At 50.5% G+C, this 112,621-nt stretch carries 111 protein-coding genes and 17 pseudogenes (1 of these 128 only partly in view); 58 read left to right on the top strand and 70 right to left on the bottom strand.

Going from position 1 to position 112,621, the window contains the following annotated elements:
• Positions 1-518 precede the first annotated feature (518 nt).
• From ACIP6T_RS24240 to ACIP6T_RS24185, 12 genes are all read right to left on the bottom strand, one after another.
• Positions 519-800, bottom strand: coding sequence for a helix-turn-helix transcriptional regulator (locus ACIP6T_RS24240; RefSeq protein ID WP_097098433.1), 282 nt, complete (start codon positions 798-800; stop codon positions 519-521).
• On the bottom strand, positions 790-1,110 hold the full coding sequence (locus ACIP6T_RS24235) for a type II toxin-antitoxin system RelE/ParE family toxin (RefSeq protein WP_097098432.1): 321 nt from the start codon (positions 1,108-1,110) through the stop codon (positions 790-792). Before ACIP6T_RS24235 ends, ACIP6T_RS24240 begins: the two co-directional genes overlap by 11 nt.
• 146 nt (positions 1,111-1,256) lie before the next feature.
• On the bottom strand, positions 1,257-1,880 hold the full coding sequence (locus tag ACIP6T_RS24230) for a hypothetical protein (RefSeq protein WP_400459706.1): 624 nt from the start codon (positions 1,878-1,880) through the stop codon (positions 1,257-1,259).
• Complete coding sequence (locus ACIP6T_RS24225) at positions 1,877-2,026, bottom strand: succinate dehydrogenase flavoprotein subunit (protein ID WP_400459703.1); 150 nt, start codon at positions 2,024-2,026, stop codon at positions 1,877-1,879. The genes ACIP6T_RS24230 and ACIP6T_RS24225 overlap by 4 nt, the downstream gene beginning before the upstream one ends.
• An 86-nt stretch (positions 2,027-2,112) precedes the next feature.
• The gene (locus tag ACIP6T_RS24220; protein WP_400459700.1) at positions 2,113-2,481 is read right to left on the bottom strand and encodes a hypothetical protein; all 369 of its coding nucleotides are present in this window, start codon (positions 2,479-2,481) and stop codon (positions 2,113-2,115) included.
• A gap of 853 nt (positions 2,482-3,334) precedes the next feature.
• Positions 3,335-3,709, bottom strand: a complete 375-nt coding sequence (locus tag ACIP6T_RS24215; RefSeq protein WP_400459697.1) for a hypothetical protein — start codon at positions 3,707-3,709, stop codon at positions 3,335-3,337.
• A 145-nt stretch (positions 3,710-3,854) separates the two neighbouring features.
• Positions 3,855-4,373 (bottom strand): DNA repair protein RadC, encoded by a 519-nt coding sequence (gene radC, locus ACIP6T_RS24210; RefSeq protein ID WP_400459736.1) that lies wholly within the window; start codon positions 4,371-4,373, stop codon positions 3,855-3,857.
• A 720-nt stretch (positions 4,374-5,093) separates the two neighbouring features.
• The gene (locus ACIP6T_RS24205; RefSeq protein WP_097098426.1) at positions 5,094-5,417 is read right to left on the bottom strand and encodes a HigA family addiction module antitoxin; all 324 of its coding nucleotides are present in this window, start codon (positions 5,415-5,417) and stop codon (positions 5,094-5,096) included.
• The gene (locus tag ACIP6T_RS24200; RefSeq protein WP_097098425.1) at positions 5,417-5,698 is read right to left on the bottom strand and encodes a type II toxin-antitoxin system RelE/ParE family toxin; all 282 of its coding nucleotides are present in this window, start codon (positions 5,696-5,698) and stop codon (positions 5,417-5,419) included. Before ACIP6T_RS24200 ends, ACIP6T_RS24205 begins: the two co-directional genes overlap by 1 nt.
• Before the next feature lie 145 nt (positions 5,699-5,843).
• Positions 5,844-6,656 (bottom strand): N-6 DNA methylase, encoded by an 813-nt coding sequence (locus ACIP6T_RS24195; protein ID WP_400459693.1) that lies wholly within the window; start codon positions 6,654-6,656, stop codon positions 5,844-5,846.
• Positions 6,657-6,703: 47 nt separating this feature from the next.
• On the bottom strand, positions 6,704-6,850 hold the full coding sequence (locus ACIP6T_RS24190; RefSeq protein ID WP_400459733.1) for a succinate dehydrogenase flavoprotein subunit: 147 nt from the start codon (positions 6,848-6,850) through the stop codon (positions 6,704-6,706).
• An 89-nt stretch (positions 6,851-6,939) separates the two neighbouring features.
• On the bottom strand, positions 6,940-7,344 hold the full coding sequence (locus ACIP6T_RS24185; RefSeq protein WP_400459690.1) for a hypothetical protein: 405 nt from the start codon (positions 7,342-7,344) through the stop codon (positions 6,940-6,942).
• Between the two features lie 575 nt (positions 7,345-7,919).
• Between ACIP6T_RS24185 and ACIP6T_RS24180 the strand changes: the two genes are divergently transcribed.
• Complete coding sequence (locus ACIP6T_RS24180; protein WP_400459687.1) at positions 7,920-8,471, top strand: hypothetical protein; 552 nt, start codon at positions 7,920-7,922, stop codon at positions 8,469-8,471.
• A gap of 254 nt (positions 8,472-8,725) precedes the next feature.
• Here ACIP6T_RS24180 and ACIP6T_RS24175 read toward each other — a convergent pair whose 3' ends face one another.
• Both ACIP6T_RS24175 and ACIP6T_RS24170 read right to left on the bottom strand, forming a co-directional pair.
• Complete coding sequence (locus ACIP6T_RS24175) at positions 8,726-10,711, bottom strand: ParB/RepB/Spo0J family partition protein (RefSeq protein ID WP_400459684.1); 1,986 nt, start codon at positions 10,709-10,711, stop codon at positions 8,726-8,728.
• 906 nt (positions 10,712-11,617) lie between these two features.
• Positions 11,618-12,070: pseudogene (locus tag ACIP6T_RS24170) on the bottom strand (GNAT family N-acetyltransferase).
• Between the two features lie 273 nt (positions 12,071-12,343).
• Between ACIP6T_RS24170 and ACIP6T_RS24165 the strand changes: the two are divergent.
• The gene (locus tag ACIP6T_RS24165; RefSeq protein WP_320204558.1) at positions 12,344-13,102 is read left to right on the top strand and encodes a hypothetical protein; all 759 of its coding nucleotides are present in this window, start codon (positions 12,344-12,346) and stop codon (positions 13,100-13,102) included.
• Positions 13,103-13,730: 628 nt separating this feature from the next.
• Here ACIP6T_RS24165 and ACIP6T_RS24160 read toward each other — a convergent pair.
• Positions 13,731-14,939, bottom strand: coding sequence for a pyridoxal phosphate-dependent aminotransferase (locus ACIP6T_RS24160; RefSeq protein ID WP_097098420.1), 1,209 nt, complete (start codon positions 14,937-14,939; stop codon positions 13,731-13,733).
• Positions 14,940-15,007: 68 nt separating this feature from the next.
• Between ACIP6T_RS24160 and ACIP6T_RS24155 the strand changes: the two genes are divergently transcribed.
• Positions 15,008-16,030, top strand: a complete 1,023-nt coding sequence (locus ACIP6T_RS24155; RefSeq protein ID WP_097098419.1) for a glutamine amidotransferase-related protein — start codon at positions 15,008-15,010, stop codon at positions 16,028-16,030.
• Here the strand turns inward: ACIP6T_RS24155 and ACIP6T_RS24150 are convergent.
• The 7 genes and pseudogenes from ACIP6T_RS24150 to ACIP6T_RS24120 form a co-directional block, all read right to left on the bottom strand.
• Positions 16,014-16,937: a dihydrodipicolinate synthase family protein gene (locus tag ACIP6T_RS24150; protein WP_097098418.1), complete on the bottom strand. Its 924-nt coding sequence runs from the start codon at positions 16,935-16,937 to the stop codon at positions 16,014-16,016. The two genes, ACIP6T_RS24155 and ACIP6T_RS24150, sit on opposite strands and share 17 nt — an antisense overlap.
• Positions 16,938-16,946: 9 nt before the next feature.
• Positions 16,947-18,115, bottom strand: a pseudogene (locus ACIP6T_RS24145) (M24 family metallopeptidase).
• 2 nt (positions 18,116-18,117) lie between these two features.
• Positions 18,118-19,188, bottom strand: coding sequence for a mandelate racemase/muconate lactonizing enzyme family protein (locus ACIP6T_RS24140; protein ID WP_400459680.1), 1,071 nt, complete (start codon positions 19,186-19,188; stop codon positions 18,118-18,120).
• A complete protein-coding gene (locus tag ACIP6T_RS24135; RefSeq protein ID WP_400459678.1) occupies positions 19,185-20,360 on the bottom strand; it encodes a M20 family metallopeptidase in 1,176 nt (391 codons plus the stop codon). Before ACIP6T_RS24135 ends, ACIP6T_RS24140 begins: the two co-directional genes overlap by 4 nt.
• A 13-nt stretch (positions 20,361-20,373) precedes the next feature.
• Positions 20,374-21,120, bottom strand: a complete 747-nt coding sequence (locus tag ACIP6T_RS24130) for an amino acid ABC transporter ATP-binding protein (protein ID WP_097098414.1) — start codon at positions 21,118-21,120, stop codon at positions 20,374-20,376.
• Positions 21,117-21,851 (bottom strand): amino acid ABC transporter permease, encoded by a 735-nt coding sequence (locus ACIP6T_RS24125; RefSeq protein WP_400459674.1) that lies wholly within the window; start codon positions 21,849-21,851, stop codon positions 21,117-21,119. Before ACIP6T_RS24125 ends, ACIP6T_RS24130 begins: the two co-directional genes overlap by 4 nt.
• 20 nt (positions 21,852-21,871) lie before the next feature.
• On the bottom strand, positions 21,872-22,642 hold the full coding sequence (locus ACIP6T_RS24120; RefSeq protein WP_320204567.1) for an ABC transporter substrate-binding protein: 771 nt from the start codon (positions 22,640-22,642) through the stop codon (positions 21,872-21,874).
• Between the two features lie 233 nt (positions 22,643-22,875).
• On the opposite strand from ACIP6T_RS24120, the gene ACIP6T_RS24115 reads away from it, so the two are divergent.
• Complete coding sequence (locus ACIP6T_RS24115; RefSeq protein WP_400459671.1) at positions 22,876-23,772, top strand: GntR family transcriptional regulator; 897 nt, start codon at positions 22,876-22,878, stop codon at positions 23,770-23,772.
• 53 nt (positions 23,773-23,825) lie between these two features.
• The gene (locus tag ACIP6T_RS24110; RefSeq protein WP_097098410.1) at positions 23,826-24,611 is read left to right on the top strand and encodes an SDR family oxidoreductase; all 786 of its coding nucleotides are present in this window, start codon (positions 23,826-23,828) and stop codon (positions 24,609-24,611) included.
• Between the two features lie 353 nt (positions 24,612-24,964).
• On the opposite strand, the gene ACIP6T_RS24105 is transcribed toward ACIP6T_RS24110, so the two are convergent.
• From ACIP6T_RS24105 to ACIP6T_RS24095, 3 genes are all read right to left on the bottom strand, one after another.
• Positions 24,965-25,417 carry a GNAT family N-acetyltransferase gene (locus tag ACIP6T_RS24105; RefSeq protein WP_400459668.1) on the bottom strand — a complete coding sequence of 151 codons (453 nt, stop codon included), beginning with the start codon at positions 25,415-25,417 and terminating at the stop codon, positions 24,965-24,967.
• Between the two features lie 85 nt (positions 25,418-25,502).
• On the bottom strand, positions 25,503-25,955 hold the full coding sequence (locus ACIP6T_RS24100) for a GNAT family N-acetyltransferase (protein WP_400459665.1): 453 nt from the start codon (positions 25,953-25,955) through the stop codon (positions 25,503-25,505).
• Positions 25,956-26,244: 289 nt separating this feature from the next.
• A complete protein-coding gene (locus tag ACIP6T_RS24095; protein WP_400459662.1) occupies positions 26,245-26,403 on the bottom strand; it encodes a hypothetical protein in 159 nt (52 codons plus the stop codon).
• A 298-nt stretch (positions 26,404-26,701) separates the two neighbouring features.
• Here ACIP6T_RS24095 and ACIP6T_RS24090 point away from each other — a divergent pair, with 298 nt between their 5' ends.
• Positions 26,702-27,193 (top strand): DinB family protein, encoded by a 492-nt coding sequence (locus ACIP6T_RS24090; RefSeq protein ID WP_346437065.1) that lies wholly within the window; start codon positions 26,702-26,704, stop codon positions 27,191-27,193.
• Between the two features lie 216 nt (positions 27,194-27,409).
• On the opposite strand, the gene ACIP6T_RS24085 is transcribed toward ACIP6T_RS24090, so the two are convergent.
• Positions 27,410-28,159 (bottom strand): alpha/beta fold hydrolase, encoded by a 750-nt coding sequence (locus ACIP6T_RS24085; protein WP_400459658.1) that lies wholly within the window; start codon positions 28,157-28,159, stop codon positions 27,410-27,412.
• 646 nt (positions 28,160-28,805) lie between these two features.
• On the opposite strand from ACIP6T_RS24085, the pseudogene umuD reads away from it, so the two are divergent.
• Both umuD and umuC read left to right on the top strand, forming a co-directional pair.
• Positions 28,806-29,213: pseudogene (gene umuD, locus ACIP6T_RS24080) on the top strand (translesion error-prone DNA polymerase V autoproteolytic subunit); the annotation flags it as partial.
• Positions 29,203-30,114 (top strand): annotated as a pseudogene (gene umuC / locus ACIP6T_RS24075) (translesion error-prone DNA polymerase V subunit UmuC); the annotation flags it as partial. The pseudogenes umuD and umuC, both read left to right, overlap by 11 nt.
• Before the next feature lie 51 nt (positions 30,115-30,165).
• On the opposite strand, the gene ACIP6T_RS24070 reads toward umuC, so the two are convergent.
• From ACIP6T_RS24070 to parM, 4 genes are all read right to left on the bottom strand, one after another.
• Positions 30,166-30,399, bottom strand: coding sequence for a hypothetical protein (locus ACIP6T_RS24070; protein ID WP_400459655.1), 234 nt, complete (start codon positions 30,397-30,399; stop codon positions 30,166-30,168).
• A 27-nt stretch (positions 30,400-30,426) separates the two neighbouring features.
• The gene (locus ACIP6T_RS24065) at positions 30,427-30,666 is read right to left on the bottom strand and encodes a hypothetical protein (protein WP_400459652.1); all 240 of its coding nucleotides are present in this window, start codon (positions 30,664-30,666) and stop codon (positions 30,427-30,429) included.
• 15 nt (positions 30,667-30,681) lie between these two features.
• Positions 30,682-31,047, bottom strand: coding sequence for a plasmid partitioning/stability family protein (locus ACIP6T_RS24060; RefSeq protein ID WP_400459649.1), 366 nt, complete (start codon positions 31,045-31,047; stop codon positions 30,682-30,684).
• A 75-nt stretch (positions 31,048-31,122) separates the two neighbouring features.
• On the bottom strand, positions 31,123-31,815 hold the full coding sequence (gene parM / locus ACIP6T_RS24055) for a plasmid segregation protein ParM domain-containing protein (RefSeq protein WP_400459646.1): 693 nt from the start codon (positions 31,813-31,815) through the stop codon (positions 31,123-31,125).
• 532 nt (positions 31,816-32,347) lie between these two features.
• Between parM and ACIP6T_RS24050 the strand changes: the two genes are divergently transcribed.
• The 3 genes from ACIP6T_RS24050 to ACIP6T_RS24040 all read left to right on the top strand — a co-directional run bounded on the left by ACIP6T_RS24050 (position 32,348) and on the right by ACIP6T_RS24040 (position 38,118).
• Complete coding sequence (locus ACIP6T_RS24050; RefSeq protein WP_097098398.1) at positions 32,348-33,556, top strand: AAA family ATPase; 1,209 nt, start codon at positions 32,348-32,350, stop codon at positions 33,554-33,556.
• Positions 33,553-34,536 (top strand): ParB/RepB/Spo0J family partition protein, encoded by a 984-nt coding sequence (locus ACIP6T_RS24045; protein WP_400459643.1) that lies wholly within the window; start codon positions 33,553-33,555, stop codon positions 34,534-34,536. The genes ACIP6T_RS24050 and ACIP6T_RS24045 overlap by 4 nt, the downstream gene beginning before the upstream one ends.
• A gap of 2,508 nt (positions 34,537-37,044) precedes the next feature.
• Entirely contained in the window at positions 37,045-38,118 is a 1,074-nt protein-coding gene (locus tag ACIP6T_RS24040) for a RepB family plasmid replication initiator protein (RefSeq protein WP_097098395.1), read from the top strand.
• A gap of 560 nt (positions 38,119-38,678) precedes the next feature.
• On the opposite strand, the pseudogene ACIP6T_RS24035 reads toward ACIP6T_RS24040, so the two are convergent.
• Positions 38,679-39,572: pseudogene (locus ACIP6T_RS24035) on the bottom strand (IS3 family transposase); the annotation flags it as partial.
• A 67-nt stretch (positions 39,573-39,639) separates the two neighbouring features.
• On the opposite strand from ACIP6T_RS24035, the pseudogene ACIP6T_RS24030 reads away from it, so the two are divergent.
• Positions 39,640-40,791 (top strand): annotated as a pseudogene (locus ACIP6T_RS24030) (IS30 family transposase).
• A gap of 11 nt (positions 40,792-40,802) precedes the next feature.
• Here ACIP6T_RS24030 and ACIP6T_RS24025 read toward each other — a convergent pair.
• Both ACIP6T_RS24025 and fumD read right to left on the bottom strand, forming a co-directional pair.
• Positions 40,803-41,048 (bottom strand): annotated as a pseudogene (locus ACIP6T_RS24025) (transposase); the annotation flags it as partial.
• 356 nt (positions 41,049-41,404) lie between these two features.
• Positions 41,405-41,602: a fumarate hydratase FumD gene (gene fumD / locus ACIP6T_RS24020; RefSeq protein WP_097098392.1), complete on the bottom strand. Its 198-nt coding sequence runs from the start codon at positions 41,600-41,602 to the stop codon at positions 41,405-41,407.
• A gap of 1,184 nt (positions 41,603-42,786) precedes the next feature.
• Between fumD and ACIP6T_RS24015 the strand changes: the two genes are divergently transcribed.
• A complete protein-coding gene (locus ACIP6T_RS24015) occupies positions 42,787-43,689 on the top strand; it encodes a GGDEF domain-containing protein (RefSeq protein WP_400459639.1) in 903 nt (300 codons plus the stop codon).
• A 937-nt stretch (positions 43,690-44,626) separates the two neighbouring features.
• A pseudogene (locus ACIP6T_RS24010) lies at positions 44,627-46,229 on the top strand (diguanylate cyclase).
• Positions 46,230-46,233: 4 nt separating this feature from the next.
• Here ACIP6T_RS24010 and ACIP6T_RS24005 read toward each other — a convergent pair.
• Both ACIP6T_RS24005 and ACIP6T_RS24000 read right to left on the bottom strand, forming a co-directional pair.
• Positions 46,234-46,497 carry a hypothetical protein gene (locus tag ACIP6T_RS24005; protein WP_097098389.1) on the bottom strand — a complete coding sequence of 88 codons (264 nt, stop codon included), beginning with the start codon at positions 46,495-46,497 and terminating at the stop codon, positions 46,234-46,236.
• Complete coding sequence (locus ACIP6T_RS24000) at positions 46,473-48,254, bottom strand: sensor domain-containing phosphodiesterase (protein WP_097098388.1); 1,782 nt, start codon at positions 48,252-48,254, stop codon at positions 46,473-46,475. Before ACIP6T_RS24000 ends, ACIP6T_RS24005 begins: the two co-directional genes overlap by 25 nt.
• 747 nt (positions 48,255-49,001) lie before the next feature.
• Between ACIP6T_RS24000 and ACIP6T_RS23995 the strand changes: the two genes are divergently transcribed.
• Both ACIP6T_RS23995 and ACIP6T_RS23990 read left to right on the top strand, forming a co-directional pair.
• Entirely contained in the window at positions 49,002-49,328 is a 327-nt protein-coding gene (locus ACIP6T_RS23995) for a hypothetical protein (RefSeq protein ID WP_400459636.1), read from the top strand.
• A complete protein-coding gene (locus ACIP6T_RS23990; protein WP_400459729.1) occupies positions 49,303-49,452 on the top strand; it encodes a methyl-accepting chemotaxis protein in 150 nt (49 codons plus the stop codon). Before ACIP6T_RS23995 ends, ACIP6T_RS23990 begins: the two co-directional genes overlap by 26 nt.
• 379 nt (positions 49,453-49,831) lie before the next feature.
• Here ACIP6T_RS23990 and ACIP6T_RS23985 read toward each other — a convergent pair whose 3' ends face one another.
• On the bottom strand, positions 49,832-50,041 hold the full coding sequence (locus ACIP6T_RS23985; RefSeq protein WP_400459633.1) for a DUF3606 domain-containing protein: 210 nt from the start codon (positions 50,039-50,041) through the stop codon (positions 49,832-49,834).
• Positions 50,042-50,396: 355 nt separating this feature from the next.
• On the opposite strand from ACIP6T_RS23985, the gene ACIP6T_RS23980 reads away from it, so the two are divergent.
• The 4 genes from ACIP6T_RS23980 to ACIP6T_RS23965 all read left to right on the top strand — a co-directional run bounded on the left by ACIP6T_RS23980 (position 50,397) and on the right by ACIP6T_RS23965 (position 55,710).
• The gene (locus ACIP6T_RS23980) at positions 50,397-50,636 is read left to right on the top strand and encodes a transcriptional regulator (protein ID WP_097098507.1); all 240 of its coding nucleotides are present in this window, start codon (positions 50,397-50,399) and stop codon (positions 50,634-50,636) included.
• Positions 50,637-51,080: 444 nt separating this feature from the next.
• The gene (locus tag ACIP6T_RS23975; RefSeq protein ID WP_400459726.1) at positions 51,081-53,300 is read left to right on the top strand and encodes a putative bifunctional diguanylate cyclase/phosphodiesterase; all 2,220 of its coding nucleotides are present in this window, start codon (positions 51,081-51,083) and stop codon (positions 53,298-53,300) included.
• A 1,118-nt stretch (positions 53,301-54,418) separates the two neighbouring features.
• On the top strand, positions 54,419-54,604 hold the full coding sequence (locus ACIP6T_RS23970) for a hypothetical protein (RefSeq protein ID WP_400459630.1): 186 nt from the start codon (positions 54,419-54,421) through the stop codon (positions 54,602-54,604).
• A gap of 821 nt (positions 54,605-55,425) precedes the next feature.
• The gene (locus ACIP6T_RS23965; protein WP_400459627.1) at positions 55,426-55,710 is read left to right on the top strand and encodes a hypothetical protein; all 285 of its coding nucleotides are present in this window, start codon (positions 55,426-55,428) and stop codon (positions 55,708-55,710) included.
• Between the two features lie 374 nt (positions 55,711-56,084).
• Here the strand turns inward: ACIP6T_RS23965 and ACIP6T_RS23960 are convergent, their stop codons facing one another.
• Positions 56,085-56,270 (bottom strand): general stress protein, encoded by a 186-nt coding sequence (locus tag ACIP6T_RS23960; protein ID WP_097098384.1) that lies wholly within the window; start codon positions 56,268-56,270, stop codon positions 56,085-56,087.
• A gap of 2,372 nt (positions 56,271-58,642) precedes the next feature.
• Between ACIP6T_RS23960 and ACIP6T_RS23955 the strand changes: the two genes are divergently transcribed.
• The 8 genes and pseudogenes from ACIP6T_RS23955 (at position 58,643) to ACIP6T_RS23920 (ending at position 62,998) form a co-directional block, all read left to right on the top strand.
• The gene (locus ACIP6T_RS23955) at positions 58,643-58,957 is read left to right on the top strand and encodes a hypothetical protein (protein WP_400459624.1); all 315 of its coding nucleotides are present in this window, start codon (positions 58,643-58,645) and stop codon (positions 58,955-58,957) included.
• Between the two features lie 144 nt (positions 58,958-59,101).
• Positions 59,102-59,353, top strand: coding sequence for a bacteriocin immunity protein (locus tag ACIP6T_RS23950; RefSeq protein WP_400459621.1), 252 nt, complete (start codon positions 59,102-59,104; stop codon positions 59,351-59,353).
• Between the two features lie 541 nt (positions 59,354-59,894).
• Positions 59,895-60,128 (top strand): hypothetical protein, encoded by a 234-nt coding sequence (locus tag ACIP6T_RS23945; protein WP_097098380.1) that lies wholly within the window; start codon positions 59,895-59,897, stop codon positions 60,126-60,128.
• A 153-nt stretch (positions 60,129-60,281) separates the two neighbouring features.
• Positions 60,282-60,602 carry a hypothetical protein gene (locus ACIP6T_RS23940; RefSeq protein WP_400459618.1) on the top strand — a complete coding sequence of 107 codons (321 nt, stop codon included), beginning with the start codon at positions 60,282-60,284 and terminating at the stop codon, positions 60,600-60,602.
• A gap of 157 nt (positions 60,603-60,759) precedes the next feature.
• Positions 60,760-61,098 (top strand): annotated as a pseudogene (locus ACIP6T_RS23935) (HNH endonuclease).
• Positions 61,099-61,262: 164 nt separating this feature from the next.
• Positions 61,263-61,538 (top strand): annotated as a pseudogene (locus ACIP6T_RS23930) (P27 family phage terminase small subunit); the annotation flags it as partial.
• Positions 61,539-61,540: 2 nt separating this feature from the next.
• Positions 61,541-61,759 (top strand): annotated as a pseudogene (locus tag ACIP6T_RS23925) (phage major capsid protein); the annotation flags it as partial.
• A 58-nt stretch (positions 61,760-61,817) separates the two neighbouring features.
• A pseudogene (locus ACIP6T_RS23920) lies at positions 61,818-62,998 on the top strand (phage tail tape measure protein).
• A 231-nt stretch (positions 62,999-63,229) separates the two neighbouring features.
• Here ACIP6T_RS23920 and ACIP6T_RS23915 read toward each other — a convergent pair.
• Complete coding sequence (locus tag ACIP6T_RS23915; protein ID WP_400459615.1) at positions 63,230-63,820, bottom strand: ATP-dependent Clp protease proteolytic subunit; 591 nt, start codon at positions 63,818-63,820, stop codon at positions 63,230-63,232.
• A gap of 68 nt (positions 63,821-63,888) precedes the next feature.
• On the opposite strand from ACIP6T_RS23915, the gene ACIP6T_RS23910 reads away from it, so the two are divergent.
• The 3 genes from ACIP6T_RS23910 to ACIP6T_RS23900 are packed head-to-tail and all read left to right on the top strand — an operon-like array spanning position 63,889 to position 64,897.
• Positions 63,889-64,209 (top strand): DNA circularization N-terminal domain-containing protein, encoded by a 321-nt coding sequence (locus ACIP6T_RS23910; protein ID WP_400459612.1) that lies wholly within the window; start codon positions 63,889-63,891, stop codon positions 64,207-64,209.
• A gap of 6 nt (positions 64,210-64,215) precedes the next feature.
• Positions 64,216-64,746 carry a hypothetical protein gene (locus tag ACIP6T_RS23905; RefSeq protein ID WP_400459609.1) on the top strand — a complete coding sequence of 177 codons (531 nt, stop codon included), beginning with the start codon at positions 64,216-64,218 and terminating at the stop codon, positions 64,744-64,746.
• A 28-nt stretch (positions 64,747-64,774) separates the two neighbouring features.
• The gene (locus ACIP6T_RS23900; RefSeq protein WP_400459607.1) at positions 64,775-64,897 is read left to right on the top strand and encodes a DUF2767 family protein; all 123 of its coding nucleotides are present in this window, start codon (positions 64,775-64,777) and stop codon (positions 64,895-64,897) included.
• A gap of 836 nt (positions 64,898-65,733) precedes the next feature.
• On the opposite strand, the gene ACIP6T_RS23895 is transcribed toward ACIP6T_RS23900, so the two are convergent.
• The 7 genes from ACIP6T_RS23895 to ACIP6T_RS23865 all read right to left on the bottom strand — a co-directional run bounded on the left by ACIP6T_RS23895 (position 65,734) and on the right by ACIP6T_RS23865 (position 69,191).
• Positions 65,734-66,522, bottom strand: coding sequence for an ImmA/IrrE family metallo-endopeptidase (locus ACIP6T_RS23895; RefSeq protein ID WP_400459604.1), 789 nt, complete (start codon positions 66,520-66,522; stop codon positions 65,734-65,736).
• A 59-nt stretch (positions 66,523-66,581) separates the two neighbouring features.
• Entirely contained in the window at positions 66,582-66,680 is a 99-nt protein-coding gene (locus ACIP6T_RS23890) for a YoaK family small membrane protein (protein WP_141400284.1), read from the bottom strand.
• Positions 66,677-66,826 carry a DUF333 domain-containing protein gene (locus tag ACIP6T_RS23885; RefSeq protein ID WP_400459723.1) on the bottom strand — a complete coding sequence of 50 codons (150 nt, stop codon included), beginning with the start codon at positions 66,824-66,826 and terminating at the stop codon, positions 66,677-66,679. The genes ACIP6T_RS23890 and ACIP6T_RS23885 overlap by 4 nt, the downstream gene beginning before the upstream one ends.
• A gap of 118 nt (positions 66,827-66,944) precedes the next feature.
• Positions 66,945-67,157 (bottom strand): hypothetical protein, encoded by a 213-nt coding sequence (locus ACIP6T_RS23880; protein WP_400459600.1) that lies wholly within the window; start codon positions 67,155-67,157, stop codon positions 66,945-66,947.
• Positions 67,158-67,218: 61 nt separating this feature from the next.
• The gene (locus ACIP6T_RS23875; protein WP_400459597.1) at positions 67,219-67,401 is read right to left on the bottom strand and encodes a hypothetical protein; all 183 of its coding nucleotides are present in this window, start codon (positions 67,399-67,401) and stop codon (positions 67,219-67,221) included.
• An 824-nt stretch (positions 67,402-68,225) separates the two neighbouring features.
• Positions 68,226-68,675 (bottom strand): DUF421 domain-containing protein, encoded by a 450-nt coding sequence (locus tag ACIP6T_RS23870; protein WP_400459594.1) that lies wholly within the window; start codon positions 68,673-68,675, stop codon positions 68,226-68,228.
• Positions 68,676-68,687: 12 nt separating this feature from the next.
• Complete coding sequence (locus ACIP6T_RS23865; RefSeq protein ID WP_141400282.1) at positions 68,688-69,191, bottom strand: hypothetical protein; 504 nt, start codon at positions 69,189-69,191, stop codon at positions 68,688-68,690.
• Between the two features lie 768 nt (positions 69,192-69,959).
• On the opposite strand from ACIP6T_RS23865, the gene ACIP6T_RS23860 reads away from it, so the two are divergent.
• The 6 genes and pseudogenes from ACIP6T_RS23860 (at position 69,960) to ACIP6T_RS23835 (ending at position 75,141) form a co-directional block, all read left to right on the top strand.
• Positions 69,960-70,868, top strand: coding sequence for an SDR family oxidoreductase (locus ACIP6T_RS23860; protein ID WP_400459591.1), 909 nt, complete (start codon positions 69,960-69,962; stop codon positions 70,866-70,868).
• A 165-nt stretch (positions 70,869-71,033) separates the two neighbouring features.
• The gene (locus tag ACIP6T_RS23855; RefSeq protein WP_400459588.1) at positions 71,034-72,227 is read left to right on the top strand and encodes a zinc-dependent alcohol dehydrogenase; all 1,194 of its coding nucleotides are present in this window, start codon (positions 71,034-71,036) and stop codon (positions 72,225-72,227) included.
• A 341-nt stretch (positions 72,228-72,568) separates the two neighbouring features.
• Positions 72,569-72,733 (top strand): general stress protein, encoded by a 165-nt coding sequence (locus ACIP6T_RS23850; protein ID WP_097098361.1) that lies wholly within the window; start codon positions 72,569-72,571, stop codon positions 72,731-72,733.
• 271 nt (positions 72,734-73,004) lie between these two features.
• On the top strand, positions 73,005-73,478 hold the full coding sequence (locus ACIP6T_RS23845) for a ferritin-like domain-containing protein (RefSeq protein ID WP_097098360.1): 474 nt from the start codon (positions 73,005-73,007) through the stop codon (positions 73,476-73,478).
• 166 nt (positions 73,479-73,644) lie between these two features.
• Positions 73,645-74,151: a ferritin-like domain-containing protein gene (locus ACIP6T_RS23840; protein WP_400459584.1), complete on the top strand. Its 507-nt coding sequence runs from the start codon at positions 73,645-73,647 to the stop codon at positions 74,149-74,151.
• Between the two features lie 71 nt (positions 74,152-74,222).
• A pseudogene (locus ACIP6T_RS23835) lies at positions 74,223-75,141 on the top strand (manganese catalase family protein).
• A 546-nt stretch (positions 75,142-75,687) separates the two neighbouring features.
• On the opposite strand, the gene ACIP6T_RS23830 reads toward ACIP6T_RS23835, so the two are convergent.
• Together ACIP6T_RS23830 and ACIP6T_RS23825 are read right to left on the bottom strand one after the other, a co-directional pair.
• A complete protein-coding gene (locus ACIP6T_RS23830) occupies positions 75,688-75,918 on the bottom strand; it encodes a hypothetical protein (RefSeq protein ID WP_097098359.1) in 231 nt (76 codons plus the stop codon).
• Positions 75,919-76,496: 578 nt separating this feature from the next.
• The gene (locus ACIP6T_RS23825; RefSeq protein ID WP_097098358.1) at positions 76,497-76,985 is read right to left on the bottom strand and encodes a CinA family protein; all 489 of its coding nucleotides are present in this window, start codon (positions 76,983-76,985) and stop codon (positions 76,497-76,499) included.
• 555 nt (positions 76,986-77,540) lie between these two features.
• Between ACIP6T_RS23825 and ACIP6T_RS23820 the strand changes: the two genes are divergently transcribed.
• The 7 genes from ACIP6T_RS23820 to ACIP6T_RS23790 all read left to right on the top strand — a co-directional run bounded on the left by ACIP6T_RS23820 (position 77,541) and on the right by ACIP6T_RS23790 (position 87,678).
• Positions 77,541-79,325, top strand: a complete 1,785-nt coding sequence (locus tag ACIP6T_RS23820; RefSeq protein WP_400459579.1) for a thiamine pyrophosphate-requiring protein — start codon at positions 77,541-77,543, stop codon at positions 79,323-79,325.
• 201 nt (positions 79,326-79,526) lie between these two features.
• Positions 79,527-81,884: a phosphoketolase gene (locus ACIP6T_RS23815; RefSeq protein ID WP_400459576.1), complete on the top strand. Its 2,358-nt coding sequence runs from the start codon at positions 79,527-79,529 to the stop codon at positions 81,882-81,884.
• Positions 81,885-82,422: 538 nt separating this feature from the next.
• Positions 82,423-83,490: a hypothetical protein gene (locus ACIP6T_RS23810; protein WP_400459573.1), complete on the top strand. Its 1,068-nt coding sequence runs from the start codon at positions 82,423-82,425 to the stop codon at positions 83,488-83,490.
• Positions 83,465-83,896 carry a hypothetical protein gene (locus ACIP6T_RS23805; RefSeq protein WP_400459570.1) on the top strand — a complete coding sequence of 144 codons (432 nt, stop codon included), beginning with the start codon at positions 83,465-83,467 and terminating at the stop codon, positions 83,894-83,896. The genes ACIP6T_RS23810 and ACIP6T_RS23805 overlap by 26 nt, the downstream gene beginning before the upstream one ends.
• A 2-nt stretch (positions 83,897-83,898) precedes the next feature.
• On the top strand, positions 83,899-84,690 hold the full coding sequence (locus ACIP6T_RS23800; RefSeq protein ID WP_400459567.1) for a hypothetical protein: 792 nt from the start codon (positions 83,899-83,901) through the stop codon (positions 84,688-84,690).
• 721 nt (positions 84,691-85,411) lie between these two features.
• Positions 85,412-86,440, top strand: a complete 1,029-nt coding sequence (locus ACIP6T_RS23795) for a tyrosine-type recombinase/integrase (RefSeq protein WP_400459564.1) — start codon at positions 85,412-85,414, stop codon at positions 86,438-86,440.
• A gap of 464 nt (positions 86,441-86,904) precedes the next feature.
• Positions 86,905-87,678, top strand: a complete 774-nt coding sequence (locus ACIP6T_RS23790) for a nucleotidyltransferase domain-containing protein (protein WP_400459561.1) — start codon at positions 86,905-86,907, stop codon at positions 87,676-87,678.
• Between the two features lie 280 nt (positions 87,679-87,958).
• Here the strand turns inward: ACIP6T_RS23790 and ACIP6T_RS23785 are convergent, their stop codons facing one another.
• From ACIP6T_RS23785 to ACIP6T_RS23750, 8 genes and pseudogenes are all read right to left on the bottom strand, one after another.
• A complete protein-coding gene (locus ACIP6T_RS23785; protein WP_400459559.1) occupies positions 87,959-88,234 on the bottom strand; it encodes a Txe/YoeB family addiction module toxin in 276 nt (91 codons plus the stop codon).
• Positions 88,215-88,460 (bottom strand): type II toxin-antitoxin system Phd/YefM family antitoxin, encoded by a 246-nt coding sequence (locus ACIP6T_RS23780; protein WP_097098516.1) that lies wholly within the window; start codon positions 88,458-88,460, stop codon positions 88,215-88,217. Before ACIP6T_RS23780 ends, ACIP6T_RS23785 begins: the two co-directional genes overlap by 20 nt.
• Positions 88,461-88,663: 203 nt before the next feature.
• Entirely contained in the window at positions 88,664-88,729 is a 66-nt protein-coding gene (locus tag ACIP6T_RS23775; RefSeq protein WP_400459720.1) for a DUF4113 domain-containing protein, read from the bottom strand.
• A gap of 7 nt (positions 88,730-88,736) precedes the next feature.
• Entirely contained in the window at positions 88,737-89,375 is a 639-nt protein-coding gene (locus tag ACIP6T_RS23770) for a hypothetical protein (RefSeq protein WP_400459556.1), read from the bottom strand.
• Between the two features lie 39 nt (positions 89,376-89,414).
• Entirely contained in the window at positions 89,415-89,675 is a 261-nt protein-coding gene (locus tag ACIP6T_RS23765) for a hypothetical protein (protein ID WP_400459553.1), read from the bottom strand.
• A gap of 70 nt (positions 89,676-89,745) precedes the next feature.
• Positions 89,746-90,904: pseudogene (locus tag ACIP6T_RS23760) on the bottom strand (IS30 family transposase).
• Between the two features lie 372 nt (positions 90,905-91,276).
• On the bottom strand, positions 91,277-92,602 hold the full coding sequence (locus tag ACIP6T_RS23755; RefSeq protein ID WP_097098478.1) for a uracil-xanthine permease family protein: 1,326 nt from the start codon (positions 92,600-92,602) through the stop codon (positions 91,277-91,279).
• Positions 92,603-92,658: 56 nt separating this feature from the next.
• Positions 92,659-93,714 carry an aryl-sulfate sulfotransferase gene (locus ACIP6T_RS23750; protein WP_370659838.1) on the bottom strand — a complete coding sequence of 352 codons (1,056 nt, stop codon included), beginning with the start codon at positions 93,712-93,714 and terminating at the stop codon, positions 92,659-92,661.
• 272 nt (positions 93,715-93,986) lie between these two features.
• On the opposite strand from ACIP6T_RS23750, the gene ACIP6T_RS23745 reads away from it, so the two are divergent.
• Entirely contained in the window at positions 93,987-94,997 is a 1,011-nt protein-coding gene (locus ACIP6T_RS23745; protein ID WP_400459550.1) for a substrate-binding domain-containing protein, read from the top strand.
• Positions 94,998-95,018: 21 nt separating this feature from the next.
• Here ACIP6T_RS23745 and ACIP6T_RS23740 read toward each other — a convergent pair.
• Positions 95,019-95,520: pseudogene (locus ACIP6T_RS23740) on the bottom strand (recombinase family protein); the annotation flags it as partial.
• Between ACIP6T_RS23740 and ACIP6T_RS23735 the strand changes: the two are divergent.
• From ACIP6T_RS23735 to ACIP6T_RS23720, 4 genes and pseudogenes are all read left to right on the top strand, one after another.
• Positions 95,511-95,822 carry a hypothetical protein gene (locus ACIP6T_RS23735; RefSeq protein ID WP_400459739.1) on the top strand — a complete coding sequence of 104 codons (312 nt, stop codon included), beginning with the start codon at positions 95,511-95,513 and terminating at the stop codon, positions 95,820-95,822. The pseudogene ACIP6T_RS23740 and the gene ACIP6T_RS23735 overlap by 10 nt on opposite strands.
• Positions 95,738-96,192, top strand: a pseudogene (locus ACIP6T_RS23730) (Tn3 family transposase); the annotation flags it as partial. The gene ACIP6T_RS23735 and the pseudogene ACIP6T_RS23730, both read left to right, overlap by 85 nt.
• A 1,007-nt stretch (positions 96,193-97,199) precedes the next feature.
• Entirely contained in the window at positions 97,200-97,508 is a 309-nt protein-coding gene (locus ACIP6T_RS23725) for a hypothetical protein (RefSeq protein ID WP_400459547.1), read from the top strand.
• A gap of 231 nt (positions 97,509-97,739) precedes the next feature.
• On the top strand, positions 97,740-98,003 hold the full coding sequence (locus ACIP6T_RS23720; RefSeq protein WP_097098474.1) for a biofilm development regulator YmgB/AriR family protein: 264 nt from the start codon (positions 97,740-97,742) through the stop codon (positions 98,001-98,003).
• Positions 98,004-98,030: 27 nt separating this feature from the next.
• Here ACIP6T_RS23720 and ACIP6T_RS23715 read toward each other — a convergent pair whose 3' ends face one another.
• Both ACIP6T_RS23715 and ACIP6T_RS23710 read right to left on the bottom strand, forming a co-directional pair.
• Positions 98,031-98,201, bottom strand: a complete 171-nt coding sequence (locus ACIP6T_RS23715; protein ID WP_400459544.1) for a hypothetical protein — start codon at positions 98,199-98,201, stop codon at positions 98,031-98,033.
• 117 nt (positions 98,202-98,318) lie between these two features.
• On the bottom strand, positions 98,319-98,450 hold the full coding sequence (locus ACIP6T_RS23710) for a hypothetical protein (RefSeq protein WP_400459541.1): 132 nt from the start codon (positions 98,448-98,450) through the stop codon (positions 98,319-98,321).
• 530 nt (positions 98,451-98,980) lie between these two features.
• Here ACIP6T_RS23710 and ACIP6T_RS23705 point away from each other — a divergent pair.
• A complete protein-coding gene (locus tag ACIP6T_RS23705; protein WP_400459539.1) occupies positions 98,981-99,820 on the top strand; it encodes a MerR family transcriptional regulator in 840 nt (279 codons plus the stop codon).
• 707 nt (positions 99,821-100,527) lie between these two features.
• The gene (locus ACIP6T_RS23700; protein WP_400459536.1) at positions 100,528-100,770 is read left to right on the top strand and encodes a biofilm development regulator YmgB/AriR family protein; all 243 of its coding nucleotides are present in this window, start codon (positions 100,528-100,530) and stop codon (positions 100,768-100,770) included.
• 318 nt (positions 100,771-101,088) lie between these two features.
• Here ACIP6T_RS23700 and ACIP6T_RS23695 read toward each other — a convergent pair whose 3' ends face one another.
• Entirely contained in the window at positions 101,089-101,349 is a 261-nt protein-coding gene (locus tag ACIP6T_RS23695; RefSeq protein WP_097098471.1) for a hypothetical protein, read from the bottom strand.
• Between the two features lie 273 nt (positions 101,350-101,622).
• On the opposite strand from ACIP6T_RS23695, the gene ACIP6T_RS23690 reads away from it, so the two are divergent.
• The gene (locus ACIP6T_RS23690) at positions 101,623-102,783 is read left to right on the top strand and encodes a diguanylate phosphodiesterase (protein WP_097098470.1); all 1,161 of its coding nucleotides are present in this window, start codon (positions 101,623-101,625) and stop codon (positions 102,781-102,783) included.
• A 37-nt stretch (positions 102,784-102,820) separates the two neighbouring features.
• Here ACIP6T_RS23690 and ACIP6T_RS23685 read toward each other — a convergent pair whose 3' ends face one another.
• Entirely contained in the window at positions 102,821-103,123 is a 303-nt protein-coding gene (locus tag ACIP6T_RS23685; protein WP_097098469.1) for a hypothetical protein, read from the bottom strand.
• A gap of 301 nt (positions 103,124-103,424) precedes the next feature.
• Between ACIP6T_RS23685 and ACIP6T_RS23680 the strand changes: the two genes are divergently transcribed.
• From ACIP6T_RS23680 to ACIP6T_RS23670, 3 genes are all read left to right on the top strand, one after another.
• Entirely contained in the window at positions 103,425-103,655 is a 231-nt protein-coding gene (locus tag ACIP6T_RS23680; RefSeq protein WP_141400293.1) for a hypothetical protein, read from the top strand.
• Between the two features lie 64 nt (positions 103,656-103,719).
• Positions 103,720-104,076, top strand: a complete 357-nt coding sequence (locus tag ACIP6T_RS23675) for a hypothetical protein (RefSeq protein WP_320204560.1) — start codon at positions 103,720-103,722, stop codon at positions 104,074-104,076.
• A gap of 69 nt (positions 104,077-104,145) precedes the next feature.
• Positions 104,146-104,343 carry a hypothetical protein gene (locus ACIP6T_RS23670; RefSeq protein WP_097098467.1) on the top strand — a complete coding sequence of 66 codons (198 nt, stop codon included), beginning with the start codon at positions 104,146-104,148 and terminating at the stop codon, positions 104,341-104,343.
• 218 nt (positions 104,344-104,561) lie between these two features.
• On the opposite strand, the gene ACIP6T_RS23665 is transcribed toward ACIP6T_RS23670, so the two are convergent.
• From ACIP6T_RS23665 to ACIP6T_RS23640, 6 genes are all read right to left on the bottom strand, one after another.
• Positions 104,562-104,828 carry a biofilm/acid-resistance regulator YmgB/AriR gene (locus ACIP6T_RS23665; protein ID WP_097098514.1) on the bottom strand — a complete coding sequence of 89 codons (267 nt, stop codon included), beginning with the start codon at positions 104,826-104,828 and terminating at the stop codon, positions 104,562-104,564.
• A gap of 133 nt (positions 104,829-104,961) precedes the next feature.
• The gene (locus tag ACIP6T_RS23660; RefSeq protein WP_097098513.1) at positions 104,962-105,234 is read right to left on the bottom strand and encodes a hypothetical protein; all 273 of its coding nucleotides are present in this window, start codon (positions 105,232-105,234) and stop codon (positions 104,962-104,964) included.
• Positions 105,235-105,339: 105 nt separating this feature from the next.
• Complete coding sequence (gene ycgZ, locus ACIP6T_RS23655) at positions 105,340-105,582, bottom strand: regulatory protein YcgZ (protein ID WP_097098466.1); 243 nt, start codon at positions 105,580-105,582, stop codon at positions 105,340-105,342.
• Positions 105,583-105,860: 278 nt separating this feature from the next.
• On the bottom strand, positions 105,861-106,115 hold the full coding sequence (locus ACIP6T_RS23650) for a hypothetical protein (RefSeq protein WP_097098465.1): 255 nt from the start codon (positions 106,113-106,115) through the stop codon (positions 105,861-105,863).
• Between the two features lie 462 nt (positions 106,116-106,577).
• Positions 106,578-106,760: a general stress protein gene (locus tag ACIP6T_RS23645; protein WP_097098464.1), complete on the bottom strand. Its 183-nt coding sequence runs from the start codon at positions 106,758-106,760 to the stop codon at positions 106,578-106,580.
• A gap of 312 nt (positions 106,761-107,072) precedes the next feature.
• Positions 107,073-107,660 (bottom strand): hypothetical protein, encoded by a 588-nt coding sequence (locus ACIP6T_RS23640; RefSeq protein WP_141400292.1) that lies wholly within the window; start codon positions 107,658-107,660, stop codon positions 107,073-107,075.
• 161 nt (positions 107,661-107,821) lie between these two features.
• On the opposite strand from ACIP6T_RS23640, the gene ACIP6T_RS23635 reads away from it, so the two are divergent.
• Positions 107,822-108,061, top strand: a complete 240-nt coding sequence (locus tag ACIP6T_RS23635; RefSeq protein ID WP_097098462.1) for a biofilm development regulator YmgB/AriR family protein — start codon at positions 107,822-107,824, stop codon at positions 108,059-108,061.
• 60 nt (positions 108,062-108,121) lie between these two features.
• Here the strand turns inward: ACIP6T_RS23635 and ACIP6T_RS23630 are convergent.
• The 3 genes and pseudogenes from ACIP6T_RS23630 to ACIP6T_RS23620 all read right to left on the bottom strand — a co-directional run.
• Positions 108,122-108,368 (bottom strand): annotated as a pseudogene (locus tag ACIP6T_RS23630) (hypothetical protein); the annotation flags it as partial.
• Positions 108,369-108,672: 304 nt separating this feature from the next.
• Positions 108,673-109,176 carry a GrpB family protein gene (locus tag ACIP6T_RS23625; protein WP_400459526.1) on the bottom strand — a complete coding sequence of 168 codons (504 nt, stop codon included), beginning with the start codon at positions 109,174-109,176 and terminating at the stop codon, positions 108,673-108,675.
• 708 nt (positions 109,177-109,884) lie between these two features.
• On the bottom strand, positions 109,885-110,778 hold the full coding sequence (locus tag ACIP6T_RS23620; RefSeq protein ID WP_400459524.1) for a LysR substrate-binding domain-containing protein: 894 nt from the start codon (positions 110,776-110,778) through the stop codon (positions 109,885-109,887).
• A 99-nt stretch (positions 110,779-110,877) separates the two neighbouring features.
• Between ACIP6T_RS23620 and ACIP6T_RS23615 the strand changes: the two genes are divergently transcribed.
• Positions 110,878-111,609, top strand: coding sequence for a sulfite exporter TauE/SafE family protein (locus ACIP6T_RS23615; RefSeq protein WP_400459521.1), 732 nt, complete (start codon positions 110,878-110,880; stop codon positions 111,607-111,609).
• Between the two features lie 197 nt (positions 111,610-111,806).
• Here ACIP6T_RS23615 and gstA read toward each other — a convergent pair whose 3' ends face one another.
• The gene (gene gstA, locus ACIP6T_RS23610; RefSeq protein ID WP_097098455.1) at positions 111,807-112,418 is read right to left on the bottom strand and encodes a glutathione transferase GstA; all 612 of its coding nucleotides are present in this window, start codon (positions 112,416-112,418) and stop codon (positions 111,807-111,809) included.
• A 119-nt stretch (positions 112,419-112,537) separates the two neighbouring features.
• Here gstA and ACIP6T_RS23605 point away from each other — a divergent pair, with 119 nt between their 5' ends.
• Positions 112,538-112,621, top strand: partial view of a LysR family transcriptional regulator gene (locus ACIP6T_RS23605; RefSeq protein WP_097098454.1) — the start only. The gene runs 816 nt beyond the window's last position; only the first 84 of its 900 coding nucleotides appear in the window; it begins with the start codon at positions 112,538-112,540; its stop codon lies off the right edge, out of view.

Here is a 112,621-nt window from a genome sequence, read left to right as displayed (position 1 = left end):
TACGACCAGCCCTCCGCGAAGAACCGCCGGAACATGGGCTGCCGGTTTGGAGGTGAGCAGGAACGCACCCCGGACGGCTTTGCCGATCCGGGCCTCAGCGGCCACGTCCTGCGTGGCCAGTGAACGCGCGGGCGAAAGCCCGCTGCAGGGGTTGATTTGGCCGTTGCCATCAGACCCTAGCCGCCAGGCCCGAAACGCCACGGGCGGTTCGGCGGAGCTTACCGGCTTTGCCGGTTAGCGCAGTCGGGCTCGACGCCCCGGCTTGCCGGGAAGCCGGAGGGGGCCATGCTCTGGCAGTGGCAGAATCAGTCTGGATAACAGAAATGGCAGGGGATCAGCCCCGATAGCCGGTGGGATAACTGATATTGTAAGAATGGATGCAGCAGGAGGTGACCGGACAGGTGTAGGTGGAGGGCCGGTGCGTCAGCACCGGTTCTGCCCTGCCCGCAGGGCTACCGGTCTTTTACAGCCCTCAGCCAGAAAGGGCGCTGGTGCCCTTCCCGGCACGTTAAACCAGGTTAACCGAAAAAAATCGTCGCCGCGTTCACACCGCACGCGCGTGCATATCGGGACAGGTTTTCGACGCTGGCCGATGTGATATTTTTTTCCATGCGGGACAGCGTGGAAGGTGCAATGCCCATTCTGGCAGCCACATCCGCGCTGTTCAGCCCGGCATGGCTGCGCCATTCAGCCAGCAGCTCCTGAAGACGCTCTTTCCGGGCCTCGGCCTCGTAGGCTGCCCTGAAATCTTCGCTCTGCATCAGTCTGGCTTTCATCTCTGCCAGGGTTTTATGCGCCATTGATCATGTCCTCCAGTCTGCGCCACGCCAGATCAATCTCTGCCGGTGGCGTTTTAGGTGTTTTCTTGATGAAAATACGCAACACGAAGATATTCTGACCGGTCTGATAGACCCATAATCCGCGTGCGATATCACCGCCCATCGTGCGTACTTCAAACAGGCCGTTACCGAGCGGTTTGCAGTGCGGCTCTCTCAGAGAACGGGGATTTTTTTCCAGCTTCTCCAGCAGGCGCAGCATTTTGGCGGCAATCTCTGCGGGTAAGGCTTCCAGTTCGTTACCGGCATCGTCGTGCAGTTTTACGTTAAACAATTTATCTCCTCCGTGAACGTAATAATAGCAATAATGCTAAGTTAGCACAAAGACTAACTTAGCATATATGCTAACAAAACTTACTGTAGCTGTTCCCGGCACTGTCCTGATGGTCTCATGCATCGCTCTGATTCAGCGGGGCGCTGTCACCCCCGTTTCGTTCTCATGCCCGGCACCAGACTGGTGCCGGGTCCCGCTTTTCTGCAGATAATAACCCGTCGATTCCAGGTTGCTTTCCAGTCGGAATAGCCGCCGCCTTCGCGCAGCGGCGACAGGTTTACCAGATTTTCTGCCAGCCCGTTGAGAATGAGGATGCGCTCAACGGCTTCAAACCAGCTTTCATTGTGACCAACCGGAAACCACAGGTTGTCATTTACGCCGCTCAGCAGTGGGTGATCGCAGAAGTGTACGCACCGCCCCTGCGGCGTCATACTGCCCGTTACGATGCCGGAGGCGCGGACCGTTTCGGTAAGCGCGCTGCGCGCCAGCCGTTCGACAATATCGTTCCAGCACCAGTCACCATCCGGCACCGGTAGCTCAGCGTGCCGCAGCGACTGGCCCCCGGCCCGTGCGGCAAGGCGAGCCACATCGGCCACGCACTGATCACCGGTTGCGCCGTCCGCTGCGCACACGTAATGCCCGTGGTGCCAGAAAGATTCAGCGCCGTTGTCGAGGCGGATAAGACAGTACACGCCCAGCACGCGGACGATGTCCTCCTGCGCAACGGGCGTCATGCCATCTGCACTGTCTGCATTGCTGAGGTGGCTCATGGCTGACTCTCCATCTGCTGACGCACGGCGCGCATAAAGTATGGCCAGCTGCTGAACGTCATTTTCGGGACGCGTACGCCGCGACCACTGTTAAAGCCTTTTACAAACGCCTGTGCCTGTGCGACGATTTGCGGGTCAAAATTCATATAACTCTCCTGAGCTTTTTGGTTTTGATGTGGCCGCCAGGCGCTAACTGGCGACCGTGAAGATGGCAGGGGCAACCCTGCCTTTTTTACGCCTGCTGTTTGCCGGTGTCCGGCGACAGCCCGGCGCTGATGTCGTTAAGTCTCGCCGCCAGACTGCTGCTGGCGCGCCCCCAAACCACCTCTCCCCGGCTGCCAAACTGTGCGTGCACGATATGACTCGCCACGATCCACGCGCGAAACGACGACAGCGGCAGCGCGTTGCCCTGTACGGTGTCGGCCACCTGCTGCGCCATGTCGTGCAGCGTGAACCGTAAAAATTCGTGTTCTTCGCTGGCGCTGAGACGGTGCTTACCCAGCTCGGTCAGCGCCGCAAGACTCTCTGTAAGGCCCGGCGTCAGCCCGGGGATTTCTGTCTGAACGCCCGCCTGAGCGGCACCGGTATGCTGTTTTTTCATCCTGTCTTTCTCCCGTTGTCAGTATTCAGTGCTTTTTCGCCGCTGGTCTCAGTACACGTCCGCCACATACATCGCATGACCCGCCCCCCATGTTTTGGGAGATTCTGGCGTGGCGGTTTTGACGTTGACGTTGTGTGTGTTCATGGCATTTCTCCTGCTGAGGTGGTGTGTCATGTTTCGGTCGATCCAGTCGCGGCGAAGGGCAAAGGAGCAACGATGGGCGCACGAACGCACGAGCGTCACCGCAGGCCGCAGCGCAAGCGAGCCACAGGCGAGTGCGAACGGACGAGGAACGGCGAAGCGAACTCTTGCGGACGGGTGTCCCGGCGGTGCTACGACCAGCCCTCCGCGCCTGGACTGACCGGAACAGGCCCGCCGCGCACGAAAACGGCATGAACACACCCCGGACGGCTTTGCCGGTCCGGGCCTCAGCGGCCACGTCTTACGTGGCCAGTGAACGCGCGGGCGAAAGCCCGCTGCAGGGGTTGACCTCAGACATCAGACCCTAGCCGTCAGGCCCGAAACGCCCCGGGCGGTTCGGCGGAGCTTACCGGCTTTGCCGGTTAGCGCAGTCGGGCTCGACGCCCCGGCTTGCCGGGAAGCCGGAGGGGGCCATAGCGGAATTGACCTTGTTGCAGAAGATGAATCAGTAACGAAGGCACAAGCGTAAACGGCATGCGAAGACCAGCTGCCGGCAAGAACAAGGCAGTAAAAGGATCCGTAGCACCTGAGACAGCAGATACAGGCAAAGGGAGATGGCTGGCGCGTCAGCGCCGGCTTATCCCTGCCCTGCACGCCACCAGTATGTTAATCGTGCGCAATTGAATACGCAGTGCCTTTACCGGCCCTGTCTTTAGAAAACGACTTTTTCATCCAGTTCAGAGAGATAATGCATTTCCGCCATGCTGACCAGGGCTGAAAATGTTATCTCGCCACCCGTAATGCCTTCCTGCTCACACAGGTGCATGAGATTTGCAATCAGGTCCTGCACTGACGTAAATGCGTCTTCATTTTTACTATCCAGCCCGGTGCGCTTTGCAAAAACCCATAGCGCCTCCGCAGCCGTTATTGCCCGATCGGTGTTACCCCATATCAGTGCAGGCCGTTCCGTGCCTTTTGCCATCTCAGCAATCGCCTCGATTGTTTCCATGCGCACCGGTTCGCGGGTATCGGTTAAGGCAGGGTTTACTGTGTAATTATCGATTGATAAAGTCTGTGCTGAAGACATGTTGATTTACTCTATGTTAATCAATGGTTCTGTGAAGCCCTGATTTCGTCGCGGAAGTCGGGAGCGGGGGCAGGCAGGGTTCATACCCTGCCTTTTTTTTATGTGTTATGTGGAGCTGGCGTACTACTTTTAACTCTGCATCCGGTCAGCCCCGATTATTGATGTGCCCAAGTTGTGCCAGCGATGTTGTTTCATTGCCTGCAACAATGATGTGATCCAGAAGCCGCACTTCGACCAGCTGTAATGCATCTTTAATCCGTACCGTAATGGTGTTGTCTGCTTTAGATGGTTTTGGTGTGAATGATGGGTGGTTATGGCTCAGGATCACCGCAGCTGCATTAAGACGCATCGCCGCACGGACAATCTCTCGTGGATGGACTTCGACGCTATTCACGCTTCCAGCAAAAATCTCTTCGTAAGCAATCAGCTGATTTTGATTATTGAGAAACGCCACGGCAAAAACCTCTCTATCGCGACCGGCAAGTTTTGCCCTGAAGAACTCTCCTGATACCTCAGAGGATTCGAAGGTGGTACCAGTGGGATAGCGAACATCAATAGCGCGCATTGCCTCAGCCAGGACCTGCGCTGCCGACGCCATCATAAAGTTCCCGTGCGCATCGCGTACGTGAAGCTGACTGAAAAAGTGAACATTGCTTCCAGGCATTTCTGATGATGATTCTTGAGTTGACTGAGCCGCGGTGTTGACGTTTTGCTGTGACATGTTGCTTCTCCAGTTGGGATGAAAATGATGATTCTTTGAGATTCCTCGCCGCGAAAAGCAGAACTGTCGTGCGGGCGGAAGAGCGCAAGGGGAAACGACAAGGCCGCAGCCCGAAGGGACCGGGTGCAGGCGTTTAGCTTGCGGCCCTGGCGTGATGACGCGCGTATGGCAGATTTCTGCGCGGCAGGGAAACTCAGAAGAGCATCAGGCATGACAGAGATGAACAGGTCACAGCCCCGGACGGCTCTGCCGTACCGGGCCTCAGCGGCCACGTCTTACGTGGCCAGTGAACGCGCGGGCGAAAGCCCGCTGCAGGGGAGTTATTTGGTCGTTGCCATCAGACCCTAGCCGTCAGGCCCGAAACGCCACGGGCGGTTCGGCGGAGCTTACCGGCTTTGCCGGTTAGCGCAGTCGGGCTCGACGACCCGGCTTGCCGGGAAGCCGAAGGGGGCCAGCAGGGGTTAATGCAGTTGTGCCTGAAGACGTGGAAGAGTCAGATGCAATTAAGATTGAACAGCTGCAACAGCCAGGGAAGCAGGGGCGCTCAGCAGCGAGAGTAAAGCAACCGCATGCGAAAGGTGAAGGCCGGTGCGGCAGCACCGGCTTTATCTGGCACGCAGTGCCTGCCTTGCTTTCAGCCGGTGCAATGAGCAGTCGCAGCAGTTATGCACCTTTGCCGGTCTGCGCATCCCGCGCCACTCCCTGCATACCCGGATGCAGTGGCACACCGGAAACATCGGTGGACTCCCGGGCCTTATACAAATCACAGGCAGCCTGCATCGATAACCACAGGCGCGCAGCGATCCCCAGCCCGGCCTCAAGACGTACAGCCATTTCCGGACTGACAGACGCCTTGCCGTTCGCAACCTTGCTAAGCGCCGGTGCCGATACGCCCAGTTCTTTAGCCAGGACACGCAGGCCGATGTTGTTATCTTCCATATACTCGGTGATCAGACCGCCCGGATGCGGGGGATTGTACATAGCCATCAGTGATAGTCCTCCAGGTTGAGAATGTATGCGTCGCCGTCCGTGAATTCGAACGTAATACGCCAGTTTGCCCTGACAGTGATTGAAAACAGGTTTCTGCGGTCACCTTTGAGGGGGTGGAAACGGAACCCCGGATAGTTTCTGAATTCATCCGTTGAGATCGCTTCATCAATAACCAGCAACCGCATGCGGATACGTTCGGCATCCTGTGCCTGTACGCCACTGATATCGCCTTTTTCAAAGAGCTTTTGCAGCCCCTTATGCTTCCAGCTTTTAATCACGCCCTGCCTCCGTGTTTCGTTTCGAGAAACAGTATATCACATGTTTCTCATTGCGAAACACTCTTCGGATATTATTTAATGCCCGATTCAGCCAGATGAGGCATGGGCGGCATATAGCCGCCCGAGAGCCTCTTATCAGACTTTTTTAGCTGATACGCTGGATAAAATCCCGCATTGCTTTGACCCGGCGCTGAGCAGACAACCGCTCTTCAAAGTCGTTAAGGTAATAAACGGGTGTGTAACGAACCCGACTTAACTGCAATGTAAGCGTGTTGCCTGTGGTTACCTCGGCGGCAATACCCAGCAGAGAAAGCTGAATAAATGCCATATCCGCCGCAATCGGATCGATATCGATGCAACTGACAAACATCTGCATAGAAGGGTTAAGCCCTGACTCAAGCATGCATTCGGCATAGGCGATAACCATTCCTCCCGCCCCACAGGTGGGTTCAGACAATGTAAAAAATCCCTCTCGTTCAATGGTCTCTTTCACGCCAGGCATCAGCATTCGCGCCATCATCGATTGCACGCAATACGGGGTAAAATACTGGCCGCGCCGATCGTCGCCCAGCTCCAGCTCCATAAAAATCGCCCCCAGAAAATCGTGAAATTCTGCCTCCAGTGCACAAACCATCAACTGGAACAGCTCGTGCATGTTTTGGATATCGGCAGCGCTGTAGCGATCGCAGATTTTGCGACACCGATCCACACTTTCAGGCGATCGTATCCGGGCGATATCCAGCTCGCTGGCGCATAGCGTAATGAAATCGCTGAACACATCCCAGCGGCGAAGATGATTGCCCGTATCCCGGAACACGCGGATAAATTGTCGCCGCGAGGCGTCAAGACTCATCATCCGTGGAACAACGGCAGGCGCCGGAACCAAAGATACCGGAGCAGTAGACGGCAGGCGGTCTTTTGACTGATCAAAAAATTCGGCAAAGCTCAACTGTGACATGAATTTATCCTTTTCATTGCCGCCCCTCCGGGGCGGCACGTTTCACATCACGCGAGGCCAGGGCCAGCGTAGACCTTCGTCATAAACTGCTGCCAGTGCTCCAGCTTCAGGGCTGGAACGCGGGCGCGTTTTCCATTACGAAGGGCATTTACAAAAGATTCCGCCTGTGACACGATCACCGGGTCGAATTTCATGGTTAGATCTCCATTAAGTTTGATGGTAGCTAGGGTGACGTTGCGAGCGTTTACCTGGCGGGAATGAAGCAGGCTTATGCCTGCTTTTTTCATTTCTGCTTCTGAGCAAGTTCCTCCTTAACGCGCGTCATAATCTGCGCATGGTTCAGATGGCTGTAATCGCGCAGCCGGTAATAACGCCCCCCTATGCGTGCAAAAATTTCCGTCACGCGCCCGCAATACATCTCATCGAGCATGAAACTCTCATATTCCCCGTTTTCACTTGTTGCCCAGCAGCGTGGGTACATCAGCCCAAGCGCATCGTGGTAGCGGTGTACATCAATTTCCTTCGGTGCACTGACTGCCGCCTGCTCACGACGCAACCAGTAGTTGTGATCGTCTTCAGCACTCACGGGGAAGCCGCTAAAAGCCCCCTCCGTTGCAGAGTAAAAAGCCGGGTTTACCCATGTTTCGGAAGATTCAGAAGCGGCGGTGTTGACGTTCTGTGTGTTCATGCTGGTTCTCCTGTTGTCGGTTGCTGAAACAATGTTTCGGTGAGTTCATCGCGGCGAAGGGCAAAGGAGCAACGACGGGTGCACGAACGCACGAGCGTCACCGCAGGCCGCAGCGCAAGCGAGCCGCAGGCGAGTGCGAACGGGCGAGGAACGGCGAAGCAAACTCTTGCGGGCGGGTGTCCCGGCGGTGCTACGACCAGCCCTCCGCGAAGAACTGCCGGAACATGGGCTGCCGGTATGGAGGTGAGCAGGAACGCACCCCGGACGGCTTTGCCGGTCCGGGCCTCAGCGGCCACGTCCTGCGTGGCCAGTGAACGCGCGGGCGAAAGCCCGCTGCAGGGGTTGATTTGGCCGTTGCCATCAGACCCTAGCCGCCAGGCCCGAAACGCCACGGGCGGTTCGGCGGAGCTAACCGGCTTTGCCGGTTAGCGTAGTCGGGCTCGACGCCCCGGCTTGCCGGGAAGCCGGAGGGGGCCATATCGTTACGCTGGTCTGCTTCTTTTAAAACCTGGAGATAAAGGATTTCTGGTTGTCTGCCGATAACAGCTGACGTCAACTTTAGGGAGATAACAGACATGCCGTCATTTTTTAACAATTCACTATCCCTGGCTGTTCTTACTTCAGCCTTAATCCTTTCAGGATGCTCAAACCTGTTGCCGCGACAGCACAAAGATTACACCGGTTCAGATGCTGCTACCCTGGTCATTCAACAGGAGGAAGTAGCCGGAATTGTTACCCTTCTTTATTATGAAAATAAAGGAGAATGCTACGACAGAATTGAGAGCTACACAGTCAGGCCCAATATGTTTGACTCGAGCAGAAGAATTTTCACCCTCAAGATTCAGCCCGGTAAACTTTTAGCCGTTCAACAGATCTATACCACCAAAAAACAATTTTACCCTTTAGGCCCCTTTTCCACTGTACAGGTCATAAAGAAGCTGCCTTTTATACCTCAGTCAGGAAAACGTTATTATTTTGCTGTTGATCGCGGCGTACACGAAATCCCGAATGATTATGTGATTACCAGTAATACCGATCCACAGAAAGTCATCAGCGAATTTCCCCAACCTGCCCAGCCCAGCTGGGATAGCACCAGAATCTGTCGGCATACCTGGGGAAATGAGTAGAACTTTGCGTACCACAGTCGCTTTCCCGCAGTATCATAAATATTACTGGGAGCGACTGTGACCCTTTTTACGCCCCTCGTTTAATCCCTGCGCCACACTGGACGTTCAGATGTTTCTGTCCATTACCCACACCTTTATCCCCCGTTTCTGTGGATAACCAACATCCAGTGTCTCCTGCAGCTGACCATCGCACCATATGATGTTCTGATTCATCATTGTGTCCTTTCTGCCGCCCCGCAGGGCGGCACTCCTTGTCAGGCCGCGTGCGCGGGCCCATCAGTGTCAGGTGTGATATCTGCCAGCACAGTCGTTTTTTGCTCAGGGGCTTTCATCCAGTCAGGTACCCATCGGGTATTCTGGAAATGAGCCTCAGCGAGATCAGCAGCATCTCCCTTCTTCATTTTTTCAGCATCAGAAGCAGCGCCAGTCAGGCCAGCATCTTTAAGCACCGCAACTATCTGCGCGTGCTTCATGTCTGCGAAGAAGTTTTTACGAGTCGGATGCCACCAGTCACGCAGATGGAAACCAATAGCGGTTTCCAGCGTATTCAGCTTGCTGGTTGAAGTGCGCTGGCATTCGCGGGTTTGAACACCGTTCACAGAGCAGGCGGTGCAGTAGGCCATCAGTGACATCAACACGCCGCCCTCAAGGGCGAAGAACGTGGTGAAGTCCTGCTCCCACCCTTCCGGAAGTAGCGCCTCGAGGCGAGCTCTCTCCTGCATTAGCGCAATAAATGCCGCGCCATCTTTTCCTGTCGGCGCATCAGCAGTAAGTGATGAATGAGATACGGTTATGTTTATGCTGAATGGATGCTGAATCCCCCAACTACGAGAGAAGACTTGTGAACACAGACGCCAGACCATGAGCGCCACGGCTTTTTCAGGCTGCTGCATCAGCGCTGCCTGTACGGCAAGTGTCCGCTCTGAGGACATTTTTGTTAGCTGAGGCAGGCTCACGCCTTCAGCTACGTCCGGATCGCGATGACCGAAGATGCTGCCAGACATTTCAGTTTCTGGGGTTTCAGTCAGGTCAGCTTTACGGCGTATGCCGCGCTGAACGGTAATTTCGCCATACTGGAGACTGACCACTACACCCGCATTAATTTTCATTTCATCAGTCCATGCCCGGGCTCCTGCGGCCTGTTCAATTGCATTAATTTCAGCTTCGACGGCATCCAGTTCTGGGCCCGGCTCATTAATTTCGTTGTATTTATCCTGCAGCTCATCGAGTCGTGCAGATTCTTCTTTGGTGTAGGCTGATTCAGGTTCGTCAGCAATAACGTAAGTCTTGCCATCTTCACCGTAATGACTGACCTCTAATAAACGCCCCATACTCCACGCCCAGCCTTCGCGCTGTTCAATTTCACGCGCGGCATTACTGAGCTTTTCCAGAGCAAGGCGCTCAGTCAGTGCACGTTCAGCCGTACCCTCGCCTTCCTGCTGACTGAAAAGATCTTCACGCACCACGCCGCCTGCCACTTCATAATCCTCACGACCAACGAACTCAAAAAGCGGGCTGGTAAGGCTGATTTCCGTATCAATGATGCGCGTTTTGAGTGCGTGAGCGGGAGCATGTGACCAGCTGGCACATACACTCTCAAATACCTCAACCTGGCGAACCTGATCGTCTTCAAGGCAAAGAGCCTGACATTGCTCAACATTAAGCTTGTCTTCTGCCAGCAGTGTAAGCAGTGAGGGTGCCAGATTGGTCAGCTTAAGCATGCGCTGAACATGGCGGGCACTGAAACCAAGTTCTGCACCGATTTGTGATGCGGTATTACCCTGGGCTGCCAGCTTACTGAAACCGTGGATCTGTTCAGCAGGATGCATTGCCACGCGCTGCTCGTTTTCCGCCACCGTGGCAATCAGCGCCAGTTCCTCAGAAACACGCTTAACTGCAACGGGATGGTCCTCGCTCAGGCGCTGCTCACTGCACAGCAGCTGCATCGCGGTCAGGCGGCGACCGCCAGCTGCTACGCCGGATTTCCCGTCAGGAAGAGTATGTACCACCAGGTTGTGCAGCAGACCGATGGCTTCAATGGTGTTGGCCAGCCCACGAACGCTTTCAACCGGATATGGGAGCGTACGTGCGTTAAGCGGAGATTTAACAAGATCGGACAGCGGAACAAATTCCATTCCTGCTGCATCGAGAGCGAGTTTTAGTGCGGCTTTCTCCGCTGCGCTGGTTTTCTTAACGGTGGCTTTCTTATCGTTCACTGTTTTAACATCGGCTGCTGACATTGCTGATATCCCTTATTTATTGATGACTGCCTGCCCTGCGAAGTTAGCGCTCATACAGGGCACCTGATTACTGCCCTTGCCTTTTAGCCCATCACCCGTTGAGTTACGGGAGCCGCGGTGTTGACGTTTTTGCGGAACCTGCCTGACTGTTCCCTTGGTATGACCTTCACCCGTTTGAGAACCTTCGCCGCGAGGGCGTAAACGAGCATGGCCCGGTGCAGATGTCCGGGGGTGAGCGGGAAAAATTTTCCGGTCTAATGGAGCCTGCGGAATGGCCGGGAAATATTTGCTGCGAAAGGCCTGCCGTCCCATGGACAGCAAAGCGGGTTGTGCTTGTATCAGCCCCGACGAGAGGTACTTAAACGGTGAAATGGATCCGGGAATAATTCGGCAGGGGTCGTCGCAATGGCGGGAAGCGCGGCAGCGCGAAACGGCATTGCGCCTTACATCCCGGCGATCGCAGTTGGTGTTATAGCCGGGATGGTGAGAGCGCCGGACACGGCGCGACCGCGGCGCAGCCGGAACGGCTGCTGCAAGCGGGAGGTGCGTCATGAGGATGTCATCATATGGCTTATGAAGACATTACTAAGATCGCGGTGTGTTAATGAACGGGGTGTAGGTCATGAATGTGATGAGATTGATGGTCAAACACCACTCAAACTCCCATATTCGCTTCTCGCTCAAAGCTGCCAGTCAGTCCCTTTGATTTATTGAAGATGTTTCAGTTTCCGTTCTGCATTCCTGGTCAGAAACGCAGTTTGTCCAGGGATGCACAGAATTAACTGTATTGGTTCTGATTTTCCTGAAAGTGGTTCGGTTTGGTTAGGTCAGGGCTGTATCTCGGCAGACGTTCCTGAAAAGTGGTTCACTGGACAGAATATGCGGTCTATTCAGGACGTGACTGTATCAACGCACTGAGTCTCTGAGGCATAGATGGTGCGTGACTTTTTCTACGCCAGTTAAAGCAACAAAACCAGCTCGTTCATAGAAAGTGAATGCCGATGGAGGCGCGTTTGTGTTGATAAAATCAAGTCAGTGGCCAGAATCCTTAAGTATCTCACTGAGCAGGACACTACCAACCTGCCTTTTTCTCCATCCTGAGTCTACATAGAGATGTCGCAGACGTCCGATGCCAGTTTTTAGCGTAAATGGGTCGATGTTGAGTCCACAAACGCCAACTATTAATCCATCTACAGAAGCCCCAATTAGTTTTTCTCCGGGTTTATCAAAGCGGTTCTGTCCGCTAAGCCAGTTATCTTCCAGTCGGCGTAACATGTTAAATCCTTCAGCCATCCTCTGCGATCTTAACTCTGCAAATCCTGGGTTGTCCGGGGTGACGTTTGTTAGTGGGATGTCCATGATTCTTCCAGTGATTTCAATCTGCATAGTCTGGACAGAATGACGATTGTGTCCAGTATGACAATGGCACTCTCATACATCTAATGCCATCAATGTCCGCTCTGTGCAAGAAGCGGACGTTGCAAACAATAGGAGCTGTCTTCAGGTCTGACTTAAGGTTTTCGCTCATGATTTTGGTCCTCCAGGAATCAGGGGCGATTAATATTTTATTTTTTTAGCGTGTATGAGACCATGTAGATATGCTATTTAGAAATGCAAGTTAAGGAAAAATTTTTGCGTAATAATTTTTCTAACAATCTACTTTATTTTTTCAAAACAAAGTGGATTAAATATGTTGTTCCTAGCGCGGTAGTTACAGTTGCGATTGCAACTGGCATTAACGCTATACATGATAGCTGGAGCATGATATCTAATGTATTCCGTCCTGAACCGCTAAAAGTTATCAACGCTCGCCTTCAACCTTTCAGAATATCGCCTTTAGTGAGACATTCCGTTGATGATGCTTTTCTTATTCTAACTGTCAGGAACTATGGCAAGGAGCCGCTTATGTTAATTAGCGCCGATGCAGACATAGTGGGCGGTATGTATTCAGGGAAAGGTAAAGCTGGTTCACAAGGGAAATGTGTATTCGGTGCAGATGCTAACGTGAATACTCCACTGGCTATTAGACCTGGCGATACCGTAGAAATTGAGATAGGCGGTGCAATCCGGCTTGAAAATTTGCACAACCTTATGGATCTCCTTCCTGTAAGTCAGATACATTTATTCTTAGACGATCCTATTGGGATACATGAAACATTTTATGTTGACTACCTTAATAAGATTTTTGAAAACTATTATGGCGCCCACACTGAAGTTGTTGCCAACCTTTTTACTGGCGAAAACAGTGATAAACATACCTTCAACTTCAAACTATCACAGGGAAAGGATCTTTTTTCAAAAGATGGGCATCTGCATCATGACTGGTTAATCGCTAGGTGGCTAGGCCCGCCATTAAAAATGTCTACTCAGAAAAAAGATGATTGTACCTAGTCCCTCTACCGATTCGCTAATCATCAATACTGATCCTGTTCTGCATACCTAACACTCTGACGGCGATTTATTATAATATGTTCATTAAACCAAAGCATGAGTACTAAAATGCACAATTTGTTAAATATCACCTGTTCCCAGTAGATATACACGGTATGGTTAGCAAGATCCATGGCGACTCAATTACGAATGTCCGCTTATTGCTCATAGCGGACCTTACCGCTTCGTGCCATTAGGAGACATTCATTTAGAAAACTCACAGGTACTGTTGAGGGGCAAATAAAGCCCCCCTTCATTATTTGCCTGTTCAGAAAATTCAGTTTCCTCTTAATGCACCGCCATCCACATATATAGCGTCTGAGCTGTAATCAACGCCGCATCCTCAGACATAAGAACTGCGATAGTTGCCGCAATCTCATCCGGCTAACCAAATCGTTTCATTGGCACGCCATTGAGACATCGCTGCTCCCCCGCAGTTTCCTCCGGATTATTGGCGCGAAAAAGCTCTGTTACTGTGGGTTCCGGTGCAACCGCATAATAGAATTTTGCGCGGGTAGGGGCTGACCACAGGCGATATGATTAGTGATCGGCGGCAAGGGGCGGCCCGAAGGCTGCCCCTACGAGAACGCTACGATAACTTCGATAAAGAGGCTTTTAAGCGCTGGCACGCCTCTCTCAGCAGACCATCCTCCACCGCATAAGCAATACGCAGATAACCCGGTGTGCCAAACGCTGAACCGTGCAGTAGCGCCACCTGGGCATCCTGCAACAGCCAGCTGGCGACGGCTTTATCATTGGCCAACACTTCACCTTGAGGCGTGCTGCGGCCAATCAGCGCGGTGCAGTTGGCAAAGATATAAAATGCCCCTTGCGGTGCGCTAGCGCTCAAGCCATTGCTGGCGGCGATAGTCTCCAGTACCTGCTGGCGACGGCGATCGAGCACCGCAATCCACTCCGCCAAAAATGTTGCGGGCTGCTGCAACGCCACCACCGCTGCCGCCTGCGAAATGCTGCTCGGGTTTGAGGTGCTCTGCGATTGTAAGATTTGCATGGCATTGATCAGCCATGCCGGACCCGCCGCGTAACCCAGTCGCCAGCCGGTCATGGCGTGACTTTTGGAGACGCCGTTGATAGTCAAGGTGCGGTCGGCAAGCTGCGGTGCCACCTGCGCGAAGGTGCTGAACGGTGTGTTGTCATAACGCAGCGGTTCGTAGATATCATCCGCCATAATCAGCACCTGAGGATGTCCGGACAGCACATTGGCCAGCGCTTGTAACTCCTGTGCGCTGTAGACGGCCCCGGTAGGATTGCCGGGCGAGTTGAGGATCACCCAACGAGTGGCGGGCGTCAGTGCTGCAGCTAAGTCTTGAGGTTGCAACTTCCAGCCCTGCTGCTCATGGCACGGCACAATTACCGGCTCCCCTTCAGCCAGCGTCACCATATCGGGATAGGAAACCCAGTACGGCGCGGGGATGATCACTTCCTGTCCGGCATCCAGCGTGGCGAGCAGCGCGTTGAAAATCAACTGCTTGGCTCCGCTGCCCGCAATGATCTCCTGCGGGTTAAAACTGAGCTGATTATCACGCGCAAACTTATTGGAAATCGCCTGTTTCAGTTCGCTGGTACCTGAGACTGCGGTGTATTTGGTTTGCTGCTGCACGATGGCGGCAATCCCGGCGTAGCTGATATTGGCGGGCGTGGCAAAATCCAGTTCCCCTTCTCCCAGGTTAATCACTGCATTGCCTGCCGCTTCCAGGGCGCGCACCTGGTCGGAAATGGTGGCGGTGGGCGACGGGCGGACACGCTGCATACGTCGGGCCAGTTGCTGACTGTTCATAAATCCTCTTTTGTATATATTGTTTCAACTAATACAAGTAACCACCCAACAACAACAGGAAATTTACTGTGTCACTTCTCTTCATTCTTGATGATGCCCACAACCCGGCGCAGTTCGGTGTCGCCGCCAGCCTGTTGGCGAATCAACAGTCGCTGCCGTTATGGAGCCTACGCCCCAACTTCAGTGACGAGTATCCCGACAGCCATCAGCACGTGGCGGCGGCGGGCTACTGCGTCACCAGCGGCCTGTTCCTCAGCGATACACTGCAACATGAAGTCACTGATGTCAGTCAGCTGCCTTTGCAAGACGCGGTGATCGTGCTGGCAGCCGCCGATGCATCACGTATCGCCAACCTCAAAGGAGATCGCCGCTTTAGTCGCGATCTGCCTTTGTTTCGGGAGACCGCAGCCACGGGTGAGCGCACGCTGCGCATCGGTCTGATGGGGCGCGAGCGCGATCAGCGCGACAGCTACCCGGCGAACCTGATGTCACTGCAAGCGGGGGCGCGGCAGCTAGGGGTCGCGCTGGATGTCTGCTTACTGCCTCCTGCTGAACTCTGCGCAGATCTGCATGAGCTGGACGGTCTGCACGGCGTGGTGCTGCCAGGCGGTTCGTCGATGGCTGCGGTGCTCGGGCAAATCGCGGTGGCCAAAGCCACGCTGCAGCGTGACATCCCAACACTCGGATTGTGTCTTGGCATGCAGAGCATGTGTACGGCAGTGGTGCAACAAGCCACTGGCTATGAAAACGCCATGCTCGCCGAGGTGGCACCTGACGCGCCGCTGCACAGCTTTGTGCGCTTTGACGATCTGCGCCACCGCTGCGGCCTGTTTGCCTATCCGGCTGCCGCACCTTATGACCGCATGCCTTATAACCATCGCTACTGCTTTAATCCGCGCCTACTGCCGCAACTGCAAGCGGGCGGCATTGACGTAACGGTGCAAACCGACGCTATCGTCGAAGCGATTCGCAGCGCCTCGCATCCCTTCTGGCTGGGGGTGCAGGGTCATCCCGAACTGATGTCACGTCCTGATGCCCCACACCCGTTGTTCACCGCCTTCCTGCAAGCGGTGATTAACGTGACAGCATAACGCCGGTGCGGCTGTCGCTGGCCAGCTTGTGCATCACGCTGGTCAGCGCCGCCAGTGCCGATTCTGAGATCGGTTTCAACGGGGCGCGCACCGTGCCGCCGTTAAAGCCTCGCAGCGCCATCGCCGCCTTCACCAGCTGGGGTTGACCGTGCTGACGCGCCAGGGTGCGGTAATCAAACCACAGCTGATGCAGGTCACGCGCTGTAGCCGCATCACCCTTTTCCAGCGCCCGGAAGGTGGCCAATACCAGCTCTGGCAGCGCTCCGCTGTTGGTGGTGCTGATGCCGTCGAATCCGGCCATCATCGGCCCGAGGAAAGCGAGGTCCGAAGCGCAGAACAGACGCAGCTTGCCGCGCAGGCGGTTAGCAATCTGGTCAATCGCCGTGGGGTTCAAATCACCCTGTTTGATACCGACCACGCCAGGAATATCGGCCAGACGCTCCAGCAACGCAGGCGACAGTGTGATACCGATGCCCGGCGCGTTGTAAACCAGAATCCCGGTACGCGACAACGGTGCCACCTCCTGGAAATAGCTGAAAATTTGCTCGTCAGTGATTTCACTGACAAACGGCGCGGTGACCATCGGCAGACCACCCAACTCTCCTGCCATTTCAGTCAGTTCACGCGCTTCACGCGGGTCCGACGCCGCGCTACACAGCATCACCGCCACGCGGTCCTGTACGCATTCCATCACGTTGGCAAAGAGTTCACGGCGTTCCGCCAGTGACATCACCGGGAATTCTCCGTAGGTGCCACCAATCAACAGGCCGTCATAACCCAGGCCAATGACGCGCTCAATGTTTTCACGCAGCGCAGGAAAATCGATCCCGCCCGCGGGGGTAAAGGGCGTGACGGTGATGTTGAAAATGCCACGCAGGCGTTCACGACATTCGATAATATCTTTCATAACAGTTCCTTACAGCAGAGTTAATGGACGCGCCAGCGAGCCGAGCTGACGGTAGCCGGATTCAGTCACCACCACGGTTTCGCTCACGCCCACGGTGAATTCACCGTAGATGCGCAGCGCCGGGGGAATATGAAAGGTCATCCCTGGCTGGAGTTCAGTGGTGACGCCGCTGTACAGGCTGAGAAGGCCGCCTTCGCCCCAGTCCGGCGCGAACGAGACGCCGATCGAGTAGCCGGTACGCTTTTTGAAGTTGTCGGTAAAGCCCGCGCGATCGATCACTTTCTGACAGGCGATGTGCGGATCGGCACAGGTCGCGCCCGGACGAATCGCATCCAGTGCCGCCTGCAGGGCTTCCTGGCACACTTTCTCCATCTCCAGCGCGATAGCCGGTGGGCGGCCAATCCACGCCGAGCGCATCAGCGCCGCATGGTAGCGATCGTGCGCTGCGGCCATTTCGAGGAACACCGGATCGTTATCTTTGATCACCCTACGACGCCAGGTGCCGTGCGCACGCCGCTGCGCGGGCCACTGGAGACCAGCGGCTCCATCCCGACATACTCAGAACCGGCGGCAATCGCCGCGCCCATCATCGCCGAGACCAGGGCGTTCTCATCCGCCCCCGCGCGTACCGCCGCCATTCCGGCCTCCATACCCGCATCAACATAGCGTGCCGCCGTGGCAATTTTTTCCACCTCCACCGCCGACTTGATGGCGCGCAGCGGTTCGATCACTCCCGCGGTATCCGCGATGGTGCCGAGCTTGATTTGCAGCGCCTCATACACCGCAATCGGCAGGAACCAGCCGCGTTTATCCAGCCCGATTCGTTTATTGAGCCAGCCGCGCTGTTGCAACACGGCGAACAGGAAGTCCACCGGGTTATCGCCATCCTGATAAATGGCCGCGTCGGAGATAAAGGTGTTGGCGATAAAGTTGAAATATTCGAGCTGGCGGATCACAAACACCGGCTCCCCTTCTACCGGCAGCAGCAGCGCCTGGAAGGTGTAATAACCGGGGGTTTGCTGGCCGGTTAACCAGAAAATATTTTCTGGCCCGGTGACAATCATCACGTCCACACCGGCCGCGTTTAAGCGTTCGCGCGTGCGCTGGATGCGGCTGGCGTACTCTTCTGCAGCAAAAGCAGATTCGCTGCCCTGAATCACATTATTGAGCTGTTGCATCACTAAAACTCCTTGAGGAAAGTGGCGCGGGTGGCATCGAACTGCACGCCCAGGCCGTAAGAATCCGTTACTTGCACGCTGCCGTGTTGATAGTGCAAACCGCTGACGGGATCATCTGTCAGGCCATCGGCGCCATAGAGTTCGGCATACTCCGGTTGCAGCACGCGACACAGTTGCAGTGCCGCCGCCGTCGCCGCGTGGCCTTCGTTCATCTGGCCGATCATGAAGGGCACGCCAGCGGCCTGCAGATGACGCGCAGCCGCCAGCGTCGGTGCAATACCACCCAGTTTGACCAGCTTGAGGTGGCCCCACAGCGCCCCGTCCGCCGCAATTAAGCGGTCAATCGCCGCCGCACTGTTGAGGCTCTCATCCAGCATGATTGGCACACCGAAGGTAGAGAGCTGGCCGAGTTGCGCGTCATCGCTCACCGCCAGCGGCTGCTCGACGTAGCTTAAATCGAGTTCACGCAGCGTCGGGAAAGCGTGCTGTGCCTGCTCCAGCGTCCACTGGCCGTTAACGTCTATCGCCAGGGAAATATCGGCTCCAAACTCGGCGCGCAGCCGTTGCAGCCGCGCCAGATCGGTGGCGATATCCGCCACGCCGGTGCGCAGTTTTAATTGGATAAAGCCACGCTCTACGTAGCCTTGCGCCTGTTGCAGCATCTGGGCTTCACTGCCCCAGAACAGGGTTTGATTGGTGGCGAACGATGCAGCACAAGGTGCGGCTCCCAGCCACTGCGCCAAAGATTGCTTTGCCCTTTTCGCCAGCAGATCGTGTAGCGCCATATCCAGCAGCATGCGCGTCGGTGCCAGCAGACCGGCATCGGCGGCAGTTCGGTTTAATAAGGTTTGGGCGTCATCGTTGCTGCTCCACTCTGATAGCGCGCGGGTGACATCCTGTAACACCTGCTTCGCGCTGTAGCCGTGCAGGTAACTGATGTTCAGACGCACTTCGCCAATGGCGTCGTCCAGTTGAAGCCACAGCGTATCCAGCGCGTTTATGGCACCGGAGGCGGCAGTGTGCAGGGTGACGCCCGCATAGTGCAGTTCGCCGCGCCACAGGGTGATCTTCACAGCGCAGACTCCAGCGGCAGCATTGCCAGCGCCACGTCGAGGTAAATAGATGCCGCAGCAATAAACTCTTCTACCGGCACAAACTCATCAGGCTTGTGCGCCACCGCCAAGCTGCCAGGGCCAATCACCACGCCTTTGGCACCCAGCGCACAGAAGTGCACCAAATCGCAGCCGCCCTGGAAGCCAAACGGCCCCGCTTCTGGCTGACCATGACGACGGCAGGCCGCCAGGCTGTGCTGCACAATCGCTTCGTTGCTGTCGGTTTCCGTTGCGCCGCCGGTGGTGGCCTGCCAGGCAACAATCTCCGCTTCAATCCCAGCCGATACGTTGGCGTGCTCGAGCAACTTTTGTAGTTCCGCTTTCACCGCTTCTTCGCTTTCACCGGGCACCATGCGGCGATCGAGCAGTAGTTCGCAGCTGTCTGGCACCACGTTGTCAGCGTGACCACCGTGGATACGCGTCACCGTCAGGCTGGCGTTGCCCACCATCGCGTGGCAGCGGCATCGCACCTGCTGCTGATGCGCTTCTTCAATCAGCCCCAACAGTTTGGCCGACTGGTAGATGGCGTTAACGCCGAGTTCGGGAGTACCCGAGTGCGCCGTCACTCCTTTAACTTTGACGCGCGGGCGCAGGCTGCCTTTGTGCGCTGAGAAGGTGGCGTTGGAGGTCGGTTCACCAATCACCGCGAAATCAATCGCTGGCGGGGCGTCTTTGACGTAGAACTTCGCGCCCTCACTCGCGACCTCTTCATCTGCGGTGAACACGCCCATTAGCGTGCCAGACCAGTGCTGACGGTTGGCGGCCAGCAGTCGCAGCGCTTCCACCATCGCCACCAGCGGCCCTTTAGCATCACACGCGCCGCGTCCGTAGAGCTTGCCGTCGCGCTCGGTCAGAGTGAAGGCATCGCTGCTCCAGCTGCTGCCAGCCGGGACAGTGTCGAGATGGGTGTTGAAGGCAAAACAAGGACCGGCACCGTTTTTCAACAACGCAATGACGTTGGTGCGCCCCGGCGCGTATTCGCTGAATGACAAATCGAAACCCACAGCACGCAACCAGCCCGCCACGCATTCGGCGGCTTCACGCTCCTGGCCGGGTGGGTTTTCCGTATTGATTGCCACCAGCGCGGCTAAATCGCGCTTCATGCGCACGCTGTCTACCTGATAAAGGCTCATATTCACTCCGCAATTAATGAAGGATCTGGTCGAGGAAGCGCCTGGCGCGTTCGCTGACCTGACCGGTAAAGAAATCATCGGCGCTGGCGCGCGCCAGAATCTCGCCCTCTTCCATAAACAAAATCTGGTTGGCTGCGCGGCGCGCGAAGCCCATTTCGTGCGTCACCACCATGCTGGTCATGCCTTCGGCGCTGAGTTCCGCCATCACGTCCAGCACTTCGCGGATCATCTCGGGATCGAGCGCCGAAGTGGGTTCGTCATACAGCATCAGTTCCGGTTTCATCGCCAGCGCACGAGCAATCGCCACGCGCTGCTGCTGGCCGCCGGATAGTTCATCGGGGAAGTGATCGGCCCGTTCGTGGATGTGCACTTTTGCCAGCAGCGCTTCGGCCTGCTTGCGTGCCTCAATGCGGTTGATGCCCAGCACCGTCATCGGCGCCAGCATGATGTTTTCCGCGGCGGTGAGATGCGAGAACAGCTCGTAGTTCTGGAACACCATGCCAATGCGCTGCCGTAACTGATGCGGCGGCACTTCACCGCGCGTGATGTTCTGGCGGGTAAAGAACACATCGCCGCTATCGGCAGGTGACAGCATGTTGACGCAGCGCAGCAGGGTCGATTTGCCCGATCCCGAGGGGCCAATCAGCACCACGGTTTCACCGCGCTGCACGCTGAGCGAACAGTTTTTGAGTACCTGTTGTTTGCCGAAGGTTTTGTCGATACCAATCATCTCCAGCAAGGGTTTAGTCTGATGGCTCATGACACACCTCCAACGGTTTTGCCGGTTTTCGCCGGCGTGGTTTTGCGTGCCAGGGCTTTTTGCTGCTTGCTGCGGCGCTGTTTAGGATCAAGCACGCGCTCCAACCATGACTGGAAAATCATGAACAGGCTGGTGAGGAGCAGGTAGTAAATCCCGGCGGCGCACAGCGCTTCAAAGTAGCGGAAGCTCGCGCTGGCGGTCTGGTTGGCCACCAGCAAGAGCTCCTGCACGGCAATTACCGACACCAGCGCGCTCGACTTCAGCATACTGATCATCTGGTTGCCCATCGGCGGCAGCACGATGCGCGCCGCCTGCGGCAACACTATCTTGCGCATGATCTGCGCATTGGTCATGCCCAGTGCCATCCCCGCCGTCCGCTGGCCGCTTTTAACCGCCTGCAGCCCTGAACGCAGGATCTCCGCCATGTAGGCGCCCTCATTCAGTGAGAGCGCCAGCACAGCACAGGTAAACGCGGAGAAACGCAGGCCGAAACCTGGCAGCACGTTGTAGACAAAGATGATCTGGAACAGCACTGGCGTGCCACGAAACAGCCACAGATAGAAAAATGCCAGCGCCTTGCCCGCCCGGAACGGTGCTTCCTGCAACAACGCCAGCACCAGCCCCAGCACCACGCCACACAACAGTGAACACAGGGTAATTAACAGCGTCATCCACGCACCTTTGATGAACTCAGGTGAGAGGAGGTACTGCCACATTAAATCGATCGACATAGCTTTCTCCGGTCAACGGGTTAGAAAATGGCAACGGAGTCCGGGAAGTTCCATTTCTCAATCAGTTGCTTATAGGTGCCGTCTTTCACCAGTTTTTGCAGCCCTTTCTCCAGCTGCGCTTTGGTCTCGGTATCGCCTTTACGCACCGCGAAAGCGATGTGGGTGTCCGCTTCGAACTCTTCGCCTGCTGCTTCAAATACGCCTGGCTTTTCGCTAAACAGCGCGACCGTGCCCGGCGTAGACAGGAACTCCGCATCAGCGCGACCCTGCGCCACGGCCACCGCAGAATCGGTGGCGGCCGGGAATGTCATCACATTAATGGCGGGCTTCTTAGCATCGACACAGTGTTTGTTGTCCACGCGCGCCTGGCTCTCCTCAATACCGCCCAGTGTCACCGCGATGTTTTTGCCGCACAGAGACAGGTCACGTCCGGTGATCCCCGCCGGGTTGCCCTTGCGTACCACCACTCGGCTGCCGATTTTCAGGTACGGCACAAAATCCACCTGCTCGGCACGGGTTGGGTTGACGTACATCGCGGAGTTGATGATGTCGAGGCGCTTGCCCTGAAGCGCCGGGATCAACCCTTTAAACTCCATCGGCAGCGGCGCGGGTTGCAGTTCCAGCGACTTGCTGAGCGCAGTAATCAGATCGATATCGAAACCGGTGAGCTTGCCGTCTTTGACGAACTCGAACGGCATAAAGGTGGCGGCGGTGCCATAGGTGAGTTTACCGGGGGCCACATCACCGATAGCCGCCTGGCTGGCGAAAGGCATCACCGCCAGCGTCGACATCCATCCCAACAGGCGTAGTGTTTTAATAGAAGTGCTGAACATAAATTTCTCCTGGCTAACGTTTAAAATTGGTTTTTGTGAGTCACAAAGTACAATTATAAATACAACAAAACGTCTCTTCCTGGTGCATCATGCACAGTCTCTGTGCAGTGTTTGCTTTATATCGCGGCAACCTGACCGGTATGTTATTGTATGTTTTGTTCACAATAATACACTTCAGGAAACCCATTTCTATGCAGCCTGACGCTTCTGCCAGCGGTCGCCGTATCGCACGACAACTGCTTGACCTAATATACGAAGCAAGATTCGATCCAGGTCATCATTTACGTGAGCAATATCTGGCCGATGCCCTAGGCGTTTCCCGCACGCCTGTGCGTGCCGGACTGAAAGAGTTAACCCGTCTCGGCGCGGTGGAAGCCCGGCCCAATCAGGGTTTCTACCTGCTCAAGAGCGTTGAGGAGCTGCAGCAGCTGGCGATTGAACCACCACAGAGCAGTGACCAGACGCTGTATGAATTACTGGTACGCGATCATATCGCTGGCCTGTTGCCGGAATCCTTTACCCAGACCGAGATCAGCCTGCGATATGAGGTGGATCGCGGCGTGCTAACGCGCGCGTTGGTGAAGCTGTCAGAGGATGGACTTATTGCCCGCAACGCCGGGCATGGCTGGCGATTTCAGCAGACGCTGAACAGCGATGTCGCGCTGCGCAACAGTTATGGTTTCCGCCTGATGATTGAACCCGCCGCTCTGCTCAGCCCGCAGCTGCGCGTGGATCGCGCCTTGCTGAAACGCCTGCGCGCGCAGCACCTGCGTTTAATCACCCATGCGGATATCACCCAGGTGCCCGCCCGCGAGATCTTTGAAACCGATGCCTCGTTCCATGAGCTACTGGCCGAAGCCAGCGGTAACCTGTTCGTGCTCCAGGCTATCCAGCAGCAAAACCGCCTGCGTCGCCTGCTGGAGTTCGGCAGCTATCATAATAAGCGCCGGGTAAAAGAGTGGTGTGAAGAGCATGTTGCCATTCTTGATGCACTGCGCGATAACAAAGCGCAGCAGGCGGCGGATTTGATGCGTGCGCATTTGCAATGTGCCTACGACCTGGTGCAAATTCGCAAAGCAGGTGCATAGTCGGCACCGATTTTGCACATTCAGACTCTGAAAATACAATTCAGGAGAACATGATGGATTTGCAAATTAGTGGTCGAGTAGCATTGGTGTGTGGTGCTGGCAGTGGTTTAGGACAGGCAATGGCGTTGTCACTGGCACAGGAGGGAGTCAAAGTCGCGATAACCGGTCGCAATCAGGAAAAGCTGCTCGCCACTGTGGCGATGATTCAGTCCGCAGGTGGTAAAGCGCATGCCTGGCCGTTGGATTTAGCGCAGCCCGACACCTTCGAGGCAGTCTTAGCGGATATCACCAAGCATTGGGGTGACGTGGATATTCTGGTGAATAACTCGGGCGGCCCTCCCCCGGCCACGGCAGCGGGCACCGACAGTACGGTCTGGCAACAACATTTCTCATTGATGGTGGCATCGTTGATGCAGTTAACCGACAAAGTATTGCCGGGCATGCGTGAACGCGGCTGGGGCCGCATCATCACCTCAACGTCCTCTGGCGTGATTGCGCCGATTGCCAATCTGGCCTTGTCCAACGCGCTACGCATGAGCCTGCTAGGTTGGTCCAAAACGCTGGCCAACGAAGTGGCGGCGCAAGGCGTCACAGTGAATGTGCTGGTGCCGGGACGTATTGCCACCGATCGCGTTAGCCAGTTGGATGCCATCAAAGCTAAACGCGAAAACAGCACCACCGATGCCATTGCGGAGAAGAGTCGTCAGGGTATTCCGGCTGGACGCTATGGCCTTCCGCATGAGTACGGCGCTGCTGCCGCCTTCCTCGCCAGCCAGCAGGCCAGTTATATCACGGGCAGCATAATGCGGGTTGATGGTGGGATGATCGACGCGGTTTAAGATCATAACGCGCGTATAGAGAGTCATTAAAGCAGGAAAAAATAGGCAAACCGCCTGCCAGTTAATCATTCTACGATCGCCATAAATGGTGGCCCTATGATGATCGTGCTCGATTTTCGTAGTGCGCGCATTTATGTACATCGGCTTGAAGATTCAATCTTTACTTAACTGGCCCTCATTAACACAAAGGTTAATGGGGGCCAGTTAAGCATTTTTTCCGAAAAAAATTAATACATTGCGATGTTAGCAATGTCCGCAGACTGCTTATAGCGGACACGTATCTGAGTATCTGTCCGTTCTGTGCCAGGAGCAGACGTTGGTCACATCATTGCCCATCAATAAATTGACAGTTATTAACTATATATATCTGTAAGATACAGGCGGTGGGTAACTTTATCGACATCTACTAGCGGGATAAAGCCAGCACGTTCATAGAAGATGAATGCTGATTGAGGCGCGTTAGTGTTGATAAAATCAAACCAGCGGTCAGAACCCTCCAGTATTGCCCTGAGCAAAGTAATGGCAACCTGCCTTCTTCTCCATTCAATGCCTACATAGAGATGACGGAGTCGTCCAGTCCGAGGCGAAGGGGTGTAGGGGTCTTGGTTTAATCCACACACGCCAATAAGTAGCCCATCGGCAAAAAAACCTAACAGGTTCTCACCTGCCTTATCAAAGCGGTTTTGCCCGTTCAGCCAGTTTTCTTCCAGTCTGTTTAGCATGTTAAAACCAGCAGCCATGCTCTCTGCTTTTAACGTACAAAAGCCTTTATTATCCGGGGTAATGCTCTCGATAAGAATATTCATGAGTAGTCACTTTGCATTTAAAGTATTAAGCATCTCGCAAAGTTGATTGTGCGCAAGGAGCGACAATTTGATCCGATAAATGCAATCAGTACAATGACTTTGAGAAACAGACGGCTTCTTCTCTGCCTATGTATGGGCCATAATTATCAATACGAACATATCCATTTTTCTCGTAAAAATTGACGGCCCGGAGGTTGATATGTCGGGTCTCCAGCTTAAGTTCTCGATATCCCATTTGCTTTGCGGAGGTTTCCAGAAAAGTAAGTAATGCACTCCCCACGCCTGGCTCGCTTCGGTCCGAAAACATTCTTTTAAGCTCAGCTATATTTTGTGTTAATGGGCGGATTGCACCGCATCCTATCGCCTCGCCAAGTACATTTTTTGCCAATACCCATAATGCTTTGTCATTGTTCATAGTTTCGATGGTGAAGTTGGTTTTGCCATTATCACCAGTTATAGCGGCAAGTTCAGCTGACAGCATTTCGATTAGGCGAAGGGACTCTGAAGAAAATGGATCTGATTTCTCTACTGTTATCATGGTCATATCCTGAAAGGGAGGTTAAACCAAAACAAAGTATGCTGCCTGAAAAATCACCCTATTGGAACAAATAATGGGACAACCCTGATCCTTGGCTTTATCGGGGACGCAATGTCTGTTCCTCGCTCATAGCTGACGTAGAGATACCGAACATTACTGACTGCGTATCTACAGCGGGCGGGCTACCCGCGTTGGACAGAATACCCGTTGTGTCCAGACTGGGGAGGGAATTAAAAGAGAGTGATCAAAAAAGGCTGCACAAGCAGCCTTAACTACAGATAGCAGCTGCTTAAAGCAACTTAGCTAATATTTCTGTCACGCGATGGTGGTGACCAAACAAGATAGCCTGTAAATCCAGCTGAAACTTGCTCGGTGCACGTAATGTCGCGTGCTTTTCAAGCGCATCAGCGTAAAACTGCTGAAGCGCTTTAAGTTGGGAAATGTTCATAATATCCCTCCTTTGTTGCAGTTCACGGCCGACAATGGATAAGCGAGCGTAAAACGGGCTATACCACGAGGACGTACCTGTATTTTACCAGAAAAAAAATTCCCGTTTCACTTTTGTCACTGTAACTGTGTTCAGTCAGCAGACTTGGACAGAATAACCTCAACGTCCAGGCAGGCGAGGGGATTGCTCCAACCCTGTACTAAGGTTACTGAATGTCCGCTGAGTGCCAGAAGCGGAAGTTAGTAGAGAGCCCCACATGTTACTGATATGATCATAAAATAGATGAAGGAGGTAATGCATGGATAATGGCACGATAGTCACGCTGTTTAGATATAAGCGCTGGATCGATCTTGAAACTCTACAAGCTATTAAAAGAATTGATGCGCCCACTAATACAGACAGGCGCCATCTGATGCTCAGATTGATGAATCACATTCATGTGGTTGATATGATCTTCAGAGCCAACATTATCGGTAAGAAGCATTCCTATACTGCACTAAATACGCCTGAGACCCCCTCTGCTGATGAGCTTCTTATAACGATGACTGAATGTACAGACTGGTATATTCACCATATCAATTCCATGTCCCCCATTAACCTTGCTGAAACCATTAAATTCCAGTTTGTCGATGGCGGATATGGTGAGATGAAGGCGATGGATATGCTCAATCATGTGCTGTTTCACGGGACATATCATCGCGGCGCCGTAGGTTGGCTACTTTCAGAAAGTGGTGTAACCCCACCCAAGGACGTGCTGACCGTTTTTCTAAGAGATCATAACCACGAGTAAACGAGTGACTGGGTCATGTAAATTTAAAATATCATTGGCCCGTTAAGCAAAAAAATGAGCGAATAAATGACAGTCTGCTCCTCGCTCACTGCGGACCTTCAGCTGAGCAAGCTCGTCCGCTCAGTGCCATGAACAGCCCCTCCGTTATCGGCCGACTCTGCGTATGGTGTTGGGCATACAAAGCCGCGAAACTCAATTGAGTGCTGAATTTTACTGCTACTCACCGACAAAATTTGACAGTGCAAGAGAAAGATAACCCGGTTGTTCCCATGACATGCAATGCCCACAATCATCAAGAATTACCGTTGAAATCCCTGACTTGACTAAATAATCGACATCGTCGTCTGGTAACGACCATTCTCCGAAGATCAGCTGTTTACGCACTGGCAATTTAATAAATCGCTCAAGCCAGTCACCGCCTACTATCAGACTTGAAGCACCTCGCCAGACCGCCCAAGGGGCATCAACAGCGAGGCTTCCCGCCCAGGGGCCTGATTCGTTTTCAATCATTTGTTTCCAGTGTTTGTTTATGAACTCTTCTTCACTGTGACTGCATATCTGCCGACTGAAAAAACCGCCCCCGGGCCTAAAATTAGGTTCAGATACCACAAGTCCCTCCATGCGATTTGTGATTAAGCCTGCCGCTTCAATACTGATACTCCCCCCCATACTGTGCCCGTAAATAAAACATTTATTCAGCCCTAAATACCGTACTAACTCTGCCACCACACTGGCCTGGTCAGTGATTGAATAGCTGTAATCACGAGGTTTTTCACTGTAGCCACACCCTGGCAAATCTATAAGAATCGCACGTCTTTTATTTAAACGAGGGTCTGTGGCGATAAGTGGATATTCGTACGAAGAAGCACACCCTAGTCCGTGCACAAATATCAGGGGTGTTCCGCTGCCGGGCAGATCCTGCCAGCGGACGAGACAATTTGCAGTGGATGAAAAGAAAGATTCCATAGAGTTATCAATACTGGCTGAGTTTAAAGACGTCAGTATCTTTGCATTGAAGCCCGCAGACAAGGCTCAGATGTATAGGTTTCTGTTATTTACTGACCATCGATGGCCGTGTTTAGACCTGATCCCTTTTAATGAATACACGACTAAGCTAGCAAATTTTCTACGAGTAATGACAGCTACGGATGTCCGCTTTTCGCTCAAAGCAGACGTTCCAGGTAGGGTATTTTTTCGTTTTCAAAGCTGGTCTCACATAGTACTAATCGATGAAAGCAATAAACTTCGATTTCCCACCCCATGCGTTCATAACGCTCGCCACAGCCTGGCTGAGGCGTACCACAGCGCAGCGAGGAACGAACAGCCTGGACGAGGAAGCGTAACATCCTCAATGGCGGCACATTCTGCTTACGCCCAGGGTAACTGAAACTACGATCAAAAAATGTATGAAGTTCAGACAGCTCAGTCATCTTACCCATTAAAGTCAGTAGTCCACCCTTGCGCTCCGAAACGCGCTAATTAATACTGTATACATAGACAGTATTTTTCAGAGTGATTTTTATGAACTTACAACTTCCTAACTGGTTTGCACACAGCCAGGCTACCGGAGTACCACACTATGAAGCTAATTTCTAAGGCTGATGGCCTGATTATGCTCATGCCTCCGGAGGTCACTCCCCATGTGAGAATCCCGTTTTATGCGTATAAATGTGCCGCCGGGTTCCCTTCCCCGGCTCAGGATTACGTTGAGTCCGAGCTTGATCTTAATGAGCTCTGTATCCGCCGGCGCGCCTCAACTTTCTTCGTCCGAGCCAGCGGCAGCAGCATGCAGGAGCTGGGCCTCTTTGATGGCGACGTCATGGTAGTCGATCGCGCTGAGGAAGCCGTACATGGTGACATCGTCATTGCTGAAGTTGGTGGAGAATTTACCGTCAAACGTCTGCAGCTGCATCCCCGACTGGCTCTGCAGCCAATGAATCCGGCTTATTCGGTAATTTACCCGGATGAGCTGCAGCTGCTCGGCGTAGTTACCTGGTTTTTCAACAGCACGCGTGCGCGCCCACGTTCTGGCCATAACAGGCCTGACGGTTGGAGTAGGCATGGGGCCAACCAAGACGCTGGCGAAGAGCGCGCAGTGGGCGAGCAAGGAGTGGAAGCAGTTTCGCGGCGTTCTGGCTCTGACACCCGGCAATCCGAAGCGCACCGCGACGCTCTTACAGAACCAGCCGGTTGAGGAAATCTGGGGTGTGGGCCGCCGCATCGCTAAAAAGCTGAACATCATGGGCATAGAAAATGCCCTGCAGGTGTCGCGCGCGCACCCTGCCCTCATCCGTAAAAACTTCAGCGTGGTGCTGGAGCGCACCGTGCGCGAGCTCAACGGCGAGTCCTGTATTCCGCTTGAGGAGTTTGCGCCGGTGAAGCAGCAGATCGTCTGCTCGCGGTCGTTCGGCGAGCGCATCACGTCAAAGTTGGCCATGCAGCAGGCGCTCTGCCAGTACGCGACGCGCGCGTCCGAAAAGCTGCGGGATGAACGCCAGTTCTGCCGCCGCGTAGGCATCTTTATACGCACCTCCCCGCACACCCCTGGCGAAGTTTTTTACGGCAACAGCGCCGGTGAAAACCTCAAGGTACCGACGCAGGACACACGCGATATCATCGAGGTGGCTATGCGCTCGCTCGATCGCATCTGGCTTGAGGGTCGCCGCTACATGAAGGCCGGTATAATGCTCGACGATTTTTCCCCGAACGGCGTCAGCCAGCTGAACCTGTTTGACGAGGATGGCCCCCGCCCCAACAGCGCGAAGCTGATGAAGGTTCTGGATGGCATCAAACAGTCCGGGCTTGGTAACCTGTGGTTTGCAGGTCAGGGCGTGAGTACGGAATGGAAAATGAAGCGGGAAATGCTCTCGCCGGCATGGACCACGCGCTGGAGTGATATCCCCGTGGCGCGCGTGTTGTAATCCTGTCTGAAAGAATTAAGGTGATGTGATGCAGGCCTGCCTTTTGAATGGTCAGGAATGCAGACGCCAGAATTCATCCAGGATATGTACAGGCCTGCCCGGCTTTTTACCGCAGAAATATCGCCCACGCGGCAGTTTGTTGCCGCGTGGAAGCTGATGAAGCCAGTCGTCAAAAGCCGGACGGCGCCGGCGGGCTGTGCCCTTAAACATGCTGGCTGACTGATTAAAAGTCGTGGAGACCATGCCGTACCCGCGCAGCTGATTCAGTAATTCCTGCATTTCCATTGTTATATCTCCGTTACGCTGTAACCCCTAAAGGGATTTGTTCTTCTTCCAGCTATCATTGGCCATGAATGCCGCGCGAGAAACGCAGGCTCCCCACAGCAACTGAAGGCCGATTTTGATCAGCTCACTGGCGTGAGGCAGGAAAAAGAGCGGCACGATGAATAGCGCACTCAGCAGGAACCCCCATTCAGCAGCACTTTTTTTGTCTTTGCCGGTTAGCTTAACAATTCCCAGATATCCTGCTGCAAGCAATACCACCCTGTTCATGATGACCTCAATAAGTTAGCTACTCCCAAACATCCCTTTTGCATTGCTGCGGGTTTCATCCAACGTGTCATTTTTGGTAGGTTCAAGGGGCTCTCCCTCCCTTTCAGCTTCTGCATTAGGATGAGTTGTCATGCTTTTAGGACTGACAGCCTGGATAACCTGTAGCACTTCTTCCGCTGTCGTGTTTTCACTGAGTAGTTCAGACAGTAAAAACGGTAGACGCGGATCGATACGCTCAAGTGCAATCCCGCTTAGCATAGCGGCCTTCCATAAGCGGCCGCGTTCTCCCTGGGGGGGCTCATCCGTATGACTGTCTGCATAAGCCTCACCGAGGCTGCTTTTAGGATTGATGTAAAACTGGATTTTTCTGCGCGTATCCATAGCGTTATCCGATAGCAATCATCCCCCTGACTAAATCGAACTGGGATGACCCGGTTTTATAAAAGCGCTCTGCCCTCACACCACTATTCGTGCAACGGCCTCGGCAATAATCTCAGCTCCACCGCCAATAACCATTACATGGGTATAACCCTCGAACGCCTTCATAGCGCTGAGAACACGCTGAGTAAGACGTTCAAGTGATTCGTTAATGGTACTTTTAACCAGACTAACGCGGGAGAGATCGTTAATACGGCACTCCAGGTAAGCATCATCATTACGATGGACAATAATATCATCGGCAAGATAACTGCTGCCCCGCGTTCCTGCAACACGCAGCGCATCCGCGACTGCGTTCGTCACCAGTGACACACCAATTGTTGCATCACCATGAATGCGGGTAATACCGCTCATGCGACCGCGTACCTGTGAAATATCCAGTGTCGTTCCCCCCAGATCAACAATGAGAAGCGAATCAAGCTCGCTCAGCAGCTCAAATCCGGCGGGGATAGATTCTGGCATTACCGAGACACTGCGGATTTTGAAGCTCTCACCACCGGTCATTGAGACCGGACGCAGCAGGCTCGCTTTTTTCTTTTCGATGTTTTCTGCAGCTGGTTGATTGTTGTGATCATAAAACTCCGTTAACGGCAGTGTGACCGTAATGTCCACTTCGCATGGATTAAGGCCAGTCTGCAGGAGCGCATGATGCACACCAACGACGTTCACGTCAGCATGACTCATTCCTAAAATTTCTTTGCTACTAATCATTATCGTCCTAAAACGATAATGATTAGAGTAATGAAGAAATGAGATGGAGGGTAAGGTAATCAGTTAATGAAATATCGCTTCAAATTTTGCAAAATTAAGAATCTAAGAGCCCTTGGTGCTGCGTGTAAAGCAAAACAAATCAGATGAATAATAATAATGAACGAGAGTTGGTTTACACGCATTATCAAATCTGAATTAGAAAAAAAATTCAGACCCTTAACATGCTGGGAATTTCAATCTGAAATATAATAACAAAATATAATTATATCAATAACTTATCATTGAGATTGGCTCGGGTAAAATTGCAGAATGTGAGTGCATTCCATAAGCATGTAAGAGGGCGAGGGCAGGTTGAAGAGGATATTGAAAATTTGATTACTACTAAAGAGGAGCATAAAGCGATTTCAATAACCGATGTGGAATGGGATCAACACCTCATGCTTGGTACAACATTTCAATGAATTTCATTAAAAGTTGCACGTAGCATCATAAACTGTACACTAGCTTCAAAAGTTACCAACGGAGCGGAGTAATGAGAAGCAATTACGGTGGCGTTGACGAAACAGCACGCAGGGCTAATGCCATGCTACGCAGCATGAGTGATGACATTACCGATAGGCGTAATGAGTATGGCCTCGATCAGTATTACCAGACTTTTACTCGCAACTCAGTTGCCAATCTACCGAAGCTCAGCCGCCGCGCTGTTGAGCAAGCTATAGAAGAGATGGAATCAAAAGGGCATGTGTTTGGCAAAAAGGACGCTGGAAATGCAAAGCATTATGCGCTCACCATTCAGGATGTAGTCGATATATACGCTCATCGTAAAGTCCCTAAGTACCGTGATATCCATGCGGGAGAAGGTCCTTTTGTAGTGTTTGTAGTGAACCTGAAGGGCGGGGTTTCAAAGACTGTTAGTACGGTCACATTGGCGCATGGATTACGTGTTCATCCCGACCTTTTACAGTATGACCTGCGAACGCTTGTTATCGATCTTGATCCACAAGCATCCAGTACGATGTTCCTTAACCATACCAACAGCATTGGTTCCATCGTTGAAACTGCAGCTCAGGCTATGCTGAACGACCTTGATGCTGTCCAAATTAAAGAAGACATCATCAAGCCGACTATTATTCCAGGCGTTGATATTATCCCGGCTTCAATTGACGACGGCTTTATAGCTAGCCAGTGGAGCAATCTAGTAGACCAGCACTTGCCTGGAGTATTGCCCTCAGAAGTGTTGCGCCGAAACATCATTGAACGTGTTGGCAAAGACTATGATTTCATCTTTATTGACACCGGTCCGCACCTGGATGCGTTCATGCTGAACGCTATAGCGGCAAGCGACTTACTGCTAACGCCAACGCCTCCGGCTCAAGTAGATTTCCACTCTACTCTTAAGTACCTGACACGCTTGCCTGAGATGCTTGAGCAGCTCGAGGAAGAGGGAATCAACCCCCGCATTAAGGGAAACATTGGCTTCATGTCAAAAATGACGTCCAAACGCGATCATGAAATGACGCATGGCCTGGCTCGTGATGTATTTACCTCTTATATACTCGATGCCTCTTTGCCTCGCCTTGACGGTTTCGAACGCTGTGGTGAAAGCTTCGATACAATCGTTAGCGCCGATCCACATTCATATCCAGGTAGTACCGAGGCTCTTAAAAACGCGAAGCGTGAAGCCGAAAGATTTACGCAAGCGGTGTTTAAGCGAATTGAATTTGTGAGAGGTATGAAGTGAAGAAAGAAATGGTAAAACTGGGCCGCCAGTTTGGGAATTCAAGCTTTTCAAAAATGTTGAGCGAAACAGACAGCGAACGTGTCTTTACCCTGAAGTCTGGCGCAGAAGCCCGATTTACGCTCAATAAGGTATTACACGATGATATTGAAACCCAGACCTATGTAGATTCCTCTATTAATGGCCGTGATCAGGCTCTTCTTACGCCTGAATCAGTCAGAGACATCGCCAGAACGATTAAATTACAGCAGTTCTTCCCAGCGATAGGTCGGGAGGTAGAAGGGCGTATTGAGGTTTTAGACGGTTCTCGTCGCCGTGCTGCATGCATTTATAATGGCACGCCTTTTGAAGTGTTGGTAACACGTGATGAAATTACTCTCACAGATGCACGACAGCTAGCAATCGATATTCAGACAGCCAAGGAGCATACGCTTCGCGAACTTGGTAAGCGCTTAAAGCTGATGTATGCAGAGGATATGAACCAGTCGGAGATTGCAGCTGCAGAAGGTTTGTCAGCCGCTAAAGTAACTCGTGCATACCAAGCAGCTTCTGTGCCGGATGAAATGATAGCAGTGTTCCCGTCTATCAGTGAACTATCCATAAATGACTACCAAACGTTACTAGATATCGCTGAAAAGGCTAAAGCTAAGCACATGAGTATCGAAACGCTTGCAGCTGCGGTACGTGAGCGCATTAGCAATGATGTGGCTTACGCATCTGACGATCCTTCTGTTAAAGCTAAAATTATTGGCTATTTTCGTGCGGAAAATGCTGACGCCAAAAATAGTCGCGGAATCAAAAAAGTTGTCACTGAAAAAATTGCTGATTTTAAAGATAAAAAGCAGTTTGCTCGTAAGAAGACGGATGCTGAGAAACGACTGGTGACTTATGAGTTTTCACGTTTACCATCGACCTATCAAGCAGAGCTCGATGCTGCTGTTAAAGAAGTAATTGCGCGGATGCAGGCTGAAAGTGATAGCTAATTAATATCATCATATGAAAAGAGACACTACCAGCCTCTAGTCGGTTGGTGTCTCATTCAAGCAGAATAAATGAAATTCTGACAATTTCACCCCTTCAAAATACACTGTAAGCTACTGTCATAACTACAAAAAAATAAAATATTTCACATTGAAATTCCCAACCAAAGTCTATCTTTGCATCAAAAGATGGACATTTGTACATTCACAATTTTCATGACATTTACAAGCCAAAAATGGCACTAACGTAAATATTACCGAAGACACAATTATAGAATGCTAATGCAAACTTGAACCAGATAAATCAAGGGATTGAAGTGTTATCTCGTTTCATGGTTAAAAGAGAGTGCAAATCTGGTTATCATTCTCACAGAGCCATACTGATAAAGACAGCCATGGATCAAGGCTGAAATGGATTTTGCACAGTTATTGCTCGAATTTTAATGATGCCTCAAGCTAGTAGCTTTCAAATCAATGAGCTACAAAATATGACGTCTCTACGCTAAAATTCCACCTTAAACAGAGTTGTTTCCCTGCAGAATTCACTAGAATGCGTCATACATTGGCAAAAACTTATCTTTCACGATTTCATCTCTAGCGCTTTTATCAAATGCTCATCATGAGCAATACGTGATTCAAACAAACTGAAATCTCCAAATACTTTGAACTGAATGCACCAGCTATGTCGTTTTCTCGACAAGTGAAGAATGGACCCAGCGTGCTGGCATGTCACACATTCCTACACTCAAAGTCTTACTATTAACGAAACCATCTGAGAAACATGATCAACGGAGCAGGGTAAAAGCAGAAAAATTTTGAACCTGACTTAAGAAATTAAAAGGATGATGAAAACAGATATCACTATTCAAAGGCATCCAGCCACTAATCTCATCAATCCGCGTACTTTGATTAAGGGTTGGAATCATATCTGGCATATCCCAACCTTAGAGCAAAACACGAGCCAGTCGTGAGATAGCTTTTCGAGATGAAAATGATCTCGCAGCATTTTGAGGCCATGTTTTCATATCTTTATATAGAACTACATCTGATAACCGATCATTCATACATCCATTCGTGAATGAAATTTGCTCGAAATGGTTTCCAGATTGAGAATTATGAGCTTAGAAGCACTCAATTTTTATAAACAACCCTTATATCTTTGAAAGGAAAAGACAGCGACTAAATCAGGTGGGTGAGGTTAGGTAGGAATTTTTTTCGATAACCTCTTAAACACTAAGTGACGTGCAAAAGTTTATGTATGGAAAAGTAGGAAAAATGAGTAGTAGGACATGTCCACAAAGCCAGCATCAAAAGATGCTATAAAAATTAGCAGAGTTAAATACAACCTCTTGGTCAAATTCATTTAACAGTTGAATTTGTCAGTATTTTTTCAAATATGACCACTATAGCGAGTAAACTACTCTCTATAGCGGTCATAGAAGATGCCCATAGCAAGCCTTCTTGTATGGATAAAATCTTCCAGTCGAGAAAACCAGAGAATGATCACTCTCTATAGTGGTCTTGTACTCACTACTATGGTCATTAGTCTAGAAGCGTAAGATGAGTAGAAAGAATATTTAATCTATAAAACAAGATATTGTAGATTAATATTTGTAATTCGGTCGCGCTCTTGTACCTTAGATTCCCGCCATGATGAGCATAAAAAAGAAGCTATTCTTCGAGGTTTGATGCGCGAAATCTTCGAACCAATGAGGAACGGATAAGATCTCACCCGTCTAGCGCAGTTTAATTGCTTAATTTCATTAGACGACCTAGCACAAATACGCTGCTCAGAGTTTTCTACAGCCCGTACTCAGCTTTAACCTTTGATATGCGCAAAATTTTTCATGAGCCATTATTTACATCGTCCGGCCCGACTTTATCCACGTTATCCACAGACCAGATCCAATAACTTGATCCTAATATGATCCCATTGAGATCCTAAACAGATCCCGACATCGCTACAGGCCATGGTATTAAAGGCTTAAACCCTTATCGATGACTGCTGTAGAGAGCGTAATGACTATTGTAACGAGTAACTTGACCGTTATAGAGAGCACTGATGACCTTTGTAGGGAGAACATCATGACTGCTATAGTGAGTAAACGTATGATTTGCTGGTTAATAAGTCATGTTGACGATAACTTGAGCTTAGCCTTGATGTTAAAGGGGCTCAGCTCCGTGAGTAATTTCTAGAGCGCTTAGATTTAAATAGTTATGCACCGAAAACAGCACCTGAATGGCAATAATTCGTTTTTAAAAGTTATCAACTGAATAGATCCAATAACAGATCCATACAAGAACCTAAAGGTTCCTAATAGATCCCTTTACACCATGAAGCCTTGATATAGCTGAGTTTAAGAAGGATCGTTGACCGCTATAGCGAGAAGAAAGACTACTGTAGCGAGTAATTAAACCACTATAGTGAGTAGAATAACCGCTGTAGTGAGTGCTAGTATCCCCTGTAACGAGTAACGGCGATTATCGCTTGTTCATATCACGGATTTTCAAATGCCGAAAAAAGAACAAGAAATCAACCTGATAGCTGAAGCATTCAGTGAAACGGACAAACGAACGGGTGAAATTATTCACCTAACGCCCAACAGTAATAATACTGTTCAGCCAGTAGCATTAATGAGGCTTGGTCTATTTGTTCCAACACTGAAATCCACCGCTAATGGTCGTAAGAATCAGATGTCCTCAATGGACGTGACTGATGAGCTTAAACAACTCTCGATCGTTAAGGCTGAAGGTTATGAAAATATCAAGATCACTGGCGCACGCCTTGATATGGATAACGACTTTAAAGCCTGGGTCGGGATCATTCATGCCTTTGCGAAATACAAAGTGCTGGGAGACAGTGTAACGCTCCCCTTTGTTGATTTCGCCAAACTCTGTGGCATCCCCTCCTTGCGCTCTTCTGCGAAGCTTAGAACGCGTCTGGAGGCCTCTCTGACGCGTATTGCGACTAACACAATCCATTTTGCTAACAAAGAGGGGGAGTATTACGTCACACATCTGGTTCAGTCAGCTAAATACAGTGTCAAAAATGACACCGTGACATTGCAGGCTGATCCTAAGATCTTTGAACTCTATCAGTTTGATCGCAAAGTATTGCTTCAGCTACGCGCCATCAACGAATTAGCGCGTAAAGAGTCTGCTCAGGCACTTTACACCTTCATTGAAAGCTTACCTCCCGATCCCGCTCCGGTGTCCATGCAGCGTCTTCAGGCGCGCTTAAATTTGACCTCACGACCTAATACCCAATATGCCACTGTGAGAAGGGCAATGGAGCAGCTGAAAGAGATTGGATACCTCGATTACACAGAGTTCAAACGAGGTTCGACGATCTACTTCTCTATCCACTATCGGCAACCTAAGCTAAGGCCTGCAAACATCCCGATCAGTCTTCCAGAACTTGAAGACGATCAGCTGGAGAGTGATGTTGATATTGCTCCTGCTAAGAAGCCAGTGAAGCCGAAAGCAGCTCCTAAAGCCAAGAAGGAAGGCGCTGGCAAGATGGTTATGTTGTCAGAAGAAGAGCTGGCTATGTTGGAAACTATCAGGAAGAGTAAGAAGAACTAACGTCAAAAACTGACAGGAGAGGGCACTCAACCGTGAGTGCTTTTTTATTATTTCTTAAAACTATGACCGCTATAACGAGAAGCCTACTCGCTATAGCGGTCTTTTACCTACGAACCTATTCTGACTGTTTTCACTCTCACTACAGCGGTCATCAAATTCATTTGTCGGAGGTTTGATCTAAATTTCACTCTATAGCAGTCTTTTACCTTGCATTGACACTAACCGCTGTAGTGAGAAAACGCCGATAAACGTCTGGTTGAGCATGACTGCTATAGCGAGTAGACATAACAGCATAAGGTTTACGTTTTATAAAGCGCCCTAGTGATCACTAACCTTGTAGGCCTTTTTGCAACTGATGTTAGTAAGTACTAACGCTATATATACTCATCAGGCTATATTCTTTAACATACATCCATTATTTTGGCTTCGAGTCTCAATTCTCTGCTGATACTCTTCACAGAGGTCATCACCTTTTACTCGCTACAGTGGTCATCGTAAGTCTACGAGCCAATTTCTCACTACAGCAGTCGTTACTCTCTGTATGAATCGCCACGGATAATCTAGATACTTCTGAGCCGTTGATAATATAGGTTTTCATATCCAGCCGGTGGCATCTGCTCGCTCGAACCATGCCGACACTTACTGTTATAAAACATTTCGATGTAATCAAAAATATCGCTTCTGGCTTCGTCTCTCGTTCCGTAGATCTTTTTCTTAACCCGTTCGCGTTTCAGTAGCTGGAAAAAGCTTTCCGCAACCGCGTTGTCATGGCAGTTACCGCGACGACTCATGCTGCCTTCCAGAGCATGTGATTTCAGGAACGACTGCCACTCATGGCTCGTGTACTGACTGCCCTGATCAGAGTGAACCAGTACCTGTTTTTGAGGATTACGCCTCCACACCGCCATAAGTAATACGTTCAGGACAATCTCTTTTGTCATGCGGGGTTGCATTGACCAGTCGATAACTTTTCGGGAGAACAGGTCAACCACCACGGCCAGATACAGCCAGCCTTCGTGGGTTCGGATGTAGGTTATGTCCGTCACCCAACGCTCATCCGGTGAGTCCGGATTGAACTGCCGCTGGAGCCTGTTGGGTGCCACGATGCTGGCTTCGCCTTTACGTGCCCATGGGCTACGGTACCCAACCTGAGCCTTTATTCCGGCACGCTTCATCAGCCGCCAGACCCGGTTCACTCCGCACTGCTGTCCGGTATCACGCAGATCGAGATGGATCTTGCGATAACCATAGACGCACCCAGACTCAAGCCAGAACTGTTTGATCTGCCCGGTCAGCATCTGGTCTGCCTGGTGACGCTGTGAATGTGGCTGCTGAAGCCAGGAATAAAATCCACCTGGATGGACATCCAGAACCCGACAAAGCAAACGAACAGGCCAGCAACGGCTGTTGTCGCGGATAAAGGCGTACCTCAGTCGGATAGCTTTGCGAAGTACGCCGCTGTAGATTCAATTGGTCAATGCAACAACCATGTGAAAACATGTGCTTGCGGAGGATCGTTGGATGAGACGTACATTTACAGCACAAGAGAAAGCGTTGTTTTTTGACCTGTGGAAGAGTGGGGCAGGCTTTAGTGAGATAGCTAAAATTCTGGACTCAAAACCCGGAATAATTTTCACAATGCTGAGAGATACGGGGGGCATAAAACCCGGTGATCGCAAGCGGGCAGAGGCTCATCTGACGCTGTCTGATCGCGAGGAAATACGAGCCGGCCTGTCAGCCAAAATGAGCATTCGTGCGATCGCGGTAGCACTGAATCGTGCCCCTTCTACGATCTCACGGGAAGTTCAGCGTAATCGGGGCAGGCGTTATTACAAAGCTGTTGATGCTAATAACCGAGCCAACCGGATGGCTAAAAGACCCAAACCGTGCTTGCTGGATCAGAATGTGCAGCTGCGGGAGCTTGTTCTGGAAAAGCTGGAGCTGAAGTGGTCTCCAGAGCAAATATCAGGATGGTTAAGGCGAACGAAGCCGCGTCAGAAAACGATGCGAATCTCAGCTGAGACAATTTATAAGACGCTGTATTTTCGTTGTCGTGAAGCCCTTCATCATCTGAATGTTCAGCATCTGCGCCGTTCACACAGCCTTCGGCATGGAAGACGCCATACCCGTAAAGGGGAAAGAGGCACGATCAATATCGTAAATGGAACACCCATCCATGAACGTTCCCGACATATTGATAACAGACGCTCTCTGGGGCATTGGTAGGGGGATTTAGTCTCTGGAACAAAGAACTCTCATATCGCGACTCTTGTAGATCGAAAATCGCGCTATACGCTCATCCTTAGGTTGAAAGGAAAAGACGCTGTTTCGGTGAACGAGGCGCTTACAGAAAAATTCCTGAGCTTGCCAGCTGAACTACGGCAATCGCTGACCTGGGACAGAGGGATGGAGCTTGCCAGGCATCTGGAATTTAGCAGCAGCACGGGAGTGAAAGTTTACTTCTGCGACCCCCAAAGTCCCTGGCAACGAGGCACAAACGAAAACACGAATGGACTGATCCGTCAATACTTCCCCAAAAAGACATGTCTTGCCCAATACACCCAGCTGGAGCTGGATCAGGTTGCAGCCCAACTAAACAGCAGACCGAGAAAGACACTGAAGTTCAAAACACCGAAAGAGATAATTGGAAAGCATGTTGCGTTGACAGGTTGAATCTACAGCGGCTTTTTTAATATATCCCGTTCGTCGGTGACCCGCTTCAACTCCTTCTGAAGACGGCGGATCTCGGCCTGAGTATCTGACTGTTCATGATTAGTGGAAGAATCCGGACCGTACTTCTTTATCCAGGCGTAAAGACTGTGAGTGGTGATATCGAGACGTGTTGCAACACTGGAAACAGAATGACCGCGATCAACAACCTGTTTGACCGCTTCAATTTTGAACTCTTCGGGATAACGTTTACCGCTCATGGGTACCTCTCTTTTAAGTCATCTTAATGACTCTGAGGTGTCTGTTAAACCCATGGCGATTCATCTATCTATTTTGGGTAAATATTTTAAAAAGCTGGGGTGCGGCTTTAATTAGATCAGATAAGACTGTTCAGATAAATACTTATCTGAAAGGGTTAATCGACAGGAATGAGTATTTTAACGTATTATTTTTATCCTGATAGGAGCTTTCTGTATAGTGAGTAAGTTAAAAAAGCAAACAGCATGTTGAATAAATGTAATGTTAGTCCATGAAGAAAAAATCTTTTGTCGCCTGAAATTAACATCATCGGTCATTGATATTCCCAAATAGCTTTGTGTAAAAAAATCAAACATACCTATCTATCCAGCGTTCTGACTGAACATTCAATTGCCTTGATCATTAGCTCGGATCGCTCAATTTTTTTGTTAGCTAGTACTGTTCGCAAGGCATCAGCAATTACCATTTGCTTTGACTCAATACCTGCATCATGAAGCGTAAACACCATATCACCCACAACACGACACATCTCATTATAAAGTTCATTAGCTTTCATTGTATGTGCCTGTATATTAATAAGTGGAAATGACAATAATGGTGAGTGAATTTCGTATAAAACTTCCCCGTCTCAATGACCGATAGAATGAACTCTGATTAACTGGATCATTCCCAAGTCGATCATTGAAACTATAACGATATCACTGAGTTTCTTTCCTGAACCGGTTCTTATAGAACATAGCGGTTCTCTTGCGCGTTTTAATTCTGTTCCTGGCGTGGGTAATTATAGTTTCCCATCTCGGGTCAACTCTGCTGTTGTTATAGAGATTCAGGTCTTCAAGCAATTGTGACCACTTTTGAACTTGGTAAGCCTTATCGGGACCCATTATATCACGCATGGACTGGATGAGTTGGTCAACCTCCCTTTTTGTATCAGAGCAAGGCTTACCCGCCTGATGCTCAGCCGCTAATTTTCGTATTCCTATTGCAAAAAAATGTGTGCTAACATCATTCACGTATAACTCCTTTGATAGAATATTTTCTCATGGATGCTGGTGAGATACTTAAAACATTTTAAAATTCACTGTCATCTCAGTATGGTTACAATCAAAGTAATCTTTAATTATATCGCCACATGGACTTTATCGCCAATTATTTGCCGTTAAATTGATTCAAAATGGAAGATGCCTAATGGCATTAACCTAATTTTGAAAAGGAATGAAAATACGCGTTTCCTTACCATATGTTTTCGCTTTGTAAATAATTGTTTTTTAAGTGCAGATGGTCTGGTTGATAAATTTAGAAAAATTCCGCAATCCTGAATCGTTTTACGGCCGCGCTGAAAATTGCCGGGGGAAGACATGAAAATAAATTTTTTATCTATTTAATCTTTCAGTAATTATATTTTTACGCCTGTCAATGGTTACTAGTCATGCTTCTTTCATTGATATGACTCAAGTTCATTTGGCTAATTCTCTAATTAGTTAACCTTTGAAAGATTTAATGAATGAAAGAGGGGCTGAGAGGTGATTTGATCATTAAAAATTTATCATGGCTTGCGGAAGCGTTAAACCGGGCCAATGTCATGTTTTAACGCCTCATTAACACGAGATCAACATTAATAAGCGCTGTAATTAACAAGCAAACATTAATGCCATTTTACATTTAGGGAAAGCATAAATAATAACCATTATAAATAATCACATGGTACCATTTGCGGCTGAATTACATCAGGACTTTATAATGAACTTCAAAATCTCTAACAAACTGGTATACGAAGCTGAAACACCTAAAGGATTGCTATGCAGGTCAATTATAATTTATGTCTTTATCATGACCGGCAGTGTTTTGGCTCTTTCCCTAATCTTTGGAAATGCCGATCGCTTAAATTTTTATTTTTTCATCAATTCCTGCACCGTATCTATTCTGACATGGATCATCAGAAAATCTTTTAATATCAAGTCAGAGGAAAAGCATCTGGCTGTTTTCAGGATCGGCTTGTTTTTTTTACTTAACTCATCTCTTGTATCAATGGCCGGTGGCCTAGCGTTACTAGAGAGGGATGTGGCTTCACTAGTGGCTGCAGTCCTTTATATACCAGCCATTCTCATGATTATTTATTCATTTAACAGATTTATTAAGTATGTTAATCATAACTATCAATCTGTAGTGAGTCTTTCTATGACAGATGAATTAACTGGTCTTCCTAACAGACGACACCTAAATTCAAAGCTAAGGGAGATGGAAGGGAGAGTAGGGACCATATGTATTGCGGATATTGACCATTTCAAAAAAATTAACGACACTTATGGTCATGAAATGGGGGATAAAGTTTTAAGAAATACGGGGGCGATATTAAGTCGGTTAGCCAATGAAGGCGTTTTTATTTCACGATCTGGCGGCGAAGAATTTGCCATTATTATATTCGATAGTCTGAATGCTGGGGAGACTGTAAGAAAAATAAAAACGTCAGTTTCTGAGGTATGTAACAGCAAGATAAAGGTCACGCTCAGTGTCGGCGTGGCCACAAAACAAGCTGCAGAATCAGCTGATTCTGCTGTTACGGCTGCCGATGAAGCCCTCTATCGTGCCAAAAGAGCAGGCAGGAACCGAATCGTTCATGCTTCAAAATACAGTAAACTCTGATTGTTGTGCAGTCAGTTGCATGAAGCGTGCAGAGATCGTGATTTCTCATTTTTTAATATCATTCTGTTTGATATCGTCCTTCTGCCTGCACGGGTGACGATGCCCCCGGTTTATAAACTCTTAGTAAACCCAGCATAATCATTGCTAGTAGCGGGGCGTACGATATCCAGGCGCCGTGGTTTTTTGGGGTGCGTATCTGACAGGTTTGTGTAACGTTTTACCCCTATTAACTATGCATTTTGAGGGGAAATCGCTAGTAAAATTTATAATTTTCATAATTAAATGCTGAATACGTTTGGGGATGATAAGGTACAATTTCGTTAAGATATGGCTCGTTAAAATATATTTTTATCAGGAAATCTCGTTTTACCAAGAGCGATCAATGATTTGCTTTCGCTTCGGATTCTACACTACGACGATGCTCAAGGTGATAAAGCCTGCAGTTTGAAAAATTTCCGCCATGGGTGCTCTTCACAGGATACATGCCAATTTTGGATCATAAACGGAGTAATTGCGCTTGATGTAAGTATATGATTTTATTAAAAATGTTTACATGCTAACATAGAGATACCCTCATGTATTGAGTGGTGGCAGTAACCCCTCCTGTTTTTAATGATATTTCTTGCGATATAAATAAATTACCCAAAATCTTGGAAAAAAATGCCCGCAAGCCTTAACGGGCTAATCGTTGATTTGTATCGCGGTGAGACGATACCGCTCTTTGATAATCTTTTTTCTTTCTTTAATCCACTTAAATCGCTTATAGCTGAATAATTGTTGGTCACAATTGAGTTAAGTAAGAATATCTGCGTTATATGCCCTCGTTCAGTCTTGCGCAATCATCCTGAGTAGAACATATATTGTGCCCTCCTCTCACCTTCAGCATTGGCTGGCGCTGATAACATCAGATGTCACCTCTAACCGGGCCCTTATAGCCATGCTTCAGAAAAAATTTCGCCGGCGCACGCTACTTATTTCGCTTTTCGTGGGGGGCGTCATGCTTACCTCCGTCCTGCTGCTGGGGGCGCTGCTTCTCTTTCAGAAGTGCAACATTGAAGACAGCCTGATGGAAAGCAACATTGCCTATGCCCGGAAATTAGCAGACACCATGGGCCGCTATCTCGCTATCTCGCTATCTCGCTATCTCGCTACGGCGCAGCGCGAGCTGGCCTGGAGCACAACCAGGATCAAGGGACTTACCGACCTGACACTGCTGCGGGATGAGACCGATCGACTCCGTCTTCAGTCTGGTTTTTTAATTCAGTCGTGGTGGTAAACCGGGACGCCGTCATCGCCGTCACCTCACCAGAAAGCTTGAACTTGGTTGGCCTGAAGCTATACTCCGACTCGAGTCGGCGGGCTATTGCTACGCAGAAACCCTTTATTTCAGCGCCGTTTACCTCCGCCTCGGGTAACTACGTGGTGTTTTTGCCCCACCCCCTTTTTGCAGCGGATGGTAATTACCTGGGTTACTTAGGCGGCACCATCTACCTTAAAAAGCAGAGCATCCTGGGCGACATCCTTAGCCAGCATTTTTATACCAGAGGGGCGGTGGTGAGCATCGTCAGCAATGACGGCATGATTATCTTCAGCCATGATCCGGCCCGCGTAGGTGGACGTATGCCCCTCAGTCCTGAGCTACAAAAGCAGCTTGCCGCAACTCAAAGCGGGCGTTTCAGCACAGAAAGCGGCGGCCAGCATTTCCTCATAGGGTATGCGAACCTCCAACGGAACGACTGGAACATCTTCATCACCGGCACATCTGAGACTGTCCGGCACATCCTGATGCAGACGGTAGAAAATGCGCTCTGGTTTTTGCTCGGAATTATTGGCATTACGGCCGCCGTAATGGCACAGCTGGCACGACACCTCGTTTTTCCGTTAGAAAGGCTGGCTGACATGGTGCGCAATGGAAGCAGCGAAGCACAACCTGTTCTGCTTACATCAGAGAAGGCCTGGTATTTTGAAGCAGACCGTCTGAAAGAGGCTGTCCAGGAACACCTCAACGCCATGGCGGGGCGCATGGCGACGCTCAGCGATGAGGCCATGACCGATCCATTGACTGGGCTCTGTAACCGCCGCGGTTTTAACGTGCTTGCCGATCAGCAGAGTGACGACTTGGCTCAATGCGTGATAGCCATTGATATTGATCACTTCAAGAAAATTAACACTGGTACGGACACGAAGTCGGGGACGCGGTGCTGGTAAGCCTCGCCGCCCTGCTGCGTCAGATAAGCCGAACAGACGACGTGGTTAGCCGGTTTGGCGACGAGGAGTTTATTCTGTTGTTGCCTCAGTCAGGGTTGACGGATGCGGCGCGGACGGCCGAACGTATCCGACAGGTTGTCAGCTCAACGATGTTCCCTTTCGTGGGTACAATGACAGTTTCAGCGGGCATTGCAGCCCTCAACGAATGCGGGGGAAGCCGCGATGCATTACTGCGCCGTGCTGATGAGGCGCTCTATGTGGCGAAGGGGGCTGGGCGCAACGTAGTGATAATAGCGAGTTCTGCCGGCTTCAGCCGTTACGACGGGCTCTGATTAGTTAGTGATTGAAAGGGCGCAAAAATAAGCCTCTGCTAACCAGGGTGGTCAGAAATCCAGGGCGTTGCTTCGCCGGCAGGGGAGTTAAAGATGTCGCAGCGCTCTGCTCATGTACTTTTAAGGGTTTTAATGCCCTCTTTCTGTTCCCGACATACCCCTTGCCGGGTTTTTTCATGGTCGGGCGAAGCGTCATTTTTCTGAAGCTCCGGCCGATTTGTTTTCCTGCGCCCATAAAGCATTTCAGCACAGCCCCCGCATCTTCCATGCAAGCCACTCGTCAAGCTCTGCTTCCGGGAGAGCCCTGGAGTAGAAAAAGCCCTGAGCCTGGTCGCAGCCGTACTCGGTAAGTGCCGTAACCGTTTCTGCATTTTCCACACCTTCTGCGAGCACGGTATAGTCAAGATCTTTAAGCATCGCGATAATGCTGCGCGCAATGATGCGTGAGGCGGTATCAGACGATATTTCGCTGATAAGAGAACGGTCAAGCTTGATTACGTCAAGCGGCATGCGTCGCAGGTAGCTGATATTGCTGTAGCCGGTGCCGAAATCATCCAGCGAAATGCCGAACCCCCGTAGCTTGAGCATTTCCAGCCCCCGCATCGCCGCAGTGCTCTCAAGAATACGCTCAGTCTCAAGACACTCAATGCCCAGTAGCGAGGTCGGAAGCTTAGCCCTGATCATCTTAGTCTCAAGCGCGTCGGCAAACCCCTCCCGGGCAAAGTCGCGACTACTGATATTGATGGTTACCGGGAGCTGGGTGCAGCTGTTACGCAGCCGGGTCAGCCGTTTAATAACGCGCGCCGTAACCCACGTCGTCAGCTCGCTGAGAAGCTCAGTCTGTTCGGCCAGTGGCACAAAGTGTGCCGGAGACAACTCTCCACGTTGCGGGTGCCGCCAGCGGAGTAATGCTTCCAGGCCCACGGGTATCCCGCTGTGCAGGCAGATTTTGGGCTGGTAAGCCAGCCAGAGCCCGCAATCTTCGCGCAGGGCGCAGGCCAGCTCGTGCATCAGGGTAAAATCCTGTGTATGCCGAGCGTCAGCGTCCTGACTGAAACGCATTGAGGGCAGCCCTCGCCCGATAGCCTCATGAAGGGCGCTTACCGCACGACGTAGCGCCTCCTGAGGAGGAATTTCACCGCAGGTAAAGGTGACTTCACCCGTGTGCGTTGCAAGGGCGACGGCGATACCTTCGCCAAGATCGGCGCTGATGCCCTCCAGTCTTCCCGCCACCCATCCCGCAGTAAGGTGACTATGGTCACGCGTCAGAATCGCAAAGCGGCCTGTTGCGACGGTATACAGCATTTCCCCCGGTCCAGGCCGCAGGCGCAGCGGCAGCAATGTGGCGACATCTTTCAGCAGGCTTTCAACCGGCCCCATTCCCATAGAACGGGCGAGTTCGTAAGCACGCGGCATATCGATGCAGTCAATCAGTACCAGACGGCGGGACGTATTTTCTCCCGAGGCAGCCAGGAACTGCAGGTCCCGGATAAGCCGCTGACGGTTGGGCAGACCGGTGACAGGATCGGCAAAGCCGGCTGAGTGCCAGGCTTCAAGAAACGACATCACCAGCGCGGCCAGCAGCTTCAGCGTGGTGACCTGTTCGGCACTGAACGGGTGGGGTTCGGTATCGGTAACGCACAGCGTGCCCAGCACGATACCTTCACGGTTTTTCAGCGGCGCACCGGCGTAAAAGCGAATATAAGGCGAGCCCGTGATGAGGGGATGGGTAACGAAGCGGGCGTCCAACCACGTATCCGGAACAACCACCGCGCTGTCGCTATCCACCGCGTGGCGGCAGAGCGAGTCTTCCCGCGAAGACTGACGGAGCGCAAAATTGTGTGCTGCCTGGACGAACTGGTGCTCATCGTCCAGCACGGAGATAAAGCTTCCCGGGATGCCTAGCGCCTGACTGGCCAGCCGGACAAATTTTCGCAGCACGTCGTCCCGGCTTTCATCGGGGTTTCGCAGGGCTTGGAGCGCCTGTGCACGACGATCATTGTCGCCGTTGAGATTCATCAACATGGGTTCCTCCGCCTCGGCCTGGTTCCGGAGCGAAATTAAAAAGAAAAAATGTACAGTAGCGGACCGTAAGAATGCGCAATGTCTGCGAAAGGAAAAAATAATTGAAAATTTATTATACGGTTTATAATAAGCGCATAGAGATTTAATGTCATTTTTATTTTCTTTAACGAATTCCTTACACATTTACGATTCTTTAATTTTATCGTCTGCGCGTTTTATTTTTTTAAATAATCTGCCAAGCTAATTCTATTAAAACATTGCGCATAATTTAATAACGCATGCAATTAAACAGCAATTATTAACTAAAATAATTAATACTTATTAAGTAATTACCATACCAGGGAAATCACATGCACTTACTCTGACACTTTACCATCCGCCGCGTCGTGCAGTGGACGATGGTCGTCTCACTGCCAGTAGTGGCGCTCATGGGCGGCTACGGCACACTGACCCTGCGCGACATATACTGGCACGCGGACCGCGCAGAAGCGCTGACACAGCAACTGACTTTTCTCACGCGTAGCGGCAACGTGATGCATAGCGGGACGTAGCACGAAAAAAGGGCATTGATGGCCGCCAGCGCGCTGCTGGTCTTCTGTGACGCTATCTTATGACTATTCTCGTACGCCTGCAGACTAAAAACCACGCCCACGTTAAAAGCCTCTGGGAAGGAGAACTCATACGAGAGCCTGAAGACCTCGACAGCAATTGCTTGGATCAGCTGTTGCCGTTTGTGAAAGAGATGCGGTGCTACCGGCAAGATGCATTCAGATTATTCGCGACAACGCCGTCATTCTTTACCGCGAGGCCGGCAACATTGAGGCCGGTAATGCGGATTTGTCGGATCGCGCCTCGGCACAGGCTGCTGCGCTTGAGCAGACTGCGGCCAGCATGGAAGAAATCATGGTCACAATCAGCCACTATGCCGAAAATGCCTGCGAGGCCGGGGAGCTGGCTGGCCGCACTGCCGGCACCACGCACCTGGGGGCTGAGCTGATGCGCTCGGTTGTGACGGCCATGGGCAGCATTACCGAAAGGCTCAGAAAAAATCCGGCAGTTTACCAATACCATTAACAGTATCGCTTTTCAGATTAATATTCTGGCGCTGAACGCCGCCGTTGAGGCCGCCCGCGCCAGCGAGCAGCGCCGTGGCTTTGCAGTAGTGGCTGTGGAGGTCCGTTTGCTGGCGCAGCGCTAATGCCTCGAAAGAAATTGAGGGACTCATCGCGCGGTTACGATCGGTCGGGTCAGCGAAGGTCGCCATGCGGCGGACAGCGCTGGCATAACTATGTAAGAGGTGCTGCACGGAGTCGGTGAGGTAAACGAGCTTATTCGGAACAGCAAAGTAAAGGCATCGCGCAGGTAACGCTTGCCATTGCTGAGCTTGACCGCGTCACGCTGCAGAGTGCGGGGCTGGTTCAGCAGCTTTCGGCCATATTCAGTAGCCTCAGCAGACAGACTGATGCGCTGGGCGGCGTTATTAGCCGCTTCACGTTACCGGATAAGGTTACCCCAATGGCAGCCTGGGTTGTACCACTGGCGGAGCTGTTAACCGGTAACTGGATTGTCTTTAGTCGTCAGTAGCGGGACGCACGTGGGGGCGGGTTTTTCTCCAGCCACGCCCGCACCTGATCTGCATCCGGGCCAGCCTCACGCACGGCCCTTGTTAAACGCTCCTGCGTGGTGTGCAGCTCCAGAGCCCAGAAAGTGATTTGCCACTGCTCGCGAATGTCTACTTGGGTGAGATCGCCGGGCACACGTCGCTGAATATAGTCACGATGTTTCATTGGGGAATCCTTTTATTCTTCGAAGGGTAAGGCGATGCATGTATTTCGCCCTGTAAATCCTCCCCATTTCCCTACGAACGACCGGCCGAAAAAACCGGAATAATCTCTCTGTGTCAGTAATGCCTCAAAAGGAGATAAATCCTGGCTGCCATATGATTCACATCCTTGCTCATTGCGAACGAGAATCTGGGATAGGTAAGAGGATTAATTTGGTTTTAATTCCGGGGGAGATATTCTGTACTGAGTTTGAGCATCTTGACTGCGCCAGCTAACAATTAAGATAATGTGAAGTTTTAAACCGGTGCACATACCACACCGGTTCCACCCGCCATAGTAACTTAAGCAGGGGGTATCTCTGGGAAGTAAGCCATTACTGCGGCCCGTAGCTGTAGAGTTCAACGTTCGTGAACTCCGACTCGCGGCCGGCCTGTCGCAGGAAAGCGCCGCCGAACGTTTCGATCTCAGCCTGCGGGTCTGGCAGACGAAGGAAGCCGCAAAAAATCCGGCGACGCTAAGCCAAGGCGAATATGAACTCCTGCTGCTGCTCGCCGGTCAGCATCCGCATTTTACTCTCGTGCCGCAGAAGAAAAAATAATACGTTCTACTTACTCCCAACCTTAAGTTCAGTTGAAATATGCCGATACAGGGGGTGGGGTAGGAGAAGAAAATATTATTCCGCTATGTGGGCCAGCTTTACTGAAAAGATCCTGCGGGAACACAACTGTGAGCACGGCCAGGTAGCGTCGCCCGGTTCGTTACCCGGCTGTACACACACTACAGTCTGCCTGCACGGGATATCCTGAACGTGTACTGCGGGGGCGCTTTACGGCCCCCTTAAAACCCCACCCAGGAACGCTCCGGAAAACCACTTTCAGGATCGGTTCATTGGGCTGGAGGACTATTTATTATCCTGTATCTGCCTACGGGGAGATAAAGAACTTCAGGGCTCCCATCGTGCGCGGGCCCACGGACGGGCCTTTCTTCCGGCAGCGAAGCGGCAAGGTTTATGCGGCTCCGTCTGATTGAACGTGTCCCCTTTATGCTGTGTCATGCCGGCCACAGACCACTAAACACAAGGGGCCAGACTGTGAAACGCCTGACCGATATCCACGAGGCGGCCCGCCTCGACGCGCTGGCACAGTACCAGCAGACGGGCGCGCTGCCGGCAGACGCACTTGACCGCCTCACCACGCTCGCCGCGCGCCTTTTTCGAGTGCCAGTAGCCTTTGTCTCGCTGATTGACGATCAGCGCCAGTTCTTCACATCCCGCTACGGGCTTAACATCTCTGGCACTGCTCGGGAGGTGGCCTTCTGCGACCACACGCTGGCGCAAGGCGACATTCTCTGCGTGCCGGACACCCTTGCCGATTCGCGCTTTCGTGATAATCCTCTGGTACATGGTTATCCGCATATCCGCTTTTATGCGGGGATCCCGCTCTCCACCCCGGACGGACACCATATCGGTACAGTTTGCCTGACCGACACTCAGCCGCGAACACCGCTGACGGATGCAGACAGACAGCACCTAGCCGATATCGCCGCGCTGGTGATGGACCGCATGGAAGTGCACCGGCTCGAAGTGCTGCGACACGCCAGTCAGCAGCGGCTGCAGGCGATATCCGCCACCTCTCCGGACGCCATCATCTGCACAGACCTGCGTCGCGGCATCACCTTCTGGAACCCAGCCGCTGCCGCCCTGTTTGGCTATGATGAGAAGGAGATGTCAGGGCAGTACGTGGCTGCGCTCATTCCAGAGCGGTGCCAGATTGACTACCGCAACGAACTTGATCGGCTGAGCGCCGACGAGGCCGCCATATCCCGGCCGCGCACCATGCAAATATGGGGGCTCAGGCGTGACGGTCAGGAGTTTCCTGCCGAAGTGTCCTTTTCTGGCTGGCGGGAAGACGGCGAGCGGCTGGTCGGCATGATCATCCGCGATGTAACCGCCCGTCATGAAAGCGAGGCCCGGCTATGCGAGCTGGCCTCTCTTGATATGCTGACCCGACTTGCCAGCCGCAATGCATTCATGCATCAGCTCGGGCAACTGACTGAGGCCGGCGTGCCGTACACGCTTCTGATGACCGATCTCGACGGTTTCAAGGAGGTTAACGACACCCTCGGCCACGCCGCTGGCGATGCGCTACTGTGTCATGTCGCGGAGCAGATACGCGCGGTATGCACTAGCGCGGTTACCGCTGCGCGACTCGGCGGGGACGAGTTTATTATACTGTTGCCGGGCGAAAGCACGGAGGCAGCCCTCATAGCTGAGCGACTGATTGCCGCGATACAAACACCGTTCCGCTATCATGATTCCCCGGTTGTCATAGGCGCCAGTACGGGGATTGCCTGCTATCCAGAACACGGGAATGACCCGTCAGCGGTAATGTCCGCGGCCGATCTGGCTCTCTATAGGGCCAAGGCATCAGGGAAAGGCTGCTGTGTGCTGTTCCTGCAGGCGTTTCGCGAAGCGGAGCAGCAGCGCCGACGCTTTGAGCGCGAACTGGAGGCCGCAGTGCGTCAGCAGCAATTTGTCCTTTACTATCAGCCGCGCTACGACGTGCAGAGCGGTGGCCTCATTGCTTGTGAAGCGCTGTTGCGCTGGCAGCACCCGACTCGCGGGTTGCTGCTACCGGCAGAATTTATCAGCATGCTGGTGAAAAGCCCCCTGTCCGTAACACTTGGTGAATGGATTATCCGCTGCGCGCTGGCACAGGTCCGCCAGTGGCAGCTATGCAGCCCCCTGCTTCGGGTCAGTATTAATCTCTTTCCGCGCCAGCTCACGGGGACAGGGCTGGAAAACGTGCTGCGGGAATCTGCCGGCGGCGACGCATGTTTTGTAGATCTGGAGGTTGATGAACCTCAATTGACGGTTCTGATCCAAGACGCGCCGGCGCGATTTGAAGCCGTAAAAAAAACGGGCGCTTCATTCGTAATCGACCATTACGGTAAAAGCCTTGGAGCGATTAACCTTCTGCTGCACGGTTTCGTAAGTGGCTTTAAAATCGACAAGTCGCTGACGCACGAAATAGAAAAGAGTATGCGCGTGCGTATGTTGTTTAGGGCCATTGCTGCTCTTGGTAAAAGCCTGGGGATCAGCGTGGCGGCGGAAGGAGTCGAGGATGCGGAGCAGCAGGCGTTTGTAACCATTACCCAGTGCGACATCATGCAGGGAAATGGACTATGCCAGCCGCTTACCGCAGGAGAATTTGAGATCCTGCTGGTGGCAGAGGATGGCAGACGAACACACATGATTCCATGAAGAACCGAAAACAGTGCGTGTCAGCACTCATCTTAGTCTAAAAAGCAATCGGTTTTCGACCATTACCAGAAGTAGAAAGGCAGGGGGCCTGACTATATAACCTCTTCTCTCATCTCAAGGTTAATCCGAAATTTCAGTTTAACTTTTGCTGGGTCAAACAGTCCGAATGATAAGTACCGGAGGTGCAGGTGGCTCGTGTGCTGACGAGCCCGGTCATAACTGCAGTCTGAGCATGCACAGTACGCTTTACAGTGGTTTGATTCTACCGCCGTGACCTGCACCTGAGCATGCGCGGCTTCTCTGGCTCAAAGGATGCGGCAGCACCTTGGGTACGGACTGCAGATCGCCGATACCGCCGGGGTAATTGCAAAGCAGGAAGATTATGGCGCAAACCCTCAAGGAGCGGGTGACGGAGGAGGTTGTATGGAAGCTGAATGTCTACCTGGATAGCACCACTTGCAAAATCATGTACCCAAAAATACCTCCGCCAATCCGCAATATTAATGGGAGGTAAAGAGTTTCGCGCGTACATGGCGCGGTGGAGAATAAGGTCTTAATTTTCAGCAGTCCCCCTCAGCGAAGACTCACATCTGCTTGTAAGTAAAAAAAAATCGACGCCACAGAGCTGCAGACATCGCAAGAGAAGGAGAACAACTCACTTTAAAAGGGTTGGTTATCAGCGGTAGCTCACTGTGAATCATTACGATGATATGCCCAGCCTTCAGGGAATACTTATCACTGCTGCACTATTGCCAGAAATCCGCCTGTTAGTTCTCCGGCTACACATGCGCTGACAGGGCGTAGCACATTACACGCGCATTGTATGAAGCAATCCAGCTAACTGTATCTGTCCGATCCGTCGCAGACACCGGTCTGTGAGTATGACCTCGAATGTGAGTTCAGCTGAAAGCGTTCGCCTTTTACTGCGGTACGTTCGGCGGTAATCTGCCGCATAGTGGAGGAAGGTCTGCCCGCGTGGGGCACAAGCTTTTAGGTTCGTATGTCCTAACCGGTACCTATGGACATCGCGCGCAAGGTCACTGAGAAAGTTGCGCGGATCTCTGTGGCTCCTGCCCATTCAAGGGAATTTCACGGGAAGCCTGACTGAAGGAAATATGATGATGAAAAACTGCGCAACGCCTTATCGTGAATCCTTAATTCGCCTGATTGCACTGCGGCTGCGCTATCGGCGCGCCTACAGTAATCCATCTGCGGACGTAACCGATCTTGCTGCGCTGCTGTCGGAGGTGGAGGCTGCCGAACGTGATGTGGAACGCTATGAACAGAAATACGCGCACGGCTGAAGTTTGCAAAGTCGATGCCGACATGCTGCTAAGATTTTCCTTACAGCTTCTGATTACTTAAAATAGCTGACCTGGAGGCGTTAGAACTTCAAAAAATTTTCCCTGATCACCTTATCTGGCGGGAGCCTCTTTTTGACACCCCTCCTAGATGCGCCTGACTAGATTTGAGCGCGCGGCTTTTTCATGTTCACGTAACCATAATTCAGCGCTGAGCCTGCCTGACGCAAGAGAGCATTCAAAATGTGGTTTATTCAAAACTTACAGACCCATGTCGGTTTAGCAGAAAACACCGATGAAACGGGTTGTGGACATCATGTCCATGCCGATGTTGCTGACAATATTTACTGGCAAAGCCTTGACGCCCTCTCTTCCACTTACCCCGATGGGGTGCGAATCAACCGGTTATCAGCACCCATGATGAGGCACATAGGAGCATACGTTTTGGGAATTATAGCTTCGTCTCACCCGATTCACCCGAAGTTGTTGGTCACGAGAAGCGTGAAAGCATCGCGGAGTGGACATCAGCGTGTTCGTTAATGAGGTCTAAGTTGTTTACCTTAACGAGCATGCCGTGGTGAGAATCCGGATCCATAGGGGATTCTCTTGTAAAAGGGGAGGGTAAGGTCAACATTCTCTGCATAGGGCGCATCGGGGCAGCATTGTGTGAAGAACTAAACATTTTTTCTTACTGCGCAGCTTTGTTCAGGCTAACCGGGTATATATTAAGAATGGACCGAATTTAAAATGGTTTGCCCTGAGTCTGATTGAAGCCGCTCTCCTGAAGCTCGATGATGAAGAAAATGTTGAAAGGGAGAAGAGCGATGAAACTGGCCCCGAAGCATTTTCGGCTGCTGTCGATTTTAAAGGATAGAGGCTCTGTACCTGCATGGGTCAAGCCTGTGGTGCGAGAGGAGCTTGTTACATCTGGCTTCATTGAACACTTTCATGGCGATGACTGGTTAAGAGAAAAAGATCGTTACCGCCTGACATATCAGGGCCAGGCTTTGATTGATGAATATGATGAAAAAGTACGACAAGACAAATTGCGAGCAACATGTCAAACCATGAAACATGGGCAACGAAAGAAGAAATATGGTGATACTTGACCTTGACCGTCGGCCAACTAAGACTTACAGGATTCTAAAAAGCATAATTTTAAGAAACTCCGCATTGCCCCGCCGCGCTAAACTGCGCGGCTTTTTTTGCTTGCAGTTATCAAGTTACTGATGGGTACTGTAATTGGTGACTATCAGTGAATTGAACCAAAAAAATTAGATATTAATCAAAGCGCCTCAAATCCAATGTAATGTTTTCATGAATGAAAAATGGCCATGATTTATCTGTTACCACAGCTTCAAATGGTAAATGTATTTAATCAATTACATGTTGGTAATGAAATTGTTAATTAATGAAATTCGTAAAATTAGGCAATGATTTTATAATTGATGCCAGTCCATGGCGAAAAAAATCCTAAGGCACCTTACTCAGACTTTTTGGGAGGACGGCGGCTTTTTTTTCCTCCTTTCCGGCCCGCTTCAACGGCTCTTTCAGGGTCATTTTTGAAATTACCACCACTGGCTTTGCCTCCGGCGCTTCCAGCTTCTTTAGCACGTTCCGGATTATTGGCAAAATTCCCTGCGCCACCTCTGTAGCTCTGTTTGTTCATAGGAAGACCTCTTATCAATGTTCCATTAGATTCAAGGACTAGCTAGTCACAATTTTAATTGTAGTAGACCGCTACGGTTATGCCACTGAGATAAAATCTCTGTAAGTGGGAAGGAGTTCCGCTTTTAGCCTGTGGTAGAAGAGGAGTCATGCGAAGGATAGATATATATTCTAATGCTACGAAATAAAATCCTGCAGTATTTTTTTACTATCCACATTAATCAAGGAATATAAAATTCAGCATCTACAATGACTTATACATACACGATTGCAGACTGGTTATAATGCTTAAGTGTTAATGAATAGGGAAATAATTCATAACATGAACAGCGAAAAAAACAGGAAGTCTTATTTTTACTTGGCCGTGACAGGAGCCCCATTCTTATCCGAATTATATAAATGAGTAGTAACAAATCTGCATTTAACAGGCGTAAACTATTTCTTCTGACATGGTTGTCTGGTTGTCTGGTTGTCTGGCATTCTGATATTGAGAAAGAAATATATGATTTAAATTAATTAAATAAAAACTATGTTCAGGTCAAAAAACCAAAGGGACAGCCTCGAAATTCAACTGTAAATATAAAATTTAATTTTAAGTGATATGACAGCATTTGTTTAAAAATTAAAGAAACCCACTCACTTCGTTAATTGGATGTCAAAAGGTAAATTAACGAAAACGATATTGCTATAGGTTAAACCCAAGCCCATGACACTATATACTCGGGACTTGCTGCCTATCCCGAATATGCAACCGTTTCACTACTCTATATTAATGCTCTACAATGCTGATAGAGCACGGTCAAATCATGACGGTAAGGCATTGGCAGGAAGAGCATGGATAAAGATAACCTTAACGCCAGTCACCTTGCCTGGTGCAGTCTGGTTGCACTTCACATTGCGCGTCGCGAAGGAGTCGTCAGCTCGCCGGCGTAGGAAAACCTATTCATGGATTTGACCCTATATATCCAAATAGCGCTTCCCTGAAGAGGTCGAGAGGGTGGATCGTTACAACCAGTTTGCACCAGATTACCCCTTCGGCTGACGAGCCATGAAGTTAACGCCGATGCGCGGAAGGGTTTTTTAAAAGATAGCTATGGTTTAGAGTGGGGCTAATGCAGTGAATCCCTCTATGCGACAGGGCTAAGCCAAGAGCTTTTTGTCTCGGCCAACAGCGATATGGGTTGTGGCAAATCTCTTATCACCGGGAGGCACCCGGCACCGCAGAATACAATGCCGGAGTAAACCCCCCTGTGCGGCGGGGCAACAGTCACTACATTCCTTAGGGAAGGCAAGCCTAATTGCGGGTAAGCATGACTGGACTTACTCATCGGGAGGCACCCGGCGCTCCGGCAGCTCACAGTTTTCAGCACTTACAAGGCACTGCTTCGGCGGTGCCTTTTTTATGCAAAAAATCCGCACTCAGGCGGATTCTTTCTCATTGGCTACCCAACGGCAACCGGTCTTTTATATTTCGACAACGCAAAAGATAATCGGATTTTTCCAGTACAGAAAGTAGACAATTCCTAATTGGACAAGTCCCCGATCCGGGCTGGATATGATTCGCATGACCCAACACGCAGACACTGCAATCAGCGGGGGCACCTGGATGGCAACTCTCTCGAGCCTCACCGGTGTCGTGCCACCCGACAGGGTGTACATGATCACCGCCGTGGCAGGTTTAGTGATAGTCATCTTTGGGTATCTGGACAGCGAGCAATCGACGCGGCCAACAATATCGCAGAATTTGATGAGCCCGCCATGCAAACTCAGTCCGGCGGGAAAGGACAGTGACGCTGACCTGCAATCGGATGTTGAGAATGCGGAATGTTTAAAAACCCTCCGCCTAAACACTTATCGATGGCAGGCTTGGTACTGAGCCTCGCAATAGCTGAATGTGTGAAAACCTATGAGGTGATGGGTCGTGACGTGGGGACGCTAATGAAGGTTGATCTGCAAGGAAAACGGAAGGCAAGAGTTAAATATTCTTCAAGAACGGATTAAGCCTGATTGGAAAAAAGACCGCCGTATCGGACTACGGCGGCAGATGTCACACAGGATTGTCAGCTATTAATGCTGCTCGTTAGTCATGGTATATGCCTATAGGCACATTACCAGTGCAGGGTGAATTGTATACCTATCTGATTATGTTGCCGGGATTTGACGGAAACTTTTGGAAATAATGATAAATACCAGACACTTCTTAAGTAAATAGCGCGCAATTAATAGATAACCCATTGTCACTGCTGAAGTATCAATGCTTCTGGCTGATGAAAGCCCCGTCTAACTTGAAGTCACCATGGTCGAAAATTTGAGTGGCTGAGACTACACTTTTCTTCGTTAAGTCAAATTTCAAACACGAAAACGGAGCGGACGATGCAGGATGACATAGTAGGTGAATGTGTGATTCAGATAAAACGACTGGCGGGCATGTATCAGATGGGTGACGGCTACCAGCAAACCAAAGAAGCGATCAACTCAATCCTATCGGATTTCAACCATAGACTGGAGAGAGATGTTTTGGTGCGCGTTATGGTCTGGGGTATCTTAAATGCTTCACTGAAAAATTCCCTGATAATTTCGGCTGATCCCCGCTGGATTGAAGCGATACGCTATGCGATTTCCCGAGTTAAGTCATTCAAGCATAATGCTATGGCATCGCATGCTGCCCGGGTGGCTTCCCATGCCTGAGCTGTATAAGAACAGAATTAATACACCCTCTAAGAGCGAATTGTTATGGCAGGAAAGCAAATAGTCGGATTACAGCAGTACATCACTGAGCAATGCTTCAAGTGACATCGTGAGTTAAGATCACCCTAAACATGAGGGTGCCCAATGAACTTAAAGCCAAGATTCGAAGAGTATACGGAAATAGAGTTTACTCAGCTTGTCAGTGAGATTTGCACCGCTGAAGGTAATGAGGCGTATCAGGATGAATTGCTGGATAACTTCATTGCAGTCACTGAGCATCCGGAAGGTTCGGATCTGATTTTCTACAATGAAGATGATGACCTGACGCCGGAAAAAATCGTTGCCACTGTAAGGTCATGGCGCATGAGCGAAGGCTTAGCCGACCTTAAGACCTGAGTCATTACAAGGCGCATTTGCGTGGGCGTTTGAAGATGGACTTTATGAGCCAGGAATAAGATAGAAAACACTATTAAACGAATCGCCATCCTCTAAAGAACGACGTTTCGCTGACATGAAATCCTCCTGATACCAGACTACATCATTGAAAGAAATCATTGTCGAGCATTGTTCGCACTGGATGCTGGCAACAGTTTCATCTCTGGAAGTTGTTGTTGATGAAACGAAGCGGTCACAACCACATTTTGTGCACGTCACTTGAATAACGGTCATAACGCAACCCCCTTAAAACTAAAGTCTCACAAGAATAGTACCAAATTTAAATGGAGTTTAAGGGTTGATGGAACAAAATTACTCGGAGAAATGCTTGTCCACAGTGCAATTTTTCGAGGCGCCCAAGAAAAAAAACTCGCAAATTAGTGGAAAATTCTGAAATGTTGACTACCTAATGCCCGCGTTACATTTTATGATGAAAAGTAGTCTACATGTGGCGATAATTTGATCGCGGGTGTTTGCCCGCTTACAGAAAGGTGAGCATGTAATGAGCGTGGATGTTTTGGTTTTTGAACAGGGCAAGGCACCCCTTAAGGTGACTCTGGAAAATAATGAAAAATATTATGAGATAGGCGGAGTCAACAAGGTGATAACTATACGTACAGCTAAATGGGAGCCATCATTACCCCAGCCAGAGTACCTAGTGGTATTTGATTTTGAACCTGTTACGGCCACATTGAAAAAGGCGGTAGAGGATTTAAATCCAAGGCCATATTTATAATAAAACTAACCGCCTTCGGGCGGTTTTTTTGTATCTAATCCACCGACAAGGGATAACGGCTAGCCACGCAGTGAAGCTTGACTGATCAATTTTACTTCATCAATAATAGCCTTAATATTAGCGTGGAACCTTTGCGAGCGACCGGAGGTTGCAATGAAAGATGGACTATATCATCTGAGGTTCAAAAGTAATCAGCAGGACTTCGGAGTAGGCATTATCACGATTAAGGATGGAAAAGTTAATGGTGGTGACACTACATACTTTTATCAGGGCAACATTACCAAGGATTCAGCTCTGCTGAGAGTAACAAGGTTCAGTGACCAGACCGCTCCGCTGTTTGGAGCTGCCAAAGAGTTTCACCTTGAACTCAGAGTTAAGCACGTAATGGGTTACCATATCCTGGAAGGACATGTTCAAGGGAAGTCAGGTATACAGATTCAAATCCATATCAGGCTACTTGCGCCATTAGCATAAAAATTTGGAACTGACAAAGCCGCCTATGGGCGGTTTTTTATTGTGTGCTGAAAACTGCATTCAAAGAGTTCAACTTTCAGCATAAACACCAAGAATCATCGGTTGGTGATATCGCTATTTCCACGGGTTATATCTATCTGATCAGCAGGAAATGCCAATGTCCGAGCGACGCATTTATAACAGCCGCTGGGACAAAGCCAAACTTTCCTTCCTTAAGTCGCATCCGCTATGCGTCATGTGTCATCGTCAGGGAAGAGCAGTGACGGCAACTGTAGTTGACCACATCAAGCCGCACAGACTGAAAGAGGCCATCAATGGCGGCAAGCAGGACGAGATAGCGAAAGCTCAGAAGCTCTTCTGGGACAAGGCTAACTGGCAGCCCCTCTGCTAGCAGCATCATGACTCGACCAAGCAGCGCGGAAAGAAGCGAGGTCACATCATTGGGTGCGATGAAGACGGCCTGCCCCTAGACCCGTCATCTCATTGGTATAAATGAGAATGAATATTATTCACCATTATGAACGGGTGGTATTATCTCAAGTGAGAATGATTATCATCGGGTGGGTTGGGTGCAAAGTTCAGAGGATAGCGACCTCCTGACCGCCCGTCCCCATTTTTATGCACAACCGCGAAATGAAAAGTTTTTTCTGGGAGGTTTTTATGGCAGGAAGAAGACCAAAACCTACCCATCTGAAACTTGTTACAGGGAATCCCGGCAAGCGCGCTCAATAAAAAAGAGCCGAAGCCCGCATGGGAAATTCCAAGCCCTCCATCACATCTGACCGACTGGGGTAAAACAGCCTGGGTAAGGCTCACCGTTCTTCTGGACGGTGTGAGCGTGCTCACGGTTGCGGACACATTTGCGCTCGAACGGCTCTGCAATCTTTATGCAGAATTCTGCAATTGCGCCAGATAGTCGATATCGAAGGGCGCACCACAAAATGGCTTCAGAATTTAACGCCCTGCGAGAGGCTGAAAATACACTCAAGATAGCGCTGGGCGAACTTGAGCAGCACGTTGCACAGATGCCGATGAACAACGCAAAAAAAGTTGCTGAGTCATTGGGGCAGGTGGTGAGCAGTTCTGAGGCGCTCAAAACATTTGCAGCCAGTATTGAAGGCGGCAAGCGCGTAAGCGTACCGGTTGGGTGTGGCATTTGACCAGACCGCTGAAAAGTCAGGCCAGATGACGGCGTAATGGCGAACCGCGTTCAAAATGACCCAGGATGGCGTGGTGGTTCTCGCCGATAAAATTAACTATCTGGGCAACACTGGCCCGGCTAATGCACAAAAGATTTCCGACATCGTCACCCGCATTGGTCCTCTGGGTGGTGTTGCAGGCGTGGCTTCCGGTGAGATTGCCGCGATGGGCGCAACCATCACGGGTATGGGCGTGGAGTCGGAGATTGCAGCAACAGGCATCAAAACTTCATGCTTTCCCTTACATCCAGCAAGTCGGCTACGGCGTCACAGAAGAAAGCGCTTAAGTTTATCAAGATTGATCCGGCCCAGTTAGCGGCTGACATGCAGAAAGATTCACGCACCGCGATGCTGAAGGTGCTGGACTCTCTCGCTAAGGTGCCCAAAAACAAACCGGCTGCGGTAATGAATGCGCTATTTGGTAAGGAGTCGCTTGGTGCTATCGCGCCTCTGCTGACCAACCTCGACTTACTGCGCACCAACTTCAATCGCGTTGCGGATACGCAGCAGTATGCAGGCTCAATGCAGAAAGAGTATGAGTCACGCGCGGCCACGTCTGCCAACTCCGTTCAGCTTCTGAAGAATCAGTTTAACGCTGCCAGTATTACCATCGGGGATATGTTCCTGCCCGATATCCTCAGGCTGACTCAGAAGGTTCAGCCACTGATTGAGCAGTTCAGCCAGTTCACTAAGACTAACCCTGATATGGTTCGCGGTACCTTTAAGTTTGGTCTGACGCTTCTTGGTACCGCCTCTGCGATCGGTATTGCCGTCAAGGCAGTGAATATGTTTGAGACCGTGCTGAAAATGTCCACCATGGGAAAACTGGTTTCTCTGCTGGTACTGGGTCGAAGCCTTATTGTCAGCAGCTGGGATCAGGTTGGTCCGGTTGTTAAAGCGGTATGGCAAGACGTGAATGATGTTGTTGAAGCTATGGGTGGGTGGCAGAGCAAGATTAAAGGTGTCAGCGCTGTTATGGCTGGTGTATTCACTGTGCGCACCGTAGGCACTCTGAAAACTGCGCTCACAACAGCGACTTCACTTTCCGGCGTGCTGGAGCAGATAGCTTCACTAGGTGCTCTGAAGGTGTCCATCGACGTTGCGATTTACATCTTCAAAAAACTCAATGATATCGCTGATGCAGTCACTGAAAAGGACGGCACAACTTCCTTCTGGCAATCCCTGAAGAACCGCTGAAATGCTGGCGGCTGGTATAACAATCAGCAGGGCGGTCCGGGCTATCAGTCAGCGGTCCCGATTTCACGCCCACAGCAGGGTGAGCTGAAGGTGACATTTGATAATGCTCCACCCGGCATGCGCGTCGCGCCAGCGGGTAATACTTTGCCCTGGCTTAAGTATGTTATCGGATATAACCGCTTCTCAAACCAGTAACCCGCTTAGGTGGTTTTTTGTAGGAGAAAAAATATGTCAGCAGGTTACCCACCAATTGGCGGCGGAGTTCGACAATGTAGCTTTTGTCACAGAAGTAACCATACCGTTGGCGGCGGCGGTGTCGGCGTCCAATATAGTGGCGGCATTAATCAATGCTCCCCAATCGACATCATTTCGCTTCGTCTCGCTATTGAGAACATTAATAAAACGCTGGAAGTCGTTATCGAGGCATTTGGACCACTCAACCATTCTGGCATGATCTGCTGCCGGAGTAGTAAACCCCCAGTGCAGCGGGTGAAGAAGAAAACGTGAGCCTGGATTGGCTCGGCGCTCAGTGCCTGCCATAAAAATGACGTTAGCGACTGATTCAACATTACTAATGTTATGAGTGATTACCGGTACTGGTAGTGACTTTAGAAAGTGATAGGCGGTAAATCCTGATATCAGGTCGCCACCACCGCTTGAGATATGGATTAGAAGTGATGATGATCCATTCCCAACTGCTTGAAGACAGCATTGTTGAAAAGAAGATAAGGTTTGAGCTGTGACTGGGCATAAAAAGTGAACTGTATGCAGCATACCTTCATCCTTAAGGAAATTTCGAACATCAACATAAGTCTGATTCACTAAATTTGTAATCCTGACATTTGATCAGTAACCCGCTCCGGCGGTTTTTTTTATTACCCGGAGATCGCATGAGCTGGATTGATAATCTGCGGGATGCTTCACTGCGTGGCGTGCCCTTTAAGGTCGATGAGGATGAAGCAACTTTCGGCAGACGCATGCAGGTCCATGAGTACCCTAACCAAGATAAGCCATGTGCTGAAGATATTGGGCGCGCAACACGGCGCTTCATCGTTCAGGCGTATCTTGCCGGCGATGACTATTTTGAGCAGCGTAACAATCTAATCGAGGCAGTTGAGAAGCCCGAAAGTTGCAAGCTGGTTCATCCTTTTTATGGCGAAAAGACCGTCACCGTTACGGATAAAGTTCGCGTAAGCCATACCAAAGACTAAGGCCGCATGTGCCGCGACAGCTTCATCGAATCAGTTGAACTGTCATTTCCTAAAGCCGGTATTGCAACAGGAATGAAGCTAACTGGCGCTGCAGCATTGATGAACGATTTTCTGTCATCGGCATTTGAAGCGTTTGGGCTTGAAGGCCTCCCAGACTTCACGCAAAACGGACTGCTGGATGATGCAACGGAGATGTTCAATACCGTGACTGACGCCATGCAGTACGTGGATTTCGGTATCAGTGCTGCTTCACGACTGATGCAGGGTGATTTGTCAGTACTGCTGATGCCGCCGTCCAGTGGCATGAATTTTGTGAATCAGCTTCAGGCCATGTGGCGTGCGGGTACAAAACTGAATGGCAATGTCACATATCTGATCTCAATGGTCAAAGGTCTCAGCGGCATTACGCTAGATACCGGACTTGCCCCGCGGGGGGGGGGGGGGGGAAAACTGACAGCGCCAGCACTCAGGCCAGAACGCAGCAGCGCAATTACGTTGCGCAGGCCATACGCACATGATCGCTCAGTGAGGCGGTGAATACGGTAACGAGCCTTCCCAAATCCTCATGATGTTCACACTTCATGATTTTGGCTTGGAGTCGAAGCAAAAGGTCATAGCTGACGCGCTGAGAACGGCGCTGGCGTTGAATAATCCTGAGCGATCAGAGGTGAAGGTGCTGGATAGATAGACATAAAAAATGCCCGCTCAGGAGCGGGCCAACCACTAAAATTGCTGTATTAGTCTTAAATTTTTCGCGGAGCTTTTTACCACTCCGTCAGTAAGAATTATCGGCAGCCTTAGAAAAATCTTTATGAAAATGCAAAAAAAGCCCGCACAAGGCGGGCATAAATTCGTTCAAATGAAATTTTCTCGTAGGCGTTACGCTTGCTGTGTGTAACCCGTCGCTATAGTAGCAACAACACTTAGCATGATCAGAAAATGATCGATGATAAGTATTTACTGAGTGGAGTAACGGATTTGGTTCCGTTACAAAAGTGATAGTTATACTTCCAAAAAAAGCCCGGCACTGATGGAGTCCGGGCTGCACGATGGGTGCGAATCATTATCAATCGGAGTTTGTCGTCAATACAGGGAAGTAGAAGCGACATTAATAATAATAGGATGGCTCTAAGGAAATGCTAGCGAAGCGGGGAAATGGATAATCGATAAAAACCAGGCGCGGTGGCCGGATGGGGATTACTTCTCTCTGAGAATGAATGATAATACATTGTCGCTTTGAGTCAATTCAGATGCACTAAGTTGGGTAATTGCAGTTAGTTCAGATGCAGGTAATCCGAAAATATCAATTAGAACAGTTGCCTTCATTATTGAATGAGTGTCAAGCACCTTTAGTAGTTTGTTCAATAATTTAGGTGTTTCTTTAGGTATAACATCATTAAGTGGCTCCTTACGTCTAAAAGGAGCTAATTGCCTAAAACCATAACCTTTCTAATTATCACTCATTAGATCTAAGCTATGAGCTCTCATTGTTATGCTTCCAATAGATGCTCTCCATAGCCCTTTTTACTGCTCAAGAGCAGATAAATTTGGAGAATAATACACTCTACCAAACGTGTTTGATGTCATTAAAAAATAAGAGGCAAAGTAATCAGCCTGGCTTTCCACAATATCAAAAAGTTGCTTATCTTCTAAATAATCATTTTCAACGGTCCTATGCATTATGAGATGGCCTAGTTCATGTGCAAGACTAAACCGCATCCTAACAGCTGTCTTCGAGCGGTCTAGAACCATAATAGGGCGATCAGTTTCCCAGTATGAAAAGGCATCAACTTTTTCACCAGAAGATAGGTGGGATATTACGATTCCTTTATTCTTTAAAAGTTTAGTAAGGTTAGCTATAGGGCCGTCACCCAACAGCCAGTACCTTCTAACTTTTGTTGCAATATCTTCGATATCAGATTTATCGAGTAATTCAAAATCAGCAATATCTAGATCAGGCAATGTTACAGGTGGAAGTTGAGCATATTTGCTGCATTCCTTTAAAATTAGTGCAATCCAACGCCCCCTTGCACGACCGCTCATTCTTGCTTTTTTGGTTGCAGTGCTACGGCTGCGAAAGTGTACAGCTCCCATAATTTCTGGGGAGCTGTTATTGGATACAAAAAATCGCTCAGGAAAGCCGAGAATTTTTGTCAGGGCCATTAAAGTTTCATGGGATGGAGCTTTTATCCCTTTTTCGAAAGATGAAATAGCTTGCCTATAAATATCAAGCACTCTTGCTAGTTCAGCCCTGGTTAAACCTTTGGCCTCTCGCGCCTTAGTGAGCCTCAACCAAACGTCTCTTCCGCCCATAGTTCTCTTCCCTGAGCTACTACTTCCTGCCAGCCCCCACGGCCAGATTCTCTCACCGGTCATCCACCCGGCGCATAAGCTCCGCTTGCGATGAACCAAATCAGCAGTGCTAAACCTGCGATGATTATGGCAACCGGGAAAAGATATCCAATTTTCATTTTATGTTATCTCTTCTGTAAAGTGACCACTCTTCAAGCCGTTCTCCGCCCGGGAGAGTGCAGTATCCATCATCGCCCCCCAATCCCCTGACAATATCCATCTTGCCTCCTACCTTAGTGCAATAGACTGAGGCTGGATTAGCCATGCCAATGTTCTCAGAGTTTTTTCTCTGCATATCGCAAGCTGAAAGAGTAATGATGCCGATAAGAATCAAAGCACAGTTCATTTGCATTTCTTAATTATTCGAAAGTCTCTTCCGGCCACTACTCACCTGTAATGCGCTGTTTCATTTCACGATGATGCTTGTGATAATCCTCATCGCACTCAGCCGAGCAGAAGGCTGTATCTGCAACTACTGGTTCATCCGTACACCATATGCAATTGCCATTTCGGCTGACAAGACGTGGCGCACGTGCGAAAAGAGCTGCGGAAAGTCGTGCCTCTTCGCGTTCTTGTGCCAGATCGATATCGTCCATAATTCATCTCCTTTATTTTTTAGCTGATGTTTTACTACAAGCGTAGCTGCTTCTCAATGTCTCAGTCGACAAACCGCAGACTTGGATGATTCATCCCTACGTCAATCGCATCTGCACACTTAAGCAATTCAGCAGCTGGATTTGACCCTATATATCCAGACGCATTTTCTCTCTTACGGTTGCGATAATTTCCTGCGTATAAATTCCCGCGGCGAACGATACCGGCACCTTCGTAAGTCGTCATAATAACCTCCTGAAGTGTGTGAGCCGAGTGCATTAAAATAATAGTTATCAGCTGGTGAACAAGTAAAAGAGGATGGCAATGACGCTCCGCGTAAGCGGTTTTAGGAAAATTTTTAAATCAAATGCGTCAAGAGGGTGAGGTTATTTATCAAATCAGCCTTACAGGCATGGCTCAACCGTTAATGCATGCTATGCATCACTCTTTTGTTGCCGGAAAAACATCATCGGGACTGCGTTAGGCCTACTTGATATTCGCGTACTGTATGGCCACCGCTACGGCAGCAGTTTCAAAAATTAAGTATCAGGTTGTATTTAGTAAAAAAACCGTACAGCGCGGGTAAAGTTCATTATAACGGTGATATCTCTTTTTGCTTCAGATGGTTTCCGCTGTAAAACTTTCATTATCACATTGCATATATTGATTTATAGGGCCACCTGAATCTGTCGTTAAATCGGGTCAACTGCCGGCACCATTTCCAACCATTTTCCATATTTTATGCCGGGGATAGATCCTCCTCTGATGGTCTTGTTCAGCTTCCAGCTTCCTGAAAAGTACCCCAGACTTCCTCTTCTGTCTTGTTTCGATTATTAAGTGGCGGGCAGTTAACGCTGCTGATGTCTTTCATCCGCAATTATCAGCAGAGTGCTCTCTGATTCAGAAATTTTGATCATTGCACCTTTAGTCATTAAACCAGTTCTTAAAATTCCATGTAAGACTAGTAATATCGGCTTAAATGGCAAGCGCAAGCGGGGGACGTATTTAAATGGGACTGCCCTGTAGCGGCAATCTTGATAAATTTTTACGCTGCCGGCGGTGATATAATATTATTTAGTGTCTCTGCTAATGACTGAAATATGACCATTTTTTTCCAGGATGGCGAATTTTATCATGGACAGGTCATCAATCCCCTGGCTTGTTCGCGCCGACACCATGATGTCATCCAGTGTGATACCGGTTTTTTTCATTTTGTCTTCCATCGGCATGCCATATTCGACCAGGATCACCGCGGAGCCATCCAGCATATAATCAGCCCAGCGTGTTCTTTTCTTGATGAAACCAAAAATAATATCCAGAACGATAAGTGTGATGATTGTAAGCGCGGCGCCAGTGACTGAAAAATCATCCCCCAGTAAGGCCTGCTGTGTCGCTTCACTTATTATTAGGAGAAGAATGAGATCAAATGATGTCATCTGGAGCAGCGCTCTCCGGCCCGCAATCCGGAATACCACTAAAAGAACGAGGTAGATCCCTGCCGCACGAAGTACCGTTTCCATTTCAGGCTCCTGTCATGGGTAGACAAGCTGAAAGAAAGATAAGGGCTTATTTCCGTCTACAGTGACGAAAGTTCGTCCCGCGCCAGCTTTGCGGGGTTGCAAACCCAGCCAGATAGTCTGTTGCCGTGCGGGAATCAACAGATGATATTCCAAGATGAGTTTTCTCCCATCACTGAATGCACGAAAGGGCTGAGGGTGTAGCGTCAGCACCTCATAATTTTCCATAAAATCCCCCCCGAGTGAGATGCGGGACATTTCTGTGCCGGACGACACATACGTTATCTTCATATCCATACCGCTGAGCACTCTGCCGAAGCGCTCATAGATAATCTGTGTGGTGCCATCCCCGGCGCGACCCTCGCTGAAATAGCCTTTAGAAAAAACGCCGGCCATCCCTGAAAGAATGAAAATGATGAGGAAACCCGTTCCCCATCTTTTCAGCTTGTCTTCAAAATTTATCCACCGTTGATCTTCATGAACGCGCTCCGGTCTATCGGCTTCTTTATTCTGATTCATCGTGGCTATCCCTTCAGTTAACTTCTGGCAGAAATATAAGGCACTTAAAAATTTGGCAGGATAAGCTGCCTGATAACGTCTTCCATGCATGACTCAGGGGATAATTTTCCTATCGCTTTCATGGACGTAAGAACCGGAATATTTTTTACGTCTTTCGTCCTTTTAAATTCTAGAGCGGTTTACAGAAAGTGATAATCGGCTATATCTTCACCATCCTTAAAAACGATCTGAATAAAAGCTGTGTGTCTCTGTGTTTTGTTGTTAAACAAGCAGTTATAAATTAATCTGAAAGTATATCATGGCAAAAACAGGACACGAAAGTTTGATCGGACAGACACGTCAGAAGAGCCCGGGGCCGGAGCTCGCCCCTTTCGCATGGGCTTTGCTGGTTTCTCTGCATATGCACCTTAAGGGAAACCTATGTTCAGAACTTCAGTAGCATCTGCACTCATGCGTAGGCTGGATGAGTGCAGAAAACGTCCTTATTTCCTAAATCACTTGCCGCTGAAATTGACTGGTTTATTACTGCAGAAAGATGCAAGGGCGAAGGGCTGTGACTGCAATGTTTAACGTAGATAATCTGGTCGTTCATTAATAATATTATTTCAGTATTATTTACCCGCTAGGCTTCATTTTTTTATCTTTCTGGCTTCGCTTATTCTAGCGCGCTGCTGGTGACCAAATCTCAATATATACCTGTCGTTTGTCATAAGTCGGAATATATACCTATGCTTTAATTATCTGTATTCAGAGAACAGGAGTATTTCAATGAGTAAGGCAAACGGCATTCCCGCTTCAGATACACATTCTCCTGCTGACGCTTATCCTGTTCCGCCTTTCGCACATCAGAAACAGCCTTTTCCTGGTCTGACCGGTAAAAAGAATCCGCGTCCCGATCACGGTGAAGCATCCTACAGGGGAAGCGGACGTCTTGCAGGCAGAAAGGCGCTCATTACGGACGGGGACTCCGGGATCGGACGCGCAGTTGCCATCGCGTTTTCACGCGAAGGTGCTGACGTTGTCATCAACTATCTTCCTGCGGAAGAAGAAGATGCTCAGGAAGTGGTTGAACTGATCCGGGCAGAGCACGGTAAAGTTGTCGCGATCCCAGGCGACATCCGCGAAGAGTCTTTCTGTCAGCTGCTGGTCAGTCAGACTGCTGGCGCGCTGGGTGGACTTGATATACTTGTCAATAACGCTGGGCGTCAGCAGTTTTGCGAGTCGATAACCGATCTCAGTACCGAGGATTTTGACTCCAAGTTCAAAACGAACCTCTACGCCATGTTCTGGATCACCAAAGCGTCGCTTGAATATCTCCCCCGTGGCGCATTAATAATTAACACCTCTTCCGTTCAGGCCTTCAAGCCCAGCGATATTCTCCTGGATTATTCCCAGACCAAGGCAGCTATCGTCGCCTTCACCAAATCACTTGCTAAACAGCTTGGCCAGAAAGGGATAAGGGTCAATGCCGTCGCGGCGGGTCCATACTGGACTGTCCTGCAGTGCTGTGGCGGACAGCCACAGGAAAAAATAGAAAAATTTGGCGCCTCTTCCCCGCTGGGCTGCCCGAGTCAGCCCGCCGAAATTGCCCCTCTTTACGTGACGCTGGCCTCCCCCGAAAGCAGCTATACCTCCGGTCAGGTCTGGTGTAGCGACGGTGGGACCGGAACGTTGTAATGGTTTTAAATTTTACCCACGGGTTCTCGGGCGGCTCTATTAGGCTGCCTGAGCATTCCATCGATAACGGCGTGTATCCAGGCAGCCATGCCTCAGGCTTCAGCGGTATGCCCTCCGCTCACAGTCCGGGGCCAGCAGAGATACCTCAGGAAGGATTGCAAAAATATGAAAGCCCTTACTTACCATGGCCCCCATAAAGTCAGCGTAGACACCATGCCTGATCCAGAGTTACAGGCTTCAGATGATATTATTCTTCGCGTAACCGCTACCGCAATCTGCGGCTCCGATCTTCATCTCTATCGGGGTAAAATTCCGGGAACCCATCATGGCGATATTTTCGGCCACGAATTTATGGGGGAGGTTGTCGAAGCCGGGACGGCAGTGACGGCTGTCAGCAAGGGGGACCGCGTGGTTATACCGTTTGTGATCGCTTGCGGCGACTGTTTTTTCTGCCACCTCAGCCAGTATGCAGCCTGCGAGAACACCAACAGCGCAAAAGGCGCGGCCCTCAATCGCAAGAATATTACCCCGCCGGCAGCGCTGTTTGGCTACAGCGATCTCTATGGCGGGATCCCTGGAGGTCAGGCGGAATATGTGCGCGTGCCCAAAGCGAATACAGGTCCTTTTAAGGTGCCGGACACGCTGTCAGATGAAAAAGTTCTCTTCCTCTCGGATATCCTGCCAACGGCCTGGCAAGCGGTTAAAAATGCAGAGGTGAAGAAAGGTTCAAGCGTTGCCATCTTTGGCGCGGGCCCTGTGGGGCTTTTAAGCGCAGCCTGCGCACGCCTCGAAGGCGCTGAACAGATATTTATGATTGATCACAACGATTACCGGCTGGCTTTTGCCCGGGATCGTTACGGCGTTATTCCCGTCAACTTTGACAAAGTGGACGATCCTGCGGCGTGGATAATCGAAAATACCCGCGGTAACCGGGGCGTGGATGCTGTTATCGATGCGGTGGGCTTTGAAGCGAAGGGAAGCATGACTGAAACCATCCTCACCAACCTGAAAATGGAAGGGAGCAGTGGCAAAGCGCTGCGTCAGTGTATTGCCGCTGTGCGCCGGGGCGGAACGGTAAGCGTGCCGGGCGTCTATGCAGGATTCATTCATGGCTTTATGTTTGGCGATGCCTTCGATAAGGGATTAACCTTCAAAATGGGGCAAACGCACGTGCATGCTTACCTGCCGGATCTTCTTGCCCTGATTGAACAGGGGCATCTTAAGCCTGAGGAGATCGTTACTCACCACCTTCCACTTGAGGATGCCGCCCGTGGGTATGAGATATTTGAGAAGAGGCAGGAAGAATGCCGGAAAGTGATACTCGTGCCGGGGATGCCTGCCACCAGCGCAACGCTATGAATTAAAAAGGAACGTCTCCCCGCTGCAGGTTTAGCGGGGGACTGACTCTCTTATTCTGCCCCAGGTTAAGTTTGAGATGTCTATGTCAGGAGCCAACTTAATTAATCTCCGCGAATCAGAATGTTATTGATGATATAAATGAAACCATTTTAAATCATTAATCTTAAATTAACGAAGCGTGAGAAATCTGATGATTGACCACAACTTATTTTTCGAAAAAATATTTGCATCTCCTGTATTGGTTGCTAATATTTATCCTGCGGAACGCGCACCGGACTGCTATCTGAAATAGATAGTGTATTCGAGACGGTGTTAAATTCTAACACGAAGAGGATATTATTATGACTCAGCATCGTGGCAATTCCGGCAACTTTGCCGAAGACCGTGAAAAAGCTTCTGAAGCCGGTAAAAAAGGCGGGCAGCACAGTGGCGGTAACTTCCAGAACGACCGCGAGAAGGCTTCTGAAGCCGGTAAAAAAGGTGGGCAGAACAGCCACCGCAGCTAGGCGGTAACGCAAGGGAATGCCGGTCAGCGACCCTGAGTTGCTGAACCTCAAAGCCTGCCTCACCGAATGGTGAGGCAGGTTTAAATATTTCCTGAAACTTATTTTTCTTCATTTTTTAATCTACAATGATTGCATTCACTTTCCCCTTAAGATTATTCCTAATCAATTAATTCCGCCTTCATGCTCCTCCTAATTTTAAATAGTCATCTAATGTTTATGATGATGCTAAATAATATTCAGACATGATGCCCCTACATCTCCGGAGAACATTATGACGATTAAGACGCTGGAAGATTTATTTATTCACGATCTGTCAGATATCTACAGTGCTGAAAAGCAAATCACCCGCGCCCTGCCGAAAATGGCTAGAGCTGCCATGGATGAAAAGCTGATTGCAGCATTTGAGCAGCACCTTGAAGAAACCCGCGGACAGATTGAGCGAATCGATCAGTTGGTTGAGAGTACTGAAGGCGTGAAGATAAAACGCATGAAGTGTCATGCCCTTGAGGGCCTGGCTGAAGAAGCACAGGAAATAATTGATTCGGTTGAGGCAGGACCCGTACGGGATGCCGGGTTGATAGGCGCCGCACAAAAGGTCGAGCACTATGAAATTGCTACCTACGGGACGCTACATGCACTGGCCACCAAGCTTGGATATGAGGAAGCGGCGCGCCTGCTGGCAGAAACACTTAAGGAAGAAAAGGCGACTGATGAAAAGCTGACCATCATTGCGGAAAAGCAATAGTTCGTGAGAGCCAGGCATTTCTGCATTTCGCGCTTTCCCATTAGTAGCAATGAATATGAAAGCTCGAAACGCGTATAAGAAGGGCTTCGTTAAATAATCAGGTCCCAGGCCCTTAACCCGGTGGCAGTCTGGATGGGGGGGACATTGCTAACCTGAGAGGTACACCATGACGAATGAAGAGAACTATCTGGCCTGGGTGAAAGATGCCCATGCGATGGAAAAGCAGGCGGAAAGCATGCTGGAAAAAATGTCCGGCCGACTTGAGCATTATCCGGACCTTAAGGCACGTATCGATCAGCATATTGAAGAAACGCGTGAACAGCAAGCACTTGTCCAGTCAGTAATTGAACGTTACGACACATCAAGCTCCACCCTCAAGGATGCGATGGGCAAGCTGTCGGCGATGGGACAGGCGATGGGCGGCATGATGGCTGATGATGAAGTGGTGAAAGGCGCCATCAGCGGTTACGTTTTCGAGAACCTTGAAATTGGTAGCTATACGTCGCTTATTGCCGCCGCAAAACTTGTTGGTGATGCTGAGGGCGTACGCATCTTTACTCAAATCCGCGAGCAGGAGATCGCCATGGCCGAATGGTGCCTGCAGCATCTTCCTGACGTGACGGAGCAGTTTATGATCCGCTCTGCCACGCCCGGTGTGGAAGCAAAAAAATAATCCTGTGTTCTTCTGCCCGCTCAAGGCGGGCATTTTTTCGTCCGTAATATACCGGTTAACAGGAGTGAGCAATGTTCAGACATGTAAAACAACTGCAATACACGGTACGCGTTGCGGGGCCTCACCCGGGGCTCGCTAATTTATTATTTGAGCAGTTTGGTGGCCCCCAGGGTGAACTGGCCGCGGCATGCCGCTGCTTTACTCAGGGGTTGAGCGATGAAGATCCTGGGCGCAAGGACATGCTGATGGATATTGCCACGGAAGAACTGAGTCATCTGGATGATCATCAGTTCGCTGGTTGGTATGCTTAACAAGGGCGCTAAAGGTGACCTTGCAGAAGGTACCGAAAAGGAGGGCGATTTGTACCGAACCATTACCGGCAACGGTAACGACAGTCATCTTACCGCACTGCTTTATGGTGGAGATCCTGCCTTAATGAATTCTGCCAGCGTTCCCTGGACCGCCGCCTATGTCGATAGCATTGGTAAAGTCACTGCCGACCTACGTTCCAACATGGCAGCAGAGGCGCGCGCCAAAATTCTGTATGAACGCCTCATCAATATGACCGACGATCCCGGGGTGAAGGACGCGCTGCAATTTCTGATGACCCGGGAAGTCGCACATCAGATATCCTTCGAAAAGGCGCTTTACTCCCATCAGAATAACTTCCCGCCAGGGAAACTTCCGCCGATTTAAAAATACGCGGGTGTTTATTACAACATGTCCGCTGGCGGAGAGGTCAGGGGAAGCTGGAACTCTGATGAAAACTTCAGGTATATAGCCGATCCGTCACCCGCCGTTGACGATGGCGACGGAACGGCCAGCGTACAACTGCCAGCGAAACAGCAGGCGGCTGTTGATGCGCTTACGGCACGAATGGCTTCCGATCCGGAGGTAAACCCGGTAACGGGAACTGATATTGGTGCCGTCCCGCCGATTGAAAACGAAACCGTATCTCAGCGTCCTGTAAAAAAACCGTCAAAAAAATAGGGTCGTGCTACCCGGGCGTTCCTTACGGAGGATAGTGCATGCTGAATTTCATCAGGTCATTGTTTGGAAGTCCTGAAAAGCTCCTGTCAGTTCATTCACGGAGTGATATACAGGAGCTGTAAGAAGACGTGGAACGCGTTCTCATCAATGAAGATGGAAGGGCCTTAGTTAACACCCTGTGCAGGGAAGTACAAAGAGACTTTGCCCGTCACGTTGCCCCGCTTTGTAACGTCCTTAGGGGATATAATCCCGGACGGAACGCTGGCTAAGCCGTGAACATAATATAAAGGATCGGAAAATTTGCCTGCGTGCCTCGCTCACCTGAGTGAGTGAAGTCTCCCGATGTAACGCACTCTGAGCCTCCCATTGCGGAGGCTTTTTTCTGAGGACTGCTCCATCAGAGAAAGGTGTAAAATTCAGGGTTCCTGGCGAACCAGCGACTTAAAAGTATCGATGCAGCTGCCATGGATAGTCTTAAAATGTTTCGTTAATGAGCTTGCCCATTAATATGATTACGTCATCTATAGCTGATATGCCAGTGAGTATTTACTCATGACAATTCTGTTTTGACTGGTTGCGGAGACGTTGAGCCGCTTCAAGCGTAATCGACCTGGTGTAAAAATCGGCAGAGTTGGCTTTCATCTTCTCAAGTTCATAAAGAATGTTTTCACGACTAACCGGCAGGCCTGAGGCTATAAGTTCATTTACAGCCGTACCAATGGCTAGCTCGATAAGATTATTACGGTCTCTGGAGGAAGTCTTCATATAGTTGATCATATCAATTCGCTTTAAAATTAATTTACATCAAATCATAAACAATCTGAATAAAGGCGGGAAAATAGTAGGTACTTATATGCAATGAGGTCTTTGACACTTCTGGTTCAGACGGCAACGTATAGAGTCACTGTCATGGCATGGAATGCGTAACGATGCTGATGCCCAACGTGGCTGGCAACAAGAGTAGGTCGCTTATCTCAAACTGAACCTTAGCTGATAAAATGCGCTGCGCTTAATGAAGATTAAGAATCGTCCCAATTTAAATTAACTTCCCGTATATTCTTCAGGGTTTACTGCAGACACGAAAAGTATTGCTAGTATATAAAAAATAGTCAGCTACTCAGTGTTTCCATGTATTGTCATCTCTGTGGCTCCCGCTTAGGCGGGACTTTTTTTTAGAAAAAAACCGCCCCACAGGGTAAAGGAAGTTTATTACTGCGGCTAATAGCGTGTTCACTCATTGAATCATAGAGCACACAGATTGGAAGAGCCATTTCCCGCACTGAATATACGTTACACCCTTTTATTTTGTAATATTATTCAGCTCCTGTTCAGGAGCAATGTTGTCTTATCTCATTTTATTCTTTCAGAAAACGCTGCATTTCATTGATACTGAATAAACTCGCCTTTAAAACTACTTGTTCATTGTCTCCGGAGAACATTTGCCGGGATGTACGAATGCTGCCGTCCTCCAGACACCAAGCAAACCAGACTGTTCCTGCAGGCGTACCATCTGTTCCACCTGCCGGCCCTGCATAACCGCTAACGGCAATTCCAATATCGTCACCAGAAAGGCGCTTAGCTCCACAGGCCATCTCTTTAACTGAAGCTTCGCTTACAGCTGAATGAAGCCGTAGTGTTTCTTCCGCGACGCCCAGAACCCTGTATTTTGCATGGTCGGTATAAGTGATGAATCCACAATTATAAAAGGTGGTGCTTTCTTTCGCAGCTGCCAGTGATGAGCCTATCCATCCAGACGTACAGGATTCTGCTGTAGTGATTGTCAGCCTTTTCGTCTTCAGCATTGCACCTAATTTTTCGGCGGCAATCTTCAGTTTGTTATACATAGCCTGAGTCCTGAAAATAAATATACTTAAAATTGTATCTAAAAAATCGCGAAGGTTAAGATTAATCCAGTCTTGTCATACCGCCCGTGAGGTGTATCACCTATTCCCAATATTGCTCATGTGAAGCCTAAAAATTATGCGTTTCAATAAGCGCATCTGCGGACAATAGCAAAAGGCCACTGCTCCATTTCAGCCTGTAACTCACTGTACTGCATTGGTCCATCATTAACCTTGTTGAAGCAGATTCCGGCGGAATATTACTTAAGATCCGCTTCAGGCAAAAAGTGGATACAGAATTACATCATTCGTACATTCCTACACGCCTAAGCGGAGGCGGGTACTTTTCGCGAAATACCCTGCTTTACCTTCTGAATTGTAACCCGCTGATGTAGCAGGCAGGTAAAGCATTCTCTCACTTCCCCGGAAAGTTAAAGGCAGTCTCCGGTTGCGGGTTTGCTTCGTTTAATGCCTGAAGCCGAATGTAGCCAGCGCCGCCTGACTCGAACCTATTGGCTATCCTTTTAGTTCGCAGCATCCTTTAACGGGAAGGTAATGATGAAAATGAAAACCAGTGACTTTTTTGTTCAGCGCCTGAAAGAGTGGGGCGTGACGCGCATTTACGGCTATCCGGGCGACGGCATCAATGGCGTGCTTGGCGCTATTCAACGCACGGATAAAAAAGGGGAGGGTATTGAGTTTATTCAGGTTCGCCATGAAGAAATGGCTGCTTTTATGGCTGCAGGCCATGCAAAATTTACCGGAGAGATTGGCGTTTGTTTGTCCACGGGAGGGCCCGGGGCAACCCATCTGCTGACGGGACTGTATGATGCAAAAATGGATCATGCCCCCGTATTAGCGATTGCTGGTCAGGCAGAATCAACCGCCCGAGGGGCGAGTTATCAGCAGGAAATGAATCTGGACCGGATTTTTTCAGATGTGGCTAACTTCGTTCAGGAAGCGGCGTCTCCCGCTCAGGTGCGCCATCTGATTGACCGTGGGGTGCGTATTGCTAAAGCGCAGAACGGTGTGGCTGTCCTCATCATCCCGAAAGATATCCAGGATGAAGAATGGCAGCCGCCACAACACCTTCATGGTTTCACGCACTCAGGCAGTGGTTATCAGCGACCTAAGGTGCTCCCCTATGAGGCCGATCTGGCGCGCGCAGCAGAGATACTGAACGCAGGTAAAAAGGTCGCGATCCTTATAGGTTCAGGCGCGCGGAATGCTGCGGTAGAAGTGGTACAGGCGGCAAATATCCTGGGTGCAGGCGTGGCTAAAGCCCTGCTCGGAAAAGATGTACTGCCGGACGATGCGCCTTTTGTTACGGGCTCAATTGGTCTGCTGGGCACAAAACCCTCATGGGAACTTATGCAAAACTGCGACACGTTGCTCATGATCGGTAGCGGATTCCCCTGGACGGAGTTTCTGCCAGAAGAAGGCCAGGCGCGGGCCGTCCAGATTGATATCGATCCCGCCATGCTCGGACTGCGCTATCCCTGTGAGGTCAATCTCCATGGTGATGCAACAGAAACCCTTCGTGCATTATTGCCTTTGCTCACGCATAAAGAAGACCGTAGCTGGCAGGAGGATATCGCTGTACAGATTCAGGCGTGGTGGAAGCAGATGGAGGAACGTGCCCTTGCGCCGGCAAACCCTGTGAACCCTCAACGGGTAGTGTGGGAAATGTCACCGCAGCTACCTGACAATGCAATCGTGACGTCGGACTCGGGCTCCTGCGCTAACTGGTTCGCTCGCGACTATCGCGTTAAGCAAGGGCAACGTGCCACGCTTTCCGGCGGGCTCGCCTGTATGGGAGCCGCAGTTCCTTATGCCATAGCGGCGAAGTTCGCGCATCCAGAACGGCCGGTGGTTGCTCTGGTGGGGGATGGTGCTATGCAGATGAATAATATGGCGGAGCTGATCACTATACAGAAATACTGGAAGCAGTGGTCTGATGGGCGCCTGATTGTATGCGTGTTCAATAATCAGGATCTGAATCAGGTGACGTGGGAGCAGCGCGTAATGGAGGGTAATCCCCGTTTTGATGCCACACAAGAGCTACCGGATGTAAAATACGCAGAATTTGCAGCCTCTCTGGGGCTGACAGGCATTTACGTTGATGACCCTGAGCAAATTGCCAGTGCATGGCAGCGTGCGTTAAGCGCAGATCGTCCGGTTGTCCTCGAAGTTAAAACTGATCCGGAAATAGCACCGCTTCCGCCCCACATTACTTTTAAGCAGGCGAAAGCCTTCATGTCATCCATGTCAAAAGGTGACCGCGGGACATCACAGGTGATAAAAGATACGGCCAGTCAGCTCTTTTCAAAGAAGAGTAATTAAGATAGGTAGCATGTTCAGAAGCCAGGCCTCTGAACATGCTAATGCAGATACTCATTTCCTCGGTCATTCATGTTCGCTTGTCTCCATCAACCTATCCTCACGCTCCAGGGGCTCAATAATTATGAATCAGTCACACCCGCATTCGCGTCATCTCCGATCCTCTATTAGGGTTTAAGAATGACACATTTGAAGGGAAAGATAATGACTCAGGAATCATTGACCAATGAGCTGGAACTGCTGGATAAATACTGGCGTGCTGCGAATTATCTTTCGGTGGGGCAGATTTATCTGATGAGCAACCCGCTGTTGCGCAACCCCCTTCTGCCTGAGCACATTAAACCCAGATTGCTGGGACATTGGGGTACCACTCCTGGCCTGAACTTCATTTATGCCCATCTGAACCGAATTATCCGTCAGCGCGATCTGGATTTGCTGTATGTTTGTGGCCCGGGCCACGGTGGGCCCGGGATGGTAGCAAACACATGGCTTGAGGGAAGCTACAGTGAAGTTTACCCCCACATTAGTGAAGACGAAGCCGGAATGCAGCGTCTTTTCAAACAGTTTTCTTTCCCCGGCGGTATACCCAGTCATGCAGCGCCAGAGACTCCAGGCTCCATTAATGAGGGGGGAGAGCTGGGATACTCGCTGTCACACGCCTTCGGAGCGGCCTTTGATCACCCGGACCTTATCGTGCCCTGTGTTATAGGCGACGGAGAAGCAGAAACCGGCCCGTTGGCGGCTAGCTGGCACGGTATCAAATTCCTCAATGCCAGGCGTGATGGGGCAGTATTACCCATTCTGCATCTTAACGGTTATAAAATCGCAAACCCTACCATCCTGGGACGCAGCAGTGATGAAGACCTGAAGCAACTCTTCAGCGGCTATGGCTATGAACCACTATTTGTCTGCGGCCATGAACCTGCCGATATGCACAGGCAAATGGCAAAGGCGCTGGATGTGGCTTTCACGAGCATTGCTGAATTTCAGGATGAAACGCGCAACGGGAGTGAACCTGTGGCCGTTCCACGATGGCCCATGATTGTCCTTCGCAGCCCTAAAGGATGGACCGGGCCGAAGGAAGTTGATGGAAATAAAGTCGAGGACTTCTGGCGCGCGCATCAGGTGCCCGTTGCTGCGTGCAGGGAGGACGAATCGCATCGTCTGATACTTGAAAACTGGATGCGCAGTTATCAGCCAGATGAATTGTTCGACATAAGTGGCAGGCTTAAACCCGAGCTGCGGGCGCTAGTACCCGTGGGTAACAAACGTATGGGATCATCTCCTTATGCAAATGGGGGGCGTCTGCGACGCGAGCTCAGGACTCCCGACATCTATGATTTTGCGCTTGAGATTGGTCAACCCGGCAGCACCAGTGGTCAGGCGACTGAACTGTTTGGCCGTTATCTTAGCGAGATTTTCAGACGCAACCAGGATAACTTTCGCCTGTTTGGCCCGGATGAAACGGCTTCTAACCGTCTCTCACCGGTCTTCGATGTCACTGACCGTACATGGATGGAACCTCTCAAAGATTATGATGAACAACTAGGCCGTGATGGCCGGGTGATGGAAATTCTTAGTGAACATCAGTGTCAGGGGTGGCTAGAAGGTTACCTGCTTACTGGCCGCCACGGGCTGTTTAACTGCTACGAAGCCTTTATCCATATTGTTGATTCAATGTTTAACCAGCACGCGAAATGGCTCAAGGTGACGCGTAAACTGGGCTGGCGGAAGCCTGTTTCATCGCTTAATTACCTGCTCTCTTCCCACGTCTGGCGACAGGATCATAACGGTTACAGCCATCAGGATCCGGGCTTCATCGATCACGTCGCCAATAAAAAAGCCGACATAGTACGAATCTATCTTCCGCCGGATGCCAACACGCTTCTGTGGGTAGGTGATCATTGTCTGCGTACCTGGGACCGCATCAATGTGATTGTTGCCGGTAAGCAGCCTTCACCTCAGTGGCTGGACATGGATAGCGCGATTGTTCATTGTGAAGCCGGCATGGGAGTATGGGAATGGGCCAGTAGTGCGGGTGAACCCGATGTCATTATGGCGTGTGCTGGCGATGTACCAACAATGGAAACGCTGGCAGCAGTCGATTTATTACGCGCCTATCTGCCCGACTTACGCATTCGCGTTGTGAATGTCGTTGATCTGCTTGCAATGCAGACACAAGAACAACATCCACATGGTAAATCCGAGGCTGAATTTGATGCCTTATTTACCTGCGACAAGCCGGTGATCTTTGCTTTCCACGGTTATCCCAGCTTAATTCACCGACTCACTTATCAGCGTAACAATCATCGAAACTTCCATGTGCATGGTTTTAATGAAGAAGGGGCTACAACCACACCTTTCGATATGACCGTGCTGAACGAACTGGATCGCTATCATCTGGCACAGGCAGCGATAATTCATGTGCCGGGGCTGGCTGACCGCCATCCAGAACTACTTGACGATCTTCAGGAACGTATTGCTGAACATCATCGATACGTCCGGGAGAATGGGGACGATCTACCTGAAGTAAAAAATTGGATATGGAAGGGGACTGAATAGATTAATTGGAAGAGACGTCTCCGCATACGAGTAGGGTAAATTTCACAGTCAGTGATTATGCCTTAAATACGTTTAATTATCCGTAATTCAAGGAAGTCAATACTACGTGCTTGACGGTAAGTGTATTATGATGTTTTTATGGTTTATTATCAAAGGATTATTAAATTTCGCAAAATCATAATTATGTTAAATATAGCAGTTTACAGTACTAGTCACTGGGGGATTGAAAAAGTTACGAACATATTACAGCACTGCATGGGCTGACCATCTTTCTCACCATTTGTTGTTGAAAGGTATTGTGAAAGTCAGAATCCTGTCTTGAACTACTATCTGATTGAAAAACCTTACTAAATTATACTATCCCCTCTTCATATGTCATTGAAAAGAAAAGATTTGGTGAAGATGTGATCTCACGGTATTATCTTAAGACTAGCAATTTTATGGCTTAGTTCGGATGTGCTCCCTATTGCTTCGCCAATTGAGGGGGATGAAGAAAAATGGTCAATTATTTATATTTTGAATCATTGTGGATGATACTATGACAGCACAGCCCGCAACATTATCAGCGTTGACTTCAAGTAGTTTAGACCCAAATTTAGTAATCTTAGGTCTTGAGCAAACCGAGCAACTTAAATATCTCCACCGTATTGGAAGCCGTCACGGTTTTAACATCACTTCCCGCTGGGCGAGTACATCTGCATCATTATTAAAAACTATTACTAACCCAAGTGCTGGTTCGCCACATGCAACTTTAGCAAACCTACGCTTCATTGCAGTCAAAATTATAACAAGCGCGAATTGCTATTATGCTATTGATGAGATTATGCCTGGAAGCCAAACTCAGGCCTTAACCTCCCTTACGCATTATAATAAATTTAACCAAACATTTTCAGATGCCTTTCCTTCTAAGCTTGACGATAATACTGGACTTCCTAGTACTCCAGGGCATCATCTTACTGCGATAGAAAATTTAGGTGACGGCACGGCTTTCATCTTTTCATATGTTATTATGAAAAGGATTTCTGGTAAGTCTAAGCTAAGTGGCAACCAGTATCCGGTGCAGTTTTTTAATACTGTTTTCATTCCAAATGATTTGAGCAGAATAGAATATCGTATCGATAGAAAATTAGGTCGAAGATTATGCAACAAGGCATCAACAGAGTTAAGAAATGAATTTTTAGGAATACTGGCAGAGCAGCGTATTACCCTGCAGCTAAACACTGTTAACTTTTTCAAAGCTATTACAAATGCTTACAATGACTCATCCTATGGGCGAGTCGTTCAAGTGGATTTTATTGATAAAACTGGTGATGAAGATGCCTCACTAAAATGTAGAACAAATCCAAAGTATGATGCCCGCAATCGTGCTGTAGTTAATACTAGCCAAGGAAATACAAAAACTATTAACCAGCTTGAGGTTTTTGGGGTTGCTGTAAGATTTGACTATCATACAAATCAAGAATTGCATCATAACGAAATAGGTTTTGAAACTAATCGGGTAGATTGGGTTAATAGACAGTTTTGTGAAATGTTTTACTTTGAACAATCTTCAGATAATGCTGTTCATTACGGGGTGGTAAATGACATCCTCAAAAGAGCCAAATAAAATGGCTGATATAGTTAATGAGCAAAGGGAAAAACTTAATAAGTTAGTTTCTTTCTTCCCTAAGTTTAAGAGAAATGAATATGCGAACTATAATTTGCTTTTGGATTTTATTCAGGATAATGAAGAACTGCAGATTTACACAGTTCCAACATTGAAAGAAGCCACTGGCTTGCAAAATGACGGGGAACTCATTGATCTCGTTAGATATTTTGGTGGCGGACACTCTCGACTTTTCAGTATACATTACTGTTACTATGTTGGAACCGATTTTTTAAGAATAAATGAAGACGAGTTTCAAAATTATTTAAAAGAATCCATTGAACCAGTAGATGAAAATGGAAATGAGATCGAAGACTTCGACCCTCGAAATCTATCGTTTTATTGTTTGATTAACTATAAAGAATAAAAATGGACTTACAATCACTCTCTGAGCTTACTGCAAGGCATTCATTTTCTAGTAAATCAGATTTTATTAGCAAACTCTATTTGGATATTAATGAAATTATTGTCTCATTAGAAAATACAAGTGATAAATATTTTTCTGATGATGAGGATAAAATTACAAATTACATAGTTAATGGTCTTTCATGGCTTGGGTATGATGCTTCTGAACAAACAAAACAAGTAGGTTCTGTTGACTTAACAGTTTTTACTAAAGATCGTTTATATAAATGGATTGGTGAAGCTAAAATTGGTTATGATAATTCAAAAATATTTGAAGGACTTTTGCAGTTAGTAACTCGCTATGTAAAAAGAGACGAGAATGCAGGCTTGATAATATATTTTCAAAAAAATGATGCTCGCCTATATTTTATCCGCTGGCTTGAATACCTTTTCGGTAAGGATTGGGTGAAATATTGTAATCGAAAAAAAAATTTACACCTCGTGGAACCTTGCTTAGGTCATTTAAAAAAAGAAGATTTCACACAAAATAATCAATATCACTATGATGTTGTAGTAAAAAAACCAAATGGTGATCCAATTGAAATAAGGGTTTTCTTTGCTGATTTATACCATGAGCCTGCTGATAAAAGTGGAGTTTCTAATAAATCAATTAAGAATGGTCAAGCGAAGAATAAAATAAGAGAGTATACAAGTGCTTGGTTCAATGAAGATTTTGATGAAAAAGATCTCAAGTCTTTATTTGAAAATTTGAAAGTATTTCTAGGAAAAGATTTTGATCCAGATGATATTGAATAGTCAGTTCATGTAACCTTCGTTTGGCCACGACTTTTTCAAAAGGCCTCAATTTGCTAATCCTGGATTTACCAGCCTAATCTCTTGTCAGTACCCGGACACTACTAGATCGTTTTAACAGAGCTAACTCAACTTTGTGAAGTGGAAGGGCTCGTATTTACCTTTTAATTAGCCTAGTCCTTGCTCATCAGCACCCTACCACTACAAGATCATCACATACGATCCTAACTTCATTTAATGTTAGTTTTGTAAACTTAGAGAGGCCCTAACCTCTTGCTAGACCAAAGACATACTCAACCTACCAACCTTATATAATAAATTTTATAACGCATCATCCTGCCAAGATTTAATGCTTCATCCCAAAATGCTGATTGTAAATCACACACCACTTCAACTTCATATAATGGGAGTTATACGAACCCTCACGTCTCGATACCTATCCTCCAAATCAAACGCTCGCTTAAACGACTAACCTTATATAATTATCTTTATATAAGTCCAGACAGGGGGCCGGAAAAGCTGTATCATGCGGTTCCGGGCCAAATCCTTATCAATGAGGTCGTTTATATAGACCGTTTCCGGGCATGAAAGCGGCCGACGGTGCTATATACCGGCAGCTTAAAAAAACGGCAGCGTTACGTGAAATCTGGCGGGTAACCGCCCGGCTGTTTTCACAGAATTCACGTAGCGTCGCCAGAGCGTAAATGGGGGAAAACTGAACAGGATGAAAGATCTCTCCGTTTTTACCGACCTCATCCCAGGAACGGCGCCGGATGATGACCTGACCGGAAGGCTGGCGGCTTTCGTCCGCCACCGCGAGGCTTTTTCACCCAATACGTGGCGCCAGCTGCTGAGCGTCATGCGGATCTGCTGGCGCTGGTCGCAGGAAAACCGGCGTTCGTTCCTGCCCATGTCGCCGGAGGATTTGCAGGACTACCTTTTCCACCTGCAGGCCGCCGGCCGTGCAACGTCAACCGTTTCGGTTCACGCCGCGCTGATCGCAATGTTACACCGTAACGCGGGCCTGATCCCTCCGACGGTATCACCCGACGTGGTGCGCGCCAGAAAAAAAATTAACCGCACCGCCATCATGTCCGGCGAGCGTACGGGACAGGCTGTGCCCTTCTGCCGTCCGGATCTCGACCGTCTGGACGCGCTGTGGCAGCAATCGCCCCGACTACAGCACCTGCGGGATCTGGCTTTCGTTCACGTGGCGTACGGCACTCTCCTGCGGATGAGCGAGCTATCACGCCTGCGGGTGCGTGACGTCACGCGCGCGACCGACGGGCGCGTTATTCTTGACGTGGGCTGGACCAAAACCATCCTGCAGTCCGGCGGCATCGTCAAGGCTCTGAGCACGCGCTCTTCAGGACGGCTTTTGACGTGGATCCGCGCGGCGGGCCTGGCGGACGAGCCCGATGCTGTCCTGTTCTGCCCCGTTCACCGGTCAAATAAGGTTAACGGTGTCACGACCGTGCCCATGAGTGCGCCAAGCCTGGAAGACATCTGGCGACGGGCAAGGCGGTATGCTGGCCAGACGTCCCGCCAGGAAACCAATAAGGGGCGTTACGCCAGCTGGAGCGGCCACAGCGCGCGCGTCGGCGCCGCGCAGGATATGGCCAGAAAAGGCGTATCCATCGCGCAGATCATGCAGGAAGGCACCTGGACGCAGACCCAGACGGTGATGCGGTATATCCGCATGGTTGAGGCGCATAAAGGTGCTATGGTGGCGCTGATGGAAGATGATGATTAGTCTGGCCTGCTGGGCGCCTGTTAAGAAATTCCCCGGTATGGCCACCGCTTGTCAAAAGGATTTTCATGGCAAATTGCTTATTAAAAATATTTTCCCCTGAGGCCGGCTCCCCACTCCTCCTGGCATCTCCGGGCTCAGACCTCACCATAGTTACCTCCGTTGCAGCTGGCCCTTTTCTGTCAGAAAAATAATTTAATTACAATGAGTTGTAAATGACAGTCATTTATTCACAGCATACCTGCTGTTGGTAAGTCATTAAGCTGGTGCATTATTTACTCTGGCTTTTAATCAACATCCGCGGCGAGAGCTGTACTTTTTTATAGGGGTAAGGATCCGCATATCTGCGCAGGGTCTGTGTGCTGCGAATCTGAACGGGAGAATGCCCCTGCTGCTGCTAACGTAGGTGTTTTGTGCGGCTGCCTGAATTAACCTGAATGAATCATGCATGATGCGAAGGAAAACATATGGCCATCGATAAAACCGGTTTCATCCCTTTGCCTGCCTTCAGCGGCTTTCAGCCGGCATTTTCGCCGCTAATCGCTGACGTAGTGCAGAAACTGGGGGCCGTGATGCCCGAACTGATCCACAGTGTTTATGTTTATGGCAGCCTGGCTGAAGGCAGAGCAAAAGAGTCGGTTTCTGACCTCGACCTGACGGTGATATTCAGACGTGAGCCGGATGAACTCGCGACGAGTGAACTTATGGCAATTGTGTCCTGTCTTGAGCAGCATCATCCGGTCATCAGTAAGATTGATATTGATCCAGGCGTTCTGGATACCGTTATGCAGCCTGCCAGCGCAGAGCGCTGGGGCTACTGGCTGAAACATCACTGCATCTGCATTTATGGTGAAGATCTGCGTGATCGCTTCAAACCTTTCAGACCCTCAAGGAGTATCGCGATTGCTGTTAACGGTGATTTTCATACTGTGCTGAACGACTATATTTCACGGATGAAGCCCTCCCTTGCGCCTTCACAGCGGCATGCGCTCCAGCGGGCGGCGGCACGCAAAGCTATCAGGGCGACAAACATTCTGAGAGATGAAAGAGATACGGACTGGCCGTCAACGCTGGAGGAGCATCGTGAAAAATTTAATGACCGGTATCCGGCCCTCGCGGAAGAAATGGATTACCTGCTCAGCATCAGTCACCGCCCACGCGGCGACATCATGACTTTTGCTGGTAGAGTCTCTACATTTTCCTACTGGCTGAATGCCGAGTTCAGCACGCGTAACCGGTAATCGCGCATAAGCCGGCAGAGGCTTGTGCAGACACCATTACTTCAGCATCGTGATACATTCCGGATGCTTAACGCGAGGCATAGGATTCAGAAAATAACAGCGACATCGCATGATGGAACGTTTATGGCGTTCTGACGCGCCCATCCGGCATGTGTCGTGACAGCGGATACATTATCCGCCAGAGATATCTCATTTTTTCAGGCTGAACGGTCCACAGATGTTATATCTGCATCCCGCCGGACATGAAAAAAGCCCGCAAGGGTGGGCTGACTGGCTATCACTATTTATCGCCGTAGTGATAGCGGGCTGCATAGATAATGATCTCTCCGTTCTGAATTGAGTAGATCAGCCGGTGGCTCTGATCGATGCGGCGCGAATAGAGGGCCGGATCTTTGTGATGCCGTAACCGTTCAGGTTTTCCAATGCCGGTCAGCGGATCGGCCTCTATGCTGTGAAGCAACTGCCGGACGCGTTCAAACTTCTTTTTGTCTGTATCACGCCAGTAATTAAGGTCGTCAGCGCCATTTTTCGTGAACTTAATATTCCACTTCGACAAACTCGCCGCGCTCCGCCTGTTTCATTGACTCATTAATATGCGCTGCGTTCGCCGGGTTGCTGAACAGATACACTGTTTCCATCAGTGCCTCATACTCTCCCGCATCGATTATCACAACATCAGGTGCGTCGCGGCGCATAATGCGGACAGGCTCGGCGTCGTCGGTGACACGCTTCATCGTATCTGCGAAATGTTTGCGTGCATCGGTAAAATTGATTGAATGCATGTTATTAACCCCCATCAGTTGATGACCATTATGAAACATGTACTCAAATAAGTACAATTTTAAATTGTCACGATTTCATATCAGGGTTAAGACAACACGCAGAGCCCTGCAGGACGGTTAAATAAGGCTTTGTGTAAAATTTTACATCTGGGCACCGGAATGAAAACTATATGTCTTTACAAAGCCGGTCTTCCATGAGTGTTTTATTTGATTAGAGGAATATCACCCAGTCGCGTCGTATAACGCGGTGACAGTATTTCTCTTTTCATCTGCCAACTACTGTCCCGCGCGCCCTGTCCCGCAAAGGCCGGAGCGGTTTATCCTGTCCAACGCCGACATCAGCGCATCTGCGTTTGCACGCGGCGGCTGCTCGCTGAACATGTAATATTGCGCCACGCCCGATTGATAGAAATCGCCCAGCATGACGCCGGCTTTTGCATACCGGTAGCCTTCCCGCCAGATTGTGCTCAGTCCACCAAGCGCTGACGCGATAATGTCACGCGTGTCGTTCGTCGGATAATCGCAGATGCGGGAGGCCGTATTTGAATACTGCGGCTCATTATCGTGACGCCCGGTAGCGATCGATACGCTGATGTGCCGGCAGCGTGACTGCTGCTCCCTGAGCTTTTCCGCCGCACGAGTGGCATAGAGCACCACCGCCTGCTGCATATCCTCAAGTCGGGTGATGCGCTGCCCGAAGGAGCGCGAGTTAACTATCTGTTGCTTAGGCGGAGGCGCATCCTCAAGCGCCAGGCAGGACTCACCGTTGAGTTCACGCATTGTGCGCTCAACGATAACGTCAAAGTTCTTTCCTATCATGCTGACGTTACTATCCGCCAGTTGCAGTGCCGTGGTGATGCCAAGATGGTTAAGGCGAACGCTAATGCGTAGTCCAATTCCCCAGATATCACTCACGTCGATCAGCTGTAGCAGTTTACGCTGGCGACTTCTCTCTTACAGGTCCACCACGCCGTTTGTCTGCGTCCACTTCTTCGCCGTATAGTTAGCGAGCTTGGCCAGTGTTTTGGTCGGTCCAAACCCCACGCCAATGGTCAGTCCTGTTTCCCTTCTGATGCGCGTGCGCATCTGCTGCCCGAACTTATCAAGGGGAAAAAGGCTGCCAATGCCGGTGACGTCCAGAAAGCTTTCATCTATTGAATACACCTCCTGACCGGCTGCCATTTCGCCCAGAATAGCCATCATGCGTGCCGACATGTCGCCATTTATGTGGAAGGAAAATCTACAGAAATTATTGGTGCTTTAAGGTCAGCTATGAACTGTGAGTTCAACCGATGGATGCAACACATTGGTTAAAATCCTCTACGGGTGATTCATAGTCTAGCGTTTTTCTTGGCCTCTCGTTGAGCTGTCTGGCAACACTGTTTAGTCTTTGCTGGCTGTGAACCGATAAGTCAGTTCCTTTTGGAAAATACTGCCTGAGCAATCTGTTTGTATTTTCATTGGAGCCGCGTTGCCAGGGGGATTGAGGATCGCAGAAGTAAACCTGAATATCTGGGCTACAGTAAACCGGGTGTGGCTGGTCATTTCTGCGCCCCGGTCCCATGTTAATGTTTTATAGAGCTCAACAGGTAATTCCCGGGCTTGCCTGATGAGTACAGATATAATGGTTATGGTCTTGTTGTCCCTGATTTTGGCCAGCATAACAAAGCGGGAATGGCGTTCTACCATCTTGACAATATAAGAGTTTTTAGAACCCTGTATCAGTTCTCCCTCCCAGTGACATGGTATGGCTCTGTCTGTGGCTACAGGTGGCCTTTCGCTGAAGGGTATCGCATCCGGGAATGAGCCAAATCCCTTCCTTTTAAGCGATGTCGTTCTGGATTTACGTACTGTTCTTCCGCTTCTGAGGCACTGCTTCAGCTCTTTTTTAAAGCTCCCCGGGTTTGTATAAAAAGCGTTTTATAAATTGTTTCGTGTGACACATGCATTTCCTGGTTATCGGGATAAAAGCGTTTCAGCCAACCGGCGATTTGTTCTGGCGTCCAGTCCTGATGCACTTTCTCTGCAATGACTATACATAATGTGGGGCATTCTATTAACTTACAGGGTTTAGGCCGCAAGGCATTATCCCATGCTGTTTTGTCAGTATGTGCTGCACGATATTGTTTTTAAACCTCCGTGTCTATGGATCTCGCGGCTAATAGTCGAGGGCGCTCTTGATAATTTTCTGGCGATCTCCCTGATGCTGATTTTTGCTACCAGTCCTCTGGATATATCTTCCCTTTCGTCAGGCGAAAGAGACAGCCGGTGCCGTTTTCGGGTGGGGGGGCGCTATCCCTCAGTTTGATGGATGATGGGCCTATCAGAAGAGTGATATCTGTCGAACATTCTGGCGATGTCATGCAGGGAATCACCTTGTTTATATCTGCCCTAATAATCGCTTTCTGTTCCGACGTGTAGTTAATGCGCGTTCTTCGTTTCATGGCAACGTCCTCCTCGTTTAAGAATAGCGTTAACGGACAACAGGGCTTTATCAGGTCGCTGAGTATCTGAGCTGTCGTGTTTTGTTAGATGTTCTGCTACAGAAATTGCCTGGGCTCAGTTAGGGGTCTGACGCTCAGTGGAACGAAAACTCACTATAAGGGCTTCAGCCCCCTTTGCAGGGGCATTATACCTTCCAGAGCAGCGATGAAATTATTGACCTGGATGCACTGGTTGCCAGCCTGAAACTGTAGTCACGGAATTCCGGCTGTTCCGGCGTAAAAACACACGCCTAGTCCCGCTTGCTGGCGAGTTTTGTACTGACGTTCAACTGGTGCCACTGCTTCTGTAACGGGTCAAAGCGGCGTAACGTTTCAGCCTTTTAGTCGCACGGCGGCCCGCTTTTCGCTCATCAGGAATAATGAGTTGACGACGATCGCGGTGAGGGTACCCGCCGCCATGCCGTTACCCAGCACCATCTGCACTGCGACAGGGAAATTCTGGTACAAGCCAGGCACGAGGATCGGCAACATCCCCATCGCCAGACCAGTGGCCAAGGCATAGGTCTTCCCCGGCTTGTGCAGCGGCTCACGGGCGATCATATCGATGCCGATGACCCCGATGATACTGAAGACGATCACTGCCGTCCCGCAGACCACCGGACCGGGCAGACAGGTGGCAAGGCGCACCAGCGGAGAGAATAACGCAATCAGTATTAACAGCAATCCGGCAATCGCCGTGACGTGGCGTGATTTGACGTTAGTGGTCCTAACCACGCCGATATTCTCGCCGGAGGTTATAATCAACGAGGTACCGAAAATGCCGCCCAGCAGCGAGATAACGGCGTCGCCGCGGATGGTGCGGGGAATGGCCTGACGGACGTTTTGTGTCGATTTGACAATCTCTGCGGTGGCAATCGTTTGCCCGGTTGCTTCAGCCATAGAAATCACCGCATAAATTAACATCGGCAGAGACGCTGACAGATTGAAGATTGGCCAGCCGAACGGAAACAGCTGCGGCAGGCTGAACAGCGGCCCGTGGCTGACGCCGCTAAAATCGGCGCTGCCCAGCAGCATAGCAAGCAGTGTGCCCGCCAGCAGGCCAAACATGACCGACAGCTGACGCAGGATGCCGCTGAACGCCAGGGCGAAGATCAGCGTAATCAGGATGGTGACCAGTGCCAGAATAATGTTCGTGGGCTGTGCAAAGTGGCTACTGCCCGGCTGACCAATAATGAGCCCGCCATACAGACGAATCAGGTTGATGGAGACCAGCAGCAGCATAATCCCGATAATAAACGGCGGGAGGTGGTGCAGAAAACGGCGAAAAACGGGTAGGGCAATAAAATAAAACAGCGATGTTAAGATCACCGCGCCAATTGCCGTCTGTATATTTGTCTGTAAAGCGATAGCGATGAAGATCGCGATAGGCGCGCCACCCGGAACCATAATAAACGGCAGGCGCGCGCCGAAACTGCCGATACCGAGGCTTTGCAGGATGGCCCCCAGCCCGCACATCAGAAAGGTGGCGCTTAGCAGCGATGTGGTGACGCCATCGCTGAAGTGAAGCGCCTGGGCAATAAGAAAAACGGCGGTGATCGGCGTAGCGGCCACAACCAGCACATGCTGAAGGGCCAGCAGCAGCTTAGTTTGCCAGGGCAAGGCTTCGCTTTCCGGCACGGCGGAGTCATAATACGGCATAAATTCCTCCCAAAGACGTGAGAACATCCCCGCCGACCCGCGCCGGCGAAGAGCGATTATTTAAGCCACGGTAGCGCATCGGCCGAGTAGCGATGCGCGCGAAAGGCGCTATTATGCTTACCGGGGATGATCCCCTTACTAAGATGCTCCGGGTATTCATTGAAGTAAGGAATAATGTATTCCCATACCGTTTCCCCCTGCGGAGTAACTTCAAACAGGCGGCCGAAAGCGGATTCGCAGATAAAGGTATTGCCGTTGGCCAGGCGCTGAGCGCTGCCCATATAGGGTGAGAAAAAGGCCGGCGGGAAAATATCGCGATATTGCCAGCGAATAGCCTGGGTGTGCGGGTCGAACTCCAGCACCGTGGAGTGTGGCGAGGTCACGCCGGGGCGCAGGTTACCGTTATCGAACACCAGAATCGAACCATTTTCCATCTCAATCGGGGTGTGCTGTTGGGCGACGACATCGGGCCCCACGTGCCAGACCACGCTGCCGTTCTCTTTATTGACGGCAATCACCCCGGAGGTGGTACGCAGGCTCATCAGCACCAGGCCGTCGCGGGTGACCGACAGACCGTTGATCATCGGCCAGTGGCGGCGGTCGAAGATCTCATGAACCTTAAAATCTTCCGGGGCCAGGTGCTCCCAGGCGCGCCATTCCCATACCACTTCACCGTCGCGATTGACCTCTTTGACGACATCACTCTGTATGACGCCGTCCGGGGCATCGCGGCGCGGATCGCCGCCGGTAACCCGAGCGGAAATTTCTGTCGGCAGTGGCGCCGCCGCGGTATACAACAGATTACCGTTCTCCAGCCACTGCGCGTCGTGGTGATGGAAGATATCCTCATAATGCCAGACCACTTCGTTATCCGGATTGACTTCATAAAAATCGCCACCGTGCCAGAGATCCCAGGCCGGATAAAGGTTGGCCGACGTGCTGTGGCTACCGTTATAGCCGAGGTTACCGTTAGGCAGCAGCACGGCATCGCGTCCGGTACGAACCGGGAGCTGCCACTGGTGCACAACTCTTCCAAACTCATCAACCAGATATACCCGGCCTTCGGCAGTTTGAGGGGCGAAGAGCGTATAGCCGCCAAAGCTTTTCTCCATATCGGAGAAGGTCAGCCCGCTCGGACGACGCCCGAGGGTGAATGCAGGATCCTCAGATAAATTTGCCACATAGCCTCCTGAAACGATTATTTTTTGGCAAAATGCGCAATTAAAACGTTTTAATGAAGCGTCATTAGATAGGAATACTCGCCAGAGAGCTACGGAAAACGGGCGCTTTTTTAATATGATTTTGTTATGGAATAGTGCCGAAATTCCTAACTCGGAAATGTGCTACCCTCGATCGTAAACTTTAGGGAGGGAACGTCAGCCAGATGACTGCTCAAGGTAAAAAACGCGCCAGACTCATTGATGTTGCACGCCTTGCCAGCGTATCGCCTGGCACCGTGTCTAATGCGTTACATCACACCCGTTTTGTCGAACCTGAGACCCGGCAACGCATCGAAGAGGCGATTCAGGCGCTGAACTACACGCCTAATATTCGCGCCCGCCAGCTGCGTACCGGGAAAACCAACACTATTGCGCTTCTTTCTTCCTTGCCGCTGACCATCGCCTCCGGAGCATCGAAGCTGGGATTTATGATGGAGGTCGCGCTTACGGCGGCGATTATGGCTCTGGAGAAGCAGCATGCGCTGATCCTGGTCCCGCCCGGAAAGAACCCGCTGGACATGGTGACCTTTGATGCCGCCATTCTGCTTGAACCCACCGAAAACGATCCGCAACTGCAGGCTCTGCAACAGGCGGGGATCCCATGCATCACTATTGGCCGTACGCCGGGAACACCGACACCGGTACCGTGGGTGGATCTGCACTCGGAAGCGACGGCCAAACTATTGCTGACCCACCTGCAGACAGAAGGCGCCGATTGTTGCGCGCTCTTTGTCGGGCATACGCCGCGGACTTCCGCGCAGGAAACGGAGGCAGCTTATCGCCTCTGGTGTGAGGAGCGGCAGGAGCCGGTGATCTATTACCTTGATGAGCATGAAGGGGAAACTGCAGGCTATCGGGCAGCGCGTCAGATGTTGCAGGAACATCCCAAAGTCAATGGAGTCCTGGTACTGGTTGATACCTTTGCCAGCGGCTGCGTGCGCGCTTTTCAAAATGCGGCGATCGCCATACCGCAGCAGATGCGCTTAGCCACCCGTTATGACGGTATTCGCGCCAGGGAATCTTTGCCGCCGCTGACGGCGGTGAACATGCACCTTGATGAGATCGCCCGTCAGGCCATCATGCTACTGTTTGAAGTCCTGGCCGGACATAACGTGGTCGGCAGCTGCGGGCAAATGCCAGAACTGGTGGTCAGAGCCTCAAGCAGAGCGTCATAATGCTTCGGATAAGAGACATGATTAAGCAACATCAAAGAAATCTTCCAGAATTTTATAAACCGTTGAGCGGGCTTATACTTAGCTGCCGGGCTATCTCTGTTGCGCCTGCACCCTTCTGGTGAAGCGCCAGTACAGTGGTCCTGTCTACAGAACGCCTGCGGCCAAATTTGATTCCTTTAAGCTTAGCTTCCTGTCTAACCTTGTTTGTGCGCTCCAGAATTCTTCTGCGTTCAGCCTGGGCTACTGCTGAGAGGATTGTGACTACCATTTGCCCCATTTCACCATCGGTGCTGATCCCGGCGTCAAAAAACCGGACAGCCACGTCCTGAGCATCGAACGCTTTAATCAGCTGAATCATATCGGCAGTATCGCGGCCAAGGCGGTCGAGTTGCTTCACCAGAATGGCATCACCTTCCTCCACCTCCATGCACCGCAAATCAAACCCTTGACGATCTGTATGACTGCCGTATGCCTTGTCGGTAAAAATGCGGTTGGCTTTGATGCCAGCATCCCTTGAATACCGTCAAATTTTCAGCAGCTCCCGCCGGGAGCACCACCCTGGCTGCCTGCGATTACCTCAGCTGCGAGTTCAGCTCACGACGACAGCATTTTGACGACACACCAACGGAATTCATCAGCCAGCCATGGAAACGACTGGTGATTAATAAAGAAAAACATATCCCCCGCCGGGGATACACGCTGTGCTTTCTCAGGCAACTGCAGGACAGCCTGAGACGACGGGATACCAGTTTTCCACGCGGCTGGCTGATGCCGGTGCTTTGGTTTTCTGGCGCATGGACAATGGCGCCGATTATGACGTGCTGAATGATATTGCCAGAGGGCAGTCACATCCCCGAAAAATAGCCTTTCAATGGGACGAAATGATCCGGGTCACAGGCTCCCTGAAGCTGGGCAAGGTACAGGCTTAGCTCTTGGTCCGTTCATTACTGAAAGTGAACGTCTCTCCGGACTGCCCCAGGCAATCATTGAAGTGGGACGCATTAACAAAACGCTGTATCTGCTTAATTATATTGATGATGAAGATTACTGCAGGCGCATCCTGACCCAACTTAACCGGGGAGAAAGCCGCCATGCCATTACCAGAACTATCTGTCACGGTCAGAAAGGTGAGATTAGAAGGCGATATACTGATGGTCAGGAAGATCAACTGGGCGCATTGGGGCTAGCTAGTCACCAACGCCGTCGTGTTATAGAACACTATTTATGCGGAATGGAAAATCTACAGAAATTCTTGATGCTTTAAGGTTCCCTATGAGCGAAAGACGGACATTAACCCAGTGCCAGCTGTTTTTTATATTCCAGAGCGAGCGCTCTTATCTAATATTTAAAAGACTGACTTATTCATTCCATTAGTCATGCATTGACTGGCCCGCTCCGTTCAGCCGCGACGTTCATCTGAACATCAGTTGAATTTCCGGCGGAAAAGCTATTGAAAGGGACAGGCAAATTCCGCGCCTGCTTGTGAATGGCGTTAAAGTTTATATAACGGTCAATATCGCAAAATTTCGGACCGTATAAGTGATTATTCTAAAGCCATGTTCTTACGAAAATATCCCCTAAAAGTGGACGCAAAGAATACAATGCCGGTTGCCGCTCACAGTAGTCAGAACGGAAATATTTCACAGTCTGAGCGGTGGGTAAATCATCGTGCTGTTGCATCTGGCATACGTCCTTGGACACATATTCGTGTAAATCATGAATTTTATTCCGGCATGAATCAGAAGGGGTGACGGAGGTCTTTTCTGCAGACAAGCTTCGCTTTAAGACGAAACCGGAATTCTCTGGTATATTTATTATTCTGTGCAAGTCGGCCTGCACGGTGGACAACCGCCTGCCACCTTACGCCGTCTGGCTCGCCCTATAAGCATGACATGCTCCTTCTGTGAGCCTGATTCCGGCAGCATGCCTCTGTCACCTCTTTTAAAATATTTCTTTAAACTGTCAGATTTGGAGTCATCAGGAGTTAACGTACCCGAAAACCATATTGCGGGTAGATAAATTTAAATTATTTTAAAACCAGTGCCGCGTCAGATATTTATAATTTACTAAAAAGGTTCATTATATTTACCCTTCTTCACCTATAGGCCCTAACGATAGATTAATTTAAAAATTCACACCCAACTTGATATAATTAAGGAGTGGTTAACTTCATTCTCATTCGTTAATTAAGCGAGGTGTAACGTGTTGTACAGCGAAGACATGACCGGTCACGCAGTTATTGGTGAAGCAGCAGTCAATCTTGCCGTGCGTGAACAGGAAATAACCGTCGATTCGCTCCTGACGGAGCTTAACATGATATTGAGAGATGAAGAGCTCAGCAGTCACATTGCCCGCATCAGCGCTGCCATTGACTGGCTGCGTGGCTTGCGTACCCTGGGCGCCCGCGGTGGCATGACAAAGAGCTGGATGCTTTCTGGTACAGGCGACCACAGTGGAGGCAGCGAGGCGGCCATCCGTCTGCAGGCTGATGAAGACGATGAAATGAGATAATCACATTCCGCCAGCGCGGGCGACGGGTGCCCGCTCTGTTCTTTGAACGAAAACCTGAATCAAATAAATATAGTCAGGCCAAGGAAACGATATTCACCTTCCCCTTTCCTATAATGATACTGACGTCAGGCATGCGCTGCGGAAGCTGTTCAACCAGCGACATAATAAAATCACGAAATCATTTCCAGCGCCGCCATCCGCTCAGGTTGTTCCGGCAGGGACCTTCACAGCATGAAAAACACAAATTCAGTATCCGCCATTCGCGCCCGCCTGCAGAACCTGGGCGAGACGCTGACGGCAGAGCGTAATGAGCTTGAAGCAGCTATCAAGGCAATTCTGGCCTTGGGCGGTCAGCTGACCAAAAAAACGCTCATTATTCACGTCATTAGTGAGCTCGAGCAGGAGCAGGACGCGCAGAGGCAAACGGTGCTGCGCGACGTGCTGGAGCTGATCGTGACCCACACGCCGGACGATGCCGGCGGTCAGGCTTTGTGAGGCTGAAACTCCGGTCAAGTCTATTCGTCAGTTCAGTTTTCCTGCAAAGAGGCGGATAGCCCGGTTGCAGGCCTCGCGCATGGTCATACTGGCGCTGGACTCCTTCAGGCACCACAGTGTACCGATGAGCTCGTGCGGGTTCACTGATTCGCCTCGGCGCAGTATTTGCCTGATGGCCAGCCCGATGGCTTCGTGCATCAGGTCCTGTATTTCACTTTCGTTTTTCAGATACGCTCCGCTTATTGGGGATATATACAGTGTATCGCGGTAAGCGGTGCGCATAAATATGTACGAAAAAAAAACGCCCGGAGGCGCTTAAATCAGCGGGGTGGCGGCCCCGTCGGGCGGTATATCTCTTTCGCCGCCCAGCACCTCGTACTCGTGACCGGGCTCGGGTACCTCGCCCGGCAGGGGCGTGGCGTCATCAGGCATCGGTTTTTCAGACATGCAGCGCTCTCCCGCAGGGCTGATTCCCGCCCTTCTGCTTTATGGTGTCGCTGTTCCTGGTGTTTTTTTGTTGCCCGCTGGCAGTATGTTGTGGTCGGCGTCTTTGCCATCCTTCACATTTTGTGACGCAATTTGATACGCGTGCCGGTAACTCATGGCGGAGCACAGAAAACGACGCTCGGGGTGATCCTCCAGGCACGCGCAGCCTTTCACGTGCAGGTGGTCCTGCTTCTCCGTCATGAGCAGATAATAAAACTGTCACATATCTCACCTTCTTCCCTGCTAAAGCAGCCACTGTGCGCCCGGTTACATAACGGACGGAATTAATTTCTGTCGCGATTTAAGCAAGCCACGAAGAGGCTGTAATATCGGTGTTAAGAATACGTGCATAGAACCAGTAGTTATTTTGGAATCGTTCATTCCCAAATTTAGATTAGTACTTTTATATGATTGCCGTTAGAGCTTCATTTTCTTCCGCTCTTTATACGCCTGCGCCTTCTGCAGGACACGCCTCTCTCCCGGACACACTGATGCCTTACCACTCAACCGACACCGTGTGCGGCTTTGCCGGCATACTGCCTGAAACCCTGCGCCGCTGGCGCCGCGCCGGACTGGTGGCCACGCCCGGCCGCCCAGGCTACACAGACGCACAGCTCTCTGCGGTGCTGCGGGTGCGCGACCTGACGGCGGAGGGGCACCGGCTCTGCGACGTTTATGCCGTGATGAAGTGGCCCGCGCTGACCCTTTCGGGCGGCTGGGCCTTTCGCGAAGAGGAGATGCTGCTGCTTCTGCAGCGCAGTACGGATCAGGATGTGCAGAATGAGATGCGTAAAATGGCCACGGACTACTGCACCGAGGACTTCATCAACCGCTATCTGCGGCCACTGAACCTGTGGCTGCGCAGCGACCTCAGCAGCGAAGCCGCCGGCAGGCTGGGCCGCTTCCATCGTTCTGTGCTTGAACAGTGGCGCATCATGTCCGTGGCAGCAGCCGGGCGCCGGTGCGTGCCCCTGTTCCTCGAGCCCGTCAGCGTGACCGATGAGACTGAAATCTGGATGGAGGCCATACGGCTGACCGGGCAGGGATTTCGTGTAGAGGTAGCGGAGGAAGGTCAGCGTATAGCACGACGGCGCCATGAACATCATCTTATGTGGTGCGGCAACGGCATCAGTGCGGCGGAGCTGCAGCGATTCCACCTCCGGTGCGAATCGGGAGAATGCGTGATGCTCACCGGCCCCGACACCGGCCTGAGGGCCGTTAAGCCAGAGCAATGTGCATCTCAGTCAAAAAGACCCGCTGAGGCGGGTCTGCATAAATTCTGGCGGGTGCAAACCAAGACCCGGTGGAAGAAATCCGCACGATTAGCCTGACATACGTCCCGCTTGATTGCAGGCGCCGAACGGTCACTCAGAACGAGATGAGCATTTTGCAGATTACGTATCACATTGACTACCAGTACAAATTACCCGGCGATAACAGGCCGGTCGCGAGCGGCAGCTTAATGCGCAGCTCAGCAGGGGAGACGCCGTTAATGTTTCTGCCCGCAGAAGGGGACTTTGTGGAGATCAGCGGTAACCCCACGCAAGACGAGACGCTGACGTCCTTTTCCGGGCGGGTCGTATCCCGGCTGTTCCGCTACGAAAGGTAGTCGGCGACAGAGGTTTTCTGCCACATCAACATCATTGTAGAGGAGTGCAGTCAGGATTTTCCCCGCCTGGTGAACGAGTGACTGCGGATAAAATCGTTAAAGAAAAAATATTTTCGTGTATATCACGATCGCCAGTCCCGGCCCCTCTGAGGTTAATTTCATCTACCTGAAAGGGGGGAACAATGACGTAAGATCATCACAACGGGCGGCAACGACCCTTCAGCCCGTCGTCGCATCAGCATAAATTCTCCCCCCCTGCATTGATTGCCCACCCTCCCCCGCTTTTTCCGAAACTTACGCTCTTCGCTCCGCGCCTCGTTTACTGCCATATACTTGACTTAACAGACGGGGAATTCAGAGCCGGGGCACGCCGGTAAACCTCTTTTCCATCTCCTGTCGCACACACATTCAGCCTGGGGCCTTTACAGCATGAGAAATACGAATTCGGTTGCGCACATTCAGGACTGCCTGCTGGGCAGCGGCAGCCGCTTTGAGTCACAGAAGGAGACGCTGGACGACCTTCTCGCTGATGGAGTACCGGTAAGTAACAAATCCATCATAATGCAGATTATGAGAAAAATTACGGATGAAAAGGACGGTGTGAGGCAGAATACGTTGCGTGTACTTCTTGAGCTGGTCGTGGGGTATACGCCAGACGATCCGGGCATCTGAAGGCGGTCTTGCTGCCGGCCACGCACAGCCGGCAGATGCAGGCCAGTACTTTCATGCGCTGCAACGCGGTCTGACACGCGCGATGCCAGCTGAAGGCAGGGTCCGGGAGCTGCCATATACGCGATCTGCTTTCGTTCAGAACAGCCTCCGTGTGCCCAAATATAATGCGGTGGATTTAATCTCTGTGTCGGTTTGTGCACATAACTATCGGAGAGTGTCGTCCCGGACAGGTTCTCGGGCCGGTACACGCCTGAGCGCGACCGCTGAGGTCATCTTCATCGTCGTCTTCCGGCCAGAGCCGGACTAAATCCTATCGCGTCAGTTCTTCTCGTCGTTCAGGCCCGCAAGGGTCTGCAGGTACGGCACGCGCCGGACGGCCTTCTCCGGCTCGTGGAAGCTCTTCAGCCAACTTCTGGCTTCGGATATTTCTGCGAGCCGTTTATCGCTGTCGCCGGCCTGCACCATGTGCTCAAGCTCGGCAATAAGCGATTGAACGCTTATTTCCTTTTCGCCCAGCGCCAGGCTAAGTGCCGCTTCGCCAATAATGACGTGCCCTTTCCCGTCGTGTTGAATAGACAAATTTACTACCTCCTTTTACGTTGATGACAGCCTCACGTCACACTGTAGACGTCGCTGAAGAAAGCGTCCGGAGGATGTTCTGAAAAAACCTTAGTCCGTAATAATTTATTTCAGTCATTTTGATCACAGGGCTCTTTGTGCGTTAAAAACTACCGTTTCAGGCTTTCTGGATATTTATTCAGCGTCTCATCATACCTGTTGCCGGTCCGGTTTGAGAAATGGCCGCTGGCTGCTATGGTGCCCGTGACAATCTGCGGCAATACGGAGCCTGAAATGCTTACAACAATAATTTACCGGAGCCACCTTGCCGATGAGGTACCCGTCAGCGTTCTGCCGGGAATGGTGGAGAAGGCCAGCCTGCTGAACGCCCGACATCAGGTCACGGGGATCCTGCTCTTTAACGGCACACACTTCTTTCAGATTCTGGAGGGACCGGAGGAAGGCGTACTGGACATTTACGGCCGCATCTGCGCCGACCGGCGCCACCATAACGTGGTTGAGCTGATGCGCGACTATTCACCGTCGCGCCGCTTTGGCAACCACGGCATGGAGCTGTTCGACCTGCGCCATCACGACAGCGGCAGCGTGCTGCAGGCGGTGCTTGACCGCGGCACGTCTAAATATCGTCTGACCTATGATGACCGCGGCCTGCAGTTCCTGCGAACCTTCGTGGAAGCACGTGAGAAAGAAAACTACTTCGAGGTCCTGCCCGCCGACTACTGGGACTTCGTCCCGGACGACAACGGGTCACCGGCCCCGGCAGCGGGCGTCACCTTCCGCCCGGTGGTCGATCCGCTCGGCCGTGAGGTCACGGCCCTTGAGGCCCTGCCCGATGACGCGCCGGCAGGGCTCTCCGGCGTGGCGCTGTACGAGCATAATCTCGATGCGGTCACCGGGGCGATGAACAGGGCCGGCAGATCGTGCCCTGACGACATCATGCTGTACCTCAGCATTCTGCCTATGACGCTGGTTTATGTTCCGGAGGCCGTCAGCCGGCTCGTCAGCGCCATTGACAGCGCCGGGATGGTGCCGCAGCAGATCATTCTGGGCGTCAGCGAGACAGAGATTATCTCTCAGCTGGAAGCGTTTTCTCAGGCGGTGCGTCAGCTGAAGCAGGCCGGCATCAGTCTGTCCATCGATAACTTTGGTGACGGCTCAGCCGGACTGTCACTGCTGGCGCACGTGCAGCCTGATCGCGTGCGCATCGGTGCCGGAATCGTTCGCAATATTCACCGCAGTGGCCCCCGTCAGGCGGTGGTACACGCCGTGCTGCGCTGCTGTTCGGCGCTGGAAATTAACGTGATCGCGGCGGGCATTGAGCAGCCGGAGGAGTGGATGTGGCTGGAGGCGGCGGGGGTCACTGATTTCCAGGGCGCTCTGTTCACCGCTGAAGGCGCGGCCGTCGCCTGGCCGGAGACACGGGAAGCCGTCTGAGGCACGGGACAGAAATGGGCCCGCAGGCCCCGGATGATTAACAGGCTGCGGCACGCTGAGGCGGGTGCTGCGCGGCAATAACGGCCGCCGGCGCTTCAGCCTTTTCCTGCCGCAGCGTTCTGCCGCGGTTGGCCTTTTCAAGCCAGGTGCGGAAATGCGTCGTCATGGCCGCCGCGTGCTGCGCGTCCGGAGTGCGGTAAATCAGCAGCCGGCTTTTGGTCTGGTTTGTGCAGTCTATGGCGTAAATCTCGACGCCGGCACCGCGCTGCTCGCTTTCAATTGCTGTGAAATGCATCTGAGGCCAGCGGTTCACCTTCAGCATAAACTCACTTAAAATCATTTTTTTTCCTTTTATTGTTATAAAACCGGTTCTCTTTTCACTGGTCCGCCCAGTGTAGAGCTGGTTGCAGACTCTGCAAGTGGTCAGCACAACAATATGCGTAAAGGTTGCGAAAGCCCCCCCCCCTTTTTTCGGCGCCGGAGATAGCTTCAGCATGCGCCAGCGGGAGGTATCCGGCAATCCGCCGGCAGACTATCGGTGCAACAGGTATTAACGCACATGAGACGCAGCAATGCTTAACGAAGACAGGCTCACTCAAGTCGCCGGTAATCCGGGAAATCATGACCCTGGGGCCGTGACGATGGCGCAGGAACCCCTGCAGCTGCGCCGCGCGCTGGGTGCGCCCAGGGCCTTTGTACATCCGCTGGGCGAGCTTTACGTTGAGGACGGGAGCCATGATCTGGCCGGCGAGCCTGGCGGCGCGCGGCGACGTCTGCCTGTACCGCCTGGAGAAGCCTTAACGGTGGCGGAACCCGCATCGCCAGCAGCAAAGCAGCGTGGTCGCAGCAAGAAAATGTCCGCGCAGGAGTAAGGCACCGTCAGAGCAGGATACCTCCCTCACTGGCAGCGTTACCGTGCCGGATATTTACACTGCAGTGGAAAAGTTTTATGCCGGACAGATTACCCTTTTATGTCCGGACCAGTTCTGCTGTGGTAAGCTCCGCGCCCGAAACCTGCTGCCGGATAACCCCATGAAAAATGACTTTGAAGAAAAAATGGCCGACATCATGATTGGCGAGGCCGTAACGGCGCTGCTGGATGAAGACGTGGCCATCAGCTGGGCAGTCCTGACAGACCGCCTGCGCGCGGCGATTGAACATGAAACGGATGAAGACCGGGTTCGCGCGGGGCTGCGCGCTATCGAAGAGGTCCGGCGGGAAATGCACATTCGCGCCGGTGAGAAGACCGGGTTCGCCAGCGCTGACGATCTGTCATCGCAGAAGCTTCACTAAAGTCACCCGGGCTGTCGCGGTGCCTGTCTGTTATACTGTACGCTTATCCACCTTACGGACGGAGGTCATATGAATGATGACACCACCGCCGAAGATATCTACGCCGTTATCGGAACGGTCGTGGCGCGCCTTCTTAAGCCGGACCAGCACCTCACCCTGCACGAAATCATCAGCGCCCTGCACAGCATGGGTGAGTCGGCCAGCGCTGCCGCAATGCGCGAAAATTGCGAACGCGCGTTCAGACTTCTGGCTCAGCAGATGCACTGACCTTCAGATTCATCTCGTTATGACGCATTTCCCTCGCGCAATAACCGTAACGTGCCACACTGAGGAAAGTGAAACCACTTAAACCGGGAGGTGCCTGTGAAAGTCTGGATTGCCCTAACCCTCGCCGCCGCAGTCAGCTGCTCCGTGTGGGCTTCGCAGGGGGGATTTGACTCTCAGCCAGCGCTGAATACCGCGCTGGCTGCGCAGCAGAATTAATCTCAGAAGTTTTCGTCGTCGGGCGTTTTACCCACCACTATTTCCAGCGCGCTGCGCAGCACGTCCAGTTCGGCCACGTCTGAGGAGCTTTCAAGCTCGGCGATCAGGTAAAGAATGATCGCTTTGCTGGTCACCTTTTTACCACTGATAACGATATCGCGGATGACAGCGTCCAGCACGGCGGTTTCGGCGGCCAGTGCGTCGCCACTACTGCGGAAGTGATGAATGATGTCGGCTTCAGTGGAGGTGTGCTGTTCGTTGAGCTGCATGGTGTTATCCGTCAGGCCCCTGCGGGCAAAAGTGACCAGGCTAATGCCTGAAATAAAAACGGCCACCCTCCGGTAGCCGCGTCCTGCGGGCATCCTGCCACTCTCCGCTGCTTACGGAAATCCATCCTTCATTTTATTTCTTGCTACCGCTGTCCGGAGTCGTGCTGGCATCAAACGCGAGCACGGCTGCATCGCGGCTTTCACGGGACTGGATAAACTCAGTCTGCACCTCGCCCAGCGCCATAGCTAAAGCTTCGCGTTTCACCGGGGTTGTCGCACCGCTGTGCATTATGCGGAGTTGCCGCGCAAGGCTGTTTGCGCTGATGCTGTCTTCGTTGCTCAGCAGTGCGACCACGGCCTCGCCCAGCACAACGTCGGCGAGGCGTTTTAAATCTGTGTTGTTCATACCCGCTTCTTCAGGATCGTGCCCCTCCGGGCTGGGTGGCAGGACGGCCATTCCGGACCGCCCTGAATGCGCGCTCCGGGCGAAGCTTCATTACGGCGGGGTAACTCAGCGGTCAAACAGCATGCCGATAAGGGTCTGATAGTGACGCTCTTCCTCAGGGGTCGAAGACACCTCAAGGCGGCGCAGCAGCTTGGTGCAAATGGCCTTGCGGTTGAGGTTCTTGCCCGCGCGCAGGATTTCGACGACAATCTGTCCGAGGGTTACCTGCTGGGTCGGTGCCGACGCTTTGCTGAAGTACTGTGCAATATCGTTCGCGGTGTCCGGGAATTTCGTAACGTTCTGACGCATGGTGAACCTCTTTGGTTAAAATATAGTCGGCTCTGTCTGACCGTAAAGTTATACAATCAAATCAAACTTGTACAGAGATTGTGTTGCTGTACAGCTTATCTTTTTGTGCAAAAAGTGCTAGTTATTAATAAACAATAACTTGCGTAAGTATCAGCGGGCGAATGATGAGTGGGGTAACGAATAGGTTGTACAATATTCAGAATAACGGGGGCCAGCTTACATGTCTGGGGGCGGGGAAAAAGCCCGTCCGGTGTCTGAACCGGACGGACAAAAAATCTTCAGTGCGTCGAGCCGCGGCCCGCCCCGGTAACCCATCTCAGCTCGTCCCGGTTGCCTGAAGCTGGCATGAACCCACGGACCCAGCGTTTCGCCTCTCTTATCTGCACGCAGCGCGCAGGATTTTCCTCGGCGGCAGCCATCCCAGCCAACTCCCTTACAAGCGTGTCAACAGTAATATCCGCATTATTTAGCGCCAGATGGATCGCAGCTTCGCCAATAATCAGCTGGTTTTCGTTATAATAATAATCAAGCATGTATTTCTCTCCTTCAGCCTTACTGCGGTATTTCAGTGTAGTCGCTTAGAGGACTAAAAACCGGTTCCGTATAAATACTTTCAACGCACTATCTCGCCAGCCAGGAATGCACTCAGTTACAGAGAGGTAAAAACATTTTAAAATTCAGGCGCCTGGCATGTTATTAGAGTTAAATCTCGGAAAATACTGAATAAAATTTATTTTCCCTCTGAAATCGTTTTCATTTTGAGAGGCGGGGAGGACAGGCGATTTAATTTCAGGCAAAGATCTAACGTGATACTGAAAACATAGCCGGTGAGCCTGAAAGGTATTGTCTTTAAAATGCGCTGCGGATAAGAAAAATCATGCGATAATTCGTGTTGATTAATCTTCACCGGTATCAAATAAAATCAGGTAGTATTAATTTCCTAATTGAGCGCGCCGGGATAAATATTATCACCGGTGCGCGTCTGTATGACTTAACTAAATTTCAGGTTTTGGACCGCGGCGGCTGATAAGCCCCCCCTTACGGCCAGCCTCTCGCGCGCGATCTGGGCAGTGTTTAAAGTTGCCGCCGCTGGCAGCGCCGCCTTTGCTGCCCGCCTCGGAGGCGCGTGCGGGGTCGGCCGCAAAGTTTCCCGCACCACCGCGTCTTACTGTTGTCATGATGTATCCCTCAGATGATAGATGTGCTGTGTATCAGGCAGTTAAAGTGTGATAGCTGTGCACAATTCTGCCCGCCTTCAGAGCATTTTTATTACGGGAATACGACGGCGGATACGTTTTTGCAGAACGGCTGAATCTGAATTGCGTGCCCGCTGAATCTCCGCGCTTGCGAACTCAGCGAGTGCGTGGAACGGCGCGTAACATCCCTCTGATGGAGAACTGTTATGCAGGCCCGCCGTTCCGCATCCGTATTATTTCTGCGCAGCGTTCAGGGGGGGCGTGCTGATGACTATTAGTCGTCTCAGGAGGCTTTCAGGCTCGGCGCCCCATCAGAAGGCGGCCCAGTGGCCGCAGAACGCCATCCAGCTGCGCACCGGGTGCAGGCAGCCCGACTGCCCGTCCCGTCCCACACGCGTACACGTAGTGCTCCGGGTCGCGCAGCGCCCAGGCAATCATCCCCTCCCACATCACCTTTGCGGCATTTGTCTGCGCGCTGTCGGTAATGATGATCGACCAGCGATGCAGAAAATGGCAGAAGAACCGGCGCGCCAGGCCGTGCACCGCCCCCTCGTGCTGCGGCTGACGGGTGCGCCATACCATCACCTGTATGCAGGCGCGCTCCGGTGAAGTAAAGTCTTCGGTTTCTTCAAGCCTTACCGCATACGCGGTCTCCGGCTCTGGCTCCTGCGTTATAAGCCTGAACTCTCGCTCTGCTCTGTTCTGCCAGAGGGCGTGGCCGAACGGCGTCACAAATCCGGGCAGCGTAAACGGCTCCACGTTGCGGGAAAGAAACGCGCGGGTGTCGGCCCGATTGGTGTCTTCTGGGTTCAGCACCTGACTGAAGCTGGTATCGGGCAGGGTAATGGGCATGCTGTCGTTCGCCGTTGTTTTTCTTTTCAATGAGCCTCCCTGATAACCGGAGCGTAAGATTATCCCTCTGAATTGTCAGTAATAATTCGTGGTTCTGTTTAGAGGATAGTGCACCGGCTGATTAATGCTGTACACGCGCCGGTACATCGGTTACTTTGCGCCCGACCTCATTCTTTATGCACGGGTATTTCATGCGACAGGACGGACTACCGCCGGAAAAAGATGCCGGGCTGACCGGCTACTTCAGCCAGGTCACCCACCCCAGCCAGATTGCGCTGCTGGGGCGAATCACCGTCGACATTCTGCGTCAGGAGCGGCGCCTGACGCGCACAGCGCTTTGCCTTAAGCTAATTGCTCGCCTGGACTGTACCGCCGATGAGGCCGAGGCGGCACACCTGACGGCGCTGCTCCGGATGCTGTTTAATCGCTGAGTCCGGAGCGAAGTGCCGGCGGGGGACCGGTTAAGGAATGTCCGTCGAAAGAAGAGAGCGGTTGCTACCCCGCAGTAAATACACGGTCCGCAAATGGCGGTTACAGATAAACCAGACTTCGTCACGGTCGTTGGAAAGAATTAAATAGGCGTCAGACGTTTCCGACGGGTTAAAGCACCCCAGCACCCCAGCACCCCAGCGCCCGGAAGGCCGTGGTGAGGCTGAACCCGCTGAGCAGCGGCAATGGCCGCGTGCCGCCCGGTAGCTCTTCAATCCTGAGATAAAGACTCTTTTCCATCCACAGCATGTCCACCTCCACCTCGGCAGCGCCTCTTCATACTTCAGTAAAAGTTACGGCGCCGGGTACCTTCCGGTGATTCAGAAGGGCTACCACCTGAATTGCGCCTTTGTTTCTGCTGTACCTGTGTAGCATGACCCCGTCGCACAGAGGGATTAATCGTGTTCAGAGCATAGCAGTTAGTCAGCTTTTGATGACAAACGTCAGGCTAATGTCCACTATGAGCGAACAGCAGACGTTGACTGATGACTACTCAGTGAATTCATCATTATTGAACATACCCTCCCGGCAACGAACTCAATCTCAATCGTTCTCAGACAGCTAGCGCTAGTTGTTGATGACGCTCTATAAATTTCGCTTTGAGGGCGCTATAGCGATGAGCGTCGTTCCTGCTGAGTAATACAGCTGCGTGTTTTATCTCAGCATACTCTTCTGCAATGTCTTTGTTTCTTCGAAGATAATCACGTAAAGCGAGATGTCTCAATACCTGCATATCTCCGACTGCAAACGCATGGACTTGATGACTACGCTGATCACCACCTTTAAAGAAATATCTGCGCCCCGCAATCCCGTTCTCACCGCGAGCAATATACCCGGCGTGGGCCATTGCTGAATGGTACTTATCCAGTTCCTTGATGTCGGAAACTTCAAGTAGCATATCAATTACGGGCTTTGCTGAGAGACCAGGAACTGACGTGCTTCCAATATGATGGACATCTTTAGCCATTCCACCGAGCAATGTTTTTATCAGTAAACTTTCAGCTTCAAACATCTCAGGCCATCTATCATCGTATGGCACAACAATAATCTTCCGCATAAACACATTCTCTCTGCCCTAAGTGTGCAACTCAATCTTGACCCCCGGCATTGCCTGCAGCCGGCGTCCCCTGGTGAAAAAACAGAGTCCACTGGCCCTCATCCGAACAAATCCAGCAAGAGGAACGTAATACATGATGGCTGCCATCAGCGTAAAATGTCCGATAGTGAAGCAGAGCGTAACCGCAGCCCATATCCGTAAGACGGAAATCGCTGCTGAGAATATACGGTGCAGCCTTTTCACTTAACAGCGACGCAATGGTCTCTGACCGGTCGACCGTCACACCTGACCGGGTGATTTAACGGAATTCAGGATGAAGAATCAGTTCCAGCCACTCCGGATCATTGCGCCTGTCGCCGTGAAGGCTGCACTCAAGCAATCTGAGCTTCTCCAGAAGCATTCTGCTTATCCTCAAGTGATTAAGCCTGACATTCAAATTTACCATAACAGTTCATGCGCTACTTCCGCTCCTGGCACGAAGCGGACTGACGTAAGGCTTATGTGCGCTAAGAGCGAAGAGCGGATATAATAATCAAAGCAAAGCTCTGTTACTGACACATTAAAGTAAATGAATTAGAAAGCCGGTAGTTTCTGTGGAAACGGTAATAACGGGTTTCACGTCATTTAATACACCACAGATCCTGTCCTCCCTCCCTTCAGTCCCTGAATATCCCGGAGAGTATTTAAGCCCCCCCGGCGGTTGAGGCGTTACCTAGATGCTTCTTGTTCAAGCCATTCCAGAAACAAATTTAATGCTAATGACTTGTCAACATCGGGTGCGATTAAAGCCACGTATTTGCTTCCCTTAACCTCAACCGGAAATGGGGCCAGAAGCCTTTTCTCTTTTACATCATGCCCAAGTGTTGGCAGTCCACCAATGCCTACTCCAATGCCATCAATGACCGCCTGAAGACTTATATAATTATGTTCAAAGCGCTGAAAGCGCAGAGGACGCAAAGCTTCGATTTTGGCTATTTTCATCCATCTTTCCCATTCCCCCACTCGCGTGTGTGATGTGACGAACACATGTGTGGAAAGGTCTTCAGGTCCCGCTAACGGCAGGTTGGATAAAAGTTTCGGGGCAGCAAGTAAAGTGAGTTGTTCCTCGAACAATGGTCGCTTGTCAAAATAACGCCATTCGGGTTTATCAAGTGGCTCTCTTCGAATCAAAACATCAAAGCCAGACAGTCCTTTTACCTCCGAGCTGTTTGATGTGGACACCGAGACTTCAATGTCGGGATTTTGGCTATGGAACTCCGGCAAGCGAGGTATCAGCCAGTGCATCGCGAGAGTTGTCTGCGCATTTACTCTTATGACTCTTGTATTTAGTGTTTTCCCGAAGCGAATTGAAGCATCGCTAATAATGTCGAAAGCAGCACTGATTTCCGCTGCAAATGCACGAGCATGTTCGGCTGCGACGCTGCGTTGCCCTTGACGTTCGAATAAAGGTTGCCCTAACCACTCTTCAAGCAATTTGATTTGGCGGCTGACAGCACCGTGGGTGATCCCTAATTCCCGGGCGGCGGCACTCAGGCTGCCAGAGAGTGCTGCCGTCTCGAACAGCCTTAAGGCATTTAACGGAGGTAAGTTTCGTTTTTTCATCTGTGACCTTTAGTCTCATAAGTGGATAGTATTAATCGATATTATGAGCTAAAGGCACCAAGTAAGATGCATGCTTTGAAGTAATAAATCAGGGCAATTATGGAAATCTATATCTGTGTAGCCTTAATTGCGATGCTTGCTGGAGTATTGAGTGGCATAGTGGGTACAGGCTCATCTTTACTTTTGCTGCCTCTGATGGTCAGCGCGTTCGGGCCCAAACAGGCAATACCGATTATGGCGATAGCCGCTATTCTTGGTAATATCGCACGTATGGGGGCTTGGTGGCGTGAGATCGATTGGCGCGCTACGTTGGTCTATACCTTGCCTGGCGTGCCCGCAGCTTCAGTGGGCGCTCATGTGCTGCTTTCTCTGCCCTCCTGGACGATAGACTGTGCATTAGGCATTTTTTTTGGAATCATGATTGTGCTCAGGCGGAGTCTGAAAAATAACTGCTGGTCGCTTTCGATAAAGCAGCTGGGATTATGTGGGGGATTAGTCGGTTTTCTGACCGGTCTGGTGCTATCAACAGGCCCGGTGAGTGTGCCCATTTTTACAGCATATGGGTTGAGTGGTGGGGCGTTTATTGGCACGGAAGCAGCGAGCGCACTTCTTCTGTACACGAGTAAAGTCAGTACTTTTGGCTTCCAGGGGGCTCTTTCACTACATGTTGCACTGATAGGACTATTCGTTGGTGGCGGCATAATGCTTGGCACCCTCAGCAGTAAAGCTTTGGTACAAAGATTAACTGCGACACATTTTTCATTTCTGACTGACGGCATACTCATGATTGCCGGGGCAGGGTTTTTGTATGCCGCCTTGCATGAAAAATAATTCTGGTGCAAACGGACAATGTTGACCATTTCTCGGCAACTAAGCTAATTGTGGTTAATAACCGCCAGGATTATATAAAAAAGTTGACCGTAATATTTAAGGTTGAATCATGCTGGTAGTGCCCACTTTTGGCACAGAGCGGACACGGCTGAAAGGTAAGAGCATCTGTGAACAAAGCAGACTGAGATTTATGTGGCTCAGCCTTGACAAGATGCCTCGGCAATTAATGCAGCCTGCACTGCGGGGCGTTCATCAATTCGTGCAATGTAGGCCGTCAACGCAGGCCAGTTTTTCAGCTCAATAGCGAAATATCTACACCATCCCAGTACGGTATAAAGGTAAGCATCCGCAACAGTGAAAAAGGCACCAGTCAGAAAGTTTTTTTCGGAGAGTGTGTTCTCAAGCAGATCAAAGCGCCTGAACAGCTTCTCACGTAAAAGCGATTTGACCTCTTCTGGCAGTTGGGAGTTAAAGAGGAGAGCTGAACCAGCGTGTATTTCACTGGTGATGAAGTTCAGCCATTCCTGCAGGCGCACCCTCTCCCAGCTTCCCGCTGGCGGTGCCAGCGTTCTCTCAGGTTTTAAATCAGCCAGAAACTGCACGATGGCCGGTCCCTCAGTCAGCATTTTCCCGTCTTCCAGTTCGAGGGCTGCTACATAACCTTTAGGGTTGATAGTCAGAAAATCGCGTCCGTCAGAAGTCCGCTTGCTCCTGTTGTCGACTTTTACCAGTTCAAATTCCAGCTCAAGTTCACGCAGTACAATGTGTGGGGAAAGTGAGCAGGTATTCGGCGCGTAGTAAAGTTTCATTATTTCTCCGTTAAAGCATGTGAACAGTATTGAGGTGGCTGAACACACAGTGCTCAATACCCGTTACAATGTAAAATTAATGATTAATAACCTGACTATTAGCTGAGCTACTTATAATCATGATGAATCTTTTACACTGGCGCCTGCTAGTTGCCGTAGCCGACTCAGGCAACTTCACGCGTGCTGCTGAGCGGGTTGGAATG

It is taken from the genome of Pantoea sp. NPDC088449 (assembly GCF_044753225.1).
In the GTDB taxonomy this organism is placed as follows: domain Bacteria; phylum Pseudomonadota; class Gammaproteobacteria; order Enterobacterales; family Enterobacteriaceae; genus Pantoea; species Pantoea floridensis.
Note: the sequence above shows the minus strand (reverse complement) of the source record. Positions and strands in the feature narration are given on the sequence as shown.

Bases quoted from the DNA above. Each gene is read 5' to 3' on its own strand.
- ACIP6T_RS24240 (WP_097098433.1), bottom strand. From the start codon at position 800: ATGGCGCATAAAACCCTGGCAGAGATGAAAGCCAGACTGATGCAGAGC.
- ACIP6T_RS24230 (WP_400459706.1), bottom strand. From the start codon at position 1,880: ATGAGCCACCTCAGCAATGCAGACAGTGCAGATGGCATGACGCCCGTT.
- ACIP6T_RS24225 (WP_400459703.1), bottom strand. From the start codon at position 2,026: ATGAATTTTGACCCGCAAATCGTCGCACAGGCACAGGCGTTTGTAAAA.
- ACIP6T_RS24220 (WP_400459700.1), bottom strand. From the start codon at position 2,481: ATGAAAAAACAGCATACCGGTGCCGCTCAGGCGGGCGTTCAGACAGAA.
- ACIP6T_RS24215 (WP_400459697.1), bottom strand. From the start codon at position 3,709: ATGTCTTCAGCACAGACTTTATCAATCGATAATTACACAGTAAACCCT.
- radC (WP_400459736.1), bottom strand. From the start codon at position 4,373: ATGCCTGGAAGCAATGTTCACTTTTTCAGTCAGCTTCACGTACGCGAT.
- ACIP6T_RS24205 (WP_097098426.1), bottom strand. From the start codon at position 5,417: ATGGCTATGTACAATCCCCCGCATCCGGGCGGTCTGATCACCGAGTAT.
- ACIP6T_RS24195 (WP_400459693.1), bottom strand. From the start codon at position 6,656: ATGTCACAGTTGAGCTTTGCCGAATTTTTTGATCAGTCAAAAGACCGC.
- ACIP6T_RS24190 (WP_400459733.1), bottom strand. From the start codon at position 6,850: ATGAAATTCGACCCGGTGATCGTGTCACAGGCGGAATCTTTTGTAAAT.
- ACIP6T_RS24185 (WP_400459690.1), bottom strand. From the start codon at position 7,344: ATGAACACACAGAACGTCAACACCGCCGCTTCTGAATCTTCCGAAACA.
- ACIP6T_RS24180 (WP_400459687.1), top strand. From the start codon at position 7,920: ATGCCGTCATTTTTTAACAATTCACTATCCCTGGCTGTTCTTACTTCA.
- ACIP6T_RS24175 (WP_400459684.1), bottom strand. From the start codon at position 10,711: ATGTCAGCAGCCGATGTTAAAACAGTGAACGATAAGAAAGCCACCGTT.
- ACIP6T_RS24160 (WP_097098420.1), bottom strand. From the start codon at position 14,939: ATGAACAGTCAGCAACTGGCCCGACGTATGCAGCGTGTCCGCCCGTCG.
- ACIP6T_RS24150 (WP_097098418.1), bottom strand. From the start codon at position 16,937: ATGAAAGATATTATCGAATGTCGTGAACGCCTGCGTGGCATTTTCAAC.
- ACIP6T_RS24135 (WP_400459678.1), bottom strand. From the start codon at position 20,360: ATGAGCCTTTATCAGGTAGACAGCGTGCGCATGAAGCGCGATTTAGCC.
- ACIP6T_RS24130 (WP_097098414.1), bottom strand. From the start codon at position 21,120: ATGAGCCATCAGACTAAACCCTTGCTGGAGATGATTGGTATCGACAAA.
- ACIP6T_RS24125 (WP_400459674.1), bottom strand. From the start codon at position 21,851: ATGTCGATCGATTTAATGTGGCAGTACCTCCTCTCACCTGAGTTCATC.
- ACIP6T_RS24120 (WP_320204567.1), bottom strand. From the start codon at position 22,642: ATGTCGACGCTGGCGGTGATGCCTTTCGCCAGCCAGGCGGCTATCGGT.
- ACIP6T_RS24115 (WP_400459671.1), top strand. From the start codon at position 22,876: ATGCAGCCTGACGCTTCTGCCAGCGGTCGCCGTATCGCACGACAACTG.
- ACIP6T_RS24110 (WP_097098410.1), top strand. From the start codon at position 23,826: ATGGATTTGCAAATTAGTGGTCGAGTAGCATTGGTGTGTGGTGCTGGC.
- ACIP6T_RS24105 (WP_400459668.1), bottom strand. From the start codon at position 25,417: ATGAATATTCTTATCGAGAGCATTACCCCGGATAATAAAGGCTTTTGT.
- ACIP6T_RS24100 (WP_400459665.1), bottom strand. From the start codon at position 25,955: ATGATAACAGTAGAGAAATCAGATCCATTTTCTTCAGAGTCCCTTCGC.
- ACIP6T_RS24095 (WP_400459662.1), bottom strand. From the start codon at position 26,403: ATGAACATTTCCCAACTTAAAGCGCTTCAGCAGTTTTACGCTGATGCG.
- ACIP6T_RS24090 (WP_346437065.1), top strand. From the start codon at position 26,702: ATGGATAATGGCACGATAGTCACGCTGTTTAGATATAAGCGCTGGATC.
- ACIP6T_RS24085 (WP_400459658.1), bottom strand. From the start codon at position 28,159: ATGGAATCTTTCTTTTCATCCACTGCAAATTGTCTCGTCCGCTGGCAG.
- ACIP6T_RS24070 (WP_400459655.1), bottom strand. From the start codon at position 30,399: ATGGAAATGCAGGAATTACTGAATCAGCTGCGCGGGTACGGCATGGTC.
- ACIP6T_RS24065 (WP_400459652.1), bottom strand. From the start codon at position 30,666: ATGAACAGGGTGGTATTGCTTGCAGCAGGATATCTGGGAATTGTTAAG.
- ACIP6T_RS24060 (WP_400459649.1), bottom strand. From the start codon at position 31,047: ATGGATACGCGCAGAAAAATCCAGTTTTACATCAATCCTAAAAGCAGC.
- parM (WP_400459646.1), bottom strand. From the start codon at position 31,815: ATGATTAGTAGCAAAGAAATTTTAGGAATGAGTCATGCTGACGTGAAC.
- ACIP6T_RS24050 (WP_097098398.1), top strand. From the start codon at position 32,348: ATGAGAAGCAATTACGGTGGCGTTGACGAAACAGCACGCAGGGCTAAT.
- ACIP6T_RS24040 (WP_097098395.1), top strand. From the start codon at position 37,045: ATGCCGAAAAAAGAACAAGAAATCAACCTGATAGCTGAAGCATTCAGT.
- fumD (WP_097098392.1), bottom strand. From the start codon at position 41,602: ATGAAAGCTAATGAACTTTATAATGAGATGTGTCGTGTTGTGGGTGAT.
- ACIP6T_RS24015 (WP_400459639.1), top strand. From the start codon at position 42,787: ATGAACTTCAAAATCTCTAACAAACTGGTATACGAAGCTGAAACACCT.
- ACIP6T_RS24005 (WP_097098389.1), bottom strand. From the start codon at position 46,497: ATGGAAGATGCGGGGGCTGTGCTGAAATGCTTTATGGGCGCAGGAAAA.
- ACIP6T_RS24000 (WP_097098388.1), bottom strand. From the start codon at position 48,254: ATGTTGATGAATCTCAACGGCGACAATGATCGTCGTGCACAGGCGCTC.
- ACIP6T_RS23985 (WP_400459633.1), bottom strand. From the start codon at position 50,041: ATGAAACATCGTGACTATATTCAGCGACGTGTGCCCGGCGATCTCACC.
- ACIP6T_RS23975 (WP_400459726.1), top strand. From the start codon at position 51,081: ATGCTGTGTCATGCCGGCCACAGACCACTAAACACAAGGGGCCAGACT.
- ACIP6T_RS23970 (WP_400459630.1), top strand. From the start codon at position 54,419: ATGATGAAAAACTGCGCAACGCCTTATCGTGAATCCTTAATTCGCCTG.
- ACIP6T_RS23965 (WP_400459627.1), top strand. From the start codon at position 55,426: ATGAAACTGGCCCCGAAGCATTTTCGGCTGCTGTCGATTTTAAAGGAT.
- ACIP6T_RS23960 (WP_097098384.1), bottom strand. From the start codon at position 56,270: ATGAACAAACAGAGCTACAGAGGTGGCGCAGGGAATTTTGCCAATAAT.
- ACIP6T_RS23955 (WP_400459624.1), top strand. From the start codon at position 58,643: ATGCAGGATGACATAGTAGGTGAATGTGTGATTCAGATAAAACGACTG.
- ACIP6T_RS23950 (WP_400459621.1), top strand. From the start codon at position 59,102: ATGAACTTAAAGCCAAGATTCGAAGAGTATACGGAAATAGAGTTTACT.
- ACIP6T_RS23945 (WP_097098380.1), top strand. From the start codon at position 59,895: ATGAGCGTGGATGTTTTGGTTTTTGAACAGGGCAAGGCACCCCTTAAG.
- ACIP6T_RS23940 (WP_400459618.1), top strand. From the start codon at position 60,282: ATGAAAGATGGACTATATCATCTGAGGTTCAAAAGTAATCAGCAGGAC.
- ACIP6T_RS23910 (WP_400459612.1), top strand. From the start codon at position 63,889: ATGAGCTGGATTGATAATCTGCGGGATGCTTCACTGCGTGGCGTGCCC.
- ACIP6T_RS23905 (WP_400459609.1), top strand. From the start codon at position 64,216: ATGTGCCGCGACAGCTTCATCGAATCAGTTGAACTGTCATTTCCTAAA.
- ACIP6T_RS23900 (WP_400459607.1), top strand. From the start codon at position 64,775: ATGATGTTCACACTTCATGATTTTGGCTTGGAGTCGAAGCAAAAGGTC.
- ACIP6T_RS23895 (WP_400459604.1), bottom strand. From the start codon at position 66,522: ATGGGCGGAAGAGACGTTTGGTTGAGGCTCACTAAGGCGCGAGAGGCC.
- ACIP6T_RS23890 (WP_141400284.1), bottom strand. From the start codon at position 66,680: ATGAAAATTGGATATCTTTTCCCGGTTGCCATAATCATCGCAGGTTTA.
- ACIP6T_RS23885 (WP_400459723.1), bottom strand. From the start codon at position 66,826: ATGGCTAATCCAGCCTCAGTCTATTGCACTAAGGTAGGAGGCAAGATG.
- ACIP6T_RS23880 (WP_400459600.1), bottom strand. From the start codon at position 67,157: ATGGACGATATCGATCTGGCACAAGAACGCGAAGAGGCACGACTTTCC.
- ACIP6T_RS23875 (WP_400459597.1), bottom strand. From the start codon at position 67,401: ATGACGACTTACGAAGGTGCCGGTATCGTTCGCCGCGGGAATTTATAC.
- ACIP6T_RS23870 (WP_400459594.1), bottom strand. From the start codon at position 68,675: ATGGAAACGGTACTTCGTGCGGCAGGGATCTACCTCGTTCTTTTAGTG.
- ACIP6T_RS23865 (WP_141400282.1), bottom strand. From the start codon at position 69,191: ATGAATCAGAATAAAGAAGCCGATAGACCGGAGCGCGTTCATGAAGAT.
- ACIP6T_RS23860 (WP_400459591.1), top strand. From the start codon at position 69,960: ATGAGTAAGGCAAACGGCATTCCCGCTTCAGATACACATTCTCCTGCT.
- ACIP6T_RS23855 (WP_400459588.1), top strand. From the start codon at position 71,034: ATGAAAGCCCTTACTTACCATGGCCCCCATAAAGTCAGCGTAGACACC.
- ACIP6T_RS23850 (WP_097098361.1), top strand. From the start codon at position 72,569: ATGACTCAGCATCGTGGCAATTCCGGCAACTTTGCCGAAGACCGTGAA.
- ACIP6T_RS23845 (WP_097098360.1), top strand. From the start codon at position 73,005: ATGACGATTAAGACGCTGGAAGATTTATTTATTCACGATCTGTCAGAT.
- ACIP6T_RS23840 (WP_400459584.1), top strand. From the start codon at position 73,645: ATGACGAATGAAGAGAACTATCTGGCCTGGGTGAAAGATGCCCATGCG.
- ACIP6T_RS23830 (WP_097098359.1), bottom strand. From the start codon at position 75,918: ATGATCAACTATATGAAGACTTCCTCCAGAGACCGTAATAATCTTATC.
- ACIP6T_RS23825 (WP_097098358.1), bottom strand. From the start codon at position 76,985: ATGTATAACAAACTGAAGATTGCCGCCGAAAAATTAGGTGCAATGCTG.
- ACIP6T_RS23820 (WP_400459579.1), top strand. From the start codon at position 77,541: ATGAAAATGAAAACCAGTGACTTTTTTGTTCAGCGCCTGAAAGAGTGG.
- ACIP6T_RS23815 (WP_400459576.1), top strand. From the start codon at position 79,527: ATGACTCAGGAATCATTGACCAATGAGCTGGAACTGCTGGATAAATAC.
- ACIP6T_RS23810 (WP_400459573.1), top strand. From the start codon at position 82,423: ATGACAGCACAGCCCGCAACATTATCAGCGTTGACTTCAAGTAGTTTA.
- ACIP6T_RS23805 (WP_400459570.1), top strand. From the start codon at position 83,465: ATGACATCCTCAAAAGAGCCAAATAAAATGGCTGATATAGTTAATGAG.
- ACIP6T_RS23800 (WP_400459567.1), top strand. From the start codon at position 83,899: ATGGACTTACAATCACTCTCTGAGCTTACTGCAAGGCATTCATTTTCT.
- ACIP6T_RS23795 (WP_400459564.1), top strand. From the start codon at position 85,412: ATGAAAGATCTCTCCGTTTTTACCGACCTCATCCCAGGAACGGCGCCG.
- ACIP6T_RS23790 (WP_400459561.1), top strand. From the start codon at position 86,905: ATGGCCATCGATAAAACCGGTTTCATCCCTTTGCCTGCCTTCAGCGGC.
- ACIP6T_RS23780 (WP_097098516.1), bottom strand. From the start codon at position 88,460: ATGCATTCAATCAATTTTACCGATGCACGCAAACATTTCGCAGATACG.
- ACIP6T_RS23765 (WP_400459553.1), bottom strand. From the start codon at position 89,675: ATGTCGGCACGCATGATGGCTATTCTGGGCGAAATGGCAGCCGGTCAG.
- ACIP6T_RS23755 (WP_097098478.1), bottom strand. From the start codon at position 92,602: ATGCCGTATTATGACTCCGCCGTGCCGGAAAGCGAAGCCTTGCCCTGG.
- ACIP6T_RS23750 (WP_370659838.1), bottom strand. From the start codon at position 93,714: ATGGAGAAAAGCTTTGGCGGCTATACGCTCTTCGCCCCTCAAACTGCC.
- ACIP6T_RS23745 (WP_400459550.1), top strand. From the start codon at position 93,987: ATGACTGCTCAAGGTAAAAAACGCGCCAGACTCATTGATGTTGCACGC.
- ACIP6T_RS23720 (WP_097098474.1), top strand. From the start codon at position 97,740: ATGAAAAACACAAATTCAGTATCCGCCATTCGCGCCCGCCTGCAGAAC.
- ACIP6T_RS23715 (WP_400459544.1), bottom strand. From the start codon at position 98,201: ATGCACGAAGCCATCGGGCTGGCCATCAGGCAAATACTGCGCCGAGGC.
- ACIP6T_RS23710 (WP_400459541.1), bottom strand. From the start codon at position 98,450: ATGTCTGAAAAACCGATGCCTGATGACGCCACGCCCCTGCCGGGCGAG.
- ACIP6T_RS23705 (WP_400459539.1), top strand. From the start codon at position 98,981: ATGCCTTACCACTCAACCGACACCGTGTGCGGCTTTGCCGGCATACTG.
- ACIP6T_RS23700 (WP_400459536.1), top strand. From the start codon at position 100,528: ATGAGAAATACGAATTCGGTTGCGCACATTCAGGACTGCCTGCTGGGC.
- ACIP6T_RS23690 (WP_097098470.1), top strand. From the start codon at position 101,623: ATGCTTACAACAATAATTTACCGGAGCCACCTTGCCGATGAGGTACCC.
- ACIP6T_RS23685 (WP_097098469.1), bottom strand. From the start codon at position 103,123: ATGATTTTAAGTGAGTTTATGCTGAAGGTGAACCGCTGGCCTCAGATG.
- ACIP6T_RS23680 (WP_141400293.1), top strand. From the start codon at position 103,425: ATGGCGCAGGAACCCCTGCAGCTGCGCCGCGCGCTGGGTGCGCCCAGG.
- ACIP6T_RS23670 (WP_097098467.1), top strand. From the start codon at position 104,146: ATGAATGATGACACCACCGCCGAAGATATCTACGCCGTTATCGGAACG.
- ACIP6T_RS23665 (WP_097098514.1), bottom strand. From the start codon at position 104,828: ATGCAGCTCAACGAACAGCACACCTCCACTGAAGCCGACATCATTCAT.
- ACIP6T_RS23660 (WP_097098513.1), bottom strand. From the start codon at position 105,234: ATGAACAACACAGATTTAAAACGCCTCGCCGACGTTGTGCTGGGCGAG.
- ycgZ (WP_097098466.1), bottom strand. From the start codon at position 105,582: ATGCGTCAGAACGTTACGAAATTCCCGGACACCGCGAACGATATTGCA.
- ACIP6T_RS23650 (WP_097098465.1), bottom strand. From the start codon at position 106,115: ATGCTTGATTATTATTATAACGAAAACCAGCTGATTATTGGCGAAGCT.
- ACIP6T_RS23645 (WP_097098464.1), bottom strand. From the start codon at position 106,760: ATGACAACAGTAAGACGCGGTGGTGCGGGAAACTTTGCGGCCGACCCC.
- ACIP6T_RS23635 (WP_097098462.1), top strand. From the start codon at position 107,822: ATGCGACAGGACGGACTACCGCCGGAAAAAGATGCCGGGCTGACCGGC.
- ACIP6T_RS23625 (WP_400459526.1), bottom strand. From the start codon at position 109,176: ATGCGGAAGATTATTGTTGTGCCATACGATGATAGATGGCCTGAGATG.
- ACIP6T_RS23620 (WP_400459524.1), bottom strand. From the start codon at position 110,778: ATGAAAAAACGAAACTTACCTCCGTTAAATGCCTTAAGGCTGTTCGAG.
- ACIP6T_RS23615 (WP_400459521.1), top strand. From the start codon at position 110,878: ATGGAAATCTATATCTGTGTAGCCTTAATTGCGATGCTTGCTGGAGTA.
- gstA (WP_097098455.1), bottom strand. From the start codon at position 112,418: ATGAAACTTTACTACGCGCCGAATACCTGCTCACTTTCCCCACACATT.